Raw genomic sequence first — 115,343 nt, forward strand, 5'->3', positions numbered from 1 at the left:
GTAATGAACTCTTGTCTTCAAACGAAAAACACCTCCAATGAATTTGCATACTTAGTATGCGAATTCAGGAGGTGTTTTTTTCATGTACCACTATTCGGGTTCACTTCAATAAGGTAGACAGTGTAGTTAAAATGTTCGAAACAGTAAAAAAGATATGGAATGGTACTGTAATCGGAACAGGGAAAGCTGTTGAAGATGCAATTAAGTCCATGGAAACTTTAAGTAATATGAATATAAGGAATATGGATATAGAAACTTTTATTAATGTTACATATGCGATTTTACATTTGGATGAAACGGCGAAAAATATGTGGCATACATTTTCAAGTACCGTGAAACGAGATATGATAAATGGAGATGCAGAGAGCCGTACGCAATGGATTACTTATGCATTAACCCAAATAGGTATTGGTCTAATCGCCGACAAGGGATTAGGTAGAGCAGGACTTGTTATAAAAGGAGTAAAAGCATCAAGTGGAGCAAGTTACATTAACAAAAGGAGTAACACTAATAAAAGAAATGAAGCACGCATCTGAGATTTTACAATCTTTTAAGAAAGATGTTTCTTATGCTTTCTCTGTTGGAACTATCATAACCAAGATACCTCAAAGCGAATTGAATCAAGCCTACTATAATTTTGCAAAGACTACGATTTCAAGTGCACAAAAAAGAAATTCTCCAGGAACAGTAACTTCAAGTTTTAATCTTGAACGAAGTTTAGGGACTCAAAAGAAACTAATGTATAATAAAGGTTCAATTGGTGTTATTCCACAAGAAATTCGAAATAAGCTAATTGGAAAAAATTTCAACTCTTTTGATGATTTTAGAAAAGAGTTTTGGAAAACAGTTGCTGATTCAGACTATGCGGCAGAATTTAACCAAAGAAATATAAACCTTATGAAAGAGGGTAAAGCTCCATTCGCTCCATTATCTGAGAAGTATGGTCAGCACAATCAATATATTTTGCACCATAAACAACCAATTCACCAGGGTGGAGATGTGTACAATCTCGATAACTTAATAATTGTTTCTCCTAAAATGCATCAAAATGTTTTAGATCGTTCATATCATTTCGGTAAAAAAGGTTAATGATTATGAAAGGATGGTTAGTATGACACTCAAAATGACAAAAGAAGAACTTATTGAACTTGTAACAAAGATTTGTAATCCTAAATTACCTGAAGAAGAACTTAATGAATACGTAAACCAATTTAATAATAGCGGTGTACCTCATCCCGCTCCAAGTGATATAATCTTTTGGGATTTTAGGGATTTAACACCGGAAGAAATAGTAGAGATTGCATTAAATTACAAAAAAGAAGAAAACTAAAACATGTAAAGAATAAGCCGCCCCGAAAAAATGAAGTGCACCCAAAATGTTAGACACATTAAAAAATTTGGGGTGCACTTCAAAACGAGCGGCTTTCTTCATTATCTAATTCATTTTATACTGTCCTATTTGTTCTAATGTTAGTATTTCTTTTCAATGCTAATACAACATTAGAATTATCATTTCTGAATTTAGCCAGTTTACCTTCTTCTAACACTTAAAAACACTACATTCTACCCCATAACTCATTTTTCTTTGCTGTACTCTCCTTTTCTTAACATTATTTTTACAACGTATTTATTTGTACATAATCTATACCTTCCCTTTTTCTATTCACATTCAACTTAAAAACCTCTTCATCACCCGAGCATCTGAATAAGATTAAAAAAACTTAATGAACAAGTATCTCTTTAACTGTCAAATTATTAGAATATTCGATTTACAACCCCTTCCTTAAATTGGTATTATTTTCTTGTAAGGGGAGGGAAAGTTCATGTCTTTAAATATGTATCTCGGTGAAGTACAAGCTCAAACAGAAAGTATGAACTCTTTATGTAACGCTACTATTCAAGGTATGGAACAAATTATTCATTCTATTGACGCTTTTGCATTGGATACTGTTCTACAAGGGCAAACATATAGCAGTGCAAAAGCATATTTCTTACAAACCTTTCGTCCGTTAGCACAAGGAATCATTTACTTATGCGAAGAATTAATCCTTCAAAATGATGCCTTTCCAAGAGACTTTCAATCACAGGTAGCTTCTACAGATGTTATCGAACAGGAGATAATAGAACAAATTCGAGAAATCGATCGAATGATAGCAAGTACAGAAGCGCTCAACCAAACTATGTCGATCCCAGGTATGGACGCTATGGTAAATCTTTTTACTGTCATGAGGCAAAAACTGCAAGAAAAATTAGAACATCTATATGAATTTAATTATACTTCTAGTAATAATTATGATACTGCACTCCAACTAGCCGCTAGCATTGCGACAGGTTTGGCGGAAGTACAAAGCGGAAAAGGTTTTAGTCCCGCCAGTGGTACATTTAGTACACAAGGGTTGAATATGGAATGGATAACCTCTATTCAAAAAATTGCAGAGGAAAGAGTTCAAGAAGCCGAAATAAAAAAAGAAATTGAAGAAAAAATGGCTTTGCAGGAACAAGAAGCTAATAGACCGTGGTACGAAAAAACAGCTATTGGCGCTTGGGAATTCTTCCAAGGAATTTGTAATTCAGCCGCTGAAAATTTTACAGGCGCAGAATTACCAATGGGCAATGAATTAGAAAACAAAACAACCTTTCAAGCCGGAAATCTTGTGGGTAATTTTGTATCAGGGGTAGGATCTATTTTTGAAATTTTGGGCGGTATAGCTATTGTAACAGGATCAAATGTTGGAACCGTATTGTTAGAAGGAGTAACTTTCGGGGCAGCATCACCAATTGTTATCCCAGCTGATTTAGCTCTTACAACCGCTGGAGCAGGTGTTGCTACACATGGTACATTTGTATGGTATAATACCGTTCAAAATAGTATTGATACTTTGCAAAGGTTTCAGTCTTCTTCTGGAGGTTCCTCTAAAAATCTTTTAAAAGATGGTAAGTTTGTCGAATCTGATTTAGAATTAAAATATGCGGAATATTGCGTTAGAAAAGCAAAAGACGGTAAAATACCTAAAGATAGATTGAACTGGAAAGAAGCAAGTGATTATTGGACAAAAGATTCACCTATGGCAAGAGGAAATAAGTTTAATAAAACTGCAGAAAAAAATAGATGGTATCCAAATAATGAGGTCCATTTAAGTAATGGTAAAAGATTAGATTCATATGACCCATTTGAAAGAGAAATAATTTCTAGAAAAGCAACAGATTTAGAGGATATCGATATTAAAACTTTTGAAAAACATTTGAAAGAAATGAAAACTAAGTATGCAGTTGGCACTAAAATTCGTTCAAATAAATACGACGAAATAGACGGCACTGAACTACAAGGAAAACAAATATTAGAGATTCCAGCATCTAATAAAAATTTCAAAAAAATAGATGAATATATAAAATTGGCGAAAAACAAATATGACATTAATATTAGATTTAGGGAGGAATAAAAAATGGCATATGCATTGAAACCTGAAATACAAGAAGTATTTGAGAAAATTGATTTTTTAACGAGATATAGAGAGCTATCTGAAAATTTTTCATCAAATAGTGAAAGTTCGTTTGAAAACTATGAAAACGAAAAAGCTATTGAAATATTTGAATCCCTTGGTTATAAAGCTCGTTTTATGAAAAAGGAAAACTTTTTTATTGTTGGTGAAGTAAAGAACAAGGATTTCTATACTTTCAGATTCAATATCAGCTTAAAATATGGGCTTGTTGAGTTCATTTGGTCTGCAAGGTATAATGGTGAAGTTAGAGTTGGGAATTCATGGGATATGTTTGTAAAAGTATTATCCAATGGTTCTGAAAGATTGCCGGCAGTATGCTTCCACAGTTACGATGAACTCAAAGAAATCATGAAAATTGCCTTTGAAATGTACGAAGATTTCAAGCGAGAATTAATTCCTATTTATTCATAATTTCACCTTAAAAATACATGAAGTAATGACTAAAAAACAAGGACAGACTTAAGGTTTTAGGAGAATTAATTATGAACTTAAAATTAAAACCTGAAATAGAAACAGCACTTAAAAAAATTGACTTTGTTAATAGATACACAGAACTTTCTTCTTTTTCGAGAGAAAATTATGATGCCGAAGAAATCATTCCTAATCCCAATATTGAAGAAATTCAACAAATACTTGAAAAGCTAGGTTATAAATCAGTTTATGATAAAAAAGAAAAGTTTTTAAAAGTTGGAGAACTAGGTGATAAAAAAGAAAATTTATTTTATTTTCATATTGGTATTAAAGTAAACGTTCTGGATTTTACTTGGGTAGTTTATCATAATGATGAACTAAGATTAGGTAGTCCATGGAGTCTATATTCAAGACTTTTAATTTCTCCAGATACTAGAATTAAGCCCGTACTATTTAGCGATTATGACAGCTTAGAAAAAATTTTAAAAATTGCTTTAGGTATGTATGAAGATTTTAAACAAGAATTAATTCCTATCTATTCATAATTTTATATATAAGAAAGGCAATCTTATCTTATATATATAAAAAGAAAATCCGACTCACAAGAGCCGGATTTCTTCATGTATCTAACATGTATACTGTTTTATTTGATCTAATATTAAAAATTAGGGAGGAGTAATTATTGGCGTATTCATTACAACCTGAAATACAAGCCTGCCTTACAAAAATTGATTTTATTAAGAGATATAAAGCATTATCAAAACAATTTCCAGATAGAGAAAATACATTTGAAAACTATGAAAACGAAAAAGTAATTGCAGTATTTGAGTCTCTTGGCTATAAAGCTCGTTTTATGAAAAAAGAAAACTTTTTTATTGTTGGAGAGGTCAAGAATAAAAACATCTATACTTTTAGATTTAATATTAGTTTAAAACATGGACTTGTTGAGTTTATTTGGTCTGCACGACATAATGGTGAAATAAGAGCTGGAGATCCATGGGCTATGTTTGTAACAATATTATCAAATGATACAGAAAAAATACTTCGTCCATGTTTCCATAGTTACGATGAACTCAAAGAAATCATGAAAATTGCCTTTGAAATGTACGAAGATTTTAAGCGAGAATTAATTCCTATTTATTCATAATTTAAAAAGCTACCGAAGACACCAAAACAGTTACTTCGAGTAGCTTTTATTTATATATATTAAAGTTATTTATTTTCCTCTTTTTGAACATATACATAAGCATCTTTCTGCTCTTTATGTATATCAACCTTCGAATTCTCTGCAAGTTGACCCGCGTTTAGCAAAGAAAAAATAATCAATGCTTCTAGTGACATTTCGTTTTACCACTCCTTTCTAATTGTTATACGTTTATCATACCGCTTACATGTGATTTCCGTATGAACTCGAAAAGGAGATTAAAACAAAAAAGCTTTGAGGAATTTCCTCAAAGCTTTTATTTATTAGTAACGAATTAAGAAATATTTCTTCTTACCGCGGCGAATGATTGTGAATTTACCTTCGATGCGGTCGTTTTCTGTTACAACGTAGTCTAATGCTTGTGTACGCTCACCGTTTACGTAGATTGCGCCGTTCGTTACATCTTCACGTGCTTGACGTTTTGATGGAGAGATTTTGCTTTCTACAAGTAAGTCGATTAATACTGTATCTTCTGCAGTACGTTCTACAGATGGTACGTCTTTGAATCCTTGTTCGATTTCGCTTGCAGTTAGTTCTGCTACAGAACCGCTGAATAATGCAGCTGAAATTTTAATCGCTTGCTCTAATGCTTCTTCGCCGTGAACAAGTTTTGTCATTTCTGCACCTAATGCTTTTTGTGCTGCACGTTTTTCTGGCGCTTCAGCTACTTGCTTTTCAAGCTCAAGAATTTCTTCATGAGATAAGAATGTGAAGTATTTTAAGTATTTAACAACGTCGCGGTCATCTGTGTTAATCCAGAATTGGTAGAACTCGTAAGGAGTTGTTTTCTCTGGGTCTAACCAGATTGCGCCGCCTTCTGTTTTACCAAACTTCGTACCGTCAGATTTAGTAACTAGTGGAATTGTTAAACCGAATGCTTTCGCATCTTCTTCTGATTTACGGATTAATTCAAGACCAGCTGTAATGTTACCCCATTGGTCACTACCACCGATTTGCAGACGGCAATTATGTTGTTGGTATAAGTTTAAGAAGTCGTATGATTGTAAAATCATGTAACTAAACTCAGTGAATGAAATACCAGTTTCTAAACGAGATGCTACTGTATCTTTTGCTAACATATAGTTTAAACCGAAGTTTTTACCGATATCGCGTAAGAATGAAATGACATCTAAGCTACCAAGCCAGTCGTAGTTGTTAGCCATCGTTGCTGGATTGTCCACGTTTTCAAACTCTAAGAAGTTTGAAAGTTGGTTTTTGATGCTTTCTGTATAGTAAGCAACTGTATCTTTCGTATTTAATGTACGCTCTGCTTTTTTACCACTTGGGTCACCGATCATACCAGTACCACCGCCAACAAGTGCGATTGGTTGATGACCAGCTAATTGGAAACGACGTAACATTAATACTGGTAACATATGACCGATGTGTAAGCTATCCGCTGTCGGGTCGAAACCACAGTATAATTTAACGCTTTCTTTTTCTAATAATTGCTCAAGGCCCTCAGCATCTGTTTGCTGATTAATTAGACCGCGAAATTCAAGATCTTGTAAAATACCCATATCCTACATACTCTCCTTTAAGTTCATTACTGGCGTGAAAGTTGAAAACATAAAAAAATCGCCCCTTCAAATAAGGGACGATTTTGATTATCGCGTTACCACCCTAGTTGCAGGCAAAAAAAAGCCTACCACCTTATTTACATAACGGCTTAGCACCGTCTTTTCCCTTTTGAATACAATTCAATCGAAAAAAGATGCTCTAGGGGCGTAATTCGCGATCATCTATGTGCTGATTTTCACCGGCCATCAGCTCTCTAAAACAGGGAAATGATCACTACTTCTCCCTTTCCACGCTCAATTATTCATATACTTTTCTTTATACCATCATTTATATAGGCGTGTCAAATAGAGGTCAGGTTTCCCTTCTTGTCAATCCTTTACAACACCATAAAGAGTATCGTAATAAGAGAAAGAATTGGAACCCCAACTAATAATGATACATGAAACACAATCGATAAATCATTCCCAATGGTCGCCTCCACAGGATCTTTCGCTGGGGAACCAAGAAACCCGATTAATCGATCGAATCGACTTACCGTTTTTGGAAAGTTTGGTATTTCTACATGATCACTATCTAAATGTTGCTTTAACTTATATTCACTCTTAAAGGGATTTTCGCTCAATTTCGTCCACCTCCAGCAATTGTTTCAATTTCTTTATCCCGTTATGAAGTCTCGATTTCACCGTTCCAATCGGAATGTTTAATATCTCTGCAATTTCTTTTTGCTGCATGTCATGATAATAAGAAAGGATTAGGACCGCTCTTTGCTCTTCTGGAACTTTCAAAATTGCTTCTCTTACTGTGAGCCGATCTTCGTGAGAAAATTCTTTTTCCGGAATCGGCACTAAAAATGGCAAAAGCGTACGCCACTTTTTTCTCCTATTTAATTTATTAATCATAAGACGATAACCAATTTGAAATAAATACGTTTTTATTTTACCTTTTTCAAGTTCATACATATGTTTCTTACGCTCTAGCGTCAAAAACGTATCTTGCACAAGATCGATACTTAATTGTTCATCTCGGTTAAATCGATATAAAAATGTGTATAGCGCTGGTTTGATTAAAACATATAGTCTTTCTCCTGCTTGTTTATCTCCACTTTGATACGCAAGCATGAGCTCCTCCTCAATCCCAATCTGCGCCATGATTTTTGATCTCCTTTATTCCTTTTAACGTTAATGAAATACGGGAAATTAAATATGCAATCGCAATAAAAATCCACAATTGTGATTGATTTGTAAAAAATTGCACATATGGGTTTTGAATCGTAAATCCCATTGTAACTAAAGTATTTAACGCTTGCACACATATGCATGCATACAACGCAAGGCAGATAGAAATAGTGTCAAATACATTCCAGCGAAAATACACTTTTGTTTTTGTAAAATCAATTTTATATCCATTTTTCCGTACTATATGTTTTCTATCAAATGGAATAATGATTGAAAACATAACACCCATTATAACTCCAGCTGTAAGCATTGATACTCTATATCCAATTGGTATCGGTAAGAAAAGACCACAAGAAAATACAACTATAATTCCAATTACAGCAAAAGTAAGAAGTAATTTATTAGACATATAAAAGCCTCCCTCATCTATTCTTTCATAAATGTATACAGACGAGGAAGGCACTTCGTTCAAATATTATTTTAGTTTTTTTATAATCTTTGCAGGATTCCCGCCAACTACTACATTATTAGGCACATCTTTCGTTACGACAGCACCAGATGCGATCACCGCATTGTCTCCAATTGTTACACCTGGATTAATAATTGCTCTTCCGCCAATCCATACGTTATCGCCAATTGTAACTGGTTTTCCGTATTCTGATCCGCTTATACGCTCTACCGGATCAAGTGGGTGCGTTGCTGTATAAATGTGAACACCTGGAGCTAACATACAGTTCACTCCGATTGTTACCGGGCATACGTCTAAAATCGTACAGTCAAAGTTCGCGTAAAAATTTTCACCGACATGAATGTTATAGCCGTAATCACATCTAAAAGAAGATTCAAGATGAATATTATCTCCTGTCGTTCCGAATAATTCTTTTACGATTTCGCTACGCTCTTTCAATTGCTCTTCTGGCGTATCATTTAATTTTCTCGTTAATATACGTGCTTGCTCTCTTTCTTGTACTAAAACTGGATCAGCCGGTATGTACATTTCTCCTAGTATCATCTTTTCCTTTTCTGTTTTCATCATACTATCCCCTTTAACTTATATATATAAGTTCATGATATCATAAAAAAGAAAGGCCTGAACATTTTTCGTTCAGACCTTTCTCTCTTAATCTTCCATCGTTGATAAGTCACCTGTTGGTAAGTTTAACTCCCACGCTTTTAATACGCGGCGCATAATTTTACCACTTCTCGTTTTCGGTAATTTATCTCTAAATTCAATTTGTCTCGGCGCTGCATGAGCTGCTAGGCCTTTCTTTACAAATTGACGAATTTCTTCTTTTAATTCATCAGATGGTTCGTATCCTGCTCGAAGTGCGATAAATGCTTTAATAATTTCGCCGCGCACCGGATCAGGAATACCAATTACACCGGCTTCTGCAACAGCAGCATGCTCGATTAATTTACTTTCTACTTCAAACGGACCAACGCGCTCACCTGACGTCATAATTACATCGTCAATACGTCCTTGGAACCAGAAGTATCCATCTTCATCCATATAGGCAGAGTCGCCTGATACGTACCAATCTCCCGGCATGAAATAAGATTCATATTTTTGCTGGTTATTCCAGATCCCGCGCATCATAGATGGCCAACCTTTCGCAATTGCTAAGTTACCCATTGTGTAAGGAGGCACTTCATTTCCTTCATTATCAACAATCGCTGCTTTCACACCTGGAATTGGTTTACCCATTGAACCTGGACGGATTTCCATACAAGGGTAGTTACAAATAACTTGTCCACCTGTTTCTGTCATCCACCACGTATCATGAATACGAAGTCCAAATGCGTTCATACCCCAGCGAATTACTTCTGGATTTAACGGCTCACCAACGCTTAATACGTGACGAACTTGTGATAAGTCATATTTTTTAATTGCGTCTTGTCCAGCTCCCATTAACATACGGAATGCTGTTGGTGCGCTGTACCAAACCGTCACACCGTAATCTTGCAGTGCTTCATACCAAGCTTCTGGACTAAAGCGTCCACCTAAAATAACGTTTGACGCTCCAACTAACCACGGTGCGAAAATACCGTAAGCTGTTCCAGTTACCCAGCCCGGGTCAGCAGTACACCAATATACATCGTCTTCTTTTAAATCTAATACCCACTTCGCCGTTTGATAGTGCTGAACCATTGCGTTTTGCGCATGAAGCACACCTTTTGGCTTACCAGTAGAACCAGACGTGTAATGTAGAATCAAGCCGTCTTCACGGCCTAACCATTCAATATGTAATTCTTTTGAAGCTTGTTCAAATAAAGGATTGAACGCTACCGTTTTACCGCCTTCTTCTACATTATCTCCAACAAGGAAAACTGTTTTTAAAGCCGGTAAATCATTTAATGGTACGCGCTCTAACAATTCAGGCGTTGTAATTAACACCTTTGCTTCGCTATCTTCTAAGCGATCGCGAACTGCGCCTTCCATAAATGCTTCAAATAGCGGTCCAACAATTGCTCCTAATTTCACTGCACCTAAAAGTGCGAAATATAACTCTGGAGAACGTGGCATAAAAATAAAAACGCGATCGCCTTTTTCTACATCGCCATAATTCTTAAGGACGTTTCCTGCTTTATTAGAAAAATCCTTCATTTCCTTAAATGTATATTTCTCTTTTCGCGATCCATCTTGATAATAAAGAGCTACTTTATTCTTTCGATCGGATTTCGCATGCTTATCAATTGCCTCATACGCCATATTTACTCGGCCTGTTTCATTCCAAGTAAAGTTTTTATTAACCTCTTCCCAGTTAAAATTCGCGTATGCCTCATCATAATTCGGCAAATTATTTTCTCCTTTAATGACAGGAAGCGTTTCTACTTTCATACTTTACATCCCCCTCCTATGTATTCTATTATCTATTATAATGACATTATTTAAAATTTTCAGTATATTTGTTGATTTTTAGACAAATTTTTAATGACAAATTTCGATTCACATCGCATATATTATAAAGTACGATATTAATAGATTCACAAACCCTCAAGGTGGTGAGCAATACATTGATTCATAAAAAAATATATAATGCTAGAAACTTAAAAACAGCGAAAGGCACTTTAATTATTGAAGGTCCTGTCTCTACACATAACTTAGAAATGTATGAGTTTCATCCAGACTTAATTGCGTTTCGTCCTGCCGAGCAACAATATAAAGCAATTGTCGAAATTTCTAAATTACCAGAAGCTCGTCTCATTATTGCTAGACATGACCAAACAATTGTTGGATATGTTACATACTTGTATCCTGATCCACTTGAACGATGGTCAGAAGGAAAAATGGAAAACTTAATTGAGCTTGGGGCAATTGAAGTAGTCCCAGCCTTCCGCGGGAGTTCTGTCGGAAAGAACTTACTAGAGGTTTCTATGATGGACGATTATATGGAAGATTACATTATATTGACGACTGAATATTATTGGCACTGGGATTTGAAACAAACAGGATTGAATGTGTGGGAATACCGAAAAGTAATGGAGAAGATGATGAATGCTGGCGGGTTACAATGGATGGCTACAGACGATCCTGAAATTTGTTCACATCCTGCCAACTGTTTAATGGTCCGCATCGGTAAACGCGTTGATACGGATTCTATTCAAGCTTTTGATCGTCTACGTTTTCACAATCGTTTTATGTATTAATAAAGGGGGCAACTGGAATGATTGTAGAAGAAATTATGAATCAAAATGTAGTTACATTACATCCAAACGATACAATCGAAACAGCAATCCGAACGATACGCACGAAAGGCATTCGGCACATTCCAATTGTCGATCAAAATAATCACGTCGTAGGCATTATTTCTGATCGGGATGTAAGAGATGCAAGTCCGTCTATTCTAGATGAACAAGTTTCACTCGATATGCTACAGCAACCGCTCGAACTTATTATGAAACATCCTGTTATGACTTGCCATCCTCTCGATTTCGTTGAGGAAATTGCTACTTTATTTTTTGAAAATAAAATTGGCTGTCTTCCTGTTACAAAGGCTGGGAAGTTAGTTGGAATTATTTCTGAATCTACAGTACTGCACACGTTAGTAAAATTAACAGGAGCACATCAACCAAGTTCGCAAATTGAAATTCAAGTAAAAAATGAACCTGGTATTCTTGGAAAAGTCGTTGCTATTTTTAGTGATTTACAAATAAATATCGTGAGCGTTCTCGTCTACCCAGCAAAAGATGAGAATGATAAAGTACTCGTTTTCCGCATTCAAACAATGAATCCTCTAAAAGTGATTGATGCACTTGAAGCAGAAGGCTACCGCGTATTATGGCCAAACATCATGGGGATGCAAGCATGAGTAGCGCGTTTATTTATTCGGATGATTTTCTGGGCTATTCATTTAGCCCTGATCATCCTTTTAACCAACTGCGCGTCACACTTACGTATGATTTATTACAAAAGGGCGGTTTCATCTCTCCCTCTCAAATCATCTCACCACGGATGGCTACAGATGAAGAGATTGCCTACGTTCATACAGAGAAGTACATAAATGCGGTAAAACGTGCTGGAGAAGGAAAGTTAGAAAAATCAATTGCGATGACATATGGACTCGGAACAGAAGATACACCGATGTTCCCAAATATGCACGAAGCAAGCGCATTGCTCGTTGGTGGTACGTTAACAGCTGTCGATGCTGTTCTTTCCGGGAAAGTAAAACACGCGCTTAACTTAGGAGGCGGCTTACATCATGGCTTCCGTGGTAAAGCATCTGGCTTTTGTATTTATAACGATAGCTCCATAGCAATGAAGTATATTCAGAAGAAATACGGTTTACGCGTCTTATATATTGATACAGATGCTCATCACGGTGATGGCGTACAGTGGTCGTTTTATGATGACCCTAACGTATGCACCATTTCACTGCATGAAACTGGTCGCTATTTATTCCCTGGAACTGGCGCTGTAAACGAACGTGGACAAGGTAATGGTTATAGTTATTCTTTTAACGTTCCACTCGATGCTTTTACAGAAGATGAATCATTCTTAGAATCATATCGAACTGTTGTAAAAGAAGTTGCAGCGTACTTTAAACCGGATATTATTTTAACGCAAAATGGTGCTGACGCACATTATTATGACCCACTTACACATCTTTGTGCGACGATGAATATTTACCGCGAAATACCGAAGCTCGCTCGCGAAATCGCTAACGAATATTGCGACGGTCGCTGGATTGCTGTCGGCGGCGGTGGCTACGATCACTGGCGCGTCGTTCCAAGAGCTTGGGCACTCATTTGGCTCGAAATGAACAACATCCAAAACATCTCAGGTTATCTCCCTCCAGAATGGATTGAAGCTTGGAAAGAACAAGCAGAAACAGAACTTCCCCTCACATGGGAAGATCCAGACAACATGTATAAACCTATCCCCCGTAAACCAGAAATTGAAGAAAAAAACGCATTAACTGTAGCGAAATCCCTTGAAATTATTCGGAATAATATGACAAAATCTTTATACTAAACGAAAAGGAGGCTCGTTTTTGAATAGCCTCCTTTTATTTGAAGCTTGCTATTATTGTCGTTTTCTGTCGGTAAGTCGATATATGTTAATAATCGCTGATATATTCCGAGTTACGCCGATATATTTTGATAATCGCTGATATATTCCGAGTTGCGCCGATATATTCTAATAATCGCTGATATATTTTCATTTTATAACAGTCTGGCCCAACTTTTATGAGAAAAGGTCGTGATATTATGTGGACACAACAAATAATCAACACGAAACGCGGTACATTTGAACTCTTTACACAAGGAAATGGCGAATCGCTTTGTATTACACATCACTATTCACAATTTAATGAAACTGGGGATTACTTTGCGGATGTTTTTACTGCTACGCATCGTGTATTTCTCATTAATTTACGAGATACTGGTCGCTCTGTAACCGCCCAGTCAGAAAACGAATTAAGCATGATTGAAACAATCCACGACTTAGAAGCCATACGAGAAGCATTACAACTTCCAACATGGCATTTCGCCGGTCATTCAACAGGTGGTATGCTTGGACTTTTATATGCAATTACCTATCCAAATTCCTTACAATCATTAGTACTCGTTGGAGCGGCAGCAAGCAACTACACCGAAACACCCTTTTGCATTTATCATCCAGAACATCCGCAGTTTCATTATATGCAAAAACTCATCGAAAACTTAAAAAACCCTCTCCTTACAAGTGAAGAACGGAAAGAGCTATCTACTAAGAGAACAAAATTATCATTATATAAACCGGAAAACTACAATTCTTATTTTTGTAAACCAATCCAAAAAACTATGTCCGCTAGCCGTATGAATGCTTTCACCAATGAATATCTTTCATTTGATTTAAGAAAGAATTTACCTTCCATCCAAACAAAGACCCTTATTATATGCGGAAGACACGATGTGCAGTGCCCGATTCAGTATTCTATCGATATGCATGAGGGCATACGTAATTCTATTTTTGTGACACTTGAAGAGAGTAATCATTATCCTTTTTTAGAAGAAGCTGCTCAGTTTACTTCTACTACTCAAACATTTTATAAAGTGAAACTTTAATCAGTGAGGGTTTTGTTCATCCCCCACTGATTATTAGTTGAACCAATCGGGCTTTTACGGGCAGTTGATCCCCCACCTTACTTCTTTGCTTTCGCTGAATTTTGAGGTGGGGGTCTTACTGCCCGTTAAATGCGGGATAAATCGTTACACTAGTACCGTTACTATTAAGGAAAGCTCACCGCCTCTATAAGACTATGAGCTTTTTTCAAAAGAAATATTTCAACTAGTAACAATTAAAAGAAGAACACACAAAATCACCAAACCTAAATCAATAAATACTGCCTTTTTATCTCCTTCTTTTACACTTATTATAAAACTAGAAATTATTTTAATTCCAAAAAAGACCATCATAAATAACCCACCGTAATGATCATTTGTAGGGTCTTCATCATAAAACATTTGTATTGCACCGATAATTAATAAGATAAGTATGATATTGGTTCCAATCTTTAAAGCCTTGTTTGATTTATTATCTTTTAATGTATCTCCCAAAATGTAGCACGCCCTCTCACACTCTCCTATGTTTTATCTCTCTTTATATTTTAACATAAATTACCTATTTTCCCCTTTTGATCACATAAAAAAACCTGCCAAAACTTTGACAGGTTCCCTACACATTAAAACGATAACCAGCTCCCCATACCGTTTCAATATATTGCGGGTGAGCAGGATCTCTTTCAATTTTTTCACGTAGTTTTCTAATGTGGACGACAACAGTGGCTAAATCACCAGCGGAATCTAATCCCCAAATGCGTTCAAATAACTGTTCTTTATTTAATACTTGGTTTGGATGCGTTACAAAGAATGTCAATAAATCAAATTCCTTCGTTGTAAACGCGATTTCTTCATTGTTTATAAAAACTTTCCTCGCTCGTTGATCGATAGAAATTCCGTGAATATATAGCGTATCACGTTGCTTACTCACATTTCCTAATAATCTTTCATAACGGGCAATATGTGCTTTTACTCTTGCGACTAATTCACTCGGGCTAAACGGTTTCGTTATATAATCATCCGCTCCTAATCCGAGTCCGCGAATTTTATCTATATCTTCTTTTTTTGCTGAAACAAGTAAAATCGGGATATCTTTTACAGCACGTATTTGTTTACAAATTTCGAATCCGTTCATTTTCGGAAGCATAATATCTAAAATAATTAAATCATAGTCTTCTTGCAAGGCTGTTTGTAAACCTATTTCTCCTGAATGCTCTACATCAACTTGGAAATCATTAATTTCTAAATAATCTCGCTGTAATTCTGCAATACTTACTTCATCTTCTATTAGTAAAATTCTTTTCAATTTACTCACCACATTCCTCTACTTTTTCCAATGAGAAGAAAATGCTTGTCCCTTTACCAAGCTCGCTTTCCGCCCAAATTTCCCCGCCATGTTCTTCAACAATTTGCTTCGCTATTGCTAAACCAAGTCCACTTCCACCTGTGCTAGAATTCCGCGATTGTTCTGCACGATAAAAACGTTCAAAGATATACGGCAATGTATCAGATTCTATACCTGATCCATTGTCCATCACTTTCACAATAACTTTATTATTATCACTCGATACTGTTACAGTAATTTTCTTCTCTTCTTTATCCATGTATTTCACACTATTATGAATTAAATTTGATATAACTCTATTGATCTTTTCGCAATCAGCCGTTACATATAGTGGTGATGCATGTAATTGTAAGTTAACTTCTATACCTTCTTTACTTAAATCCATTTGCATCTCTTCGATTAACTCTTGCATAAACATATTTAATTCAACCGTTTCAAACTGAAAGGGAACTCGATTCAAATCGAGCTTCGAAAACAAAAAGAGTTCATCAATTAGTGTGTCCATATGTTTTGCCTTCGTATGGATAGTTGTTAAATACTTATCCATTTTTTCTGGCGTATTTGCTACCCCGTCCTTTATTCCTTCTACATATCCGATAATTGATGTAATCGGTGTTTTTAAGTCATGAGAGATGTTTGAAATAAGCTCTTTTCTATTTTCTTCATACTGTGTTTGCATCTCTATCGATTCTTTTAATCTCTTCCTCATTTCCTCAAATCCTTGATTTAATTGCCCTATTTCATCGTGTGATGTAACTGGTATTTGAAAATCTAAATTTCCTTCTTTAATTTTCTCCGTTGCGCCTTTCAATACAAAAATTGGTTTTATTACACTTCTTGAAACGAGGTAACTTAATAATCCAATGAGTAAAATGGCTAGTAGTAAGAGAGATACGAATAAGATTGGAAATAATTTTTGTGTAAGATCTACAAATGAACTTTGCTTTTTTAGTACAAATATACTTCCCTCTTCTTCCTGAGGAAAATAAAAATCAAACTTTACATATCGATAAAATGTATCGCCTAGTTCCGTTGTACCACGACTATTAATATTTGCCGCTTCAAATTTCGGAAGGGCTTCTTTTAAAGATACACTTTCAAATACGTTTGAAGCATATGAAAGTGTTTCTCCTTTTCTTACTACTATTTTCACACCCTCTTTTTCTATTGCTGAGACAAACGACTCATCTAACAATTGAGATTGATGCTGTTTAGCTGCTGACTTCAACTCAAGATAGGCATTCTCTTCTTCTGGTGTAAGTGGCTTTTGAATATAAGAACTTTTATAGAAATTTTTTACTGCTTCCAAGTCACCTGTTATCGAAAAAACGATTAAAAATCCCGCGACTAATATAAGCGTAATGGAAACGAGGATAACAGCAATATAAGAAAATAAAAACCTTGTTTTAATAGACATATCTTAAATCCTCACTTTATCAAACCTTATTATTTATAAGCATAAAAATATATGTTCAATTACTCAAGCAATTTTATAGTAATTTTAGCGTCAGTTTATAAAAATTTAATGTTCCTATTTTACAGTTGAAATTAGGAGGTTGAAATTCCATGTTCAAAAAAACATTCAGTATGATATGTTGCGTAATTTTTTTACAAGGATGCTCGCAAGAACAAGAAGTCAAAAAGGAGATGACAAACATGGAGACTGCACTACTAGCAGCTACTGAAAAAAATGAAACGAATACTGTTATATCTTTACTAAAACAAGGTGCAAATATAAATGCGACGGATAATCAAGGACGTACCCCTCTTATGATTGCTACATACAAAAATGATGTAAAAACCGCAAAAGCACTTATCGAAGCTGGTGCTGACGTAAATATCCAAGATGACATGAAAAACAATCCCTTTCTATACGCCGGTGCGGAAGGTTACTTAGACATTTTAAAACTAACAATTGATGCTGGTGCAGATCCTACGATTACAAATCTTTACGGCGGAACAGCTCTTATCCCAGCCTCAGAACATGGCTATATTGACGTTATAAAAGAACTCCTCACTCGAACAAATATTGATGTAAATCATGTAAATAACCTGGGATGGACAGCTTTAATGGAAGCCATCGTACTAAGTAACGGAAACGAAACACAGCAACAAGTCATTCGCCTTCTTATTGAGCACGGCGCAGATGTAACTATTCCAGACAACGATGGTGTTACCCCGCTAGAGCATGCTCGTGCTCATAACTTTGAAGAGATAGAGAAGATTTTGTTAGAAGGGAATAAGTAAAAAGCTATTTTTTGCCTTCCTCCCCCACCCTATGCTACATTTAACCCGTTACATTACTATTAATAGGGTGGGAATACACATGAACAAACCTAAAATTGGGATGATTGGACTTGGAAGTATTGCGCAAAAAGCCTACCTTCCAACACTTACAAAAGAAACAGATTGGAATTTTGTAGGGGCGTTTACACCTAACGCTGAGAAAAGAAAACAAGTTTGCCAGCAATACCGTATTCAAGACTTTCATTCTATTGAAATGTTAGCTTCGGAATGCGATGCAATCTTCGTTCATAGTTCAACTGCTTCACATTATGAAATCGTTTCTGAACTTCTGAAAAAGGGAATCGACGTTTATGTTGATAAGCCACTAGCAGCTACAGTGGAACAAGCTGAGCAACTAGTCGAGTTAAGCGAGAAGTATAACCGAAAATTAATGGTCGGATTTAATCGCAGATTCGTTCCTATGTATGTCGCTGCCAAAGAACAGGCTAATGATATTTCATGGATTCGCATTGAAAAGCATCGTACAAATAAAGTCGGGCCATATACGTACGACTTCACTATGTTAGATGATTATTTACACATTGTAGATACTGCTCGCTGGTTAGCTAATGATGACCTTAACGCCGTTCACAATATGATACAAATCAATGAAAAGAATGAACTTCTTTACGGACATCATACATATACAACTCCAAGTGGACTATTACTTTCTACTGCAATGCATCGCCATGCCGGTACTAATTTAGAACAAATTGAACTTGTAACGCCAGGGAAAATCATTCGCGTAAAAAATATGAATACATTTGAAATTGAACAGGAAAACTCAGTTTCACAAAGTGGTTCCCCATCATGGGATACGACGTTAAAACAACGTGGTTTTGAAGATGCTGTTCGTCATTTTATTGAATGTGTACACGGAGATACAAAGCCTGTTGTAGATGGATTAGAAGGATTAAAAACGCAGCAACTATTGCAATCTCTACTAGATAATGTAAGCAAAAATTAAAACGGATACATTTTTCAGAATTTACTTTCATTCCCATTCCCCCTTTATTTCTGTCACAAATTTCTATAGAATATGTTGATAGGAATTATAAATTTCATAATGAATCGTGGAAAGGATGGGATTAACATATGTGGAACGAGTTTAAAAAATTCGCCTTCAAAGGGAATGTAATCGATTTAGCTGTCGGGGTTGTAATCGGTGCTGCATTCGGTAAAATCGTTAGTTCTTTAGTAAAAGATATCATCACACCATTACTTGGTATGGTATTAGGTGGCGTTGACTTTACAGATTTAAAAATTACATTCGGTAAATCATCTATTATGTACGGTAACTTCATCCAAACTATTTTTGATTTCTTAATTATTGCAGCGGCTATCTTTATGTTCGTTAAAGTATTCAACAAACTAACATCTAAGAGAGAAGAAGAAAAAGAAGAGGCACTTCCGGAACCAACAAAAGAAGAAGAACTTCTTGGCGAAATTCGTGACTTATTAAAGCAACAAAATTCTTCTAAAGATAGAGCATAATTGAACGGATAAAAAGGCATGTCCCTCGGGACATGCCTTTTCTATATGCTATAACGTTTCCGAATTCATATGAATAAATAAAATAATACCAGCAACCATAAGTACCATAATGCTACCTGCAAATAGTGTAATACCAATAAACATTAAACTTTTGCTCATATCTACTGATACACTTTCAATAAAAATAGAAATTACATACGTGATAAGGGCAATTCCTGCAAGAATACTTCCTGGAACAAATCGCTTTAAACCATTTTGTTTTAACGTCATATATGCAAAAATAGCAGTCATACAAAGCGTAATTATCCAAAGAACGATCATCTCTTTTCCCCCCTCACAAGCCTTTTCTTTCTATTATACATGACATTGCCCTATAATAGTTATTTTTACACTTATGTGACATATAACAAGGAATCATACAATCTATAGAGAACTCTTCCAGGTAAGCTATATACTAGGGAGGATTTCAATTGGAAGATGATATTGTAGGATATTTTAAACGCACTTCACAAACATGCCTTGAACATAATTTACGAAGTCCTGAAGAACTTTTTGCATTTTGGAAAAGAAATTGACCACTAGAAAAATATGGATATCCCTCATGTAAATTGATATAATTACCATATACAAATATCCTTTGTAAGGGAGTGTTCATAATGATTTGGATTTCACTAATCGTATTAGCTTATTTCATCATTCTCGTCCCAATACAGTACAACTACATTAAAATGCTCAAAGAAAAACAGAAAAAAATGAATGTCTCACAAAACGAACTATATGACAATATGTCTTATGAAGAATCCCAAGTACATTACCATTATCAAAGTAACGTATTTACAATACCTGCTTCGCTTGTCGCAAGTATTGTTTATAAAGTGAAACATGCAGCATAATATGTACGCTGTAAAATTATTGTTTGAGTCTGTTCATTCTAGTGAGCCTAATTCTACGAAAATTGATGGGCATTATGAAGAGAATCACAATACACTTTTTGAAGAAAGCATTATTCTTGTTAAAGCAAACAGTTTAGAGGATGCTCACGAACTTGGTAAAAAAATTGCTATGCAATCTGAAGATACGTACGATAATATGTACGATGAGCAAGTAACGTGGACGTTTCGAAAAGTGTTGCATGTGTTTGAATTAGACGATACCCCTTTAAAACTGGAAAAGAATTGTACGCAAGATTTTTACACGTTAAGAAAAATAAAGCGGTGGATACAGTCGTACAAAAATACTATCCTGAATCCGAATAAAAGCTCACAGCAAATGCTGTGAGCTTTTTTATACTTACTTGGTTGAATCTCTAAATTGGATACGGTGAGGTAAGATAACAGTGTGATCTTCCACTTTTTCTTTGTTCATATACTTTGTTAATAAACGCATTGCTACTGCACCGATATCATACATCGGTTGAACAACTGTTGAAAGCTGCGGACGAACCATTAATGCAAGACGTGTATTATCGAAACCAAGTACTTCTACGTCAGTTGGTACGTTTAATCCAGCGTCTTGTGCTGCATGGATTACACCTAGTGCCATTTCATCAGAAGACACGAAGATTGCTGTTGGCTTTTCATCATTGCTCCAAAGCTTTTCAAATGCTTCAATACCTGAATCATATGTGTAATCTCCATCGATTACAAGATTTTCATCATATGAAATACTTGCTTCTTCTAGAGCTTTTTTATAACCTTGTAACTTCTTCGCACTTCCTGCTTTATCAATGAAAGGACCAGAGACGAAACCGATACGCTTATGTCCTTGCTCAATAAAGTGCTTCATTGCATCATAAGCTGCTTGTGTATAATCAATATTTACTGATGGCGTTTCATTTTGCTCATCAAATGACGCTGCTAATACAATTGGTACTGGAGATTTTTTAAATTCTTCAATGTGAATGTCTGTAATATCTTCACCCATGAAAACAATTCCGTCCACTTGTTTTCCAAGCATCGTATTTAATAAATGGAACTCTTTCTCTTTGTTTTGATCAGAGTTACTTAAAATGATGTTATATTTGTACATTGTTGCGATATCTTCAATTCCACGTGCAAGTTCTGCATAAAACGTATTTGAGATATCAGGAATAATAACACCTACTGTAGTTGTCTTCTTACTTGCTAGTCCACGTGCTACCGCATTTGGGCGGTATCCTAAACGATCAATTGCTTCTAATACTTTCTTTCTTGTTGTAGGCTTTACATTTGGGTTACCGTTCACAACGCGTGATACGGTAGCCATTGAAACGTTTGCTTCGCGCGCTACATCATATATTGTTACGTTCATCTCATCGCACACTCCTTCTATTTTTGTTATCTATTTTTATGTATCGGTTACTTGAATGAAAAAAAGACATCAACTCTATTTGCAGATGCCACCAATCGTCCCGAGTTCTTCCTTTTACTAATGATACGATAAAAACGCAGGCTCATACAATATTTTCCCGCAAAAGTTTCGAAAAAATTCGCTTCTTTTCTCGTATTTTCGTATTTTTTATGAAAAAAGGGCATTTTTTGTAAAAAAATAGATGTTTCCTAAGTAGAAATCTTATTTTAAACAGTACGATAGTAAATGAAATTTATATCGGCGATTTTTCGAATATATCGACTGTAACTCGAAATATATCAGCGATTTTCCAAATATATCGACCGCAACTCTAATTATATCAGCGATTTTTTAAATATATCAACTTATCAACAAAAATCGACAATGACAGTCGCTATACAATAGGAGAAAGCTGTTCCAAAATGCCTTCTTGGAACAGCTCATTAAAAGTTTTTATAATTTACTTCCAAATGATTTTAATTCATTCATAAAATCATTGAACTGCGGTATATTCATTTGCTGCGCCGCATCTGATAAAGCTACAGCTGGATCTGGATGTACTTCAGCCATAATTGCGTCTGCACCAATTGCCATCGCTGCTTTTGCAGTTGGTAAGAGAAGGTCACGTCGCCCTGTAGAATGCGTTACATCGACAACGACAGGTAAATGTGTTTCTTTCTTTAAAATCGGCACAGCGGAAATATCAAGCGTATTACGCGTCGCTCTTTCATACGTGCGAATACCTCGTTCACATAAAATAATGTTTCCATTTCCCTTTGCCATAATATATTCTGCCGCATTAATGAATTCTTCGATCGTTGCTGATAGACCACGTTTTAATAATACTGGTTTATTTACAGCACCAGCTGCCCTTAGCAAATCAAAGTTTTGCATATTGCGAGCGCCAATTTGAATAACATCAACGTAATCTAATGACATCTCAATATCATTCGGATTTAAAATTTCACTAATAACAGCCAAATCATATTCATCTGCTACCTGGCGCAAAATTTGTAATCCCTCTAATCCAAGACCTTGAAAATCATACGGTGAAGTACGTGGTTTGAACGCACCACCACGCATTAATTTCAGACCTTGCTCTTTCATTGCTTCAGCAACTTGACGTACTTGTTCATAACTTTCCACTGCACACGGTCCCATAATAAAATGCTGATTTCCGTCACCAATTTTTTCACCATTAATTTCAACAATTGTATCTTCTGTTTTTTTCTTACGAGAAACAAGTAATGCTTTACGATGATCATCTTCTTGTAATTCTAAACCAGCTTGAAAAATTTGTTTGAAAATATGTTGTAAAGTCGAAGTTTCAAATGGACCATTATTATTCTCTGCAATTAAATCCAGCATATTTCTTTCACGTACAGGATCAAAACGTTTCACACCTTGTATTTCTTTTAAATTACCAACTTCTTGTACGAGACGACCTCTTTCGTTTAGTAACTCTAATATTTGTAAATTAAGTTGATCAATTTTAGAACGTAAACGACCTAATTGTTGTGATGCCATAAGAAAGCCACCTCTTTCAAATTCCTATATATTACTTTTTTAAGATAACTTATTATAGCTGATACATATACGATTGTCACACGATATACAGCAATGAATTACTATCAAAAAACATTGTATATTTTTATTTAAAATAAAAAAAAGACAGTTTACATACTGTCTTTTTTACAAGAAGGAAACAAACGGTTTATCACTGTTTTTCTCTTTTATAATAACGGCCTCAATTTTACTCTCGGACTTAATCTGTAATTGTACTTTCGCATCTTTAGGCAATTTGTCTAACATGCCTTGAGCAGCCAATTGGGTAAGAGCCATTAATTCTGTTTTACCGTTATATTTAATAACAATATTCATATTTAATGTATCCATTTGATCTTTCTTATAAGAAACTTTAGCGTTGACTGGAATAAAATCTCCATTAGAAAAACCTTTTATTTCCTTAGCAAAGTTATTTATTTTTGTATTATCTTCTCCATGTGCTTGTGTAAATTCATCAGAAGGATATGAATACGACTTTTCATCAATTGTACTCCAATTTCCAAGGTTCGTATCATTCTTTTGAACAGTAGCACTAGCAATATACGTACCATTTTTTAAAGAACTAGTACTTTCTTGCTTAAAGATAGCAAACGTAATTGGAGATTTGTTATACTTATCATTTTTGTTAATAGCTTCAATAAGTTGTTTAGCAACTTCAGACCCTTTAGACATAGCTTCTTCATTCGATACACTTGAAGACATAGCTAAGCCAATCATAACACCAGATAAACTTAATTCATTTGAATTCTGTTTTCCAAAATAGTCTTGTTCTATAATATTCGTCAAAACTGGCGCTTCTACTTTCGCAACTAGTTCATCAACTAGTTTCTCTGGAATATACTGATTTAATTGCAGTACGTGACTCTCTGTATCAAATTGTTGCGTTGCAATATTTATTAAACCATTTTCATACTCTGCTAAATCTAATTTAGAATTTGTTTTTATATTAGCTGTATTAATAACCTTTTGTTCTTTTAAAGGAATAACAGTTCTATAATAATCTTTAGAAACAGCAGTTCTCGGAATCATACTTTTTTCTTTTGTATCTTTTTGTATAACTTCATCCTTCTTACTAATCGTATTACTATCGTTACTACAAGCTCCCAGTAATAAACTTACGACCGCGAAGGATAATGCCATTTTCTTCATTACTTAAAACCTACTTTCAACAATCTAGTTATTTAATTTGAACTAATAACAGTGTACCATTAAATATATTTCAACAAAAACAAAAAAAAGAAGCAAGCACCTTTAGCTTGCTTCTTTTTACTTAATATTCTCTTCTAAAGCGTCTTTTTTAATGTTCCAATGAGACGTATTCCATACTACGATCCCATCTTTTATGTATAACACTTGCGGAGATTCATGTTTAATGCTGTACTGTTCTGCAACACGATTCGACACATCTCTCGCGTCTTGTACGTATAAGTAATACGCTGGTACCGCTCTTTCTTCACTGCAATACGCTTGAAATTCTGTGTATGCACCGTGACTAATCGGGCATGTCGTACTATGTTTAAAAAGAACATACGGCTCATTCTTTTCTACTAAGACTTCAAGCTCTTCAATTGTTTCAAGTTTTGTCATATTCATCACGATTCACCTCTCATACGAAATCTAGAGCGCTTCTCTTTCTTTTCAGCTTTTTTCTCAATTCTTTCTAATTTACGCTCTTCTTTTTCAACCTTCTTCTCTTGTCTCGACGCACGGTAATGATTGTATACTTCAATCGCCGCACTGCTCCACTGTACAACTTGCGCTACTTTATCAGCGTTATTTTCAATTTCATCCGTTACAGAGTCTGATACATTACGAAGCTTCGTATTTAAAGATTGGATTGTCGTTCCAATCCCATCTACACCCGCTACCACTTTATTTAATGACTGTGACTTCTGTTGAATATCATCAGCTAACGCATTCGTCTTATGTAATAATTGCTCTGTCTCTACGCTAATTCCTTGCATTTGTTTTTCTAAACCTTCTAACGTGCTTGCAACGTTTTCTAACGTCTTCTGAACCGATAACAACGTTCTGCATACATACACTACTAATACTGCGAAAGCAACCGCGATAATAGCCGCACTTACATATAAAAGAACTTGCATTTCATCACTTCCTTTATCTTTTTCATACTTTCCCCTATTATACAATCATTTTCCGTTTCATTCTAATCCCTATCTCATCATTAGAATTTTCATACTTATTCGTTAACTGTAACATAAATCATTCAACAAATTCCACTAAGTAGGTTACAATAGGAGAGGATACATAATTAGTAGGGAGGCTTTACATATGAAAGATCCACGTATTGAAAAGTTAGCATACAATTTAATTAACTACTCTATCCGCTTACAAAAAGGTGAAAAAGTATTAATTGAAAACTTTGGCTTACAAAAAGAACTTGTAACTGCACTTGTAAAAGAAGCATATGCAGCTGGTGGTTTCCCATTCGTCTCTTTAAAAGATCATCAAGTAGATCGCTCTTTATTAATGGGTGCTACTGAAGAACATTTCGAACAAATCGCTGCATATGAAGCAAGCGTAATGAAAGACATGGACGCTTATATCGGCCTTCGCTCTGGCGATAATATTAATGAACAAGCTGACGTTCCAAGTGAGCGTATGAAAGTTCATGGCCAAACAGTTGGTAAAAAAGTTCATAGAGACATTCGCGTTCCGAAAACGCGCTGGGTTGTTCTTCGCTACCCAAATGCTTCTATGGCACAGCTTGCTAAAATGAGTACAGAAGCTTTCGAAGACTTCTACTTCGAAGTTTGTAACTTAGACTACGGTAAAATGGATAAGGCGATGGATAGCCTTGTTACATTAATGAATAAAACAGATAAAGTTCGTTTAACTGGTCCCGGAACTGACTTAACATTCTCTATTAAAGACATTCCAGCAATTAAATGCTCAGGTCATTTAAACATTCCAGACGGTGAAGTATACTCTGCACCAGTTCGTGATTCTGTTAACGGTACAGTTTCTTACAACACACCATCTCCTTACAACGGTTATACATTTGAAAATGTACAACTTAAGTTTGAGAACGGTCAAATCGTTGAAGCAACTGCAAACGATACAGAGCGCATTAACAAAATCTTCGATACAGACGAAGGCGCACGCTACGTTGGTGAGTTCGCAATCGGCGTAAACCCATACATCTTACATCCAATGGGAGACATCCTATTCGATGAAAAAATCGATGGCAGCTTCCACTTCACTCCTGGACAAGCTTACGACGATGCATGGAACGGCAACAACTCGAACATTCACTGGGATTTAGTATGCATCCAGCGCCCTGAATACGGCGGTGGCGAAATTTACTTCGACGACGTACTAATCCGTAAAGACGGACGCTTCGTTGTACCTGAATTAGAAGCTTTAAACCCAGAGAACTTAAAATAATAATAAAAACGCTCGGAATTTTCTCCGAACGTTTTTTTATTTCTTCCCTACCATTTCTATCTTCACATGTGGATTTTCTTTCTCGATAAGCGTCAAAAATTCATTCATATTTTGCGGCATCGCAACCATATGTACTTTATATGCATTCGTCGTAATTTCAAGAGACTTTCCGACCTGACGTATAATTCTCACATCTTTTAATACAATATCATCATTTAAAATACCGTACTTTAATACGCCATTTTCTACTTTATGTTTTTTAATAAATACTTCCCAAACGAGTGGTACATTTACAAGGAAGCATAAACCCATCCCAATCAACGCTGACATCCAATGCGCTTTATTGGTGAAAAGCATGACAATTGGATATATAAACATAAAAGCTAACGTAAGACAAACGAAAATGACTACTGACTTACTTCTTTGAATTGGAAAGTTCATACCTACACCCCCTAACCCAAATTATACCACTATTTCCATTTTGCTTCATAGAAAAAGGCCATTTCTAAATGACCTTTTACACAATGTACCTATAAAATTTCTTATCTACCTGTAGCACCGGAAAGTTTTTCGGCAACTCGTCTATACTCACACTTTCAAAACCATTCTTTTCATAAAAACGATGTGCCGCTAAAAATTTTACTGTTGTTCCTAAGTAAATATCTTTCAATTTTTTATCCTCAGCCCATGAAATTGCTGTTTGAAGCAACATACGTGATGCGCCCCATTCTTTTCCGCGAAACTCTTTCTTCACGAACATTTTTCTTAACGCTACTTGATGATTCTCAATATCTAATAAAGCTACTGTTCCAACTACTTTACCATCATAAATTGCTATCCAAAAGTTTCCGTAATCCTTTTGATAGAATGTTTCTATTTCAAGTAAATCAGGTTGCTCTTCTTTCGTAATGGGAACATTGTACTCTTTTTGCTGAATATGAACGATAAGATCTACTACTTCATCTTGAAACGTACTTTCATACGGAATAATGCGTATCTTCTCGTTCATCGAATCTCCTTCCACTCTGAAGCTAGTAAACTATATACTGCGATATCGTGAAAATGATCATATAGCCATTCATCATCTCTTAAAATGCCATCTAACTTAAATCCTAAACGTTCTGGAATAGCGCGGCTTTTCACATTTTCAACACCGCATCTAATTTCCATTTTATTTAATTTTAAATTCTCAAATGCATAGTGAAGTACAGCCTTCACACTACGCGTCATAATACCTTTCCCGCCAGCATCTTCTGCAAGATAATACCCAAGACTCGTCGCTTTCTTCCCCCAGCTCACTGGATGAATACCTACCATCCCAACGAGCTTTCCTTTGTAACGTATGCCACTTTCAAAACCATCTCCCTCTGCAAACTTCTTTAACCACATCGGAAAAATCTCATCATAAGCATCAGCAGATTTTGTCCCATCTACCCAAGGGAGCCATTTCCGTAAATGATTACGGTTTTGATCTAATAATTGATATAATTCCTCTTTATGATGTTTTTCTAATAATTGTAGTTCGATTTCGTCATCTACTCGGAGTGTGAACATGTTTTTTAGTCCCCTTTTTAGTTTTCTTATTATTCTAACACTTACATTTCAAAACGCGTACCAATATATCAACGATTTTTGAAATATATCGAACACAACTCCATATATATCGACGTTTCAACATTAATACACAACCACGACAACAAAAAAAGACGCACAGCCAAGCTATGCGTCTTTCCTATTACTTCTCTGCAACTTGAACTTCTTTTACATAAGCTGCTTCGAATTTTTGGATGTCACCTGCGCCCATGAAAATTAGAACGCCGTTTTTATGTTTCTTTAATACATCCGTTGTTGTATCTGTAATTAGTTCTGCACCGTCAATACGCTTTTGCAGATCTTCGATTGTTAATTCACCTTTGTTTTCGCGTGCTGATCCGAAAATATCACATAAGTATACTTGATCAGCTTTGCTTAGGCTTTCTGCGAACTCATCTAAGAACTTTTCTGTACGTGAGAATGTGTGTGGCTGGAATACAGCGACAATTTCACGCTCTGGATGTTTTTGACGAGCTGCTTCAATCGTTGCATTAATTTCTGTCGGATGGTGTGCGTAGTCATCGATAATCACTTGCTCTCCCATCGGCTTTTCATTAAAGCGACGTTTTACGCCTTCAAAAGTTGTTAGCTGATGCTTAACTGCTTCTACATCAACGTTTTCATAATGGCAAAGTGCAATTACTGCTAACGCATTTAATACGCTGTGATTGCCGTATCCTGTAATTTTGAACGTGTCATAGTACGTATTACGAACGAATACATCAAAAATAGTACCATCTGTTCTCTTTTGGATGTTGCGTGCTTGGAAATCATTATCTTCTCCAAATCCATAGAAAATAACAGGTACTTTCGCTTGAATTTTTTGAAGTTCTTCATCATCTCCACATGCAATAATGCCTTTTTTCACTTGCAATGCCATCTCTTGGAATGCACTGAATACATCATTGATGTCTGCAAAATAATCTGGATGATCAAAATCAATATTCGTCATAATTGCATAGTCTGGATTATAAGACAAGAAATGACGACGATACTCACAAGCTTCAAATACAAAATACTTACTATTTTCTACCCCATGCCCTGTTCCATCTCCAATAAGGTAAGATGTTGGGTGTGCACCTTGCATTACATGGGCTAACAAACCTGTTGTTGATGTTTTTCCGTGTGCACCAGTTACAGCAACACTTGTGTATTGGCTCATCAGGTCACCTAAGAAATGATGGTAACGATGGACTGGGATGTTTAATTCTTTTGCTGCTACGATTTCTTCATGCGTATCAGGAAATGCATTTCCTGCAATAATCACTTGTCCTTCTTCTACATTATTCTTATCAAAAGGAAGGATCGAGATACTACGCTTTTCCAACGCTGTTTGTGTAAAGAAACGCTTTTCATAATCAGACCCTTGAACAGTATGCTTCATATCATGAAGAATTTGCGCTAATGAACTCATTCCTGTTCCTTTAATTCCTACAAAATGGTAAACTGTCATCTTAAAGAACCTCCAACATTTCGAACTAATACAACGGCCTATCTATAAGACAGTATATGAATCTTTTCTTATTTTGGTAATCATCATACATTTTTGATGTAGTGAAGTTATTCTTTCCCTTCACTTATCAGGATAAACTCGTACGTACTTCTTTATATGTCTATAACAAGTCCATTATAGCAAAAAAGAAGCCGCTATACTATGATAACAGAAAAACTGATAGGGTCAATCACCTATCAGTTTTTCTCTCTTTTACATCTCTTCTCTTTTTTCTAATTGAACACGCTCTAAACGTGGGTTTGGACGATATTTACGACCAGCTTTCGCTTCTGGTTTTCCATTTAATTCTACGTTATCACCAGTAAAGCCAATATTCATTTTTAATAAGCTACTTCCTACCCCGTATATGTCAACAGGTACGTTTTGAGCTTCAAATTCACGAATACGCTTCTCATCAAATCCACCAGTTACAACGATGTCTACATGCTGGAATCCTTCTTCATCAAGTGCTTTACGAAGTGCGAATACAAGCGATGGGTTTACACCACGTGGATCGAATGTTCCAAGTACTTCTGGGTGGCGAATGAAGTATTGATCAATCATCGTGCGGGACGTATCTACACGTACACCTTTTAATGTTGATCCAAATTCACGCGCTACGCGAAGTGCATCTGTAATGACATCATTGTTGTAATCAATTAATACAACTAATTCATCTTCTGGGAATTTCTTATGATATGCTTTTGCAGCTTCTACAACATCACCATTAAACATTTGAATTAATGCGTGAGGCATCGTCCCCATACCACTTTTGCCCCACCATTCATTCATCGCATGCGTCGCTTGTGCGCTCATACCTCCGATGTATGCTGCATAACCGTCACCAGCTTGTTGTGTATAATGATCGTCACGATCTCCCATGAAAATAACTGGTTTTTCTTTATCTACGCTACGCGCAGCTTGGACAACGTTATATACGTTTGTCGCAACCGATGTACGACGAGCTAAAATCCCATCAATGACACCTTCTAAAAATCCGAAATTTTCATAAGGACCATGAATTGTTAACACTGTTTCAAATGGACTAATTTTATCGCCATCTTTTAAAGAGTTAATTTCAAGTTCCTCAGGATTTTTAGCGAATGTTTGTAGCAATGCAATTACTTCATCCGTTCCGCAAAGAACTGCATTTTCCTTTTGGAAAAATTGCATCGTTACAACACTTTTCGGGCGAAATTCTTCGATGATTTCTCTAGTTTTTAAAAAGTAAACGGCAGAGAACCAACCTTCTCCAACACGTTCGTCAAATTTAAATGTTTTATTTGTTAGTCTATTTATTTCACCTTTTAATTTTAATTCAATTTCTTTCATGTCGCTTTACTCCCTACTTTACTATCCAACATTTTCTCTTAGTATACAGCAAAACCTTTTACTATACATTTGTTTCCTGCATAGCGGCAAATTCATCCTCAGAAATAAGGACATCTCTCGGTTTCGTTCCTCTACCTTCAGAAATAATCCCTTGCGATTCCATCTCTTCAATGAGACGTGCCGCGCGATTATAACCGATGCGGAATTTTCGCTGTACAGAAGATGTGGACGCTCCCCCTTGTTCTACAACAAATTGACATGCATCAAGGAACAATTCGTCTTCTGACTCAGCTTGTTCTGTTTTCGCTAATAAATCCTCTTGCTTAAATAAGTAATTCGGCTTCATTTGCTTTTTCACATGATCAACTGTTTTTTCAATCTCATCATCCGATACATATACACCTTGTACACGAACTGGCTTAGATGTACCGTTCCCTAAGAATAACATATCACCACGGCCAAGTAATTTCTCCGCGCCCCCAATATCAATAATCGTACGCGAATCAACTTGAGATGATACAGTAAACGCAATACGCGTTGGAATGTTTGACTTAATTAAACCTGTAATAACATCTACAGATGGACGCTGCGTCGCTACTAATAAATGAATACCACAAGCACGTGCTTTTTGCGCAATGCGACAAATCGCTTCCTCAACATCACCAGGTGCTACCATCATTAAATCGGCTAACTCGTCAATGACAATAACGATATAAGGTAATGTCTCTCCTGGAATTTCTCGCTCACTTACAATCGTATTGTAGCGAGTTAAATCACGAGCACCTGCGTGTGCAAACAATTCATAACGGCGTTCCATTTCCTCAACTGCCCATTTTAATGCAGCTGTTGCTGCTTTTACATCCGTAATAACAGGTGCTACAAGATGCGGAACAGAATTGTATGGTGCAAGCTCAACCATCTTCGGATCGATTAACATTAACTTCACTTCATGTGGTTTCGCTTTATATAAAATGCTCGTTAAAATGGCGTTAATACACACACTTTTACCAGAACCGGTTGCACCCGCAATAAGTCCATGTGGCATTTTTCGAATATCCGTTACAATTGGATCCCCTGAAATATCAAGTCCAAGCGCAACAGTAAGCGGTGATTCACTCTTTGTGAATACAGGACTTCTTAAAATTTCGCGAAGAAATACCGGCTTACTTTCTTTATTTGGAACTTCAATTCCAATTGCACTCTTCCCTGGAATCGGCGCTTCAATACGAATATCTTTCGCAGCTAAACTTAACTTAATATCATCACTTAAGTTTGTAATTTTATTTACTTTCACACCTGGGTCTGGCTGTACTTCAAAACGAGTTACCGCTGGCCCTTGCGATACATTAATAACATGTGCTCCAACGTGAAAATTATTAAACGTTGTATCTAATAATTCTTTCTGCTCCTCTAACCATTCTGTATTATCTAACGCTGATTGCTGTGGAATCGACAACAGCGCTAATGGTGGAACAGTATATGTCGGTGGTGTATGCAATACATTTCGCATATCGTTCTCTCTTTGATTTACAACATATGCTTTCTCTTGTACTTCCGTACTTGAAATTGGCTTTTGTACTTGCTCTACCACTACTTGCTGTATTGATTGTTCTTCCATTTGTGGCTCTGCTACTACTTGCTGCACTGGTTGCTCTTCCACTTGTGGTTCTGCTACCTCTTGTTGCACTGGGCGTTCTTCCATTTGTGGCTCTGCTACTACTTGCTGCACTGGTTGCTCTTCCACTTGTGGTTCTGCTACCTCTTGTTGTACTGGCTTATTCTCTACTCGTACATTAGCAGAAGGCTGCATTGCATTTGCTCTAGCTGCATGTCTTTCCATTAATCGTGTTCTATCTTGTTTCAACATAACAACATTAAATGGTACATGACGCTTTTTCTCACGTTTTGGTTCTTCTTTTTGTACAACTGGTTGTTCTTCTACGACCGGTGTTTCCTCGGCAGTTGGCTGTTCTTCTGCAATCCGTGCTTCCTCTGCAACTGGTTGTTCTTCTGCAATTAAAACATCCGCAAAGCTTTGAACATCTTTCTTCGTTTGTTCATCAGCCTCAGCAACATGTATGAATTCATTCTTTTGTTCAATTGCTTCATCTTCTTGCTGAATGTCCTCAAGTGCTACAAATGTCTCTACTACAGGCGCGTTTATTTCTGCAATCACTTCTACTTCTTCTGACTCTTCTGCTTCTGTAATTACTTCAGCTTCTTCTGACTCTTCTGCTTCCGCAATTACTTCCACTTCCTCTGTTTCTTCCGTTTCCGCAATTACTTCCACTTCTTCTGTTTCTTCCGCTTCCGCAATTACTTCCACTTCTTCTAGCTCTTCTGCTTCCGCAATTACTTCTACTTCTTCTAGCTCTTCTGCTTCCGCAATTACTTCTACTTCTTCTAGCTCTTCTGCTTCCGCAATTACTTCTACTTCTTCAGGTGCCTCTGTTTCCATAACTACTTCAGCTTCTTCTGACTCTTCTGTTTCCGCAATTACTTCCACTTCTTCAGGTGCCTCTGTTTCCATAACTACTTCTTCAAACTCTTCCGTTTCTGCAATTACTTCTACTTTTGACACTTCTTCTGGTATTTCCACAATGATTGTTTCTTCAAGTTTTTCTTCTGCTTTGACAATCACTGATTCTTCTGGAGCTTGCTTTTCTACTTCAATAGTAGGTTGTTTTATTTCTGTATTACGTTTAATTTCTTCTGATAATATTGTATCCTCGTGCTCTACTTTAGAAGCTACTAATTCTTCTTGTAGATTGTTTTCGTTTAACACCACTACATCTTTTTCTAGCTTAGCACTTTCCATCTGCTCAGCTACTGTTTTATGAAGTAATTCATCCGCTGAAACTTCCTGCGGTGTACTCATTTCTTGAATCACTTCTTTTTCTTCTACTAAAGGCACTTGGCGTTCAATTTCATAACCGTTTTTCTCTAGCCATTGATCAACTACTGACTTTTCTTCCTTTTTATTCTCTTCATATTGTTGCTCTCCATGCTGGTTAGCAGCTCTATGACTAGAAGGAGTTGGTGCTTGTCCTTCCGAGAAATCAGATAATGTATATCCTTTTTTCTCTAACCATGCATCAACGACTGATTTACCCTCTACAGATATTTCAAGGTCTTCTCTTTCCTTTACTTCCTCCTGCTTTTCTTTCTTTTTCTCTACTGAAGGACGATTATATCCATAAATTGGCGAAATCATTTCTGTTGGACGAAATGGTCTACGGTTACTCTCTTGCGAAGGTACAGATGCCTTTTTAACGACAGACTCCCGCACCGGTTCATATTGCACTTCCGGCTCTTCATATGTAGAAACTACCTTTTCCACATACGGTCGTCTGCTTCTTTCCACCTTTATTCCTCTTTGGGCAGTCGGTTCTTCATATGTTACTCCTTGAACAGGTTGTTCTTCGAAGCGATTTACTTCGCTTTCATCCTCTTCATCGAACCCATTATCCGGTACTAAAGGAAAACGGCATTTACCTGCATTCCTACTTGCCATTTGTGCTTCTCTTGCTTCAGTGTAGTGGTTTACACGAGGAATTTTCGGCTGACTTTCAATTTGCTTTGGTACTTCTTTATTCATCGCTGTTTGTTCTTCCTCTTTGTTAAACAGCTTTTTCATCCAATCTAACATGCTTACCACTCTTTCTACTAAATAGTAACATCCTTTATTGTATCAGCATTCGGCAAAAAGTGCAGGTAAAATTAAGCATGTCATATTTATCCACAATATTCTAATTTACGAGTGTTTCATATAGAAAAACGCAGCCTTTCATGTAAGACTGCGCTTAAGCTTTACTCTTCCGATATACATCTATACTATCCGTTACACTTTGCAATAAAGAATTTACATACTGCGGGTCAGATAATTTTTTATCTTCTTCATGGTTTGACATAAACCCAAGTTCTAATAACACACCAGGAACCTTTGCCCAATTAAATCCAGAAAGATCATCCCGAAATTTAATTCCATTTACTTTTACTTGCTGGTTCTCCCTCATTTTATTTACAATCATTTGAGAGATTTGAAGACTTTCCGCATAAATCTCTCTCGTATACGGACTTCCTTCTGCCGGCGTCAATACAGCGAATCCACTTTGGTTTGGATTTTCAGAACCATCTGCATGAAGACGTAAAAATAAATTAGCCTTATGATTATTTGCGAATGTCGCCCGTTCTTTATTACTTATATCAACGTCTTGTGATGTTCTCGTCATTAATACTTGTATCCCTTTTGCTTCAAGCTTTTCTTTTAATAAAAAAGCCATTTCTAATACAAGTACAGCCTCTCTCTTTTTCGTCACAACACCTGTTGTACCGTCTGTCACTTTATATTTTTGCGTTGTTGCCCCTGGTCCAATCGGCTCTAAATTTAAATTCGCTTTTTGTTGATGCCCTGGATCAATAACGACGAGAAACTTCTCTTGTTTTTCATTACTCTCTACTTTTTGTTCATTATTTTGCACTGGTTGCTCAGTTGGCTGTACTGGCGTAGTTTCTTCTTTCTTTTCCTCAGATGATACTTCCTCTTGCTTATGTTCTATTTGCTCATTCGTTTGAATTGCTTGTGACTCTTCATTCTTTTCTTGTTCTTGCTGCTTTTCTACCGGTGCGTCTTCTTTGGTATCTTTGTTTTTCTCTTGTATAGAAGATGTAGTTTCTTTTTTCGGCTGCTCTTGTGAACAACCGGCCATATATATTCCAATGAATGCAATCATGCTCATTATTTTTATATACTTCATACTTCTCTCCCATCACTTTGCACCGGATTCAAAGTTTTTCTTATAATTGCCCTATAATCTCATCCATATTTCCAATATAAACTGGCTGCCATTTTTCTGTACCACGTTCTGCAGTATAAACCGGATAAGCGTCATCATCTATATTTACGAAAACTGGATCGCCCATATCCGTTTCATATCCAATTGTAATCCATCCTTCTTGCCACTTTCCGTTTTCTTCACTTATTAATGAATTTTTATGTTTATCATATCGATAACCGATTTGTCCTTTTTCTAATTCACTTTCACTAAACACATATATTTCATAAGTACCTAGCTCAACATCTTGCTGTTTTGAAGTTTCAATTCGTTTTAGAAGTTCTGCGATTTTTAGTTGTTGTTTCATACGTCTATCGCCTTCTATTTTTCTAAATTTTAACTAGTTTGTTTATAAAATACAATATAGATTTTAAGAAAAAAGGTGACATCCTTATCATATTAACGATTTTTTAAATATATCTATCACAACTCTCAATATATCAACGATTCAACACGAAATTTCGATTTACCGACAAAGAACGCAAAAAAAGAGAGGTTGTCCAAAAGGACAACCCCTCTTTTCTTATATCAATTAAAATTTAAACTCTTGTCCAACTTCAAAGCTATCTTCTAATACAAGAATACCTTTTTCTTGTGGAGCATCTGGAAGCTCTAATTCACGTGCAGAGCAGATCATTCCAGAAGAAGGAACACCGCGAAGTTCTGCTGGTTTAATTAACATACCGCTTGGCATTACAGCACCAATTTTTGCAACGACAACTTTTTGTCCTGCATCAACGTTTGGTGCGCCACATACGATTTGTAATGTTTCTGTACCGATTTCTACTTTACAGATGTTTAGCTTATCAGCATTTGGATGCTTTTCTTTTTCAGCTACATAGCCTACAACAAATTTCGGAGAAAGATCTGCTTCTACTGTTTCTTCAAAGCCATTCTTCGCTAAAATTTCGTTGATTTTCTCTACAAGCTCTTTCGTTAATGTAAGGTTTCCTGTTTCTTTTACTTCTAAGTAAGAAGATGCATTAAAGATGTTGAATCCTGCTGTCTCGTTGCTTTCACGATCGTATACGCGTGCAACATCTCCTTTGCGATCAAAAGTACGGTTCTCTAAAGTAATATCTTGTAAGGCAACAATTAAAGTGTCACCAATTCCTTCAAGGTTGTAAAAAACGTTCACTTCGTTCATCCTTTCTCTTTTCCATCTGTCTTCTTCCGATTTTTCGCTAAAATAAAGATTGGTTCAAATTCTCCATCTTCATATACGAATGAAAGTGATGTAATCGGAACATGCCCTTCGGCAAAAAATTTCATTGTCATTTGTGCAATAATATCATAACCGATTTCGTTGACGATATCAGCAATAATTAATACATCTTGGTGAGGAACAGCAACAACCATGTCACCAGAAATCTTTTCACGCATCGATTGTAGTAACGATTCGTTTAAAATACGAGTCGCGTCATACCCATCATTTGTGTTTAAAAAGTAGAATGTATTACCCGCTACTGTGTCTTGTTTAAATTCATAACCTAACGAGCGTGCGTTGAATAATGCCATTTCACGCACTTGCTGTTCTGTAAGTTCTAATTTTTGTAATAGACGCTCATCAATTAGTCGATACGTTTTATTCGAATCTAACGCATAGTAAATACGTGTTTCCGCCGTATGATCCGTCATAATAAACGGATTTCCTTCTTCTGCTTGTTTCGGGAAAGAAGTAGAGCGAATAACAGGTAAAATTTTCGCTCCGCTATTTTCTTCTTTATGCATCGCAATTAGCGCTTCTTGTACGTAATAAGCAACTTCTTCAATTGCCTTTTCTTTGTTCACTTCCCATTTTGCCACAACTCCTGGAAGCGATACGTTAATACCTTTTTTGGAGTCTTTTTGTTCAATACGTAAAAATTCTTTCTCACTATCATACTGAAAGTCCCATTCTGGGCGAGATAATTTCTTTATTAACTCATCTTTCATCTTTTTACTTGTCATCTTCATCTCTTTTTCCTCCCTTCCAAAAAAATAACCTCCCCCGCGAAGGTAGAGGTTGTTTTACAATTCAATTGGCAAATTGCCTTATTTTAAACCTTCAATGAACTCTTCGATTTGTTCTTGTGTTTTACGATCTTTGTTTACATAGCGACCAGTTTCTTCACCTTTATTGTACGCTACAAAGCTCGGAATGCCAAATACGTCTAATTTTACACATAGATCAATAAACTCATCGCGATCTACATAGTAAAATGAGAAATCACTATATTTCTCTTCTACTTCTGGCATAAATGGGTCTACAAAGCGGCAGTCTGGGCACCATTCTGCTGAGAACATAAAGACTACATTCTCTTCATTTTTTAAATCTTGGAATTGCTCCATGCTTTCTAATGACTTCATCTATATTTCCTCCTCTAACGAGTGCATTTTTCATGTTATAATCTTTCTTTTATACTACCATACATCGCGCACGGTGCAAGGTTTATGCTTGCTTTTTGTCATACTTATATTGCCCAACTAACAACTTAACAACGTGTACAAATAATTCCGTGCGGTCGACATAATCATCTGTAAAAATACCAATCGCACCTTCGTGACTACGAATATCTTTTCGCTGCACAAACTCTTCCATCACTTCGCTTAATTCTTTACCATCTTCAAGAGGTGCTAAAAAATCGTCTGGTAACGTAATACGCGCTCCTCCGGCCACAAATACTTTCCCATCACTTGTTGCTAGCGCGCCCCAGTTACACATAAATAAACCGTGCTCCGTTTTCATTACACCGCCTTCTAGCCCAATACCAATTGGAGCTTCTCCTTCCTCTAGCGCTCGCTTCGCTCTATTAATCGCTCCTTCCATCGTCTCTTCATCTGAGAAAGGCTGAGCTGATACTCCTGATGGAACAGAAAGAGATGTAATTTCAGCATCTTTCCAAACCTTCTCCACAGCCCCAACCTTCGTTTTATTCTTTGACCCTACTACTACTTTCATTTCGTTCACCTCTATAAAAATTCATCATTTCGTTCTACTTAAATTAAACATTAATCACTACCATACATCACCGTGGCACCTATTCAACCTAAAAAAGAAGGTGGATTTCCTCACCATTACCGTCCTCGAATACAAAAACAGCCTTCCTCTCTTTTCCTATCCAGGGTCTTAATACATCATGCGAGCACCAATTAGGCACTGACCGCTCCCACACATGGATGGGTCATCTATTCAAGCCAAAAAAAGAAAGGCTCTTCAGCCCTTCTCTCTACGCGTTATTCTTAATTGTCTCTAACGTCGTTTTATCTGTTGTTCTTACAAGCTTCGTAATTAATTCTTTCGCCGCTGCATAATCATCAACATGTAAAATTGAAGCATGTGTATGAACGTAGCGTGCACAAACACCAATTACTGCTGATGGGATACCAGAGTTACTTGTATGTACACGGCCCGCATCTGTACCACCTTGTGAAATAAAGTATTGGTACGGAATGTTGTTTGTTTCTGCTGTATCTAAAATGAATTCGCGCATTCCTCTATGTGTTACCATCGTGCGATCATAAATACGAAGAAGAGCACCTTTTCCTAATTGACCGAACTGCGTTTTGTCACCAGATGCATCGTTTGCTGGACTTGCATCAAGCGCATAAAAAATGTCTGGTTGAATCATATTGGCAGCTGTTTGCGCTCCGCGGAGACCTACTTCTTCTTGTACAGTAGCACCAGAGTATAATGTGTTTGGTAATGTTTCATCTTTTAATTCTTTTAACAATTCGATTGCAAGGCCACATCCGTAACGGTTGTCCCAAGCTTTCGCCATAATTTTCTTTTCGTTTGCCATCGGCGTGAATGGGCAAATCGGCACGATTTGTTGTCCTGGTTTTACACCAATTTCAATCGCATCTTCATAACTATCTGCACCTATATCAATTAACATATTTTTTATATCCATCGGTTTTGCACGTTGCGCGTCACTTAATAAATGAGGAGGAATAGAACCAACAACCCCAATAACAGGACCATTCTTCGTCATAACTTGTACACGCTGTGCTAATAGAACTTGACTCCACCATCCGCCTAACGTTTGAAAACGAAGCATTCCGTTTTTCGTAATTTGCGTAATCATGAAACCTACTTCATCCATATGACCTGCTACAAGAACACGCGGGCCAGTTTCGTCCCCTTTTTTCAGACCAAATACGCTACCTAAACCGTCTTGTACAATTTCATCCGCATATTTGCTTAATTCTTGTTTCATAAAACGGCGTACATCATGTTCAAAACCTGATGCACCTTGTAATTCTGTTAACGTACGAAATAATTGTAATGTCTCTTTATTCACGAAGTCCCCTTCTTTCAAACCTTAGTAGAATACCTCTTTTATTGTAACGAAATTTTCGAAATGTTTCTAGTTTCTTCTTTTTTGGCTGTATTTGCTTTATAATTATTATCGGTACACTATTTTTATTTTATAGAATTGAGGTGAATATATGAGCTGGAAAGGTTTAGTAGCAGGTCTTGGCGTTGGGTTCGCAGCTGGTTATCTCGTTGCAAACAAAGTACAAGAACAATCCCATATTTCTTCAGAAAAAGCATTGAAAATGGTGAAACAAGCATTAAGTCATAAAGGTGAAATTACTGGCTCTTGGGTACATATGGTTCCAGAGACATTTGAAAAATATGATGTCGCATATGAAGTTTATCGCGGCGGTCTTACAACAATGTTAGATGATATACAAGAACGATTTGAATTTTTAGTTGATGCTAAAACAGGTACTGTTTTAGAGGTTATAGCAGCATAAAAAGGAGGGTTCCCATTAGGTGAACCTCTTATTTTTTTGAAATTGCGGCTATTGATTAAAATTATATCAGCGATTTTTCGAATATATCGGCGCAACTCGTTTTATATCAGCGATTCCTCAATTATATCGGCGCAACTCAAATTATATCGGCGATTTCCCAATTATATCGACTTACCGACAAAACCCGACAATAAAAAAGAAGCTGCTCCAATAAATATGATGGAACAACCTCCTCTTTCTATGCTTCTATACTCGTTTTTCTCTCTATCTTTTCTACAATATGCCCTTCCTCATTCCACTTCACAGCGCGATAATACGCGCCATGATAAAACGTAAACCAAGCATCTTTTTCAGCACCATACTTCATCCACTTTTGCTTATTTTCAATCGAGGTCATAGGATAATCATCGTATGCCATTACCCATAATACATTTTGATGCGCGTGCGTCGGCAATAGATCTGCTAAGTGTAGCATCGTCTCCCCTTGACTCTCCAAAGTGATAACTGCATGTCCATCACTATGACCACCCGTATGCGCCATCTTGATTTCATCTGTAATTTCTATTTCTTGCTGGAACGTAACAACTTGATCTACAATTGGCTCCCAATTTTCCTTCCAATATGTATTACGTGATCTAATGTTTGGATTCCTCATTTCATTCCATTCTGTTTCACTTACGTAAACTTTCGCATTTGGAAATGCTGGTACAAGGTGATCATCTTCCCATTTTGTTAGACCAGATGCATGATCAAAATGAAGATGTGTCATCAAGACGTAGTCGATATCTTCAGGCTTTAATCCTAATTTTTCTAATGATTCATAAACCGATGATTCTTCTGTTACACCTTGATTTCGTTTCATCTTCTCATTCAACTTACCGTTTCCTATCCCGGAATCAATGAGCATATTTCCGTCTTTCGTTTGCAAAAGTAACGGATCTGTTCGTAAATAAATATGATTTGTGTCATTATGTTTATATTTACGTGACCAAAGTACTTTCGGCACAACACCAAACATTGCTCCTCCATCTAAATGTGTATTCCCGCCTTTTAACCACGTTACTTTTATATCTCCAATTTGTAACTGTTCCATTACACATCCCCCTTTCAATTAATCTTAACATAAAATTCTGATTATTTTAGCTGTAAAAAAACCTATGCATTACTGCATAGGCTCTGTACGATATTTTGCTTCAACTCGGTAAATACGATGACCTTTACTAGAGAATTTCTCTTCGTATTCAGTCATGATGTTACCTTCAAAGTCGCTGTTATGAAGATCTAAGCTTAAGTACGTTAGTAACATACCATACTCAGCCATACTCATAAGAGAATATTCAAATAGACCTTGGTTATCTGTTTTGAAATGAATTTCTCCGCCTTCTACTAATACTTCTTCGTAATTACGTAAAAATGTTTTATACGTTAAACGACGCTTCGTATGACGTTTCTTTGGCCATGGATCTGAGAAGTTTAAATAAACGCGATCAATTTCACCTTTCGCAAAGAAAACTGTTAAATCTTCAGCATCTTTATTAATTAACTTTAAGTTTGGTAATTCTTCTTCAATTAATTTATCAAGTGCATCTACAACAACACTTGTGAATTTTTCAATTCCAATATAATTAATATGTGGATTCGCTTTTGCCATATCATACATGAAGCGGCCACGACCTGTACCTACTTCAATGTGAATTGGTTGTTCGTTTCCAAATACTTCTTTCCAGCTACCAGCGCGCTCCTCTGGGTTTCCGATTACGATATGTGAATATTCATTAATTCGATCCATTGCATACGGTTTATGTCTTAAACGCATAGATGTTTCCCTCTCTTTACATAGCTATTTTAAAGGAATAATTCCTTCTTTCTTTTTTAATCAATCTACCAAACAAAAAACCAAGTACGTACGAGCACTCGGTCCGTTTCTTTCAAGTATAAGATGTACCATTTTGATAAAAACTACATACAGCATTAAACATTCCATGACGAAACAGCTTTTTCTCTTACATTTGAAGAGAAAAACAATCGAAAGGATGATCCGTTCATGCCAATTAATCAACAACATCAATTAGAAGTGCTGAAAGATATTTTAGTCAACCACCAAAGTGATTGTTGCGGGACAGTTTCAGAATGCGAGCAATTAGAGCGCCTCATTCAATCGTTACTCGCAAACGATAATATAAGTAGTGACGCTAAAGCAATGCTAAACGATGTATATTCTTATAGTCAATCGGGTAAATCTTCCTCTAATTTGGACAACCATATTTCCAATAATCAAGAACAACTTACTCAGTGGATTGCTGGAATGGACAATTTTTCTTAAGTATTATTCTGAAGCAAGTAGTTGCTGTAAATATTGATGCCAATATTCAGCTTCTGCTTGCTGCTTTTTTGTTGTGTGCCATTGAATAGACAAAATCGTTTGTGCTATCACATACCATCTCATACGCCTAAGCAGCGATTCATCCATTTCAATATCATAATAACCGAGCCACTCACTCCACTCCTGGCGCGGAATGTACCAATATAATAACATACCGAGGTCTAGAGCTGGGTCAGCAATTACAGCTCCATCCCAATCAATTAAAAACAACTCATCTTCATCCGACAATAGCCAGTTGTTATGGTTTACATCACAATGGCATACAACGAATTCATTGTATTCAATAGCTTTTAATGAATCCATTAAATATTGAAGGCCTTGCTGAATTGTTTCATCATCCCTTATATCTCCTCTTAAAACGAGTTGCAGCTGTTGTAATAACTCTTGTGCGTGAAGCGGCTGCTTCCCAAGTCTTTGAATCATCTGTACAAGCGCTTTAGAGGAGTGTATTTTCTTCAAAAGTTTCGCAACACGTTCTAGTTTCATATCCTCTGGCTCTAGCTTCTGTCCCGGAAGCCATTTTTGAGCAGAAATTACATCACCATTCGTTACCCTTCTTGTCCAAAGTAATTTTGGAACAATTCCTTCTGCTGACAATACCGCTAAAAAGGGCGATGTATTCCGCTTTAAAAATAACTTCTGTTGTCCGTTTTGCGCAATATATGCATCGCCCGTTACTCCACCAGCCGGTACAAGACTCCACTCTTTTCCTAATAATTGTTCCAACCATTCCATATTCATTACCCGTTAACAAATCCTTATCTTTTATAGTTATGAAAAGAAAAACCGCAACATTTCTACATATGTTGTGGATTCATATATTTTACTGTAAATGAAAAGAAAAATTAGCCTAAGCCAAAAATCCTCTATTTTATTTTACAAAACCTGTCATAGAATGACAACTTATCAAAATCGTCACCTTTGTCAATTCTACATTTATTACATTCTCATCGTCAAGTAGCGATTTGTCACATTATCGTCAATATATACGTGCTAATTGGAGCCAGCTTAAGTTCCTTTCCTCTAAATGAAGAAATTGGCTCTATTTTCGCTTCGTTTTCGTTTACTAACACATGCCACGTTGCTTCTTTCGGAAGCTGCACAGTTTTGGCTTCTAAACAGCTATTAAATAAGACGACAATCTCTTTCCACGGCCCAAACGATTCTGCATGCTCTAGATGATATGCAAGTACTTCTGTAGATGTTTGTAAAAAAGTCATATGTTTTTTTATAAGGTCTGCGTTTTGTAATCGGAATGCCCCATGCTCTTTACGAATCGCGATTAAACCTTTTATATAGTTAACGGTCTCTATCTCTTTCTCTTTTTGATCCCAATCTAATTGATTGATCTCATCATTTGCATTATAACTATTTTCATTTCCTTTCTTCGTACGATAAAACTCCTGCCCTGCGTGTAAGAAAGGAATGCCTTGTGAAAGAATAACCATCGCGCTCGCCAACAGGTGACGTTTTTTCAAAATCGCTTCTGATTCTTCATTACTGCGCACTAGTTTATCCCACATCGTCATATTATCATGACATTCTACATAGTTAATGCTTTGCGCCGGCTCTAGAAACAGCCCCGTTTCTTTCATACTTAAAAGACTTCCTGCTGCAATATACTGCAAATGGTTACAGTCTACATGCCCACCAAATGCAAAACCACGCTTATTTATATGAAATGTACTCCCTTTTATCCCATCACGAAATTGATCATTAAACTGCGCGATATGTGGCATTTTCTTCGCATTATTTAACGTTGCTTTTTCTTTGGCAGGAAGCGGTGTTTGTAAATCCCATCCTTCCCCTAATAACAAAGCATCTCGTTTTATGTTTCGCACTTCTTTTTCTATCATATTCATTGTATCAACATCTAAAATTCCCATTAAGTCGAATCGGAATCCATCGACATTGTATTCAGTAAGCCAATATAAAATAGACTCTACAATGAATTTCCTCATCATTTTCCGTTCAGATGCTATATCATTTCCAACTCCCGTCCCATTAGAAGGCATACCATCTTCACCATGACGAAAATAATATCCTGGAACAAGCTTCTCAAATGATGATAGCTCTCTTTCATAAACATGATTATATACAACATCTATAATCACCCTAATACCTTGTTCATGAAATGTTTCGATTAGTTGTTTACACTCAACTATCCTGTTATACGGATCAGAGGGGTTTGTAGCATAAAATCCTGTTGGTGCATTGTAATATAATGGATTATATCCCCAATTATAGGCGGATGAAGGATTCGCCTCATCTACACCACCGAAACAATATAAAGGTAATAGTTCAACATGTGTAACACCTAAATCTTTTATATGAGACAACCCTGTTAACGCCCCGTTCCGTCCTGTTGTTCCATCCTCCATCAATCCTTTATATGTTCCCTTTTGAATTACTCCACTATTTTGATGTATAGTCGCATCACGAATATGCAGTTCATACAATATGGCATCTGTCATTGATTGTAATGTTGGTAATCCCTCTCGTCTTGTTACATTCGTTTTTTCTAAATCGATAACAACACCGTGTTTTCCGTTTACCGTCACCGACTTTGCATAAGGATCCACAGCTTCGTTCCATATTAAATTAATACAAACAAGAAATGTATAGCGTGCTCCGTCTAAATCACCTTGTAATGTTTGAATCCAAACTCCGTTTTCTCCCCTGTACATTTCATGATCGATATATTCTTTATCACTCTTATAAATTCTTACTTTCGCAAGCCTTGCAGTTGGGGCCCATACTTTAAATGTCGTTTCTTCTTTTTGATACACAGCACCTAAATCTGTACCTTCGTAATAATACTTTTCATCGAAAATTGTCGTTCGAATAACAGCACCTATTTGTAAATCAGTTTCTTCATTCCGTTCATCTCGTACTGTATAATACTTCCCCACATCTAGCGGCTCTTCTATAAAGCACTCATACTTCGTTGCATCTGGAAGCGCAATAGTATGAGCAATCGGTAAATCTTTCACATTACTTCCTTCTTGCAAACGAAATGTCCGACTTGTTCCATACGCATGTGGGAGCAAAATTGTAATTTTATTCATTTCATCTAAATAGGCATCAAATGGACGTTTTACTTTCAACATAAAAAAATCACCATCATTCTCAAAGTTAAAATAAAGTGAAACTTTAATGAGCGAGAAAACTTTTCGATCCTCACTTATTATTAGCCTTCACCAATTAGGCGAGATAAAATGAGCTGCAAATGATAAGACTTTTCTTATCAACAAGACTCTATACAGTAACTCCATTCTTCTCTATAGTATATTCACCTGCATAAAAAACGTTTTCAACATTCTATTTTTGTAATTTTATTTCAGCAATCGATTTATACTTCGGGGTTTCTTTCACGTGGGATTCGTATAAAGTAATTGTATCTGCTTGAAATGATATTTCAGGCACTTCTTTTATAAGTTCTAAATCGAACTTTTCTTCTCCTATCCATTTACGAGCAACGGTAATATGCGGGTGATACGGGCGTGTTTCTAGAGAAAATCCATTTTCTTCACAAATGGCATGTATTTGCTTTTGCAACTGAAACAAATCGTGATTTTCACTTACCTTCGCCCAAAAAATACGGGGCTGATCTTCCCTACCAAACGTTGAAAAACCTTGTAACGTGAACGATAGTTCTTTTGTTTCTGCAATTGTTTGTAATCCATTCTTTATTCCCTCTAACTGTTCCTCCGTTGCACTCCCTAAAAATGAAAGGGTAATATGATAGTCTTCTTTATGTACCCATGAACGAAATTGCAATTCCTCTTGCATGTCCTCTTTATAGTTAGACAGCATTTCTTTTATATGATTCGGTAACGTAATTGCGACAAAATAATGCAGTTCCATGTACATCTTCTCCTTCTTTCTATTGTTGCTTTTCTTTCTTATCTCATTCAGGTAAAAAGAAGCCGCTCTCCAAAATAGAGAGCGGACATTATTTATATATCCATTACTTCGCTAATTCATGAATTGCTTGCGCGTAAATTGCTGTTGCTTTTAATAAGTCTTCAATTTCGATATACTCATCTTTTTGATGCGCAAGTTCTTCTTTTCCAGGGAACAGCGGGCCAAATGCCACACCAGCTTTTAATGAACGAGCATAAGTACCGCCGCCGATTGCTAATAGTTCTGGTTTTTCACCCGTTTGTTCTTCATACACACGTTGTAACGTACGGATTAATACGTGATTTTTATCGACGTGATGTGGGCGAGAATTAGAATAGTCAGCCACTTCAAAACCATGCGTACCAACATATTCTTTCAACTTCACAATTGTTTCTTCAAAGTTAGTTGTAACTGGGTAACGTACGTTTAGCCCTAAGTTACCACCGTTTTCTTTCGTATAAGAAATGCGACCGACATTCACTGTTAACGGACCGCTAATTTCATCTTTATAAGCAATAGTAGCTTTTTCACCAAAAATATCACCAGTAAATGTTTCTGTTGAAAATGTCACAAATGCAGTTGCTTTTCCATCAAGTGAAACTGTAGTTAAGAAGTTTGCTAATAATAAACCTGCATTTTCTCCTTTTTCAGGAGTAGATCCGTGCGCTGAAATTCCTTCTATTTGCAACTTCACTGTATTTCCTTCTATAGTCGATTTCCCTATTTTTTTAGCAGTTTGTAAATACTCTTCATATGCTACTGTAAGTGCATTTACATCTTCTCCTGTAATAACCGCTTCTGCAAAATCAGGGACCATATTTAAACGGCGCCCTGAATCAAATGAAACAAGTTCATATGTACCTTTTTTCTCTTCACTACCATTTTGCACAACTTGTATATCAGAAATTCCTTTTTCTGCATTAATAATTGGAAAGTCTGCATCTGGTGCAAAACCAATCGTTGGCATTTCTTCATTTTTAAAGTAGTGATCTACACATTTCCAATTGCTTTCCTCATCTGTTCCTATAATCATACGAACACGTTTTGAAAGAGGTAAGTCTAATTCTTTCACAATTTTCATCGCATAATATGCTGCCATCGTTGGACCTTTATCGTCAATTGCACCACGCGCAAAAATCTTTCCGTCGCGAATATCTGCACTATATGCAGGAGTTGTCCAGCCATCTCCTTCTGGTACAACGTCAACGTGACAAAGAATACCTACTAACTCTTCTCCTTGTCCCATTTCAAGATGACCTGCATATCCTTCTAAATTTTTAGAAGTAAAACCTTCATTTTCTCCTTTATGTAACATGAAAGATAAAGCTTTTTCTACACCTTCACCGAATGGTGCGCCCTCTTTCGCTGACTCTTCTTCCCATACACTTTTAATTTGTAAAAATTGTTGTGTATCACGAATTAAATCATCTTTTCGTTTTGCAACTTCTTCTGTCCAATTAATTGCTGACATCACGCATCCATCCTTCACTATATTGTTTCTTTCATCATAACAAACCGAAATCTCTTATGCCATACACGAAAATCAAATACCGAACAATTGTAATATTTCAGATATTTCTCATTAGTTTTTCTTTTATTTTTCTAAAAAAATTTGCAGGAATTTGGCGTTTTACGTAGAATTTTATGTGTTAGTTGACTGACCATATATACAATGTCAACTACCAATATTTTTCTATATGAATATTTGTTAAATTTCTGTAAAATTTAAGTAGATTAAAGCATGAATTTTATCATGTAGAGTACAATGGTAGTAACGACCTTCTTTCCTGAATGGGGTCAAAAAAACTAGTAGAGGAGTGGTTTTCTCTTGAAACCTACAACTACTCGTATGCTAACACGCATTAAATCAATTTATATGTACATCAATGAAAACGGAACGGTAACGACGAAAGACCTTGTAGATGAGTTCGGGATCACACCGCGAACGATACAACGTGATCTAAATGTGTTGCAGTTTAATGAACTCGTGTATAGCCCTTGCCGCGGTAAGTGGACAACAACAGGAAAGAAAGTGAGAATGACCTCATAACGAAAAATAATTGTATGGTAAATAAATACATACCCCTTTCTAATAATTAGAAAGGGGTCTTTTCTGCGCCTATAAAGGTACTACTTTTCAGTATCTACTTGATATGTTTTTAACATTTCTACTTCTTCATCTGTTAGCTCTCGGTATTGTCCAAGTTCTAGTTCCTCATCTAATACTAACGGACCCATCTCTGTTCTCTTTAGGTAGACTACTTTTTTCCCTACCGCTTCAAACATACGCTTCACTTGATGGAATTTCCCTTCCGTAATCACAAGCTCAATTTCAGAAATATCATCGCTTTTCAATATTGTAAGTGCACCTGGCTTTGTTTCATAGCCATCGTCTAAAATAACACCTTTAGCAAACTCTTTTACATCCTCTTCTGTTACTACTCCTGCAACGTGTGCATAATATTTTTTCGGCACATGCTTTTTCGGAGATAATAATTGATGCGATAACTTCCCATCATTTGTTATCAATAAGAAACCTTCCGTATCGATATCAAGTCGTCCAACTGGGAACGGATCAAAGATAGCATCTTCTAATTCTAATAAATCTATTACTGTTTCATGATTATCATCTTCCGTCGCTGAAATAACACCTTGTGGTTTATGCATCATTAAGTAAACAAACTCTTTGTATTCCACAACTTCACCGTGAATCATAACTTCTTGCTCTTCTACATTTACATGAACTTTCGCATCTTTTACTGGCGTTCCATCAATTTTCACAACGCCATCTTTCAATAATTTCTTTACTTCTTTTCTACTTCCATATCCCATATTCGCTAATAATTTATCTAATCTCACGTTTTTCACCTTCTTTATTTATCATAGAAAAGGGGACGTAATTACGCCCCTCTTGATTTCAACTTTATTTTAAATCTACTACCAAGTTTACGTTGAATTTTATCTAATGCTTCTCCGCCAAATACTCTTTCAAGTACTCCTGTACGAATTGCTAACAATCCATAAACAAAACCGCCAATACCTGCACAAATCGCAACTGTTATAAGAGCACCAATACGGCCATCAGGCGAAATCATGAAGGATAGAATCCATTGTGATAGTTTTACAGTAACGACCATTATAAGTGTCAGTACTGCAATTTGGAATGTTCTTTTATATACAACACCGAATGAATAGTGTGCGTATTTTTTAATTTGTTGATTTGTGTACCAAACAGAAGCTAAGAAACCAACTGCTGTCGCTAGAATTGCTCCTACTGTACCGAAATAACGAATAAAGATTACGTTACATACAAATTTCAAAATAACGCCCATTATAAGCGCAATAATCGCATGCTTCTGCTGGTTAATACCTTGCAGGATTGCCGCTGTTACTGTAAATAAAGCGAATAACAACGCAACTGGTGCATACCACATTAATACTTGTCCACCTAGTGGATCTGAATCGTAAAACGCAGTATAAATTGGATATGCCAGTGAAGAAATACCGACAACTGCTGGCAATGTTAAAAACATATTCGCCTGGAATGTTTGTGTAATTTGTAATTTCAAATAGCGGTATTGTTTTTCAGTAAATGATTTTGTAATTGCTGGTACAAGCGTTAAACTAAACGCTGTCGCAAGTGATACAGGAATCATAATTAACTTATGCGTCCACATTGTGAAAATACCGAGGGCTCGCTCTGCGATATCACCTTGACCAATCGCCTGCATAATTGAGTTAAATGTCAATGTATCAATTTGTTGATATAAAGGAATTGTTAACCCAATTACAACGTAAGGAATCGCATATGCAAATAATTCTTTAAACAATTGAACGGTGCTTACTGTTGATTCTGGTACAGTTTGTTCAATTAAATATTGATCCAAATATTTTTTACGTTTTAACCAGTACCAAATTAACACTCCGAGTGCTCCAACCGCTGAAACGAACGCAGCAAATGTCGCTACTCCAACTGCTGTTGCAACTGTACCGCCAAGTACTTTAATAACGATAAAACTACCTGCTAATAAAAAGACGATACGAATAATTTGTTCAATAATTTGTGAAACGGTAGTTGGTCCCATAGACTGGTGACCTTGGAAATAACCACGAATTAAACTCGCTGCTGGTACAACAATAAGTGCGAAACTTACAAGACGAATGATCGTCGTAACTTCTCCTACATTATTGTGTATACTTTGTTTACCAAGCATCGCTTCTGCAAACAATGGCGCCGTCATGTACAGTACTAGGAACGAAAGAACTCCTGTTACTATCATCATAACCATTCCCGAGCGGAACATTCTCCGGCTCGTTTTATAATCGCCAAGCGCATTATATTTGGAAACAAATTTTGAAACAGCAAGTGGCACACCTGCCGTTGCGATACTTAAAAAGATCGTATATGGAATGTATCCATATGTATAGAGCGTTCCGCCTTCTGTTCCTACTAATGCATGAAACGGAAAGACGTAAATCATGCCTAAGAACTTTACTAAAAATGTCCCTAGCGTAACAATAAGCGTTCCGCGCAGAAATTTCGAATCGGACATACAAAAATCCTCCTACATCTACATAAAGTGAAACTATAATTAGTTGGAGACTTCTCTCCTACTCCTTATTAGTTGAACCATTCGAGCATTTACAGGCTAACAAACTCCCTATTTACTTCTCCTAAATCTTGAGGTTTTAGTCTTATCACCTACAAATGGCAGGATAGTACTGAACTCTAACTTTTGTATTGTACCACAATTCTCTCATTAAGCAGTACTTCACTCTATTTTTCTTTTAAGGGAAAACATGCTATTCTTTTAGGCAGGAAATGTAGAAAATGAGGTCGATATATTATGCATTATGATGTTATTGTCATCGGCGGCGGTCCTTCTGGGCTAATGGCTGCAATCGGTGCTGCAGAAGAAGGCGCAAGCGTCTTACTTCTTGATAAAGGAAATAAACTAGGGCGTAAACTTGCAATTTCAGGTGGCGGCCGTTGTAACGTAACGAACCGTCTACCACTTGATGAGATCGTTAAACATATACCAGGAAATGGCCGCTTCTTATACAGCGCTTTTTCTATTTTCAATAATGAAGATATTATTACATTCTTCGAAAATCTCGGTGTAAAACTGAAAGAAGAAGATCATGGTCGCATGTTCCCTGTATCAAATAAAGCACAATCGGTAGTAGACGCACTTTTAACACGATTAAAAGACTTAGGTGTAAAAATCCGTACGAATACACCCGTTGAAACGATTGAATATGAGAATGGTCAAACGAAAGCAGTTGTACTACAAACTGGCGAAGTGTTAGAAACAAATCACGTCGTTATCGCTGTTGGTGGAAAATCTGTTCCTCAAACTGGATCTACTGGAGACGGATATGCTTGGGCTAAAAAAGCCGGGCATACAATTACAGAATTATTCCCAACAGAAGTACCAATCCTTTCAAACGAACCATTTATTCGTGATCGCTCCTTACAAGGTCTAGCTTTACGCGATGTAAACTTAAGCGTATTAAACCCAAAAGGAAAAACTATTATTTCTCACAAAATGGACATGCTCTTCACTCATTTCGGCCTATCTGGTCCTGCTGCACTTCGCTGTAGTCAATTCGTCGTGAAAGCACTGAAAAAGTTCAAAACAAATACCATTCAAATGAGTATCGATGCATTGCCAGACGAAAATAGTGAACAACTATTCCAACGCATGCTGAAACAAATGAAAGAAGATCCGAAAAAAGGAATTAAAAACGTGTTAAAAGGTTATGTACCTGAGCGTTACTTCCTATTCTTATTAGAAAAAAATGAAATTGATGGCAGCGAACAAGCTGGACAAGTTTCTCACGAAAAGATTCGTGCACTTGTGAAAGACTTTAAAGAATTTACTGTGAATGTAAATGGTACGCAGTCAATTGAAAAAGCATTCGTGACTGGCGGCGGTGTATCCGTTAAAGAAATTAATCCGAAAGAAATGTCTTCTAAATTCACGAACGGCTTATATTTCTGTGGGGAAGTTCTTGATATTCACGGTTATACTGGTGGCTATAATATTACATCTGCTCTTGTTACTGGTAGAATTGCCGGAACAACAGCTGGAGAAAACGCGAAAATGCAATATTAAACCGAGAAACAGGGATTCCTGTTTCTTTTTTTAAGTACATGAAATTATATCGGCGATTCTGTAAATATATCAGCGATTCTACTACTTATATAGGCGATTTTTCAAATATATCAGCGATTCTGCTACTTATATCAGCGATTTTTCAAATATATCGACTTACCGACAAAAAACGACAAACATCCCCTCCCCTTAACTTCCCATTGCTTTTTTGTTGCTTTATATACCTTAGTACCTTTATATTTTATATTGTTGAATATTTGAAAAAGGGTAAGGGGAAAACGTATGAGAAAAAAAGTCATGATGTCTTTAATGCTAATGACGTTTCTTTCTGCAGTAGAAGGAACGATTGTTAGTACAGCAATCCCTCGTATAACGAGTGATTTGTCAGGCGTCGAACTTGTTAGTTGGGTATATGCAATTTATATGCTTGCAACAGCTGTTTCGACTCCAATATACGGAAAGCTTGCTGATTTGTTTGGCCGTAAAAAAGTTTTACTTATCGGAGCTACAATCTTTTTAGTCGGTTCTGCACTTTGCGGAGTCGTTACATCGATGGAACAATTAATTTTCTTCCGCGCTCTTCAAGGTATCGGTGCTGGTGCTGTTATGCCGATTACAATGACAATTATTGGAGACTTATATAGCGAAGCGAAAGACCGCGCGAAAGCACAGGGCTGGATGAGTGCCGTTTGGGGTGTATCTGGTGTTATCGGACCGTTAGTAGGTGGATTTTTAGTTGACTCCCTATCTTGGCGTTATATTTTCTTCTTAAACGTTCCATTCGGCATTATCGCTTGCTTAATGATTGCCATTTACTACAAAGAATCTATTAAGCCCGCTAAACACCATATCGACTATCTTGGTGCAACAGTCTTCTCATTAAGTACGATCGCTCTACTATACGCATTATTAACAGGTAGCAGTAAGCAAAACTGGGGAGACATAACAATTATCGGCCTATTAATCTTCGCCGTCGTTTCATTCATTATTTTCTTATTCATAGAGAAAAAATCTCCGGAACCATTAATTCCGCTAGCACTTTTCTCTAACCGTACATTATCTACAATAAACATATTAACGCTTATTGCTGGCGCAATGATTATTAGTATTACAATGTACCTTCCAATTTGGAGCCAAGGTGTATTAGGAAAAAATGCAACGGAAGCCGGACTTATTTTAATGCCAATTCCTGTTATGTGGACATTTGGTGCTATCTTCTCTGGTAACTTAGTAGGCAAATTAAAAACGAAACAAATCATTTTACTTGGAGCTAGCATTTTATCAGTCGCTACGTTCTTATTATTTACATTATCAACACATTCACCATCGTTCCTTATTTATGTAGCAGTCGGATTATTTGGCTTAGGAATGGGGCTTGTGACACCAATTTACATGGTAACAATTCAAGCAGCTGTACCAGCTCATACACGCGGAACAGCCGTTGGTTTAAACACATTTATTAACACATTTAGTCAAACGTTAGGTGCTGCAATCTTTGGAACAATCTTCAATACGATGATTCACGCACGTGGCATTAAAAACCTTGATCTTGTATCTGGCGGACACGGCGGGGCTACAGCAAGTGTAGCAACTGAATCACAATCCGCATTAGCAGCAAGTGTACACGTCATTTATATGAGCACTTTCGTATTAGCAGTATGTACATTAATTATCGCTTGGCTTTTATTAAAGCCCGCTACACAAACAAATGAGCAATAATAAAGAGGATGACCATTTCGGTCATCCTCTTTTTACTCTTCATTCTCCACAATATGTTTCAGCATGGATAATTTATTATCCCAAAAACGTTCATAATACGAGAGCCACTGTTGTAATTCTTCTAATGGTTCTGGATGCAAACGATATATCTTCTCTCTTCCGCTCTTTCTTCCGCTTACTAAATTCGCTTCTGAAAGAATATGAAGGTGTTTTACAACCGCAGTACGACTCATAGGAAAGTGATCCGTTATTTTGGAAATCGGTAACTCTTTATCACTTAATAACCGTATTACTTCTCGGCGGGTTGGGTCAGCAATTGCTTGAAATACATCATATTTTGCTGCTGATGAGGACACTTAGCCTTCGACAACCTTTTTCAGTTTTTCATTTACAATCGCTACCCAGCCGCCGCTCATTCTATCGCGAATAATAGAGCTCTTCGCATTCGCTTTCGGAAGAATTTCATCAGGATGTTTCCAGCCGCCGTGAATTAATGTAAATTCTGTTTTATTATCTCCTAGGTCTTTCAAATTAAATGAAACAACCCAGCCATCTGTATCCCATGAGAAAGATAGGTGGTTTGGCTCATCAATTTCTAGCACTTTACATGGTGATGGCCCAAATGGTGATTGCACATGAAATTCATGTCCTACCTTTAATTCGAAATCATTTGGCATAAACCATGATGCAATCCCCTCTGCAGTCGATACTACATTCCATACTTTTTGAATAGACGCGTTAAAAACGATCGTTTGTTTAATATCAGTTAATGTATTTTGTTGTTCCATTTTCATTCTCCTTTATTCAGCACTCAAATATAACACCTTTTGGTTTCATTTAGATAATATAACACCTTTTAGTTTCATGTCAACGCTAATTCTTTTTTACTGTTGAGAAATTCTCAACATTTTTTCAACAGGACAAACACCCTCTGCACATTTCCTCATAATATACTCACAAAGGCAACAAAAAATAAAAACTTCTCTCAACATGAAACTCCATCATTCATCTTGAAAGAAGCGCCTTACGTATATCATGCGTATTTCGTCTCTCCTCCTTCCCTCAGGGACACTACGCGGGATATGAAAAATCAGAAGGAATATGCCCACCATTTGAGTAGGTAGTTATTTCTCTTCTCCTCAACATTTCCTTAGGAGCGAAATGACTACCGACTCACTTTTTTCAAACAAAATAAAAAGGGGTTGAACGCTATGTTCTATTGCATTAACTGCTCTGATATTCACCATGAAAAACATCCGAATGATAAAGTATTCAAAAATGGTTTTTATATTGATCCATTTTTAGGTGATCGTTATCACCTTGGTATGTGTAAAGATGCCCAAAATCATGAGACAGGGGAGCCTCTTTTAACGACAAAGAAATTAGGCACAACCCAATCTATTATGAACGTATTACCGACACATGTTGTCCCAACATAAAGCATAAAAAAGAGCTGGCTCATCCAGCTCTTTTTTATGCTTTATAAACGATCATTGCTGAAAAACAATAAATTTGGTTTTCGTCATCGTTAATAGAAACACCGACTTGGTACTTAATATCTACAAAGTTGCTATCATCAATCTTTTTCAAAAACACATTCACAGCGTCTTCTAAGTCTTTTTCGTGACTTTCATCAAACACTTTCACACGAATCATGTTAACACCATCCTAGATCGCAGCCCTCCGCCGCTTGATTATTGCCACGGTGCGTATCTATGATGCGATAAAACTTTCCATTCTCATATATATATCCGTCTTCTAACACATATTTTTTATCTTCAGTATAGACATAAAACTTACCTATCATAAATTTACTCGTATATAATTCCAAATAATTTGGTCTAAATTTAGCTACAACTTTATTTGTAATATCAATTTTTATTGTGCGCCCCACCTTCTCTCCCTCCTTTGCAAAGAACGGATTTAGGTATATTGTATTAGCGCTTTTACATTTTATGCTTAAAAATAAGTGGATATGCCTTCTTTCTCACCTGTACTATTTTTCTAAAAAAATCACTATAAAGTGAAACTTTAATCAGTGGGGGGGTTTTGTTCATCCCCCACTGATTATCAGCCCTCACCAATCGGGCTGCCCGTTAATGCGGGATAAATAAGATCTAAAAAAAAGCGCTTTACATTATTGACTCGAATATAAATATTATGTTATTATATAAAATTTGACATTTTTACATACGTATGCTATCATTAAAAGTGGTTACCACATATGGAGGTGGATGATTTGTTTCAAATTGGTGATAAAATCGTTTATCCAATGCACGGTGCAGGAATCATCGAAGCAATTGAAGAGAAAGAAATATTAGGTACTTCACGTCAATATTGTGTGATACGCATCATTAGTAAAGATATGCAAGTAATGCTTCCGATGGATCAATTAAAAAAATCAGGTATTCGTTATATCGTTGATCGAGGTACGTTAGATGATATACTTCTTGAATTTCAAAACGGGGAGTCAGACCCATCACTCTCATGGAAACAAAGATATACAATGAATATGGAAAAAATGAAAAACGGCAATCTGCTAGATAGTGCAGAAGTTGTTCGTGATTTACTTCGCCGCAATAAAGAGAGAACTTTAAATGCGAGCGAAAAACAAATGCTAGATAACGCCCGAAAAATGATGATTAGTGAAGTTGCACTCGTACAAAATGTTTCTGAACATCAAGCAACAGAATATCTTCAAGATACAATTAATCACTAAATTTAAAATAGCTGGCCGCTATTTTTTTTGTAAAAAAGGACGAAGAGTTTTATCTCTTCGTCCTTTTATATTACCCACGCCCAGCTTGAAACGATGGATATAACGTCATTCCACCATCTGCAAATAGCGTAATTCCCGTTACATAACTCGCCTCTGAAGAAGCAAGCCAAGTTGCTACTGCTGCAATTTCTTCAGGTTTTCCAATATAGCCCATCGGTATCATACTTTCTACGTCAGCCCGCTTTTTAGGATTAGCAAACTTTTCGGCATTAATTGGCGTATTAATTGCACCTGGTCCAATATTATTTACTCGAATACCTTTTGGCGCATATTCCATCGCTAACGTTTCTGTCATCAGTTTAATGCCACCCTTACTTGCTGCATAGTGTACAAATAGTGGCCACGGAATTTTCTCATGAACACTAGACATATTAATGACAGACCCTTTAATATCATGTTCTACAAAATATTTAATCGCTTCACGACTTCCTAAAAAAGCACCTGTTAAATTTGTATTAATTACCCTATTCCAATCTTCAAGCGGCATTTCATGCGACGGTACCGCGTTTTCTATCCCTGCATTATTAATCATAACGTCAAGCGTACCAAACTCTTTCACAGCAGATTGAATGAGATTCACAACATCTGATTCGACGGTTACATCACCTTTTACAGCAATCGCTTCGCCGCCCACCTTTTTAATTTCTTCTAACACATCATTCGCTTCTGATTCTCGTGAGCGATAATTAATAACCACTTTCGCTTTTTCCTTAGCAAACCTCACTCCCATCGCTCTTCCGAGACCAGTTGCTGATCCTGTAATAACGACAACTTTCCCTGCTAAATCACTATACATTTCCATACCTCCTTTAACTTTTGGCTATACCTAACATAATTCCGGCTGCGATAATAAAAACGATACCGACAACGATACCCGTTAATTGACGTTTCGTTTTCTTTTCACCTAATATAAGAATCCCACCAAGCGTGGAAATAATAATCCCCATTTGCGATAGCGAGAAACTTGTTGCGACTCCAACTCGCGGCTGCGAAATGAATAAAAACATATTTCCAGCTGCCCAAATTAATCCTGGAATAATATTTCGAATTGCATATTTATTAAATGGATGATGTTTAAAGGTAAGCAAAATCCCACCTAACACCATACCAACTGCTTGTGGCAACAAAGCCGACCAACCATCTACGTTAAATAACCTAATCACTACTACGTAAACTAAATAACCGACTGTTGAAATTAATAAAATTACGATACCTCTTTTAAAGTTTGCTGCTTGCTCTGCATTTTTTTCTTCTTCACTTTGAAGCGATGTTAAAATAACACCGATAATAATACAAACGAGTGCTAGAATCCCAAGGACGACCGATATTGTCGTGGACCATTCATGAAATACGATAACGCCAAATAAAGTCGTCGCGACTAATTGAAGTCCTGTTGAAATTGGCATCGTCCTCGAAACACCCATTAAATCAATACTTTTCAATTGATTCGCCTGACCAAGCGCCCAAAATAAACCTGACACAACTCCAACTCCAATAACGGTAGGTGTTAATACTGGCTTCATAAAAATATAAACAACAATTGAGAAAATAAGTGCTCCAAACGTTGTTCCGAGCGTTTGACTATACGGTCCCCCGCCCAGTTTTACGTTAAATAACACAATACTTCCCCAAAATATAGCTGGTAAAATCGCTAAAAATATATCCATCACTCATTACCTTTCTTTACTAAACGCCATAGGTTATCACTCTAAGTCGTTAGAGTGAGCTTTTATTTTTTCTTTTTCCCGTTCACAAACTTTTTCTACAATAGCGCCAGAAACATTCTTTTCTCGCTCCACTTTCTTTATCTTTACGTGATCTAAACGATCTTCCAAAGTAAGCGTAACTTTGTCATTCGGCGGATTATGCGCTCCTTGAAATGTAAGAAATTGTAGCGTCACTTCATATCTAGGAACGAACTCACCTTTCTTGCCGAGACGTTTTATATTTATAACTGAAGCACATTCATATTGGTCTTCTGTCACTTGTCTAATAACTGAATAGTACCTATTTGATAATGCACTCTCTAAAAGCTGTTCTCTTGATTCTTTCGCGAAAGAATCAATTGGAGAAGAGAAAAAGGCCACACATAGCATTGTGATAACTACACATATTTTTTTCATAGTTCCCTCCTTGTTCTATAGATTAGTGTTCTCAAAACTGCCATAAAAAAACGACTTTCCCTATGTAGGAAAGTCGTTTTAATGAATCCAATATTAACCACCACTCACTGGTGGAATTAGTGCAACAACATCACCAGATTGGACTCTGTCATCTTCATTTGCGTATTCTTCATTAATCGCAACCATAATTGGCTCTGAAACTGGTACATTATATTCGTTCGCAACAACATCTTTTAACTGTGCAACTGTAATATTTTCTTTCTCTATTTGTAATTCACTTGCCCCTGCTTCTTCTTGCAAGTGCGCAAATAACAATACTCGAATCATACTTATAGCTCCTTCCCAGGCTCTCCCGCCGGATATGGTGTTTTTTCTAATTGATCACCAATCCATGAGTCACCATCTTCCCAAAACTCCTTTTTCCAAATCGGAACAATTTGTTTTATGCGTTCCATAATATATTCGTTCGCTTCATAAGCCGCTTTACGGTGTGGTGTTGAAACAGCAACAACAACCGCTATATCAGAAATTTGCAACGTACCGATGCGATGTGTAATGGCAACATATGTACCTGGCCATTTCTCTTTCACTTCCAGGCCAATTTTCTCTAGCATCTTTTCTGCCATCGTCTTATAAGCAACATACTCTAAGTATAATGTACGACGCCCTTTCGTAAACTCTCTAACCGTTCCAATAAATGTTGTAACAGCACCGCATTCACGTCGAATTACTTTCTTCGTTACCTCTTCAATCGAGATTTCTGTGTCAATTACTTCATAATATGTCTTTATCATTTCGCACTCCTAACCGTTTGTAAAAACCAGTCTATGTACAGCTCTTCTTCTGTTATATGAAATACTTTATATTCTTCTCGTATATTTGCCGGAACATCATACCACGTAATAACCGCCACTATATTTTCTACTTTATGTAAAATCTCAACGTCTTCCGCAGAACGAAGTAACACTACTTTCGAGTAATTCTCTTTTTTATAGCCCTCTATTAAAATTGTATCCACTTCAAAAAACTCATATAAGCGAATAATTTCTTGCAAAGACCATTTCTTTCTTAGTGAAGAAAGTAAAAGCAATCCAGCACCTTCTACACTACTTACGACAGCACCAGCTTTACGGTGTCTTTCGCTATCTTTTTGCGCTACTTCTGGAAAGCCTCCGTGCCCGTGATGTTTAATTGTAGCAACTTTCATTTCACTTTCAGCTACTGCATGCACAATTTTCTCTACAAGTGTCGTTTTTCCGCTATTTTGATATCCTACTATTTGTAAGATTGAAGGGGCTTTGCCCATGGCCAATCACATCCCTCAGAGTGCTCTAACAATAATACGGACACTTTCATTCCGGTCTCAAATCCTCTCGTTCCTCCAGGTAACACGATAAAAGCATTCGCATCTGCAAGTGAAGATACCGCACTCGATTTATCTAAACCAACCGGCATCGCTTGTAACGCCCCGTTCACAATTGTTACGTTCGCTCTTACGAAACGAGTAAATGGATTTGGCTTTGGAAAATCTTTTTGTAAAATAGCAACCGCTCTATATACGTGAGGTTCCTTCGCATACAAATACGTTTTTATAATTGGATGCACAAATAATTCAAAGCCTACATAACAAGCAGACGGATTTCCTGATAAACCGAAGAGTAACTTTCCATCAACTTCAGCTACTGTCGTTACACTTCCGGGCCTCATGGCTATCTTATTAAAGAGTACATTCGCCTGTAACCTTTCATAAATAGCTGGTAAGTAGTCATAATCTCCTACTGATACACCACCTGTTGTAATTAAAATGTCGACCTCATCCATCGCTGATTGAACAGCTGTAAAACATGCATCTAACTCATCCGCGAGTTTACCATAATAACGAACTTTCCCGCCAGCTTTCATAATTTGAGCTGCGATCATATACGAGTTACTATTTCTAATTTTCCCCGGTTCTAAAGGCTCATGTACTTCTAATAATTCACTTCCTGTCGTTACAATACCGACAATAGGCTGTTTTATAACTTTCACAGTACTATATCCAAACGTTGCTAGTAGGGCCGCAACTCCAGGGTTAATTGCAACACCTTTCTTAACGAGAACTTGATTTTGTTTAATATCTTCTCCTTTAATCGACACATTGTCACCGTTATTAAAAGAGCGTTTTAACTTCATATATGTTTTCCCGTTCTTCTCAAACCCTTCTGTCAGCTCTAGCATTACGACTGCATTGCAATCTTCTGGAATAGCTGCTCCTGTCATAATACGAACCGCTTCAAAAGCGCCTACTTCTTCTAAAAAAACAGAACCCGCCCCGATTTCTCCTATTACTTCAAATTCAACTGGATTCTCTTGAGTTGCTTCTTTCGTATCTTCTGCTCGAATGGCGAAACCATCGTAAGGAGAACGATCAAAATGAGGAACGTCATGATCAGACACAACATCCTCCCCAAGAATTCTCCCGTAACTTTCCGTAATAGAAATTTCTTCTACTTCACCATGCTTTGCATATTTCATTACCCGTTCTACTGCCTCAGCAACTTGAATTGGAATTCGTTTTTCTACCATCGTTTCTCACCTCATATTTGCAATTTTTTTTATCTCGATTAAACTTTATATATTAAATAGAAATTACTTCAAGGAGGAATTCCATGTCTTCATTCACACACTTTAATGACCAAGGACGCGCAAAAATGGTTGACATAAGCGACAAAAAAGCAACCGTTCGAACAGCAATTGCGTGCTCTAGCATTGTCGTTACGAAAGAAATTTACGATAAAATCTCCCACAATGAAATTGGGAAAGGTGACGTATTAGCAGTTGCGCAAATCGCAGGAATTATGGCTGCGAAACGAACTTCTGATATTATCCCAATGTGCCATCCTTTACTATTAAAAGGTGTTGACGTTTCTTTCGATTGGAAACAATCAGAAGAACAATATCGTTTACTCATTGAAGTAAAAGTTAAAACAGAAGGTAGCACCGGTGTTGAAATGGAAGCTTTAACAGCTGCTTCGGCTACCGCTCTTACTGTGTATGATATGTGTAAAGCTGTCGATAAAGGTATGATTATCGGCGAAACGTACTTACTTGAAAAAACAGGTGGAAAAAGTGGAGATTATACGAGAAATTCATAATCCTTTCTCCGTTGAACCTAAAGGATTTCCTTTAGGTTCAACCTATATATCTTGCATATAAACTTTTCGCTACATTTATATCATTCGTCCCATGAATGAACGCTCTGCCATCTGTAAATAAAACAAAACGATATTCTTCTACCGGAAACGATAATAAATAAGGTGTCGCCTTTATCTCTACGCTTCTTTGTAAGCGCTTTTTAATTTCTTCTAAATTAAAATTCTTCCGCACACCTGGACGAATTTGCACTGTATTTCGCCCACATAACACTTCTGTTTTCGTTTGTGCTTCAAATGTTAAACTTGGATATGTACGTAACCTTCCGCAAGATAAACAAGAATCTTTTTTCTGCCTATTCACTTTAAATGCCATCTGTTGATTATTCCAAAGATCAAACGATAACATCGTTTCACGAAGCGCCCCGTAATCTTCTACTAATATTTTCAGCGCTTCCGTAGTTTGATGCGCAACTACTAATTGTACTGCCGGTTGTATAATACCAGCTGTGTCACAGGTTGCTCCGCTCGCCGGATGCTCCATTAAACAGCGAAAACACGGTGTTTTCCCTGGTAAAATTGTATACGTTACTCCGTAGCTTCCAACGCACCCACCATATATCCACGGAATATTATACTTTTGTGAAATATCATTAATAAGAAGACGCGTTTCAAAATTATCTGTCGCATCTAATATTAAATCTACATCACGTACTAACTCTTCCATTTCTTGCACCGTTACATCCGTCACAGCAGGATTTATTTCCACCTCAGAATTAATCGCTTTTAAATGCTCTGCTGCCGCTACCGCCTTTGGTTTATACTGTTTTGCATCTTCTTCTGTATATAGTTGTTGTCTTTGTAAATTACTCCATTCTACATAATCACGATCAGCAATCGTTACTTTTCCAACACCTGCTCTAACAATCGCTTCTGCATTTGCCGCACCGAGAGCACCAGCACCAATAATAAGCACATGCTTCTCTCTTATTTTTTTCTGTCCTTCTTCTCCAACACCAGAAAATAATATTTGTCTTGAATATCGCTCCTGCATACGATAGCCCCCTTTCTTATCCTCCTATATAAGACATTTCGATTTTCGGACGATTTTTTGCACTTTCTTCTGTCCGTTCATCCGAATACCTATCTTTTCTATTCATCCATACATCTTGTATAACACTTAATAACTCCTCATCCGAAAAATCTCCTCTAAGAAGTTCTCTTACATCCAAACCCTCTGTCGCAAATAAGCACGTATAAAACTTTCCATCTGCCGAAATTCTCGCCCTCGTACAAGAGGAACAAAATGACTCAGAAACAGATGTAATAAAACCAACTTCAACATTTGTTCCAACGTATCGATATCGCTTCGCAACTTCACCAAAGTAATGTGCTTCAGCTGGCTCAAGCGGATACACCTTATGAATCATCTCAATCAATTCTCGTTTTGTAACAACTTGATCAAAATTCCACCCATTTGTACTACCAACATCCATAAACTCAATAAACCTAAGCGTGATTCCTTGCTCTTTAAAATACGCAGCCATCGGAAGTATTTGATGATCGTTCATCCCTTTTTTCACAACCATATTTACCTTTACTGCCAGCCCCGCCTCTTTAGCTGCTATAATTCCCTTAATCACAGGTTTTGTATTAATATTTCGACCATTAATATTCCTAAATATGTCGTCATCTATCGCATCTAAACTAACATTCACTCTATGTAATCCAGCTTCTTTTAATGCCTTCGCTTGTTTCGTTAAATGGATAGCATTTGTCGTTAACCCTATATCTATTAGCCCATCAATTTTCACAAGACGTGCAATAAGTTTTGTTAAATCTTTACGAAGCAGTGGCTCACCGCCAGTAAGTCTAATTTTCCGTACACCGATGCTAATAAATAATTTTGCCAAACGCTCAATTTCATCAAAAGTTAGTAAAAACTCATCTTTCAAAAAAGCATAATCTGGCCCAAATATTTCCGCTGGCATACAATATGTACATCTAAAATTGCAACGATCAATGACAGATATACGTAAATCTTGAAGTGGGCGTCTAAAAAAATCTTTAACCATCTCCTGCATCGCCACCCTCCCTTTCTGCCAAATTTCTTTCTTTTCATTCTATTATAATATATTTTCGAACTGCGATGTTTTTGCTCAAGTGAATAAAGTGAAACTTTAAATAATTAGAGGGGATCCACTCCACCTGGTTAACGAGGTTTACTTACAAATACAAAGATAAAAAAACCTTGAAACATAAAAGTTTCAAGGTTTTCTGCTTATTAACTTAATCTAATAATCATTAAAGTAGCTCCTGGTGTTGCCGTAGATAATGTAGCTATTGCAACTAATCCAAACAATTGCAGACTAATAGCAGCTCCAGCAGGCAAGTTAGCAATTATTGTTGCACTAAATGAGCCAGTAGCCACTGTCGGGGCGTTTATCGTTCCCGCAAGCGGACTGCCATTTACAGTTATACGAGAACTTACAAGTAATCCCGCCGTTAAATTAATTGTATAAGCTATATAATAGTTTCCTGCATTCGCAACTGTAAATACAGTATTCCCACCACTAACGGTTATTCCTGATCCAATATTTTGATTGTTTGGTAAAGGAATATTCGTACCACTTAACAAAACAGAAATAAGACTTCCTGATGTATTATTCGCAAACGCATACGTTGCAGTTGTACTAACTCCTGTTGTTCCCGTACTTCCCGTTGGACCCGTTTCTCCGGTTGCTCCCGTACTTCCTATGGCTCCTGTATTTCCGGTTACTCCTGTGCTTCCCGTGGCTCCGGTACTTCCCGTTGGACCGGTATTTCCTGTAGCCCCCGTGCTTCCGGTTGGACCGGTATTCCCAGTTGTTCCTGTATTTCCCGTCGCTCCGGTACTTCCCGTGACTCCTGTATTTCCCGTTGGACCTGTATCTCCCGTGGCTCCTGTACTTCCCGTTGACCCCGTATTTCCTGTTGGTCCTGTGCTTCCGGTTGAACCCGTTACTCCCGTTGGACCTGTTTCTCCGGTTTCTCCGGTGGCCCCGGTACTTCCCGTTGTCCCTGTCATTCCAGTCGGTACTGGAGGGAAAGTAGGGCCGACAAGATCTGAGGATAACTTAAAATTAGAATTTATCAACCTCTGTATTTTTTGATTTTCATCATTTCCTTCCACTACTCCCACCACCTCCCAAAAAATACAACTACAAAATATGTTTCATATAAGGTGAAACATATTTTGTAGGAGGGTCTTACTGCCCGTTAATGCGGGATAAAAAACCACCTTCTATTTGAATTGTATTTTTCAAAAAGGCCTCCAATACTACTTTTCAAACAATTACTCCTATTTTTATGCTATATAAACTCTTCTTATAAACAAAAACTCCCCCTATGATTTTAGGGGAGTCCAGCAGTCGAATCAAAATTATCTGTATTAGGGACAGCTTGTGCTATACTCGAAACATTTGCACTTTGCCCCATGTTTGTTCCTGTTACAGTACCAGCAGGAGTGCCTCTTGTATATGTTGTCGTCACCGAATCACCCGGCTGTAAACAAAGCTTCGTCTCCGTCCCTATTACTGTAACAACATCAATCCAAGTGCACCCCATTGAACCACTGTATGATTTCGAAGCAGTAAATGAAGTATCACTCAAATTATCACCGGTAAATATATTTCCAGTATTATTCACAATAACAAACTCTTTTATATGAGCAGGCATAATTACACTCTACCTTTCATCTATGAACCTAATGTACGTGTACTCGTTGCTAATGGCGGAAGAAACACTGATGTTCTAATGACCGCTTCTGGCTGTCTTTTCCCATTTAAAAAAATAGCCGCACTCGACCCTCCAGCACCTGCATATACTTTTGCTACAGCTAAAGGCGAGATATCATAACAGTCGCCGACATTAACAGCTCCTGTATTATTAATAATTTTTACTTTACGCAAATTAATCCCCATTTCCCCCTCCTCCTTTTTTATACTGTATGCAAAAGAAAAAAACTTGAAACAGACTCGTTTCAAGTTTTTAGCTATTAACTATTTCGTTTCACCTTCATATTGAAGCATACCGCCAACCATGTTCACTGTTTTAAATCCTTGCTCATTTAAATAATGACATACATTTTCACTGCGCATTCCTGAACGACAAATAAAGATATATTCATTCTCTTTATTAAAGAAATCTACTTTATGTGGGATATCGCCCATTTTAATATGTACAGCTTCTGGAATCTTTCCTGCCGCTACTTCTTCATCTTCTCTTACGTCTACTAAAAATAACGTTTCTCCATTTTCTAAACGCTCTTGTACCTCTTCTGTAGTAATTGTTTTAACTTCTGTCATATGTAGTTCCTCCTTATATACAATAAAACCTTTAGTTTCTTTTTCACAAACATTCTCTACCAATTTTAGCACGCAAAAGAAAGAACGCAAAGAATCGAAAAACTATTTCTCAATTTTCTCGCAAAACTTATTCTTTACAAACATAACTCTTGCATTGTATCCTCAATATACTTGTTTTATGAAAGGAGCCAATGAAAATGACACTTTCCCTTTTCATAATGGGCATCATTTTCTTAATCGCTGCAATTATTACTCTTAGTATGAAAAATAATAAAAAAATAAAATCACCACAAGAAATGTCATTCTTATTTCTATTGCTTAGCATAGCGTTTTTCGGTATAGCAATCGCTACATATATTTTCCGTCTACAAATCATGTAAAAAAAGGTGCCTACTACAAACATTGCACCTTTTCCCCATCATTTGTCTTCTAAGCAAAACTAGATACTCTCCGATTTAAAAATTCATAAACTTTCTTTTCAAATAAATGAATATCAAATGCTCCCGCCATATGCCCATTTATACTTTCTATCTCATACACTTCCGCATACTTCCCTTGTTTTTGCAAAATATCTACCATTTTATAGTTGTAACGAGAGGGCTGAAGCAAATCTTGTTTACACGGAATCATAAGTACATTCGCTTCTATGTTAGAAAGAGATTCTTCTAGTGAAGAAAACCCATGTGCAATATCATGCAATAAAACTGCCTTCGCAGTATACATCCATGAATTTGCATCTACTAACTCTATACTTGTATATGTCGCTTTATTTATCCCTTTTTCAAATGATGTTAATGTAGAAAACTTTTCATAAGGTTCTACCTCTATACTGTTACGAGGAAATGCCATTTCATAAAAATGCTCATCAAACGCGTTCATAAACATCATTCTATTTGCTAAATGAAGCCCCTTTATCGGCTGCTCTTCTCCATATTTTCCATCTTTCCAACTTGGATCCAGCCGAATTGCTTCAATCGCATTTTGCGCTACGTTTACTGACGTAATAATTGGATTTTGTGGGTTCGTAATAACGCCAATCATCCGCTCTACCATATGTGGATAGTGAACCGCCCATTGTTGTGCAATCATTCCCCCCGCCGACGGTCCAATTACAGCGTGTATCCTTGAAATTCCCATACCTTTTATTAACTCATATTGCATACGAGCTACATCAAGAAATGTAAAAACCGGAAAATCCATAGCATATTCTTCTCCAGTTTCTGGATTAATTGATTTCGGTCCTGTTGTAATCACATATGGATTTCTCACCTGCACATTACAAAGATTATCTGCACATATAACAAAATATTTATTTGTATCAATTGCTTTTCCAGGTCCAATGAGCCCATCCCACCAACCAGACTCCTCATCATGCACTGTATATTTTCCTGCCGCATGACTTGTTGCACTAAAATAATGACAAACCAAAATCACATTTGACCTTTCTCTATTTAAAGTGCCATATGTCTCGTATCCCATTTGAATAGGAATTTCTCTGCCATTTTCAAACGTAAACTCTTTTAACACAAACTTCTCCTTTTTTACAATTTGCACAGACTCTTCCTCTCTCCGTTATAGTATGAACTGCTTACTAAAGATTTTTTTCCATGCAAACTAATCTCCTTCTTCTTTTCATAAATAAATGAATAATATACAAAATTAGCCACAAAATAGCACTATATTACAAGATTAAAGAGGGCGTACATATGATTTGGAATTGGTTACGTAAGAAAAAAAAATCAAATACGACAGAAAAAAACGAAACAGATAATTCGGAGCAACAACCTAACAATCAAGATGATGATAACAAAGAACAGACTAGAAGTATGAAACATAATAAAGATAACAATGGAGAACAAAAAAAAGAGGAACATAAGGAATCTTCTCAAGACAAACAGCAAAATTCTAAACTGGGCGACTCTGCTCAGGATAAGCAACAAAGCTCTAAACAAGATGACTCGAATCAAGATAAACAACAAAGCTCTAAACAAGATGACTCGAATCAAGGTAAACAACAAAGCTCTAAACAAGACGAATCAATTCAGGATAAACAACAAAGCTCTAAACAAGACGAATCAATTCAGGGTAAGCAACAAAGCTCTAAACAAGATGACTCGAATCAAGATAAACAACAAAGCTCTAAACAAGACGAATCAATTCAGGGTAAGCAACAAAGCTCTAAACAAGACGAATCAATTCAGGGTAAGCAACAAAGCTCTAAACAAGACGAATCGAATCAGGATAAACAACAAAGCTCTAAACAAGATGACTCGAATCAAGATAAACAACAAAACTCTAAACAAGACGAATCGAATCAGGATAAACAACAAAGCTCTAAACAAGATGACTCGAATCAAGATAAACAACAAAGCTCTAAACAAGACGAATCAATTCAGGATAAACAACAAAGTTTGAAACAAGATGAATCCAACCAGGATAAACAGCAAGATTCTAAGCAAAACGACTCAGCTCAGGATAAACAGCAACGCTCTAAACAAGATGATTCGAATCAAGATAAACAGCAAAGCTCTGGAAGTAATAGTATTTATGATTTTACAAAACCAGAAAAAGACCGTATTCATTCTCTACAAGATTTAATAGAAAAGCTCAAAAAGTCTAGTGATTTTGTTAATTACCATACATCTGACGATGAAACGATGCCTTATTGGATTTCTTACTATCGACCTTCGCTTGATGGAGAGAAATTACAAAAGTACTTAATGCCTACTCTTTTAGAACGACCTAACGCTTCACTAGAAGAACTAAAAGAACATATTCCGATGAGCGGGATTACAATTACGAATGACCTACAAAAAATTGAGGATATGGTTTTAAAGGGGCATGCAATTATTCAATTGAATCAGCAAAATCAAAAGTGTCTGCTTGCAAACATTGCAATTGATACGTATCGGGCACCAAGCCCTCCTTTAAACGAATCGACTGTTATCGGTCCTCAAGAAGGTTTTGTAGAGGATATTGATACAAATATTAATTTAGTTCGAAAACGTCTTCCTGTTTTAGATTTACAAACAAAAGAAATAATTGTCGGCGAATTTTCAAAAACAAAGGTTGTCATGATGTATTTAGATAATCTTGCTGAAAAAGAGAATGTAGAGTTTCTAGAGGAATCATTACGCGCTCTTGAATATGATCAAATTAATGATAGTGCTTACTTACAAGAATTAACGGGTGAAAAATCAATTTTCCCACTCTATATCAATACAGAACGCAATGATAGAGTTACAAAAGCACTAATTGATGGAAAAATCGCTATCTTTGTCGACGGTTCACCGAACGTTCTATTAACTCCTGTATCATATTTCGATTTCTTTATTTCACCAGAAGATTATAATGTCTCTTGGCTATATGCAACATTTTCAAGAGTTTTACGCCTTATCGCTGTTCTTTTCTCAATTTGTGCAGCTCCATTATATGTTGCTGTTTTAAATTATCATTATGAACTCATTCCAAGTGATTTGCTGGAAACATTAATTTTATCTAGAGCGCAAGTCCCATTCCCACCTCTAATTGAAGCACTTTTTTTGGAATTAGTTATCGATTTGTTAAGAGAAGCTGGTGCAAGGTTACCAATGAAGGTCGGTCAAACACTTGGTATTGTAGGCGGTATCGTAATTGGGCAAGCATCTGTACAAGCTGGTTTAACGAGTAATATTTTATTAATTATCGTTGCCTTATCAGCACTTGCTTCCTTTATTACACCTATTTATAAAATGGGTAACGCTGTTCGGTTACTACGCTTTCCGTTTCTCATATTTGCAGAAATAGGAGGACTTTTCGGGATTTCTCTTGGATTTATCTTTTTATTTACTCATCTATTTAGACTTACTTCCTTACGTAAGCCATACGCTTTGTTTTATCCAACAAGACAACAATCTGTTAAAGATTCTTGGATTCGTTTTCCCTTAACAATGATTGATACAAGGGATGTACAAGCGAGGCCACAACATGTAAAAAAATCAGCAAAAGGAATTTCAACAAAACATAGATCAGACTTTGATGATTAAGGAATGAGGTGCATTGATGAGTAAAGTTCAAGAAAAATATCAAATATCTCCTATCTTTGTTTTCTTCTTAATTCACGGTGCACAGTTTGGTGCTGGCGTTCTCGGATTCGCTCGAATCACCGCAAAAGCCGCTGGATACGACGGATGGATAGGCGTTCTAATCACTGGAATCTGTATCCAGATTCTTATATGGATGATGTATTTTTTATTAAAAGAAACAAACGGAAATTTAATTGATTTACAACGACAAACCTTTGGAAAGTGGATAGGGAACGTCTTTAATATCATCTTTGCAGCTTATTTTTTAATCGTCAGTATTTCGGTTATTCGAACGTATGTTGAAATTATTCAAGTATGGATGTTCCCAACTGCCTCCACCTTTATGTTAACACTTTTTTTGTGCCTAGTTAGCTATTACATCATTTCTTCTGGATTTCGTGTCATTACTGGCATTTGCGTCATCTCTGTTGGTGGTACACTAGGGTATTTATTTCTAAGCTTATTCGTTTTGAAATACTCACATTGGGAGAATTTATTACCCATTTTCACACATTCTTTTTCAGATATTTTAAAATCCGCTCAACTGTCAATCTACAGTATGACTGGTTTTGAGATTTACCTCATGGTTTATCCATTTGTGAAAAACCCTAAACAATCTCATAGATTTGCTCAATATGGGGCACTATTCTCAAACCTTCTATATTTATTTAGCACCCTTTTAGCCTTTTCGTTTTTTAGTGAAAAACAATTATTAAAAACGATATGGGCCCAACTTTCTATGACCCAAGTTATTCAATTACCATTTATAGAAAGATTAGAATATATTGCAATCTCAGGCTATGCACTCGTTATTATTTCAAGTTTTATCCTCCCTTTATGGGCGTCAATGAGAGCAACTCACGAAATATTCCGTGTAAAACAAAGAGGTGTTTTAATCGCTTTTATCATTATCACCCTCATTGTTTCACAACTTTTAACAAACAGACACGATATTAATAATTTTATTAGTAATGCATCAAAAGGAAGCTTTTGGCTCATTTATGTATACATCCCAATTCTATTTATTATTGTGTGGGTGAAAAGAAAATGGAAAAAATCAAAAATAAATTAATACTTATCTCTTGTATAACACTCTTTAGTCTAACTGGATGTTTACAAAAAAATATTATTGATGACGTACACCTTATCCAAGGAACTGTCTTCGATGTAGCAAAAGATAATAAAATAAAGGTAACATTTGTTTGTCCTATTCAGCAAAAAGGGAACAAAGTTCAAGTTTTTGAAGGAACAGCAAATGCGGTAAAACAAGTAAAAGCTGACACATCTTTAGAGTCTTCTCAACCATTTGCTAGTGGGCAAATGCGGGTTGCTCTATTTACCACCCGAATCGCTAAGAAAGGAATGGTTGCTTCCTTCGATACATTAATTCGCGATGTAAACATTGGTAATGCCTTATATGTTGCTTTACTTGAAGGTAATGGTACTGAACTTTTAAAAGGAAAGTACACGACTTCATCCAACGTTGCGATTTATATAAAAAAAATGCTAGAACATAATATGGAGACCGGTCCTTTACCAACAGATAATCTGCATGTAGGAGCATTCCGTTATTATCAAGTAGGGCAAGACTACTATATTCCAATTTTAAAGAAACATGGTGATAAAATAAAAATCACGGGAATTGGTCTTTTTAAAAAGGATAAATACGTTGGTAAAATCGCGGAAACAGATATGTTTATATTTAAAGGACTGTTAGAAGAGCATAAGTTAGATTCACATGAATTTAAAGCAGATCCTGGGTACGTAATGATTAACAATATTCGTTCTGTTCCAACATACGATATAAAAATAAAAAACGGAAAGCCCTCCTTTTCCATTCATGTGAAGCTTGATGCCCGTATTCAAGAAGTATCGAAACAAATTAACTTAGAGAATGCTAAGAACACAAAAAAGATTGAGAAGGTCGTTCAAAAACAATTGGAGACACAAGGTAAGAAATTAATTAAGCAGTTTAAATCTTTAGATGTCGATCCTCTCGGGCTAGGAGCTAAATATAAGCAACATTATCGCCCATTTAAATTAGAAAAGTGGAAACAAATGTACAAAGATGTTCCAGTTACTATAAAATACACCGTAGATATTACAAATTCTGGTGTAATTGAATGAGAAATGATTGAACTCCTCTCTCCAGCATGATACAACGGAGAGAGGAGTTTTTTATTATCAAATAGAGAGAAGATATTTATGGGGGAGCTTATGTCTAAAAAATTAGTAAAGCCTATTTTAAATGGTATTTTATTTCTCACCGTCTTTTTATTTGCTCATACATATTTAAAAAATGTTTCCTTCACACGTTATTTACTTGTCGTTATACCAATGTTGCTCGTCGGTATGTTTGGCATCGACCTTATTTTATCCATTTTAATAAAAGAAGAAAAATAACGAGCAGGGCCGTCCCAAAAGTATTCCGGGATGGCTTTCTTTTATTAATTGGTTTATGTTTTGTCGTTTAGTCAATATAATCTTTCCCTATCTTAACTAAAAGATGAAACTTTTGAACAGTCCCTTTTCATTTCATAATCACCCTATGTTACAATGAAATTCGGACAAAGCGAGAAAGGATGAAACAACATGACAAACGAAAAAGGTCTAGATAAAGGATACGAACTTGTTGCAAAAATGCATAAAGAGTTCGGACACCCTGTGACAAATACTCCAACAAAACTAACAGAAGAACGTGCAAAAATCCGTGCAAGTTTTATGCAAGAAGAGCTAGAAGAATTTCTGGAAGCAACGACTGTTGAAGATCAATATGATGCACTAATTGACCTTATTTACTTTGCATTCGGAACGTTTGCCGAAATGGGTGTACGTCCTGATAAAGGATTCGAAATTGTAAATAACGCAAACATGGCAAAACTATTCCCTGATGGAAAACCTCGATTCCGTGAAGGCGACGGCAAAATTCTAAAACCAGAAGGCTGGCAAGCACCAGAACCACAACTTCGTGCTGAAATCGAACGTCAGTGCCAAGAAGCTGAAAAAAACTGCTAGAATTTCCTAGCAGTTTTTTATTATGTCTTTTTTTCTGGAATTCATTAATGACCCACGTGTCCAGCGTGCCCTGCTGCTCCACTAATACTAGCCGCTCCTGCCGCTGCCCCTGCTCCTCCTGCTCCAATTCCTCCTGTCCAAGGAGAAGATTGTTGTTGATACTGTTGGTATTGTTGGTGCTGTTGACCGTGTTGGCTGTGCTGACCATGGTGGCCGTGCTGACCTTGTTGGCCTTGGTGCATTTGATAAAGAACAGCTTGCGGATGAATGTGGTGGTGACCGTGGTGATGTACTTGTTGTTGATGACCATGGTGGCCGTGTTGACCTTGATGATGATGGTGTCCATGATGACCGTGTTGACCTTGGTGATGATGGTGTCCATGATGGCCTTGATGGTGGTGATGTCCATGATGACCGTGAACAACTTGCGGATACCCACCTATTCCTCCAGCTACAACACCTATTCCTGGTACCGGAAATCCTGTCTGCACTCCTCCAACGAAAGAAGGAAATGTAGTTGGTGCTCCTACTGGAAATCCTGTCTGTACGCCAGCTACTGATGTTGGGAAGCTTCCTGTTACTGTAGGCATTCCAACCCCTGCTGTCGAAAAGCCTCCCATTGATGTAGGCATTCCAGTTTGCATGCCAGCTACCGATGTTGGAAATCCGCCCGAGCCTCCACCCATCCAGCTCGGAATTCCACCGTATCCTTGTTGGTCAGCTCCTCCCATTAACATCATTTGTTCATAACTACCCGATCCACCTCCGAAGAAGCCATGTGGTGCATTATTGTCCATCCCTTTCATTCCTTTCACCTCTTCTACTCAATTTAGCCTACCTTTTTTATCATATTTCCTATAGAAAAATAGGTGTTTGTCTGTATGGGAATTCCGCTCTTTTATTTGTACGTAATGGAATAATTAAAAACTTAGACTAATCTAATCCAGAGATGATTTTCTACACAAAAAAGCTCAGAGCCTAAATGCTCTGAGCTTTTATTTAGCGTTAATTAGTTTGCAACAACGTTAACAAGTTTTCCAGGAACAACAATTACTTTACGAACTGTTTTCCCTTCAATTTGGTCTTGAATTGCTTCAAGTGCAAGTTGTTCCATTTCTTCTTTTGATGCGTCTTTACTCATTGTTAGTTTCGCGCGAACTTTGCCCATGACTTGAACAACGATTTCAACTTCATCTTCTACAAGTTTAGACTCATCAAATGTTGGCCAGCTTGCATATGTGATTGTTTCATTGTATCCAAGTCTGCTCCATAGCTCTTCCCCGATGTGAGGTGCAACTGGTGCAATCATTTTTACGAAACCTTCTACATATTCTTTCGGAAGTGTTTCAGCTTTGTATGCATCGTTGATGAATACCATCATTTGAGAAATCGCTGTGTTAAAGCGAAGCTCTGCATAGTCTTCTGTTACTTTCTTCACTGTTTGGTGGTAAGCTTTTTCAAGCTCTTTATTTGGTGCATCCGTAATTTTCTCACTTAATTCACCGTTCTCTTGAACGAATAAACGCCATACACGGTCTAGGAAACGACGAGCTCCATCAAGGCCATTTTCAGACCAAGCGATTGAAGCATCTAATGGTCCCATGAACATTTCGTATAGACGAAGTGTATCTGCACCGTGGCTTGCTACGATATCATCAGGGTTTACAACGTTACCTTTTGATTTACTCATTTTCTCGTTGTTTTCACCTAGAATCATACCTTGGTTGAATAATTGTTGGAACGGCTCTTTCGTTGGAACTACACCGATGTCGTATAATACTTTGTGCCAGAAACGAGCATATAGTAAGTGAAGTACAGCGTGTTCTGCTCCGCCGATATAAATATCAACTGGAAGCCATTGTTTTACTTTTTCAGGATCTACAAGTGCTTCACTATTGTTTGGATCGATGTAACGTAAGTAATACCAGCAGCTACCAGCCCATTGTGGCATTGTATTTGTTTCACGACGACCTTTTTTACCAGTCTCAGGGTCAACAACATTTACCCACTCATCAATGTTAGCAAGTGGTGATTCACCTGTACCTGAAGGACGGATGTTTTCTGTTTTTGGAAGAACTAATGGTAATTCTTCTTCTTTCACAGCTGTCATTGTGCCATCTTCCCAGTGAATTACTGGAATTGGCTCACCCCAGTAACGTTGACGACTGAATAACCAGTCACGTAGACGGTACGTTACTTTTTGATTTCCTGCGCTTGTTACTTCAAGCCATTCAATCATTTTTGCGATTGCTTCTTCTTTATTTAAACCATCAAGGAATGCTGAGTTTACGTGTGCACCATCACCTGTGTACACTTCTTTCGTAATGTCTCCGCCTTTTACAACTTCCTTCATTGGAAGATTGAATACTGATGCGAATTCATAGTCACGCTCATCATGAGCTGGAACTGCCATTACAGCACCTGTTCCGTAAGTTGCAAGAACGTAGTCAGCGATCCAGATTGGTAATTTCTCACCGTTTACTGGGTTAACTGCGTAAGCACCAGTGAATACACCAGTTTTCTCTTTCGCAAGTTCTGTACGCTCTAGGTCACTCTTCATTTTTACAGCGTTAATGTAAGCTTCTACCGCTTCTTTTTGTTCTGCTGTTGTAATTTCTGCAACAAGTGCATGTTCCGGAGCAAGTACACAGTATGTTGCTCCAAATAGTGTATCAGGGCGTGTTGTGAAAACTGTGAACTTCTCACCTGTACCGTCGATGTTGAAATGTACTTCTGCACCTTCAGAGCGACCGATCCAGTTACGTTGCATATCTTTTAAGCTTTCAGGCCAATCAAGCTCATCTAGATCTTCTAATAGACGATCTCCGTAAGCTGTAATTTTTAACATCCACTGTCTCATCGGACGACGCTCAACTGGATGTCCACCGCGCTCACTCTTACCGTCAATGATCTCTTCGTTTGCAAGTACTGTACCAAGTGCTGGGCACCAGTTTACAGGTACTTCATCAACGTAAGCTAAGCCTTTTTCAAATAGTTTTAGGAAAATCCATTGTGTCCACTTGTAATAGTTTGGATCTGTTGTATTTACTTCACGGTCCCAATCGTAAGAGAAACCTAATGATTTAATTTGGTTACGGAACGTATTAATATTATGCTCTGTAAATTCAGCTGGGCTGTTTCCAGTATCAAGTGCATATTGCTCTGCTGGAAGACCGAATGCATCCCATCCCATTGGATGAAGAACATTATATCCTTGCATACGCTTCATACGAGATAAAATATCTGTCGCTGTATAACCTTCTGGATGTCCTACGTGTAGGCCTGCACCTGATGGATATGGGAACATATCTAGTGCATAAAATTTTGGTTTTTCTGTCTCATCTGGCGTACGGAATGTTTTATTCTCTTCCCAGTACCCTTGCCACTTCTTCTCAATTTCTTGATGATTAAAGCTCATGAGATACCCTCCTTGAAATTCTATTTATTTTCACCGCCCAAAATACAAAAAACCTCTCATCCCTAGAAAGGGACGAGAGGTTATAGATTCCCGCGGTACCACCCTAAATTAATGTACAAATATACATTCGCTTAGATCCGTAACGTGGATTAACGGCAATTGCTACTATTAGTTTCACAACTGCAACTCAAAGGCGAGTTCATAACGAAACGTGGATTGACTTGCACCGACCGTCAACTCTCTAAACCAGCTTCTATTACTACTACTCCTTCTCACTGTTATTACACATATAAGTTAAGTGAACTATCCTTCACCTAGTATCTCTTAAGAGCTTACTTAAAGCGAGGACTTCTCGGTTAATCGTTACTCTTAATAACTAACGAATTCATCTTAAGACAGCCGAGCTATCTCCCTTGTTCTAAAGGTTGTTTTATTTAAATATATTCTAAAACATGTTACATGTTCCGTCAAACTAAACTGCAATTTTTTCTTCAACTGTTTCTTCTACTTTTACTCGTTTATCATAAATGCTCGTTGCTATAAGCGCTATTACAAGCATTACCATGATTGCTATAAACAATACTTCCATATTGTATAAATCCACAATTGCTCCGCCAACGACCGGCCCGAACATTTTCCCTACAGTCGCCGCACTATTTACAACCCCTTGATAAAAACCTAATTTATCTTTTGGTGCAAGTATATTTGCAATCGTTGGAACCGCAGGCCATACAAATAACTCACCAATTGTTAATGTTATCATCGCAACGAGGAACATCGTAAATTGCTGCGCTTGGCTTAACACAATGAATGACGCCGCAAAAATGAAAATCCCAATCATAATTTGCTGTTTTAAAGAACGCTTCATCCAGCGAATTAGCATACTAACAAGTGGTTGCGCACAAACGATCATTGCTCCGTTTATCGTCCATAATAAACTATAATGACGAAGACTAATGTTTAATTCTTGCATATGTGTTGCAATTGCACCTTGCCACTGTACGTATGTAACCCAGCATAAAGCATATGCTACACACACGATAAGAAGTGCTTTAAATCCAGGTGTAAGTGACCAACCTTTTTTCGTTTCGACTTCTTTTTGTACTCCTGGCTCCTTCTTGTCTTCCATACCACGGAATCCAATAAAAGCAATTAAGAAGAAAACAAAGTATAAAATAAAGTTCGCTAAGAAAATATAATCAAAACGATACGAAGCAACTAATCCACCACACGCTGTTCCAATCGCAATACCAACGTTTTGTCCAACATACATCGCATTAAATGCTCGTCTTCCGCCCTCTGGCCAAACTGTACCGACCATCGCATACATCGATGGGAAGACCATTCCAGAACCGAAGCCGATTAACGCTAGCCACACAACGTATAAAGGCCAACCGTGGAAGAACACTAGACCTAAAATTGATACAAGTGTAATCACAATCCCTACTAAAGTTGATTTATAACCGCCCCATTTATCAAATAAAACACCGCCGAGCAAGTTTCCGATTACACCAGTAAGCGAGTTAATCATTAATACCATTCCGGCCACAGATAAAGATTTTCCTAAGTGATCATGCAAATAAATTGTATTAAAAGGCCATAAAAAAGAAGCACCCGTGACATTAATAATCATCCCAGCTACTAATAGCCATACTTTCCTTGGCATAGTTTCCCCTCCTATTCTATTTTTTTCGTTCATATATATAACAGTAAAATTGTAGTCGTTTTTAAATAGGAAGGCAACTGATTAATAGTTGATGAAATTCAGATAACGGTTCATCGGTAAATGAAATTATACTGATTGCTACTTGGATTATATCAGCGATTATTAGAATATATCGGCGCAACTACAAATATATCAGCTATTATTAAAATATATCGACTTACCGACAAAAAATGACAACAGTAACAATATATAAAAGGGTGGACTATCCAGCTTCTTTTTCTCGCTTCGCACGTTCTTTAGCGCTCCATTTAAATATTTTATCTAGTAAAGAATATATTCTCCCAGATTCTTTCGTTAACAAAGGTCCTAACGATGCCAATATTAAAACATACAAGGCTGAGAATGGTTTAATCGTTGCCATTAAGCCACCCGCAATTCCAATATTCGCGACGATAATGGAAAACTCTCCGCGTGATACAAGTGTTAAACCAATATTCGTAGAAGCCTTATGCGATAATCCCGCTTTACGCCCCGCAACCATTCCAGCGGTAAAATTACCGATAAGAGTAATGAAAACTGCTCCTAATGCCAACCACACTGCTCCGCCAAGTGAAAATGGATCTATACTTAAACCGAAGCTGAAAAAGAATATAGCTCCAAAGAAATCACGAAACGGAACAACGAGCTGTTCAATTCGATCACTATGCTCTGTTTCAGAAAAAACGAGTCCTAGTAATAATGCTCCAATTGCCTCTGCAACATGAATCGTTTCTGAAAATCCTGCTACAAAGAACAAAATAGCGAATATTACAATAATAAAAATTTCATTGGACGAAATATCTAACATTTTATTTAAAAATCGTGTAGCTTTTCTAGCAACTACAAAGAATAATAACATATACCCTACTGCGATTAAAATAGATGTAAGAGCACCTACAAATGACGTTGCCCCTCCGAGTACTAACCCTGAAACGACTGATAAATATACCGCTAAAAAGATATCATCAAACATAATGATTCCTAAAATTAGCTCCGTCTCTTTATTACCAGATCTTCTTAAATCAACAATTACTTTCGCAACAATTGCACTCGATGAAATTGTTATGATCCCAGCAATAATTAATGTTTCTAATAAGGGGAAACCCATTATATATCCGTAAAGTAAACCTAATATAAAATTAAGCGATATATGAACAGTTCCTCCAAAAGCGATTGATTTTCCTGATTTAATTAATTTTTTAATTGAGAATTCTAAGCCTAAATAGAATAAGAGGAATATAACGCCAACACGGCCGAGGAAGGAAATAACTTCTCCGCTTTCAATAAATCTTAAATCGATAAGCCCTAAATCTGGGGCATGGGGACCCACTAGCATGCCGAGTATTATGAGAAACGGAATAATCGAGAACTTTAACTTTGCAGCGAGAATAGCTGCAAAAGCGACTAATACTAACGCAGTTCCAACTTCAAAGATTAAAGTATCCATCGATTATGAATCCCCTCCTACTGAAAGCAACTCATTAATAATTCTTTTTACTTCATGTCTCTCGCCTGATAATACGAGCATATCACCAGCTTCAATGATAGAATCTGGACCTGGATTAAAGAATTTCTTCATATTTTTTTTCAAAATGGCAATAATCGTTACGTTATATGTGTTTCGGACATGTAAACTACCAATTGTTTTTTGTACGACTGGTGCATTATTTTCCACCTTAAACCACTCAATTGATAATCCTTCAAAAGCCATTTCAATTGTATCTAAAGCTTGTGGTCTATATACCATTCCGCCCAATATAGCTGCAATTTGTCTCGCTTCGGAATCACGAAGAGAAACGCTTGAAATACTCTCCTCATGATCAGCATCAAAATGGTACATTTCTCTTCGGCCATCATCATGAATAACGATAACCACCTTTTCATTACCTTTTGTAATCACTTCAAACTTACATCCAATACCCGGCAGTTCACTCTCTCTAATATTCATATTTTCCGCCTCCTAATTTTTTTAGTTACGGCTTTTATAAATCGACATCAATCTCCGTTTTAAAGGGCTCATCCTTTGAGATACCTAAATACTTTAGCGTCTCTGATGGAGTTGCGTGATGGAAATGTTTTTGCAATAACGCAATCGCTATCCCTCTTTTGTACGCATGAAATCCAAACGTTTTTCGCATTGAATTTGTTCCGATCTTACCAACAACTCCAACTGCTTCTGCAGCATTATGAATTACACGATACGCTTGTTGGCGCGTAATTGAATTTGGCGTTTTATTAGATTGAAATACGTAATTTTCTCTTTTAACGCCAATAGATTGTACGTAATCTAAAAGCGCTTTTTTTACTTTTGTATTTAAATAAATATCTTGTTTAAATTTTTCATCTTTCACAGGAAGAGTATAAAACTCTTTAACAGTCCCATCTTCATTTAATACATCTTCAAATTTCATACTAAGTAGTTCTGTAATTTTTAATCCTGTGTTAATTCCCATAACAAATAAAAGATAATCTCGCTGGGAGTGCTCTTTTAAATATTTTTTCATAGCCTCAATTTGGCTTATATCTTTTAATGGCTCTACAACTTCCATACATGTATTCTCCTCATCTTATGAACGGTAATTTTTTCATTATGTTGTCCATTTTACCTTATCATGCTATGAGATTTCCATGTGTTATCCATTATTTTCACAATATACTCAGGTGGTTCTGAAAATTTTCAATGTGGAAACTTACGATTGTATAAATACGTTGCGGTAAAAAATGTGGGGATAAAAGTTCAATTTCTTTCTACAGATTGGATTCCTCCTTTCCCTATCCAGCTACTTCTACTTTTATATTAAGTTACTTATTTACATTATATTATATATTTCAGTAACGTCAAAGTATTTTTTCTGAAAATAAAAAAAACGAGCAGTTTCGCTCGGTTTTTTTATTAATCTTCCTTAGGAAGAACAATTCCTTTATACAATTGAACTGTAATGAAGTAATAAATCGTGTAAATAACTACGAAAATTACAATTGGCACCCAAATACGGAAGTACGGATCGATTAAAATAAATCCGAAAATATTCATACCAACTAATACGTGTGCAATACCTACAATTGCTGGGAATAGGAATACTAAGAATAACTCTTTATAAATTGATTTTGTTAATAATTCACGGCGCACCCCGATTTTACGAAGCATTTGATAACGCGTAATATCTTTTGATGCACCAGAAAGAATTTTAAACATAAGACAACTTGCCATCATTGCTAAGAAAGCAATTCCAAGGAAGAAGCCCATAAATACTGTTCCGCTCGCAACGCCATAGAACATGTCGTAAGCTCGATATTTACTATCTAATCTTTCAATTGCTATATTTTTATATTTATCTAGTTGCAACTCGTCAAGTTTTTTCCATTCTTTTATGTGTGCTTCAAAATCATCTGTTTTTCCAGTAAATACAATTCCTTCTTTACCATTTACAGTATCGTACATTTTTTGATCTACAATTTTAATTGCATGATCTTCATGTACATAGAATGGCTGGATTGTTCTAAAAGCCTCATCCCATTCTTCTGGAAGTGCTTTAGCATTCGCATCTTTTTCATTCATTTCTCTAGAAACTGCACCTACTGGCAGTTCTGCTGAAACTTTCTTCGTGTTCACTAAATCCTTCATCGATTTCATCTTTGCCATATCTCTTACTAAAGGACGATTTTTCTCTAAATCTTCTTTTACATAGTAAATATATTTATTATCAACTTTGTAACGATATTCATTTTTCTCTTTAAATGTAATACCGTCTAAAACTTTCTTTTCTTCAGCTGTTGGATTATGAACAACTGAATCGTAAATTACTAAACCATCAACCATTTTTATAACGTTATTTTTAAACGCCATACCACCTGAAATTGCACCGGCTCCAAGAGCAACTAACATCGCTACTGTTGCAAGTACCTTTGTTAGGCTATTAATACGGAAATTTAATTGTGCAAATGTAAAAGCGTTAAGTCCTTTTTCACTACGCTTTTTATTACCCTTTAACTTTTTAATAAAGACTGGGAGAAGTGATCCAAACAGCATGTAAGTACCAGCTGTTGTTGTAATTAATGCAATAATGATTCCCATTTCTCTTAGTTTTTCCATGTAAATCATTGATGCATAGCCCATTCCTAATAAAATAACCGCAAGGAATGCAACTACACCTGTCATTTTTCCTTTTACCGCAACACGTTCTGTTTGTGCATCTGCATGTACAAGTTGCAGTACAGAAATACGTGATAATTTAATACTGTTCATAATTGCGGATAATACAAATAGTGCAAAGAAGAAGATGCAAGTAACAGTCATTGATGGTAAATAAAATGCTTTATAGCCTTTACCAGCAAATTCTAATTGTTTCATTAATAGCTGTCCGATACCTTCTGCAAGGCCTACTCCAACTATAATACCAATCGCAAGAGACGCAGCACCTAGTACGATTGTTTCGATAAACATAAGTAATGTAACTTTATGCTTTTTTGCTCCTAACATCATATACATACCAAACTCTTTTTGACGAAGAGATAGTAAGAAAGAGTTCGCATATAAAATATAGAAGAACGTTATAATAGCTAGTAAAAATGAACCTGCTTGGAATACAAATCCAATTTGACCAATAGTAGAATTTTCCTTAAGGAAGGCCTCATTTAACGCTAATGTTTGGAACATATAAAAAATTGAAATGGACATGACAAGACCAACAAGTAAGACGATATAATCTTTCAGCTTACTTTTTAGCCCTGACATGGAAAGTTTAAATAACATGCTCTAGAACCTCCCTTCTTATGCTTTTTGTGTGCCTAAGTCTGCAAGCACGTCTAAAATTTCTTTATAAAACTCTTCACGTGTACCGCCTCGATGAATTTCTTTATATAGCTCACCATCTTGAATGAATAAAATACGCTGGCAGTAACTTGCACTATACGGATCATGTGTAACCATCATAATAGATACGCCTTGATCTTTATTTAAGTTTGTCATCGCATCAAGTAAACTCGCTGCATTTTTAGAATCAAGCGCTCCTGTTGGCTCGTCCCCTAAAATAATTGCAGGCTCATGCACTAAAGCACGCGCTGCTGCCGAACGTTGCTTTTGCCCACCAGATACTTCAGATGGGTACTTTTGAAGTATTTCTGTAATTCCTAACATATCCGCTACTTTCTCGACTTTTGGTCCAATGTTACGTGATGGAACACCTTGCAAGGAAAGTGGAAGTGCGATGTTTTCATAAATAGATAAGTTTTCTAATAAATTAAAATCTTGGAAGATGAATCCTAACTTTTGTGAACGGAAATCTGAAAGCTCACCTTGTTTCATTTTTGTAATATCCGTACCTGCAATTTCAACAACGCCGCCCGTTGCTTTATCCAGCGTTGAAATTACATTTAATAATGTCGTTTTACCAGAACCAGATGGTCCCATAATCCCTACAAACTCACCCTCTTGAATTGAGAATGAAACACCTTTTAACGCGTGTGATTGATTCTCACCTTTTTTACCGTACACTTTTTGAACGTTTTTCACGTCTACAACTGGTTTCGTCATATATATCCTCCTACGCTTGTTTTTCCATTACCTATTTTGCGCCTTTTGGCGATGAACTGCTATTTGTTAACATTACATTTACCTTACACTTTTGTAATATAAAAAAGGTGTGCTTGTAAGCTTGGCTTTTACTACTAGTTCGTTTTTTGACACAGTAAATCGATAAATGAAATTATATCGGCGATTCCCTCACTTTTATCAGCGATTTTCAAAATATATCGACTTACCGACAAAAACTGACAATACAAATAGGCTGTTCCGCAAAAGGAACAGCCCACTTCTTTCTTTATCCCGCTTTAATGGGCAGTAAGACCCCCACTGATTAAAGTTTCACTTTATTTCTTTAAAGGTGTTACCGTCCAATACGTAATAACACGCCAAATCCATTCTAGTGGACCCATCTTAAAGATTTTCATCCAAATCATACTAAATACAATTTGAATTGCATAAATTGCGATACACACATATAACGTCTGCATGTATGTTAAGTTTCCTGCAAAGTTAAATACACTACCGGCAATTAAAATCATTGCAGTTTGTCCAATATAATTTGTTAACGCCATACGTCCATAATATTTCAGTGGTGCTAACAATGTTTGAACTGGTTTTAATTGAAGTAATAAAATTAACGCTCCAACATAGAAAGCTGAAATGATTGGTCCCACTGTAACACCAATTTTTAAAAATTGGCTTGCAGCGTCCATTGTTCCATCTTCATTCATTAGTATCATATTTACAAATGGATCAGCAGGCACGTGCCCGTATTGATACCATACAGCTACGACACTTAAAACAAACATAACACCTGTAAAAATAGCGACTTTCTTTATGTTCTGCGTGAGATTTTCAAATACACGATATTGTCCTGCAGCAAGTCCTAATAAAATTAAGCCAAGTGGTAATAGTTCTTTAACACCCATTACACTAAAAACAATTGTTAAAATAAGACCAATAACTAAGTTCACTTTTTTTTTCGCTTTATAAAATGGCAAAACGATTAACCCGCAAATTGCATATAACGTTAATGCTTCTCCAGGCTGAAACATGTAATGAATCAAACCGAAAATAAATAGTGCCACTAAGCGGCGTAGAAATAGAATATATCCATTCTTCCCCTTCGCAATTGCTCTAGAGATAAAGATATAGAATCCTACTCCAAATAAGAATGAGAAAATTGAGAAGAAACGACCTTCTACAAATAAGTATAGAAACCTTTGATAGCTGGCATCTACTGTATTAGGATCTGGAATTTTAATGTTAAGTAGTGCAAGAATATTTACTAAAATAATCCCCAGTAGTGCGAAGCCACGAATGTAATCTAACTCATCAATTCGTTTATTTGTAATATTGTTCCCCATAAAGCAACTCCTTGTCTAAAATGTAATCCTCCCTTACTCTACTGGAAATGTGATTTTACAACTATCGGCAAACCTTACAGCAATCTTACATTATTGTCATATAACAAAATAAAACCAGGTCATATTTCGACCTGGTTTACTCTGATTGTTTCGATTTTTGCGGTTGTCCTTTTTTACTGTTACGCTGTTTTACTTGAACAATCGGATCAAGTTCATTTGAAAACTCTGCGTTATGTCCATTTTGCGTTTTTTGCTCTGGGTTATTTTGATCTGAACGTTTCGCCATTACATTCACTCCTTATTAGTGGGGTGTAATAATCATTTGATGTTGCAATTGGCGAATTGCCATACGTGCTCTATTTAACTGCTCACGTTGCTCATCATTCGCATGTTGTTGCATCGTTTGTAAATCGTTATATGCTTGTTCTAATTGTAACTGCGCATCCGAATACTCCATCGTATTGTAATGCTCTTGTCTCATGCCTTGGTCTAATTGTTCTTTCGCATATTCCACCGCTTGTTCCGCTTGTGTAATATACGATTCAAGTGATTGACGCTCTGCCATAATTGTCCCTCCTTGCTTCAATTCCCCTTTAGTGTGTCCCTTCCATCTAAACCTTATGAGTATGTTATAATGTATTTTGTTTCATTTTGACTCGGCTTAGGAGGGAAAATAATGAAGGTTCAAAACCCTTTTCCATATACAAACGACAATAAACGTTATCATACATGGAATTACCATTTACGAAATGAATTTGGTGAAAAAATCTTTAAAGTTTCATTAGATGCTGGCTTCGATTGCCCGAACCGTGATGGTACAGTTGCTTATGGCGGTTGTACATTTTGCAGTGCTGCTGGATCTGGTGACTTCGCTGGCAATCGCCGCGATGATGTTATAACGCAATATCATGAAATGAAAGAAAAAATGCGCTCAAAGTGGAAAGACGGAAAATGTATCGCTTATTTCCAGGCGTACACAAATACACATGCACCACTTGAAGTGTTAAAAGAAAAATTCGAACCGCTTCTAGCAGAAAAAGACGTTGTCGGTCTTTCTATCGCAACTCGTCCAGATTGTTTACCAGACGATGTTGTTGCATATTTAGCGGACTTAAATAAACGCACATACCTTTGGGTTGAACTCGGACTACAAACTGTTCATGAACGAACTGCAAACCTTATTAACCGCGCTCACGATTATCCGTCTTATGTGGAAGGTGTAAATAAATTACGCAAGCATGGTATTCGAGTTTGCTCTCATATTATTAACGGCCTTCCACTTGAAGATTACGACATGATGATGGAAACAGCTCGTGAAGTTGCGAAGCTTGATGTACAAGGAATTAAAATCCACTTACTTCACTTATTAAAAGGAACACCAATGGTGAAACAATATGAAAAAGGACAACTAGAATTCCTTTCTCTTGAGGATTACGTAAATCTCGTTGTTGACCAACTTGAAATTATTCCAGAAGACGTAATTGTGCACCGTATCACAGGTGACGGTCCACCTGATTTAATGATTGGTCCAATGTGGAGCTTAAATAAATGGGAAGTATTAAATTCCATCGATGCAGAATTTGTACGCCGCGGAAGCTGGCAAGGAAAATATGCAAATGAGGAGAAACAAAAATGAAATTAGAACGTGTATTACCGTTTGCTCGCACTCTCTTGCAAACGGCAGTAAAAGAAGGCGATTACGCTGTAGATGCAACTTTAGGAAACGGCCATGACACTTGCTTCCTAGCTGAAATCGTTGGCGATAACGGAAAAGTATTTGGATTTGATATTCAAAAAGAGGCGATTGAAAGCTCAACAACTCGTCTAAAAGAAAAAGAACTTTTCGAACGTACTGTTTTAGTTCATGATAGTCACGATACACTCCTATCCGTATTACCAGAAGGTGCAAAAGGAAAAGTAACAGGCGCAATTTTCAACTTAGGTTACCTTCCTGGCGGAGACAAACATATCGTCACAAAACCGAACTCAACAATTTCAGCAATTGAACAATTACTAGAAGTAATGACGCCTCAAGGTATCATCGTCCTTGTCATTTACCACGGACATCCAGAAGGACAAGTAGAACGCGACGCTGTTCTCAAATTCGCCGAAGAACTAGACCAAAAACAAGCTCACGTACTGCGATATGGCTTCATTAACCAGCAAAATAACCCACCATTTATTGTGGCGATTGAGAAACGATAAAGTGAAACTTTAATCAGTGGGGGGAATCCCCCACTGATTATTAGTTGAACCAATCGGGCATTTATGGGCAGTTTATCTCCCAACTAATTTCTTTGCTCCAGCCGAATTTTAAGGTGGGAGTTTTACTGCCCGTTAATGCGGGGTAATATATCAACGATTTTTTCGATATATATCTATCATAACTTACAATATATCAACGATTTCTCGGATATATCGATTGTTCGACAAAACGTAACAAAAAAGACGTGCATTCACTGCACGTCTTTTTATTATTTTCCTATATAATGGATATAAAAATTCTTAAAGGAGACGAAACAATGATTGGAATACTAGCAGGAATGGGACCAAAATCGACTGGGCCATTCGTCGATACAGTTGTAGCAAATTGCCAAACAATATACGGAGCAAAGCATGATATGGAATTTCCTCATATGATGATTTATTCATGTCCAACACCGTTTTACATGGATCGCCCTATTGATCACGAAGCGATGAAAAAAGCAATTATTGAAGGAGCACAAAAGCTTGAAAGTACTGGCGCAAGCTTTATCGCTATGCCGTGCAATACGGCGCATCTTTATTTCGAGGAATTACAGCATTCTCTGTCCATTCCAATTTTAAATATAGTCGATGAGACGTTACAAGCAATTCCTAAAAATACAAAAAGAGTCGCTCTTCTCGCAACAGAAGCGACAATCCAGTCTGGTATTTATCAAGATGGGATTGCAAAACGTAATATAGAGTACATTCATTATGAAAAATGGCAAACGATGATTAATCAAATTATTACGTATATTCAAAGCGGAGAAGTTGAAGAAGCTCGCAAATTATGGAGCGTACTCGTTGTGCAGTTGAAGGATGAAGTAGCTACCGCAATTATCGCATGTACTGATTTGAATGTTGTGGCTAGTGAGGATTTTGTTGATTCTTCTCAATGTCTTGCGAAAGCGGTTGTTAGGATGTACTTATCAAATATAAAGAGATCTTCATAAACATAGAAAACACTCCTTCTAAAATGTGTTTTATGTTTAATAAAAATCCCACAAACTTTTAACTTTCTTCACAATTCTTTCAAAGTAATCACACTTAATCTCGCTATATTAAAATGAGGAATTTATTCATATAGGGAAGGTTAGGGGAACTGAAAGTATGAAAGTAAATCGTTCGCTTCATTACATTTTTTGGCGTTGGCATTTTTATGCTGGGCTTTTTATTACGCCGCTTCTTATTACGTTGTCACTGAGTGGCATTGGGTATTTATTTCGGGAAGAGGTTGAAGATTTAATCTATAAAGATTTATATTTTGGGAAGAGCGCCCAAACAGAATCTATTTCGATGGCTGATTCTATTTCCTTAACAGAGAAAAAATATCCACATTATAGCGTGGCAAAAATTAGCGAGTTTAATGGGGATTATAATACGAGACTTACGATTGCAAATGAGTATACGGGACAACAAAAATATGTGTATTTAGATAGCAATAATCAAATTGTCGGAGATCAAAACGCAAGTGAAACGTTTGCCAATATAATGCGGGAATTACATAGTTCTCTTTTAGTTGGTGGCACTGTCATCAACTATACTGTAGAACTTGCGGCATGCTGGACAATATTCTTAATTGTGACTGGGTTGTACATGAGTATACGCCAATTCAAAAATACACCGGTATCCAATAAGCGAGAAAAAGCAAAACGACGTCATTCTATTATCGGTATTATATTTACAATTCCACTCGTTCTGCTAGTCGCATCTGGATTGCCATGGTCAGGATTTATGGGTAACCAAATTTATAAAATCGCATCGTCGAATGAATCGCTCGGATATCCGAAATTGTATATGGCGCCGCCTGAATCAAAGGTAAAAGAATTGCCATGGGCAACAAGAAAAGCAGCTCCTCCTGAATCGGATTCAAATGAACCGAAAGCTATTTCTGTTGATGAATTACAAAAAGGAATTGAAATAAAGAAGCCATACGTTATCTCACTACCAGCTGATCCGAAAGGCGTATTCACAGTTTCGAAATCAAGCGGTTCTGGTATTACAGGTATGCATGTTGCACCAAATGAAGAAATAACAGCTTACTTTAATCAATATAGCGGGGAACTCATTTCGAAAACAGACTATCGTGATTATGGATTACTTGCACAATGGTTCACTTACGGTATCCCGCTTCACGAAGGACATTTATTCGGATGGCCAAATAAAATATTATGCTTACTAACGACATTATCTTTATTACTTCTCATTTATTACGGAGTAAAAATGTGGTTAGCAAGAAAGCCGAAAGGAAAATTAGCAGCACCGCCAAAGCAAAGAGATAAGAAAAGCATATTCGTTTTCTTTATCATGATGGTTATACTAGGCGCTGTCATGCCTTTATTCGGACTATCTGTTTTAGTTATTTTTGCGATTGAACTTCTTATATATGTATTTTCAAAAATACGCTCATAGTAAAAAAGCATTTGTACTCCCTTGTACAAATGCTTTTTTATTTACTATTTTCTTTTTTTCTACCACTTATTAAAAAGACGATATCTACTATAATAATTACGCCAATTATTACCTGGGGCACATAATCCATCATAGTAGGACCACTTGGCCTATTCATCATCATATATATTCCAGTTACAAATGAAATGGAAAGTAGCACGAGTAATGTAACCTCAATATGGTCATATAGCTTTTGAAACAATCTCTTCATTTCCGCCACCACCTTTACCATATTATAACAAAGAAAACCACTCTACATGAGTGGTTTTCTTCATCACTGCGCCGTTTTCTTTCGGTACATCTTCCCGTTCCAATAGAAGAATCGTGAAGTGAGACCTCCGTATTTTACAATGCGCCGTGCCATTTTGTGCATATTCTTTTGTGCTGATACTTTTTGGTCTGATAAATAAATACCAAGTAATCCTCGGCTTATGAGACGATGAAACTTCGCATGAGGCAAATCACCAATGCTCTTCTCTGCTTCTTCTACAAAATGTTTCATACGATCTAATATCACTTGCTCGTTTTCGTAATAACTACAGAAATTTAAATCTCCGCCTATACGGTCTTCTTCTTGATCAATGAAATAATCAAGCAAAATATGAAGTCCTTGTACGTAAGGGAAGTATCCTTGTCTAATTTTCGCAATATCTTCATCATGTAATTCATCATGAAATGCATATGCGACAAGACAGAAAATTCCAAGTGTAGAACCGGCACATGCTGAAAATTCAAACCAACTCATCTCAGGTAAGTTTTCTTTATGTGCTTCAAACCAGTTTTTCAGGCGCGGCTCTCTTTCTTCTAATTTCACGTGTTTATGAATTTGCAAATCACAATAATAACAAGCAAGTTCATGAAGAACAGGAGCAATTTTGTCATAGTGCTTCGTTTTCTTTAAAACATCTTGGCATGTTTCAACAAGTTCATCTAAATAACCACCATCATCTTGATCATCACGATAACGATAATAATTACCGCCGCCTTCTACTTCAGGTGATAATGCCATTAACATCGATTCATGCAGTGCGGCAAAATCATTTGGATCAAGTGATGTACTGCGATCACATAAATTATCTAAATAGTCGCTGATCGTTTGATACGCTACGATAAAACGAATACATTCTTCTCGGTGTTCATTTGCTAGCAGAGCTAAAATGCCACCGCCCTCACAATGAAACGTTTTATGCTCAATACTTGCGATTGCCTGACTATGAAGCTCATCATTCGGAATATGGTAGGCACGCTCTTTCCACATCGCTAGCTCATGGTGTACAACCGGAAACACATCACGGTATACTTTCGCCATGAGCGTTATGGGATTACTCGGTACGTTCACTTCTTCCTTCATCTCCTCTATTAAATGTACAAATAATGATTTATTTGTTTGTTTTTACTATATTATTGACATGCATTTCAGTAAATGACTGAATATAACTCAAAATTTCATCACGCTCATACTCATTTAATAGCTCGTGATAACAATTCGGCCATTCTTTAAAAGCCTTATCACTTATTTTAACATTATCAAACCAAGTGCGGACACGTGTTTTATCTACAAGTTTATCCTCACAAGCTTGCATTAGCAAGAGCGGAACATCTGGAAAATCATCTATTTTTTTATGAGCAATTTCGATAGACTTAATCAATTCACTATACCAACGTACTGATACTTTGCGCAAGAACAATGAATCATTCTCCATCGCGTCTCTCACTTCATGATTACGAGTTGACATTTCCACTGTAAGATTCGTTGCAAATTGCAATTTTGGAGCGATAATATTTAATATTTTTGAGGCAGCTTGAAGCGGTGCTGAAGGTCCAGTCACTACCCCTAAACATGGCGAACTTAAAATAATGCCGTCTACATCTTCTCTCTTCGTTTCTTGCATCATACGAATGACGATAAGACCGCCCATACTATGACCGAATAGAAAAATAGGTAACCGATACTTTCTTGCCTCTTTCACCCACAATTTAACTTCCTCTATGTATTCATCAAACGAATCAATATGTCCTCTATTTCTTGAAGTCGTTCCATGTGACGGAAGGTCCCCCATCACGACGTGGTAGCCGATATGATTCCACATTTCTGCAACAGCCTCGTAACGTCCGTGATATTCCATCGCGCCGTGCACAATAATGATTACAGCCTTTGCTTCCTCCGCTTCATAATTCCACATACGGACCTCCTCCATTTCACTCTTTTTCATAATTTGATACACTGAAACTAGTCTCTAGGAAAGGAAGGCTTTACATGATATATCCTTACAAAGAAAAAAATCCGAAAATTGCGAGTAGTGCTTTTATCGCTGATTATGTTACCATTACAGGCGATGTTTCCATTGGTGAAGAATCAAGTATCTGGTTTAATACAGTCATACGCGGTGATGTGTCACCAACAATCATTGGAGACCGAGTAAATGTACAAGACCAATGTACACTTCACCAAAGCCCGCAGTATCCTCTTATTTTAGAAGACGATGTTACCGTTGGGCATCAAGTTATTTTACATAGCTGTCATATTAAACAAGATGCTTTAATTGGAATGGGATCTATTATATTAGATGGTGCTGAAATTGGCGAAGGAGCCTTCATCGGTGCTGGAAGCCTCGTTTCACAAGGAAAGAAAATCCCGCCAAACACGTTAGCTTTCGGTCGCCCAGCGAAAGTCATTCGTGAGTTAACGGAGGAAGACCGTAAAGACATGGAGCGAATTCGCACACAATATGTTGAAAAAGGTCAGTATTATAAATCATTACAGAAGTAACTTTTCCAGCTGCCATTAAAGTGGCAGCTTTTTTTATAAAAACTAACTTTTTCTTTACAAAACATTATTACTCCCTCAATAAAATCTTATTAAAATAAAAGCTAATATCTCCATATATATGTAAGCAAGGGAGGAGAATTTTCATGAAGGCCAGTGGACTGTATAAAATAGAATGTTACATTTTCAAAGGAATTAACCGATACTTTGATCAAAAAACATTAAATATCTTTTTCAGCAATATTACTCATATAGGTGGTGCTACTTTCTCAATCGCACTCACACTGTTCTTTTTATTTTTTGCAAAAGGGACTTTGCATCAAACTGCAATCGCATCTGCTATTTCTTTAACAATTAGCCATATTCCTGTACAAATATTAAAAAGATGTTATCCACGAAAACGTCCTTATTTAACAATTCAGGACGCGAAATATCCAGTCCACCCATTAAAAGACCACTCTTTCCCGTCTGGTCATACAACAGCCGTTTTCTCTGTCCTTATTCCATTTATTTGTTATAATCCAAGTTTATTTGTTTTTTTATTACCGTTAGCATTATGCGTCGGTATTTCTCGCATTTATTTAGGACTTCACTATCCGTCAGATGTATTCGTCGGTATGTGCCTTGGCACTTGCTCTGGCATCATCTCTTTTTATCAATTCATCCCACTTTTCACATAAAGGAGTGATATGATGAGAGTCGCCATTTTTACCGATACTTTTACGCCACAAGTTAACGGGGTTGCGAAAACGTTAGAGCGAATAACACAATATTTTCAGAAAGAACAGATCGCCTATTCTGTTTTCGCCCCTCAGCATACAGCTGAAGATAATTTCGTGGCCAATGTGAACAAGATGAGAAGTATCCCGTTAACAATATTATATCCAGAATGTCGCTTTTCTTTTCCTACTCCGCGCATTAAACGAGAACTTCTTTCCTTTAAGCCTGACATTATTCACATTGCTACACCTTTCAACATGGGACTTTGTGGATTATATTATGCAAAAAAGTTAAACATCCCAGTTGTCGGTTCTTATCATACTGATTTCGATGCTTATTTACGCTATTACAAAATCGAATTTCTCTCTAATATGCTTTGGAACTATTTAAAATGGTTTCATAGTCATATGCAAAAAAATTTCGTTCCTTCTTTTGAAACGTTACACCAACTAAAAAATAAAGGCTTTCAGGCCCTATCCATTTGGGGACGTGGTGTAGATTGCACACTCTTTCATCCATCTTACAATACAGACCTATTCCGAAAAAAATATAATATTACAGCGAAGTATGTCCTTTCCTACGTTGGACGGATTGCCCCTGAAAAAGATATTGATACGTTGCAACACCTTATCGTCAAAACAGCCCATACTCGAAATGACATTCATTGGCTCATCGCAGGAGACGGTCCTCTAGCAACAAATTTACGTGAAGCTGTTCCGAAAGCAAATGTCACTTTTACTGGATATTTACAAGGTAAAGATTTAGCTGAAGTATATGCTTGTTCTAACATCATGATATTTCCATCTGCTACTGAAACGTTCGGAAATGTCGTACTCGAATCACTTGCATGCGGTACACCTGTCATCGGTGCAAATAGTGGTGGGGTTAAAAATATTATTGCAGATGGAAAAACAGGAATTCTTTGCCCGCCCAAACATGCGGATTCATTTCTATCATCCATCCATTCTTTATTGCGAAATGAAGAGCAGCTTATACAAATGGGCATAGCTGCTTCGTCTTATGCTAAAACAAAAAGCTGGGATGAGATTTTCCGTGGGTTACTTGACCAATATGAAGAAGTCCTTCAGCACACCGCATCAGAATTACTCGCTTAAACAGAAGAACTCCCTTCAACTAGACGAAGGGAGTTTATTACACAGTTATAAATTTTAGTTTCATAAATGATACATAAGGTTAAACATTGTTTTATTTCTATATTCATTATATCAAAAATAAACATAACTAAACAGACTTGTAATAAAAACCCATAAAAATCAATATATGGTTATACACTATTTTAACTGTATAGTGATTTTAAGAAATTCCCCTTAAAATCAATTTACTCACATACCTTTATACAGTAATTGTTCCCCAATTTCTGTATCCAAAAAAACCTTTCATTCATTTGAAAGGTCTTTTTGAGCCTGCACATATTCTTCTTTCGTATTCACATTTATAAACCAATCCGCATTCGCTTGTACATCTTCACCAACAATATACTTCACATTACATTGTGATAAAAGCTGGCCCATACTTCTTTTTTCTTCCTGAAGCAAAGCATAAATCTTTTCTTTCACTCGATTATGATACGCTGCAAGTAACGGTTGTTTCCTTCCATTAATAATAGGTACAACCGCATCATATTCATTGCTCGTTTGCTCTAATAAAATGGTAAACCACTCATGCGAAACATTTGGCGCATCGCAAGGCATAATAGCGTACCAATCTGCTTCTATGTATTCCATACCTGATACAATGCCGGCCAGCGGTCCATTCCCTTTATAGTGCGGGATATCTTCTATAACAGGAACTTGTACGAATTGCTCTACTCGCTCTTTTATATCAGTATGGCTAATTACTACAATGTCTTGCAAAGTATTTCCCATCACTTTCACAATATGCTCAACAAAAGTAGTTCCCTTCCAAATTGCTAACGCTTTCGGCTCACCAAATCTACTCGACATACCGCCCGCTAATACAATTCCAGCACACTTACTCATTGGCGATGCAGCTCAAATGTAATATGGCCTAATTCCGGTAAAATTAATTTATTCATCGCAAGTCGAACCGCTCCGCTAGACCCCGGCATCGAGAAAACTACTTTGCGCCCAATTGTACCACCAATCGCTCTACTTAACATTGCGCTACTTCCGATATCTTCTAAATAACTAATCATACGGAACAGCTCACCAAATCCAACAATTTCTTTATCTAATAACGCTGATACTGCTTCAATTGTGACATCGCGTTTCGTAATACCAGTACCGCCATTTGTTAATACAACATCTACATCTTCCTTATGATAACCAGCTAACACTGCTTGCTGAATACTTTCTTTATCATCTTTTACAATTTCATAAGAAGTTACTTTATGTCCCGCTTCTTTTAACAATTCATGTAATAGTTGTCCGCTCTTATCTGTTTCTTCCGTACGTGTATCGGAAATCGTAACAATCTTGCAACGCACTTCTTTTGGAGCTTGTTTTTTATGTTCAGTTACACTCATTTTTTATCTTTCCTTTCTTAAAGACTTTTCTTCATTTTATCATACATACCTTTACACAATTATGTATGAAGCCAATCATGCGCCATGATACAATATAAGTATACTAACCCACAAAAAGGAAAGTGCAATTTCTTATACTCCTAGACTACACATCTTTAGCTACTCTTTATATTTTCTACATAATAGAATTCAATTTTAAAACTTGTACTAAAAAATAGATTGGAGGTCTACATAGTATGGAACTTTATAAAAAATTAACAACAACATTCATCCTCTTATTCGTCGCTTCCATCACTGTCGGCTTTTCCTTAAAAGGCGCAATTCCATACGCTACATTAGTAAGCATTATATTCGCGACACTATTTTTACTAAGTAGTGCCTTTTGCGCAAGTAAAGCACGTCAAATGAAAGGTTGATTACATATGTTCAAGAAGAAACCAATCCTTTGTAAATCATGTGAAAAAGAAATACAAACGTATGAAAAAGCGTGGATTCATATGCCATTTCCGGCAAATGGTATGACTAATATAAGAAAGTATATTGAACTAGAAGGACACATTTATTGTAGCTCGTGTATTGAAATAATGAACAAAAACTAGTAAATACAAAAGGTGGGCTTATATTGTTTGAATCAAACCGTATCCAGTTACGAAAGTTTTCCGAAGATGATATTCTAACGTATTATAAATGGCATAATGATATAGACGTTATGAGTTCAACTACCCTTAACCTTGATAAATATTCCTTACAAGATACAGAAAAACTTTGCCAGCAATTTATTCATTCTTCAAACTCTAAAAGCTATATCATTGAAGAAAAAGCTACGCATCTTCCAATTGGTATTACTTCTTTAATTCATATTGATTCGTATAATCGAAACGCTGAATGCATTATTGATATTGGTAAAAAGGATTACTGGGGGCAAGGTTATGGGAAGGAAGCTTTCACTTTATTATTGAATTATGCATTTTTAGAATTAAATTTACATCGCCTTTCTTTACGAGTATTTTCTTTCAACGAGAGAGCAATTAAATTATATAAATCACTCGGTTTTCAACATGAAGGAACTTGTAAAGAAGCTATATTCCGCAACGGCACTTGGCATGACATTGAACTCTTCGCTTTATTTCAACGTAATTATAAATAAAAAAAGCTTTGCGCTCACTGCGCAAAGCTTTTTTTCATATATTATAGACCAGCTTGCTCTTTTAAAGCTGCAGCTTTGTCTGTACGTTCCCATGATAGATCTACATCAGTACGTCCGAAGTGGCCGTAAGCTGCTGTTTGTTTGTAAATTGGGCGACGTAAGTCTAGCATTTTAATAATACCAGCTGGGCGAAGATCGAAGTTGTTACGAACTAGTTCTACTAATACGTCTTCAGATACTTTACCAGTGCCGAATGTATCAACTGAAATTGATACTGGTTGTGCTACACCAATTGCGTATGCAAGTTGTACTTCTGCTTTTTCAGCAAGACCAGCTGCTACGATGTTTTTCGCAACATAACGAGCTGCATATGCTGCAGAACGGTCAACTTTCGTTGCATCTTTACCAGAGAATGCACCGCCACCGTGACGAGCGTATCCACCGTAAGTATCAACGATGATTTTACGTCCTGTTAAACCAGCATCACCTTGTGGTCCACCAATTACGAAGCGGCCAGTTGGGTTAATGAAGAATTTCGTTTCTCCATCGATTAATTCTGCTGGTACTACAGCTTTAATTACGTGCTCTTTTAAGTCGCGATCGATTTCTTCCCATGTAACATCTGGGTGATGTTGTGTAGAAATTACGATAGTATCAACACGTACTGGTTTACCATTTTCATCATACTCAACTGTAACTTGCGTTTTTCCATCCGGACGTAGGTATGATAACGTATCATCTTTACGTACTTCAGTTAAACGGCGAGCTAATTTGTGAGCAAGCGAGATTGGAAGTGGCATTAACTCTTGTGTTTCATTACATGCGAAACCAAACATTAAACCTTGGTCTCCTGCACCAATTGCCTCAATCTCAGCGTCAGTCATTTGACCTTCGCGTGCTTCTAGCGCTTGGTCAACACCCATAGCGATGTCAGCAGATTGCTCATCGATAGATGTTAAAACTGCACAAGTTTCTGCATCGAATCCGTATTTTGCGCGTGTGTAACCAATGCCTTGAATTGTTTCACGAACGATTTTTGGAATATCTACGTAAGTAGAAGTCGTAATTTCCCCCGCTACCAATACTAAACCAGTTGTTACAGTTGTTTCACAAGCTACACGTGCATTTGCGTCTTTTGATAAGATCGCATCTAAAATTGAATCAGAAATTTGGTCACAAATTTTATCTGGATGTCCTTCAGTTACAGACTCAGATGTGAACAGATGACGTTTTTTTGTCATGTGGTAAACCTCCCTACAGTAATTGTATATATTGTACGGAACTCATCCTTAATTTGCCACAGATTGCGACATACATTTATTCTCCCACACAAGCATACAGAAAAACCTTTCCTACTTTATATAGAGGAAAGGTTTAATTTGCTACTTGCATACTGCTTTTTGCCCTTCGCTCTTATCGTTCGAGACCTGTAGCCTCGCACAGGTTTTAGCACCTATTCACCTGCATTTATCAATACAAGTGAGGTTGCTGGGCTTCATCGGGCCTGTCCCTCCGCCAGCTCGGGATAAGAGAGTATCCGTCCCAACCTATACTAAAGAAATGATATTCATTTGTCAATTAATATTCACATTTTCGTGAAAGTTTTTCTCAATGCGCCTAAAATGAAATATTAATAAGGAAATAATGTATTCACACAAACAAAAAGAAATAAATAGTATACATTATTTATATAATTGTGTTATACTATTGTTGGGGATTACGAGAAATATTTCATTAAATGAAAAGGATGGTATATAAATATGAGTACTGTGAATGTCCAAATTGGTTTACATGAATTATTGAACGGAAGCAATGCACAGATTCAACTAAGTGTTCCGCAATTAGTGGAAAAAGTATTAATGCGAAATGAAGGGAAATTAACTTCTACTGGTGCCGTTTCTGCTTCAACAGGAAAATATACAGGACGTTCTCCTAAAGATAAATTTATTGTGAAAGAAGCATCGGTTGCTGACAAAATTGCTTGGGGAGCTGTAAACCAACCGATTTCTGAAGAACATTTTAATAAATTATATACTAAAGTTTTAGAATACTTAAAAGAAAAAGAAGAGTTATTCGTCTTCAAAGGATTTGCAGGCGCTGACCGCAATTACCGCCTACCAATTCAAGTTATTAATGAATATGCATGGCACAATTTATTTGTACATCAATTATTCATTCGTCCAACTGAAGAAGAATTAACAACTCATGAGTCAGGGTTCACAATTGTTTCTGCACCGAACTTCAAAGCTGATCCAGCTGTTGACGGTACAAACTCTGAAGCATTCATTATGGTTTCATTCGAAAAACGTATTGTACTAATTGGTGGTACAGAATACGCTGGAGAAATGAAAAAATCAATCTTCTCTATTATGAATTTCTTACTACCTGAACAAGATATTCTTTCTATGCATTGCTCTGCAAACGTAGGTGAAGAAGGTGACGTAGCACTATTTTTCGGTTTATCTGGAACAGGTAAAACAACTTTATCTGCTGATCCAAACCGTAAATTAATTGGTGATGATGAGCACGGTTGGTCTGATAACGGTGTATTCAATATTGAAGGCGGTTGCTACGCAAAATGTGTAAACCTTTCTCACGAGAAAGAACCACAAATTTTCGATGCAATCAAATTTGGATCTGTTTTAGAAAACGTTATCATTAATGACCAAACGCGTATCGCAGACTACAACGATACTACTTTAACAGAAAATACTCGTGCTGCATACCCTATGCATGCGATCGACAATATCGTACTGCCAAGTGTTGCTGGACACCCAAATACCATCATTTTCTTAACTGCTGATGCATCTGGCGTATTGCCTCCAATCAGTAAGTTATCAAAAGAACAAGCTATGTATCATTTCTTAAGTGGTTACACTAGTAAACTAGCAGGAACAGAGCGCGGTGTTACATCTCCGCAAGCTACATTCTCAACTTGCTTCGGTTCACCATTCTTACCACTTGATGCATCTCGCTACGCTGAAATGCTTGGTGAAAAAATCGAGAAACACGATGCGAAAGTATTCTTAGTAAACACTGGCTGGACTGGTGGCGAATACGGCGTTGGTAAACGTATGAACTTAGGTTACACTCGTGCAATGATTCAAGCAGCATTAAGCGGCGAACTTGCAAAAACTGAAACAGCTAAACATGACATCTTCGGTCTTGAAGTTCCACTTCACGTACCAGGTGTACCTGACGAAGTGTTAATGCCTGAACAAACTTGGGCTGATAAAGCTGCTTACAAATCAAAAGCAATCGAGCTTGCAAATGAATTCAAAGAGAACTTCAAAAAGTTCGAAAGCGTTTCTGAAGATATTATTAACTTAGGCGGCCCAATCGCTTAAATTAAAAATTTCTGTTGGAATAACCCTTTACTCATATGAATAAGTGTCGTGTAAACGTAAAGTTTCGCGTACTCACCGACAAAACCCAATGCGGCTTAACGGTTACACACACTTACATAAAAAAGAAGCTTACGTGAAAACGTAAGCTTCTTTCTATATCTTATATAAAGTGAAACGTTAATCTCTTGATCTGTGACTTAAATCATAAAATGGCATGCCAACATCTATAATTTTACAGAAAATTCACTTTATATTTATTCGTTTTTAGTTTTTTTATGATACAATTTACATATACAGGAAAGGGTGAGACCTATGAAAAATTTTTCTCGTACAGGAAAAATTTTATTCAGTTATGGAGCGATTCAAGTTTTTTGGGGACTTGTAATGCTTAACGTTAATTTATTTGAGCATACAAGTGAAACGATAAAATATATTATTCTAATTACCGGAATAGTTTGCTGTCTTATATCCAACTTTTTTAAAGAAGCTAAGAGTCATACTAATACGTAATTTCATGTTAACTTATTGGAAGCAGAAACCTGTATTTTATGTAAAGTTATGCTTCCTGCTGTACTATCCATCACTGAATCACTTATCCCAGAGTAAACCCATTTCAACAGAGACAAGTCATGGCTTCGAACATATAAATTATATCCCTACTCACTACATCTCTCGGGTTTCACATCACATGGGGCTAAAAAAGGCCCTGACCGCTTCTATCCGTGGCTGGATCATCTATTCCATCTAAAAAGAATTCTTTTATCTTTTTATCTTTTTTAGCTCTTTGTTAGTTCTTTCTCATCTTTCATGCTATAGTAACCTAAATTCACAACGATTAAGAAATAACCACCCATAATCCCTACTGCAAACGCCCACATAACCATGTGGTGCTCAATTTCGTACATAATAATAGCACCCAAAATGGCAGCTGCAAAACGGTTAAACATACCGAGTGTCGGTGCTTTCGTCTTCTTTACAATACTATCTCCAAGCTTCTCAATTCTTCTCCCTAAAAGCCAAACGCAATACATACTTACAATAAGCCCAATTCCAGCGCCTAAAAAGTGTGCTGAAAACGGTGTTAACATCCATCCTAGTAACAAAATACCTAGTATATAATACGATTGGATTTTAAATGATCTTAGTGACATACTAATCATGCTGTACCTCTCTTCATTCGTTCTTATCTATCCAACAAAAAATTTCTTTCAAATTCATATTCCTTAAATCCATTTCATTTAAATTAAAAACAACATAAACAGTATGTTTATGTTGTTTAAATGTTTTTAGAAAATAATATTATACAAGATTTCAAACATCATATTCTCATATTTTGTGACGGTTTTTCAAACTTTTTTCGTCCATTTATGAAAAAAATGATATCAATCTATGAACATACGGATATGATGTAATAAGCACACAAATAAAGGGGGCGTCTAATGATTTATTTTTTAATGGCTCTCATTCACCTCATTATCCCTGCACTTATTGGACTTTCATTGTATTGGTACACGAAAAATCATAGCATTTTTTACGCTGTCCTCGGTGTTCTTCTTCCAGGTATTATTCTTATTACACTCTTCCGTATTCCATTTTTAAACTTAATTCCACTTATTACTGCTATCTTATTTCTCATCTTCTTACCAAAAATAAAAAAATAGGAAAGCAGATCATAGGTGATCTGTTTTCCTATTTTGATATAGGTTCCCCTGCAATAGAATGAACTTTTCCTTTCTGGGATTTCACAAACCATAGACCGACAAAAATGATAATTCCACCGATGATCTGTTGAAACGATACATATTCATTTGCCCAGACAGCTGCAAATAAAACAGCTACAAGCGGCGTTATATACATATATACCATCGTATGTGACGCTCCAATTTTTTGAACACCAACATACCACATTACTAGACCAAATACTGTTACAAAGAAAATAGAATATAGTAAAGCAAATAGTGTCATTCCGTGAATAATGTGAAATGGCATGACAAACACATGCGGACCACTTAACAATAATAGCGGAATCGCACCCACTAGCGCAGACCATGCTGTAACACGTAATGCTGAATATTTTTTAATTAATGGTCCTGCTAAAACAGGATAAAGCCCCCAGCATATTGATGTAATAAGTCCAATTCCATTGCCATAAAAAGAACTAGTAAGTGAATGCCCTGCTACTAAAACTAATGCTGCACCAACAAAAGCAATCATAGAACCGATTAACTTTCGAGAAGAAAAATTTTCTTGTTTCAGAAAAATCGCAAATACAGTTGTAAAAATAGGTGATATAGAAATGAGTAAAGAGGCATTTGTAGCGGATGTATATTTGACAGTTTCCATAAATAGCGTTTGATACAGTACAATACCTACAACGCTAACGATGATTAATCTAGGTATATCCTTTCGCTCCATATAAACCGACTTTTCAATAAAAAAGGTAAGGAGTAACAGAAGCGGTGCCGCCGCCATCATACGAAGTGCAGTAAACTCAATTGCTGTAAATTCTAAAAGTCCATACTTCGCAATTGTATAGTTAATCCCCCAAATAATAACAACACTTAAAATTAATAACTCAATTCCCCATCTTCTCATGCGTATCCCCTCCGCAAAGAAGATTATACAGAAAATTCAATCACATGTACATTTCATTATGTGAAAAAATCTTCGTATTGTCAGGAGAGGTGTACGTTATTTGGTGTATGAATTTATATCGGCGATTTTTCGAATATATCGGCGCAACTCGAATTATATCAGCGATTTTTTAAATATATCGACTTATCAACAAAAAACGACAATAATAGCAACTTATACAATAAAAAAAGGTGGTTCCAACATACATTTTGGACCACCTTTCCTTTACTACACTCGAACATGTAACTTCATATTCGGATTATAAAATTGGCTCGGACTCTTCAGCTGAAAAGTTCCTCCACCTTCATGCCAATCAACCGTTAACTTATCGTCCATAAATACAAGCTTTGTACGATCAGCGATAAAATTCATTGTGCTTGATTCAATATCCACATCGCGCTCATCTTTCTCTGCTACAGCTACTAAATCGATGATTCCGCTCATGACACAACCGCAACCCTCATTATCGTAAAATAACTTTATATATTTCGCTTCACTTGGAATCGTATCCATAATCTTTTTATATGCTGCTTCTGTTACAGTAACGTACATATGTTAATCTTCATCCTCTCTTCTCCTATCATTCATATATTGTATCACCATTTTTCTTAAAAGTTATATACAGAAAATTAAGACTAATATACAATGTATGTGATAAAGTTTCAGCAATCGAGCTTTTATGAGTAGTTCATGCAGGAGAAAGGATGTTTACTATCTGTGTTCAAACTACAACGCTATCCTATGTTATTAGGTCTATTTAGTATTTTCTTCATTTCTAGCGGAAGGCTATTACAGCATGTACTTCCCTATTCTCCTTCTATTAGCTGGATTCTAGGTTTTATTTGTTTCCTATCCGCTTCTTATTTTGCTACGAAGAATATAAACAACTCATAAAGCAAGAATCATCTTAAGGAGGATTATTAAACATGCCAGCCTTAAAAAAAATAGAGCAATCACTCGATCACTTATTTCAAATTGAAAAATACGGAAAAGATAGTGCCTTTAGTCGATTTATACCAGCCGTATATGATCCTATCAAATTTCCTTGGCAACAATTTTTTGAAGCAAATTTTGTAGATTTATTTAACGGCCTTATGATGCACGGATCTGAACATGTAACCAAAGTATTTTTAGCTGTATTCCCTACAGATGACGTTCTTGAAACATTCATTTCACAATCCACACCCGGTGATTTACTCTTTATGCACCATCCCCTTGTAATGGAGTGCGGTGATCCAATTGGAAGATCCGGTCGAGGTTTCATACCAATTCCTGAAAAATATTTGCAAGAAATAAAAGAAAAACAACTTTCTATATATACATGTCACGTACCAATGGATTTTCATCAAACGCATGGAACGAGTATTTCAATTGCAAAAGCATTAAACGCTACTGTAGTGGACGACTTTGCATATGGAGGTCCAGAACAAGAACCAGTTGGCCTTATTTGTGAAATAGATGAAACATCAACAGAAGCACTCCAAAAACATCTAAAAAAACTCTTCCAGATTCCTTACACAGACTTCGAAGGTAAACGACATGATTCCATCAAAAAAATCGCAATTATCGCTGGATGTGGCGATGTTGTATCTTTAATGAAGGAAGCAGAAGAAAAAGGTGCTGAAGCATATATTACAGGAGAAATCCATTGCCATATCGACAATGATTACGGCCGATATAAATACTCACTCATTATGGATTATGTAAAAGAAACGAATATGTCTCTAATTGGTGTGTCACACTCTGCCTCTGAATATTTAGTGAAAGAGACATTGATGTATGATTGGTTTAAAGAGAATTTTGATGTGGATGTTATTTTGCTTCCACAGGAAAAATGGTGGCTCTAACACTATCATTTTTTTAATTTATATACACAATACAATCGACCACAGAAAAATAGATAAAGTGAAACCTTAATCAGTGGGGGGTCTTCATCCCCCACTGATTATCATCCCTCACCAATCGGACTGCCCGGCAAATAGCTGAATAAATGAGAACGCACATGTACCAACGTAAATGCTTTCGTTGTGCCAGAAAACGAACCTACCAGTATTATAGCTGGAAACCTATTTTTGAGGGAGAATACAACCTCTCTTTATATTCATGCCGCAAGTGCTGTATGTTCTATTTTTCTAATTACTGATATATAGCAATTCATTTCATAAAAAAAGACCCGAGATTCGGGTCAACAAATAGAAATATAAATGAACTACAACAAATAACAGACAAAGCCATTATATATTTTTCATAGTAAAACATCCATTATTTTCTTTTTTCACTATCAATATATTATTTTTCGTTATCGTCCTCTTTTTTAGAACGTCTACCTAAGAAGAACACAAAAACATCACTTCCAAATAAGTGATGTTTTTTGTAGTTAATGCAGTGGTAACATAACCTCAACCGTCGTTCCAACCCCAACTTCACTTTCAAAACTCATTTTACCATTGTGATCTTTAATAATTTTTTCTGTAACTACTAAACCTAGACCAGTTCCTGTTTCTTTCGTTGTATAAAAGGCTTCATTTAACTTTGGAATTTTATCTTTCGGAATACCACATCCCTCATCTTTCACTTGAATGATGATTCCATCTTTTACAGTAACTTTAATCGTAATTGTTCCGCCAACTGACATTGCTTCAATTGCATTTTTGATTAAATTAAAAAAGACTTGTTTTAATCGTTTTTCATCACATGTAATTGACGGTAAGTCTTTACTGTAAATACCTTGTATGTGAACTCCTTGTTTTAAAGCAGGCTTTTCCATAACTCGAATAACATAAGAGATAATTTCTTGTATGTTATGAGTTTCTGATTCTAGTGATTTAGATTTCTCAAATCCACTAAGTTCTGTAGCAATTATATGGATCCGATCTACTTCTTGTTTCATAATATCACTATAAATTTTATCTTCCGGATGCTTGTCTGCTTGTTTATTCACAAGTTTTTTTAAGTTTGCTAAAGGTCTTCTAATCTTATAACCAATAACCGTTGCCATCTTTCCAACAGCTGCTAGTTTTTCTGTCTGTTTTATTTCTTTGTCCATCATTTCAAGCGTTCGAACGTAAGACTGAACCCTCAAAAATATAATCCAACATATGATAGTAAATATACTATATAATGCCATTGGGATTAAAACGAGAGAAGATTGAATAATGATTCCTGTAAGAGCGTACTTCCCAACAAGTATCGCTGGAACTAACCAGAAATATCTTTTATTTACAAAGATTGGTGCGAACAAAATAAAAAATACTTCTACTATATTTCCACCGTCAAATTCCGCATCGCTACCATAATAAATCATAATGTTATGGATACAATCTAATACATTATAGCCAATTAGAATAATATACTTTACCGGAAAAACATTCTTCCATTTCATAAAGTATATTCCAATGCAAAACAATACTACCATCAAAAAGTAAAGCCATAAACCTAAACCATCTTCAAACTTTCCTACGCCTTCTTGCTCTCCCGCGATTAAAGGTACGATAAATTCATAGGCAAGATCATACACAAAAAATATAATAAAAAATAAACTTAAAAATACTTTCAACGCCTTTATTTCTTCATTTTTAAATATATAGCCTTTATTCATATGGTAACTCCTAGCTTTTCTTCCACTTGGATTTCAGTATTTCCACACTTCCTTGGCAAAATAATGTCTATTCTCGTTCCAGTATTTCTTTCACTTGAAATATGTAGCTCACCAAGGTGCTCGGTGACAATTCGATTCGCTACTGTAAGACCCAGACCAATTTTATCTTGTTTCGTTGTATAAAAGGCCTCTGTAACACGGGCTAAGTTTTCTTGCTTAATACCATGACCATTATCAATTAAGCTGATCATTACATACTCTTTTCCTTTATTCTCTAATCGTAAATGTAATATGCCACCTTGCTCCATTGCTTCTAAAGCGTTTTTTATTGTATATAAAAAGACTCCTCTTATTTTTCGTTCATCGCATTCAACTTCTATTGTTTTTTCTTCCACATTAGAAATAAGCTGCACATTTAATTCATTCATTTTTTCGCGAAGAGTTGTTGTTGCTTGTAATACAATCTTTGCTAGATCATGTTTCTTATAAATAGAAGGCTTGCATGTAGCAACTTCCATCAACTCGCTTATCATATTATTCATATTTTCTATTTCAAAAATCATACGTTTATAAACAGGATCCTCTTCATGCTTCTCTCTTTGTAATTGCGTAAATCCTTTTAATGAAGCGAGTGGATTTTTAATTTCATGTCCAACCGTCGCTGCCATTTTTCCGATTACTGCTAATTTTTGTGATTCACTAGCAATCGCAATACTTTCCTTTACAGCTGAAAGATATTGTAAAAATCGGTTTAAAATGATATATGCAACTATTAACATAAGGGTATACATAATAAGGAACATAAATGCTTTTATTTCCTCTAATACAAATAAATAAATTAAATATTTTCCTACAATAGAGGAAAGCAAAAACACATAAAATTTTTTATTTAAAAATATGGGTACAAAGAAAATGAGAATAATCTCTATTATATTTGTCGCATCAAACGCCGCCTTATTATAAAAAATATACGAAATTATATTAGCGATTTCTATCCCTATGTATGCAAATATCCATGCATATTTAACAAGGTTTGCCTTTTCTTTTTTTAGTAAATATATATTCACGCACAGTATTGCTACTCCGCAAATAACTTGCCATATTATGTTGTATCCCTTATCCATTATTGATTTATCTTCTAATACGATTGCATAAAAAATTTGATATGCAATAACAATGACATATAACACCCATAAAAGGATTTTTGCATTCCTTTCTTCTTCTTTATATGATAGAAAACTTTCTTTCACTTCAACACCCCTTCAAAATAACATCTCAAAGAATACCATTTATTATAATAAATGATTTTCACAGACAAACAAAGATAAATCGAACATTTGAGGAAAATCGTACCAAAAACGCAATATATTTAGACTATATACAGAGCATAAAATCTATGATCATTAATACGTATATTATGGAGGATGTTTTATATAGACGGCCCAAAAAGTAAAACAAAGCTTTTAGAATGGAACCTATTGATAGAACAGGGGGAGTTTTATGTTTGTTACGGTCGAGAAAGATGTGCATATTTTTGTGCAAGACGTTAATCCTGGTCCAGGTAGTAAGACTGTTTTCTTCGTTCACGGATGGCCTTTAAATCATCAAATGTATCAATATCAACTCAATGTTTTACCAGAGCATGGCTTTCGCTGTATCGCCATGGATATACGAGGAAATGGGCAATCTGATAAGCCATGGACTGGTTACACGTATGATCGATTAGCCGATGATATCGCAATTGTTCTAGAAGCACTCCAAGTAGAGAACGCTACGTTAGTCGGTTTCTCAGTTGGTGGTGCTCTTTCTATTCGCTATATGTCTCGCTATAATGGGCGCCGCATTTCTAAGCTCGCATTAATTGACGCTGTCTCCCCCTCTTTCGTTAAAAATCAAGAGTCCCCTTACGGTGTACCGAAAGAACAAGCAGATGCCCTTATTAATCAAATGTATGCTAATTTACCAAAATTTTTAAATGATGTATCTTTGTCCTTTTTCAATAGAAACTTAGGAGCCGCAACCCTTGAATGGTTTTCTTATCTCGGTATGCAGTCCGCTTCTTATGCCCTTATCAAAATTTTACAAGCAGCTGCAAATGAAGATGTAACGAAAGATTTAAATAAAATTAACGTTCCAACAAAAATCTTCCACGGCGTTCACGACCAACTAATTCCTTACAAAAGCGCTGAGCTTACGCAACAACGAATTAAAAATTCTCAGTTACATGCTCTTACAAATAGTGGTCATGGTTCACCAATCGATCAAGCGAATGAATTAAATAAAGAACTGATAAAATTTTTACATGCATAACAACTGCAATACAAGAATGAAAGTTAATATGATCGATTTTTTACAAAACATAAAATTCACACATTTCTCACAAATACACAAATAAAACGATTACATTTTCATATATACTAAATGTACAAGTAATACTCCCTAAACCCAGCTTGTCTGGTTACCCCGTTAAATACTATGAAAAAAGAACTTGTATCGTTATACAAGTTCTTTTTGTTTCTTTTATTTAAAGAGGATATCTTTACTATATTGATTTCCGACGAGTAAATCATATTGGAGCATTTTATATTGCTCTAACATTTCTTTTTGTTTCTTTGTTAAATCATTGATTACTTCTCCATTTTTATCAACTTTTAATTCATCTCTAAGCACTGGTATTTCCTTGTAAAGTTCCGATAAAAATTGATAAAATGAGGATTTATTTAATCCTGCATAATCAAAAATAAGATTAGAAAAATGAATTGGACTTACTAAACCTAAATTATCATTTGGCATATCAAAGTTTGCATACATTAATAGCGGCGTTTCCGCCATCCCTAAACGTTCACTTGGTGTTTTTTCATTCGTTATATACCCATTTTCTTTATAAAAAGATTTATTGGTTCCTAATGATGGAAGATGATCTCCAAAGAATACTAATAATGTAGGTCTATCTAAATTATCTAGTTGCTCAATTAAATATTGAAGTGCCTCATCTGAACGTCTTAATCCTTCTGTATACGTCTCTAATTCTCCCTTTGATTCTTCATTTTCTAGGCCGCTAATTTCTATTAGGTTTTCACCAAATCGGCCTTCTGTAAACGGAAAATGATTTTGCATCGTAACAGCATGAATAAATGTAGGTTGTTTTTGTTTCTCTAACTCAGCAATTATCTCTTTACTCATCGCTAAATCACTAATATAATCTCCATCAATATCCACATTTTCCATCGTATCCTCTGCATTGAACTTATCAAATCCTAACACCTTATATACATCATCACGTTTAAAGAATGTGCGACCAAATGAATGAATTGCACTTGTGTAATAACCTTCTTTTTTCAACGCCGTAGGGATTGATGGAATTTCTTTCTTATTTGTAATAACTTGCTGATATGGTATAGAACCTGGCTTTAACAAACTCATTGAATAACTTGTTAATGCCTCAAATTCAACGTTCGCCGTATTTCCCCCAAATGTAGGAGAAATAGTTTGTCCACCAGGAAAGTTTTCTATATAATGATGTAAATTTGGTACAGGATCTTCACTAAAAGAAAGGTTGGTTATTTTCGTGGGATCCCAAAACGATTCACTCATTACAAAAATAATATTCGGTTTCTCTTTTTTCTTTTGATTCCCTATATTTCCACTATATTGTTTTTTTATATCGTTTGCTATTTGAAGCATATTTTCATTAGAATAATTTTTTGGTTTTTCCATAACTGTTGTATCTAAATTGCTAATAAACCCAAGTACAAAACCATTTGAAGCATAGTTTTCATTTTGATTCCACAAAACAAAATCTACACCTGATTTTTGAAATACTTTATTCATAAATGTATTCGCAAAATTACCATACGCATATAGAACAAAAATAGATCCTACTACTAATAAGGCTCTTATTCCTAGATGAATCTTTACATTTTGAATATACCTTCTCATATATATCCCTGCTACAATACAAACTACGACACTTACGATAATGATAAACATATAACTCCAGCTAAAATAGTCCATCACCATCGGTATAACTGATTGCATATGCGTAATTTGTGTGAAATCAGAAGGATATAACGGATCACCTCTGAAAATAAGCTTCAAATAATTCACAATACATAAAATGACTAACGTACAGCTCGTTAAAACCATACTTAGAAAAACCTTACCTATTAAATTATATACAAGAATATATATTGCATAAATTACTACAAAACTTAATATAAACTGCATATTATAAAAGTAAATCCAATTCATTGCCTCTATGAAACTCATATTAACTTGCATGACAATATAAAATAACGCTACTGTATGAGCTAGCAAAAATAATATAAAATGCACTCGCAGGGATGCTCTAAGTATAGACATCTCTTTTTTATTGAAATGCGTAATATAAAACGTTATGCCCCATATGAAAATCATCATAACACTTAAAACAAGCTTTTGATTTAAATGATCTTTCATCATGTCTAAATTAAAAACCTTTAAAATTATAAACAGCATAGTTATTACTAATAAAGTCACCATACTACTTATAATGCTAGAAATTAATATATTTCTTTTTGGAAGATGAAAAAGTGTAGAACCATACTTCAATTCATTCCCTCGTTTCTATGTATTAATTTCACCCCGCATCGAAAAAACTATTTCTATTAAAATAACATATATTACATATTTCGTCTGCATACTTGCTTCTATCATGGATGTATTTTCTTAATATTCCCTTAATAAATAGTTAAATTTTGGCATACAAATTACTCATTCTTGAAAAACCTAATTTCAATATTCTACTTTATGATATAATAACTATGTTTTGGAAATCCTTAATACTATTAAAGATTTCACATGAAAATACGAAAGAATTAATAAAAAAGGAGTTGCTCATTTTTGCTTACTAAGTTTAAGAGTTTGCCTAAAGCGGTATATGCAATTTTGGCGCTTTCTTTCCTGTTGCACGTTTTTTGTTTAGTAAAACAGCCAGGACTAGATGGAGAGTTAGTCAAAGTAACATATGGTGCAAATGATGCATTTAACTATTCGTTAACAGCTGAACAACTATTAAAACATGGTGTATTTGGTTATGTGTATTTAGAACCTAGTGAGGTTCCAGGGAAAAATGCATATATCACACCAGGTCAGCCATTACTATTAGCTGGCGCTATGATTATTTCTGATATTACATCCATTCCTTACTATTACGTAGCAACTGTTATTAACATGATCATGAACCTTTGTACAGTACTATTAGTATTCTTAATAGGAAAAGAATTGTTCGAAAAAAACATTTATGGAATTGTTGCAAGTATTTTATATGCTATTTATCCAAGTAACTATACATACTTCCGTACATTACTAACAGAAGTTCCATCCATATTCTTATTGGCGTTATGTGTATATGTATTTGTTCTCGCATGGAAATACAATAAAACGAAATTCCATATATGGTTTGGAATTGTCGTTTCAATTTTACTTATGTTCCGTCCAAATCCAGCTCCAATGATGCTCATTCCTGTTCTTGTTGTGTTATTTACATATGGATTTAAAGACTCCATTCGAATCGGATTGTTATGGTTTATCGGACCGTTCTTGATTATTGGCGCATGGGTTGTTCGTAACTATTTAGCGCTCAACCAATTTATTTTATTCTCAACCCAAGGTGCAGATCCACTGATTGCCGGTGCAGATCCATTTAATAAAATTGGCTATGAAAATATAGTAAATGAAATGAGAGCTAAAGGCTTAGATGACAAAGGTGCATACGCTAAAGAATTAATCAAGAATGGATTTAAGACGGACTTCACTTATTGGTTCTCTTGGTTCACTGTCGGTAAAACAATTGAGTTATTCAAAACAGCTCCTGCTGTAGACCAATACCGTATTCATAACTTTATGCAACTATGTCATAGAGTGTTTATCATCGGTACATTCTTGAGCAGCTTCTGCCTCATGCTAAATTCATTTAAACATAAACGCGTTATGATGCTAGTAGCAAGTTCTATTATTTACATTATCTTCTCAAACTTATTCTTAGCAATTAACCGCTACGGATTTTTCATTAATCCTCTTATGTGCTTAATTCTTGCATACGGATTAATTCACATTGTGCAGAAGCTTCCATTCTTCCGCACTAACCAAGCATAATAAGAAAGAGGTCGGCCACAGATGGCCGACCTCTTTCTTATTATCCAACACTTTACACACGGCCAATTTGTACATTCTGTAATCGTACTTTAATTCCGTATGTATGTGTTTCTGTATTTGTCAAAATCTCTTTCACAACACCACTCACTGTTTTACTTATAAATGCAAGTTTTTGATAACTATTACTATAACGAAAAGAGAAAATGATTAGCATGTATATTATATAAAAGGAAGCAGCCATATTTTCCATACGATACATACGAGTACTATAATTACAAAATCAAAAAAATCTAATCTTGGACCTTTTTTCATATTCATATGTAAACACATATGAAACCATTTTATTTTTGTATATTTATGGATGTTTTTCTTTGCAAATCGGTAAATAAGTATTTGCATGATAAAAAATCCGGCTAAAAAAATAAATAATACGATGAGAAATCCAATCACAAAATTCTTCCTATTTTTGTAGCGTTTTTTCTACTATCCGATTTTTCAAAACCCACTCTTCAAACTGGGCACTTCCAAATTCCCAGCTAAGATCGCGAGCATGTACAGAAAAAACGTAATGACCAGCATATTCATCCATAAACCTACCTAACTCTACATCGTCTTTCTGAATACCGTATACTCCAAAATTAAAATACACATCCCATACGTCTTCATTCTTCCTCTTATAAGCAATCGATTCCATATCACATTCTGTTCCGAAATAATCAAGATGTAAATGTACGCTATCATCATATTCGTACTCCATTTTATCACCCCTTATATTTGTACTTCTTTATCACCAGAAAAATTCCTTCTATCTACACTCACATATGGGCACTTACCTACATATCATGCTTGTAGAGTGACTTCTAGGAGGTGTTATATAGTGAAAAAATTAATAGCTGTTTTTTGTATCACGTTACTAGCTGTTTTCACATTTACTGCTTGCAGTAGTAAAAAAGAAGGTACAAAAGAACAAACTCAAAATGTTCGAGTCGGCGAAGTTACCCACTCTCTCTTCTATGCCCCGTTATATGTCGGGATTGAAAAAGGATTTTTTAAAGATGAAGGATTAAATGTTGACCTCCAAACAACAGCGGGCGGAGATAAAACGATGACGGCCCTATTATCTGGCGGGATTGATATTGCTCTCGTCGGTTCTGAAACATCTATTTACGTTCATCAACAAGGCGCAAAAGACCCGATTATTAACTTCGCACAACTTACACAAACAGATGGAACATTTTTAGTTTCGCGTAAAAAATTAGACTCTTTTAATTGGAATGACGTAAAAGGTGTTACGTTTTTAGGACAGCGTAAAGGCGGCATGCCACAAATGGTTGGAGAATACGTTTTAAAGAAAAATGGCATTGATCCTCACAAAGACACAAACTTAATTCAAAACATCGAATTTGCTAATATTGCAAA

124 protein-coding genes, 4 pseudogenes, 1 riboswitch and 2 other annotated features (1 of these 131 running past the window's edge) are annotated in these 115,343 nt (G+C 36.3%); of the genes and pseudogenes, 47 read left to right on the forward strand and 81 right to left on the reverse strand.

Annotated elements, in window-relative coordinates; genetic code table 11:
* Positions 1 to 107 precede the first annotated feature (107 nt).
* The 6 genes and pseudogenes from MR143_RS21330 to MR143_RS21355 form a co-directional block, all read left to right on the forward strand.
* Positions 108 to 1,089, forward strand: a pseudogene (locus MR143_RS21330) (T7SS effector LXG polymorphic toxin); the annotation flags it as partial.
* A gap of 22 nt (positions 1,090 to 1,111) precedes the next feature.
* Complete coding sequence (locus tag MR143_RS21335; protein WP_000172896.1) at positions 1,112 to 1,330, forward strand: bacteriocin immunity protein; 219 nt, start codon at positions 1,112 to 1,114, stop codon at positions 1,328 to 1,330.
* A gap of 493 nt (positions 1,331 to 1,823) precedes the next feature.
* Positions 1,824 to 3,440 (forward strand): T7SS effector LXG polymorphic toxin, encoded by a 1,617-nt coding sequence (locus MR143_RS21340; RefSeq protein WP_000056036.1) that lies wholly within the window; start codon positions 1,824 to 1,826, stop codon positions 3,438 to 3,440.
* A 3-nt stretch (positions 3,441 to 3,443) separates the two neighbouring features.
* Positions 3,444 to 3,911: a hypothetical protein gene (locus tag MR143_RS21345; protein ID WP_000312675.1), complete on the forward strand. Its 468-nt coding sequence runs from the start codon at positions 3,444 to 3,446 to the stop codon at positions 3,909 to 3,911.
* Between the two features lie 71 nt (positions 3,912 to 3,982).
* Entirely contained in the window at positions 3,983 to 4,456 is a 474-nt protein-coding gene (locus MR143_RS21350; protein ID WP_001049760.1) for a hypothetical protein, read from the forward strand.
* Positions 4,457 to 4,593: 137 nt separating this feature from the next.
* Positions 4,594 to 5,058: a hypothetical protein gene (locus tag MR143_RS21355; protein WP_000331800.1), complete on the forward strand. Its 465-nt coding sequence runs from the start codon at positions 4,594 to 4,596 to the stop codon at positions 5,056 to 5,058.
* 65 nt (positions 5,059 to 5,123) lie between these two features.
* Here the strand turns inward: MR143_RS21355 and MR143_RS21360 are convergent, their stop codons facing one another.
* The 7 genes from MR143_RS21360 to acsA all read right to left on the reverse strand — a co-directional run bounded on the left by MR143_RS21360 (position 5,124) and on the right by acsA (position 10,650).
* Complete coding sequence (locus MR143_RS21360; RefSeq protein WP_000050940.1) at positions 5,124 to 5,252, reverse strand: hypothetical protein; 129 nt, start codon at positions 5,250 to 5,252, stop codon at positions 5,124 to 5,126.
* 126 nt (positions 5,253 to 5,378) lie between these two features.
* Positions 5,379 to 6,635 (reverse strand): tyrosine--tRNA ligase, encoded by a 1,257-nt coding sequence (gene tyrS, locus MR143_RS21365; protein WP_000512086.1) that lies wholly within the window; start codon positions 6,633 to 6,635, stop codon positions 5,379 to 5,381.
* A gap of 70 nt (positions 6,636 to 6,705) precedes the next feature.
* Positions 6,706 to 6,935: a binding site (T-box leader), on the reverse strand.
* Positions 6,936 to 7,012: 77 nt separating this feature from the next.
* The gene (locus tag MR143_RS21370) at positions 7,013 to 7,258 is read right to left on the reverse strand and encodes a hypothetical protein (RefSeq protein ID WP_001293792.1); all 246 of its coding nucleotides are present in this window, start codon (positions 7,256 to 7,258) and stop codon (positions 7,013 to 7,015) included.
* Positions 7,239 to 7,784: an RNA polymerase sigma factor gene (locus tag MR143_RS21375; RefSeq protein WP_000057201.1), complete on the reverse strand. Its 546-nt coding sequence runs from the start codon at positions 7,782 to 7,784 to the stop codon at positions 7,239 to 7,241. The genes MR143_RS21370 and MR143_RS21375 overlap by 20 nt, the downstream gene beginning before the upstream one ends.
* Positions 7,765 to 8,220, reverse strand: coding sequence for a hypothetical protein (locus MR143_RS21380; RefSeq protein ID WP_000066457.1), 456 nt, complete (start codon positions 8,218 to 8,220; stop codon positions 7,765 to 7,767). The genes MR143_RS21375 and MR143_RS21380 overlap by 20 nt, the downstream gene beginning before the upstream one ends.
* Positions 8,221 to 8,286: 66 nt before the next feature.
* Positions 8,287 to 8,847, reverse strand: a complete 561-nt coding sequence (locus tag MR143_RS21385) for a maltose acetyltransferase domain-containing protein (RefSeq protein WP_002026426.1) — start codon at positions 8,845 to 8,847, stop codon at positions 8,287 to 8,289.
* Between the two features lie 84 nt (positions 8,848 to 8,931).
* Positions 8,932 to 10,650: an acetate--CoA ligase gene (gene acsA / locus MR143_RS21390; protein ID WP_000862049.1), complete on the reverse strand. Its 1,719-nt coding sequence runs from the start codon at positions 10,648 to 10,650 to the stop codon at positions 8,932 to 8,934.
* A 176-nt stretch (positions 10,651 to 10,826) separates the two neighbouring features.
* On the opposite strand from acsA, the gene acuA reads away from it, so the two are divergent.
* The 4 genes from acuA (at position 10,827) to MR143_RS21410 (ending at position 14,360) form a co-directional block, all read left to right on the forward strand.
* Positions 10,827 to 11,459 carry an acetoin utilization protein acetyltransferase AcuA gene (gene acuA / locus MR143_RS21395; RefSeq protein WP_000581388.1) on the forward strand — a complete coding sequence of 211 codons (633 nt, stop codon included), beginning with the start codon at positions 10,827 to 10,829 and terminating at the stop codon, positions 11,457 to 11,459.
* 17 nt (positions 11,460 to 11,476) lie between these two features.
* Complete coding sequence (locus tag MR143_RS21400) at positions 11,477 to 12,121, forward strand: acetoin utilization AcuB family protein (protein ID WP_000634583.1); 645 nt, start codon at positions 11,477 to 11,479, stop codon at positions 12,119 to 12,121.
* A complete protein-coding gene (gene acuC / locus MR143_RS21405; protein WP_242280959.1) occupies positions 12,118 to 13,284 on the forward strand; it encodes an acetoin utilization protein AcuC in 1,167 nt (388 codons plus the stop codon). The genes MR143_RS21400 and acuC overlap by 4 nt, the downstream gene beginning before the upstream one ends.
* A 215-nt stretch (positions 13,285 to 13,499) precedes the next feature.
* Entirely contained in the window at positions 13,500 to 14,360 is an 861-nt protein-coding gene (locus MR143_RS21410; protein WP_202822305.1) for an alpha/beta fold hydrolase, read from the forward strand.
* 219 nt (positions 14,361 to 14,579) lie between these two features.
* On the opposite strand, the gene MR143_RS21415 is transcribed toward MR143_RS21410, so the two are convergent.
* The 3 genes from MR143_RS21415 to MR143_RS21425 form a co-directional block, all read right to left on the reverse strand.
* Positions 14,580 to 14,852, reverse strand: a complete 273-nt coding sequence (locus MR143_RS21415) for a hypothetical protein (protein ID WP_000502922.1) — start codon at positions 14,850 to 14,852, stop codon at positions 14,580 to 14,582.
* 118 nt (positions 14,853 to 14,970) lie between these two features.
* A complete protein-coding gene (locus tag MR143_RS21420; protein ID WP_033673118.1) occupies positions 14,971 to 15,660 on the reverse strand; it encodes a response regulator transcription factor in 690 nt (229 codons plus the stop codon).
* 1 nt (position 15,661) lies between these two features.
* Positions 15,662 to 17,116, reverse strand: a complete 1,455-nt coding sequence (locus MR143_RS21425) for a sensor histidine kinase (protein WP_000023862.1) — start codon at positions 17,114 to 17,116, stop codon at positions 15,662 to 15,664.
* A gap of 149 nt (positions 17,117 to 17,265) precedes the next feature.
* On the opposite strand from MR143_RS21425, the gene MR143_RS21430 reads away from it, so the two are divergent.
* From MR143_RS21430 to mscL, 3 genes are all read left to right on the forward strand, one after another.
* Positions 17,266 to 17,946 (forward strand): ankyrin repeat domain-containing protein, encoded by a 681-nt coding sequence (locus tag MR143_RS21430; protein ID WP_000475117.1) that lies wholly within the window; start codon positions 17,266 to 17,268, stop codon positions 17,944 to 17,946.
* Between the two features lie 79 nt (positions 17,947 to 18,025).
* Positions 18,026 to 18,952 carry a Gfo/Idh/MocA family protein gene (locus tag MR143_RS21435; RefSeq protein WP_001039692.1) on the forward strand — a complete coding sequence of 309 codons (927 nt, stop codon included), beginning with the start codon at positions 18,026 to 18,028 and terminating at the stop codon, positions 18,950 to 18,952.
* A 128-nt stretch (positions 18,953 to 19,080) separates the two neighbouring features.
* A complete protein-coding gene (mscL, locus tag MR143_RS21440; RefSeq protein WP_000266999.1) occupies positions 19,081 to 19,479 on the forward strand; it encodes a large-conductance mechanosensitive channel protein MscL in 399 nt (132 codons plus the stop codon).
* A gap of 48 nt (positions 19,480 to 19,527) precedes the next feature.
* Here the strand turns inward: mscL and MR143_RS21445 are convergent, their stop codons facing one another.
* Positions 19,528 to 19,800 carry a DUF3917 domain-containing protein gene (locus tag MR143_RS21445; RefSeq protein ID WP_000636586.1) on the reverse strand — a complete coding sequence of 91 codons (273 nt, stop codon included), beginning with the start codon at positions 19,798 to 19,800 and terminating at the stop codon, positions 19,528 to 19,530.
* 335 nt (positions 19,801 to 20,135) lie between these two features.
* Between MR143_RS21445 and MR143_RS21450 the strand changes: the two genes are divergently transcribed.
* On the forward strand, positions 20,136 to 20,372 hold the full coding sequence (locus tag MR143_RS21450) for a DUF3949 domain-containing protein (protein WP_000637900.1): 237 nt from the start codon (positions 20,136 to 20,138) through the stop codon (positions 20,370 to 20,372).
* A gap of 1 nt (position 20,373) precedes the next feature.
* A pseudogene (locus MR143_RS21455) lies at positions 20,374 to 20,735 on the forward strand (DUF4288 domain-containing protein).
* 34 nt (positions 20,736 to 20,769) lie between these two features.
* On the opposite strand, the gene ccpA reads toward MR143_RS21455, so the two are convergent.
* From ccpA to MR143_RS21480, 5 genes are all read right to left on the reverse strand, one after another.
* Positions 20,770 to 21,768, reverse strand: coding sequence for a catabolite control protein A (gene ccpA / locus MR143_RS21460; RefSeq protein WP_001103300.1), 999 nt, complete (start codon positions 21,766 to 21,768; stop codon positions 20,770 to 20,772).
* A 492-nt stretch (positions 21,769 to 22,260) separates the two neighbouring features.
* Positions 22,261 to 23,334 (reverse strand): bifunctional 3-deoxy-7-phosphoheptulonate synthase/chorismate mutase, encoded by a 1,074-nt coding sequence (locus tag MR143_RS21465; protein WP_000168215.1) that lies wholly within the window; start codon positions 23,332 to 23,334, stop codon positions 22,261 to 22,263.
* A gap of 165 nt (positions 23,335 to 23,499) precedes the next feature.
* Positions 23,500 to 24,522: a CamS family sex pheromone protein gene (locus tag MR143_RS21470; RefSeq protein WP_000738000.1), complete on the reverse strand. Its 1,023-nt coding sequence runs from the start codon at positions 24,520 to 24,522 to the stop codon at positions 23,500 to 23,502.
* Positions 24,523 to 24,639: 117 nt separating this feature from the next.
* A complete protein-coding gene (gene ytxJ, locus MR143_RS21475) occupies positions 24,640 to 24,966 on the reverse strand; it encodes a bacillithiol system redox-active protein YtxJ (protein ID WP_001057465.1) in 327 nt (108 codons plus the stop codon).
* Positions 24,966 to 25,478, reverse strand: a complete 513-nt coding sequence (locus MR143_RS21480; protein WP_001197720.1) for a DUF948 domain-containing protein — start codon at positions 25,476 to 25,478, stop codon at positions 24,966 to 24,968. The genes ytxJ and MR143_RS21480 overlap by 1 nt, the downstream gene beginning before the upstream one ends.
* Positions 25,479 to 25,665: 187 nt before the next feature.
* On the opposite strand from MR143_RS21480, the gene MR143_RS21485 reads away from it, so the two are divergent.
* On the forward strand, positions 25,666 to 26,781 hold the full coding sequence (locus MR143_RS21485; protein WP_000654731.1) for an aminopeptidase: 1,116 nt from the start codon (positions 25,666 to 25,668) through the stop codon (positions 26,779 to 26,781).
* A gap of 36 nt (positions 26,782 to 26,817) precedes the next feature.
* On the opposite strand, the gene MR143_RS21490 is transcribed toward MR143_RS21485, so the two are convergent.
* The 13 genes from MR143_RS21490 to MR143_RS21550 all read right to left on the reverse strand — a co-directional run bounded on the left by MR143_RS21490 (position 26,818) and on the right by MR143_RS21550 (position 40,316).
* Positions 26,818 to 27,222: a PH domain-containing protein gene (locus MR143_RS21490; protein WP_001010630.1), complete on the reverse strand. Its 405-nt coding sequence runs from the start codon at positions 27,220 to 27,222 to the stop codon at positions 26,818 to 26,820.
* Between the two features lie 76 nt (positions 27,223 to 27,298).
* The gene (locus tag MR143_RS21495; protein WP_001003137.1) at positions 27,299 to 27,790 is read right to left on the reverse strand and encodes a GNAT family N-acetyltransferase; all 492 of its coding nucleotides are present in this window, start codon (positions 27,788 to 27,790) and stop codon (positions 27,299 to 27,301) included.
* A complete protein-coding gene (locus tag MR143_RS21500) occupies positions 27,787 to 28,335 on the reverse strand; it encodes a GNAT family N-acetyltransferase (protein ID WP_000494682.1) in 549 nt (182 codons plus the stop codon). The genes MR143_RS21495 and MR143_RS21500 overlap by 4 nt, the downstream gene beginning before the upstream one ends.
* Before the next feature lie 181 nt (positions 28,336 to 28,516).
* On the reverse strand, positions 28,517 to 29,827 hold the full coding sequence (murC, locus tag MR143_RS21505; RefSeq protein ID WP_000219468.1) for a UDP-N-acetylmuramate--L-alanine ligase: 1,311 nt from the start codon (positions 29,825 to 29,827) through the stop codon (positions 28,517 to 28,519).
* 252 nt (positions 29,828 to 30,079) lie between these two features.
* Complete coding sequence (locus MR143_RS21510; RefSeq protein WP_000658370.1) at positions 30,080 to 31,198, reverse strand: nicotinate phosphoribosyltransferase; 1,119 nt, start codon at positions 31,196 to 31,198, stop codon at positions 30,080 to 30,082.
* A gap of 61 nt (positions 31,199 to 31,259) precedes the next feature.
* Positions 31,260 to 34,847 (reverse strand): DNA translocase FtsK, encoded by a 3,588-nt coding sequence (locus tag MR143_RS21515; RefSeq protein WP_242280960.1) that lies wholly within the window; start codon positions 34,845 to 34,847, stop codon positions 31,260 to 31,262.
* Between the two features lie 154 nt (positions 34,848 to 35,001).
* A complete protein-coding gene (locus MR143_RS21520; protein ID WP_000874043.1) occupies positions 35,002 to 35,955 on the reverse strand; it encodes an N-acetylmuramoyl-L-alanine amidase in 954 nt (317 codons plus the stop codon).
* 40 nt (positions 35,956 to 35,995) lie between these two features.
* Positions 35,996 to 36,340, reverse strand: coding sequence for a hypothetical protein (locus MR143_RS21525; RefSeq protein ID WP_000813291.1), 345 nt, complete (start codon positions 36,338 to 36,340; stop codon positions 35,996 to 35,998).
* A gap of 225 nt (positions 36,341 to 36,565) precedes the next feature.
* Entirely contained in the window at positions 36,566 to 37,180 is a 615-nt protein-coding gene (gene ytpR / locus MR143_RS21530) for a YtpR family tRNA-binding protein (RefSeq protein ID WP_001006761.1), read from the reverse strand.
* Positions 37,177 to 37,989, reverse strand: a complete 813-nt coding sequence (locus tag MR143_RS21535) for a DUF1444 domain-containing protein (RefSeq protein WP_000784587.1) — start codon at positions 37,987 to 37,989, stop codon at positions 37,177 to 37,179. Before MR143_RS21535 ends, ytpR begins: the two co-directional genes overlap by 4 nt.
* 78 nt (positions 37,990 to 38,067) lie before the next feature.
* Positions 38,068 to 38,382: a thioredoxin family protein gene (locus MR143_RS21540; protein ID WP_000838187.1), complete on the reverse strand. Its 315-nt coding sequence runs from the start codon at positions 38,380 to 38,382 to the stop codon at positions 38,068 to 38,070.
* An 82-nt stretch (positions 38,383 to 38,464) separates the two neighbouring features.
* Positions 38,465 to 38,974 carry a DUF84 family protein gene (locus MR143_RS21545; RefSeq protein ID WP_000869936.1) on the reverse strand — a complete coding sequence of 170 codons (510 nt, stop codon included), beginning with the start codon at positions 38,972 to 38,974 and terminating at the stop codon, positions 38,465 to 38,467.
* Between the two features lie 268 nt (positions 38,975 to 39,242).
* Positions 39,243 to 40,316 carry a M42 family metallopeptidase gene (locus tag MR143_RS21550; protein ID WP_001031509.1) on the reverse strand — a complete coding sequence of 358 codons (1,074 nt, stop codon included), beginning with the start codon at positions 40,314 to 40,316 and terminating at the stop codon, positions 39,243 to 39,245.
* 148 nt (positions 40,317 to 40,464) lie between these two features.
* Here MR143_RS21550 and MR143_RS21555 point away from each other — a divergent pair, with 148 nt between their 5' ends.
* Positions 40,465 to 40,776: a PepSY domain-containing protein gene (locus tag MR143_RS21555; protein WP_000118541.1), complete on the forward strand. Its 312-nt coding sequence runs from the start codon at positions 40,465 to 40,467 to the stop codon at positions 40,774 to 40,776.
* Between the two features lie 238 nt (positions 40,777 to 41,014).
* Here the strand turns inward: MR143_RS21555 and MR143_RS21560 are convergent, their stop codons facing one another.
* Positions 41,015 to 41,869, reverse strand: coding sequence for a YtnP family quorum-quenching lactonase (locus MR143_RS21560; RefSeq protein WP_000436851.1), 855 nt, complete (start codon positions 41,867 to 41,869; stop codon positions 41,015 to 41,017).
* Positions 41,870 to 41,938: 69 nt separating this feature from the next.
* Positions 41,939 to 42,592, reverse strand: a complete 654-nt coding sequence (gene trmB, locus MR143_RS21565; protein ID WP_001239385.1) for a tRNA (guanosine(46)-N7)-methyltransferase TrmB — start codon at positions 42,590 to 42,592, stop codon at positions 41,939 to 41,941.
* Between the two features lie 228 nt (positions 42,593 to 42,820).
* On the opposite strand from trmB, the gene MR143_RS21570 reads away from it, so the two are divergent.
* Positions 42,821 to 43,099, forward strand: a complete 279-nt coding sequence (locus MR143_RS21570) for a YtzH-like family protein (RefSeq protein ID WP_001122234.1) — start codon at positions 42,821 to 42,823, stop codon at positions 43,097 to 43,099.
* Between the two features lie 3 nt (positions 43,100 to 43,102).
* On the opposite strand, the gene MR143_RS21575 is transcribed toward MR143_RS21570, so the two are convergent.
* The 4 genes from MR143_RS21575 to pepV form a co-directional block, all read right to left on the reverse strand.
* Entirely contained in the window at positions 43,103 to 43,900 is a 798-nt protein-coding gene (locus MR143_RS21575) for a phosphotransferase family protein (RefSeq protein ID WP_001986674.1), read from the reverse strand.
* Between the two features lie 227 nt (positions 43,901 to 44,127).
* Positions 44,128 to 46,269 (reverse strand): type I pullulanase, encoded by a 2,142-nt coding sequence (gene pulA / locus MR143_RS21580; RefSeq protein ID WP_000921760.1) that lies wholly within the window; start codon positions 46,267 to 46,269, stop codon positions 44,128 to 44,130.
* Between the two features lie 211 nt (positions 46,270 to 46,480).
* Positions 46,481 to 47,026, reverse strand: coding sequence for an RNA 2',3'-cyclic phosphodiesterase (gene thpR / locus MR143_RS21585; protein WP_000418982.1), 546 nt, complete (start codon positions 47,024 to 47,026; stop codon positions 46,481 to 46,483).
* A 103-nt stretch (positions 47,027 to 47,129) separates the two neighbouring features.
* Positions 47,130 to 48,536 (reverse strand): dipeptidase PepV, encoded by a 1,407-nt coding sequence (pepV, locus tag MR143_RS21590; RefSeq protein ID WP_061884681.1) that lies wholly within the window; start codon positions 48,534 to 48,536, stop codon positions 47,130 to 47,132.
* Positions 48,537 to 48,893: 357 nt separating this feature from the next.
* Between pepV and MR143_RS21595 the strand changes: the two genes are divergently transcribed.
* Positions 48,894 to 49,115: a DeoR family transcriptional regulator gene (locus MR143_RS21595; RefSeq protein WP_000805512.1), complete on the forward strand. Its 222-nt coding sequence runs from the start codon at positions 48,894 to 48,896 to the stop codon at positions 49,113 to 49,115.
* 80 nt (positions 49,116 to 49,195) lie between these two features.
* Here the strand turns inward: MR143_RS21595 and MR143_RS21600 are convergent, their stop codons facing one another.
* Both MR143_RS21600 and MR143_RS21605 read right to left on the reverse strand, forming a co-directional pair.
* A complete protein-coding gene (locus MR143_RS21600) occupies positions 49,196 to 49,924 on the reverse strand; it encodes a pseudouridine synthase (RefSeq protein WP_001234947.1) in 729 nt (242 codons plus the stop codon).
* 41 nt (positions 49,925 to 49,965) lie between these two features.
* Positions 49,966 to 51,618: a putative polysaccharide biosynthesis protein gene (locus MR143_RS21605; protein WP_001284031.1), complete on the reverse strand. Its 1,653-nt coding sequence runs from the start codon at positions 51,616 to 51,618 to the stop codon at positions 49,966 to 49,968.
* Positions 51,619 to 51,912: 294 nt separating this feature from the next.
* On the opposite strand from MR143_RS21605, the gene MR143_RS21610 reads away from it, so the two are divergent.
* Positions 51,913 to 53,184, forward strand: a complete 1,272-nt coding sequence (locus MR143_RS21610; protein ID WP_000558890.1) for a BaiN/RdsA family NAD(P)/FAD-dependent oxidoreductase — start codon at positions 51,913 to 51,915, stop codon at positions 53,182 to 53,184.
* Between the two features lie 282 nt (positions 53,185 to 53,466).
* Positions 53,467 to 54,903, forward strand: a complete 1,437-nt coding sequence (locus MR143_RS21615; protein ID WP_001228010.1) for an MDR family MFS transporter — start codon at positions 53,467 to 53,469, stop codon at positions 54,901 to 54,903.
* A gap of 32 nt (positions 54,904 to 54,935) precedes the next feature.
* Here MR143_RS21615 and MR143_RS21620 read toward each other — a convergent pair whose 3' ends face one another.
* Positions 54,936 to 55,259 carry an ArsR/SmtB family transcription factor gene (locus MR143_RS21620; RefSeq protein ID WP_000098837.1) on the reverse strand — a complete coding sequence of 108 codons (324 nt, stop codon included), beginning with the start codon at positions 55,257 to 55,259 and terminating at the stop codon, positions 54,936 to 54,938.
* Positions 55,260 to 55,691 carry an SRPBCC family protein gene (locus MR143_RS21625; protein ID WP_000437773.1) on the reverse strand — a complete coding sequence of 144 codons (432 nt, stop codon included), beginning with the start codon at positions 55,689 to 55,691 and terminating at the stop codon, positions 55,260 to 55,262. It lies immediately after the preceding gene.
* A 423-nt stretch (positions 55,692 to 56,114) separates the two neighbouring features.
* Here MR143_RS21625 and MR143_RS21630 point away from each other — a divergent pair, with 423 nt between their 5' ends.
* Positions 56,115 to 56,342: a DUF3973 domain-containing protein gene (locus MR143_RS21630; protein ID WP_000498989.1), complete on the forward strand. Its 228-nt coding sequence runs from the start codon at positions 56,115 to 56,117 to the stop codon at positions 56,340 to 56,342.
* Positions 56,343 to 56,376: 34 nt separating this feature from the next.
* Here the strand turns inward: MR143_RS21630 and MR143_RS21635 are convergent, their stop codons facing one another.
* Both MR143_RS21635 and MR143_RS21640 read right to left on the reverse strand, forming a co-directional pair.
* On the reverse strand, positions 56,377 to 56,559 hold the full coding sequence (locus MR143_RS21635; RefSeq protein ID WP_000621751.1) for a sporulation protein Cse60: 183 nt from the start codon (positions 56,557 to 56,559) through the stop codon (positions 56,377 to 56,379).
* Between the two features lies 1 nt (position 56,560).
* On the reverse strand, positions 56,561 to 56,797 hold the full coding sequence (locus MR143_RS21640) for a DUF2553 family protein (RefSeq protein ID WP_000533804.1): 237 nt from the start codon (positions 56,795 to 56,797) through the stop codon (positions 56,561 to 56,563).
* A 330-nt stretch (positions 56,798 to 57,127) separates the two neighbouring features.
* On the opposite strand from MR143_RS21640, the gene MR143_RS21645 reads away from it, so the two are divergent.
* Positions 57,128 to 57,622: a CarD family transcriptional regulator gene (locus MR143_RS21645; RefSeq protein WP_000451441.1), complete on the forward strand. Its 495-nt coding sequence runs from the start codon at positions 57,128 to 57,130 to the stop codon at positions 57,620 to 57,622.
* Between the two features lie 70 nt (positions 57,623 to 57,692).
* Here the strand turns inward: MR143_RS21645 and MR143_RS21650 are convergent, their stop codons facing one another.
* The 7 genes from MR143_RS21650 to MR143_RS21680 form a co-directional block, all read right to left on the reverse strand.
* On the reverse strand, positions 57,693 to 58,478 hold the full coding sequence (locus tag MR143_RS21650; RefSeq protein ID WP_000286678.1) for a glucose 1-dehydrogenase: 786 nt from the start codon (positions 58,476 to 58,478) through the stop codon (positions 57,693 to 57,695).
* A 13-nt stretch (positions 58,479 to 58,491) separates the two neighbouring features.
* Positions 58,492 to 59,349, reverse strand: a complete 858-nt coding sequence (glcU, locus tag MR143_RS21655) for a glucose uptake protein GlcU (protein WP_000350861.1) — start codon at positions 59,347 to 59,349, stop codon at positions 58,492 to 58,494.
* Between the two features lie 36 nt (positions 59,350 to 59,385).
* Entirely contained in the window at positions 59,386 to 59,805 is a 420-nt protein-coding gene (locus MR143_RS21660; RefSeq protein ID WP_000717676.1) for a DUF3888 domain-containing protein, read from the reverse strand.
* A 93-nt stretch (positions 59,806 to 59,898) separates the two neighbouring features.
* Positions 59,899 to 60,132, reverse strand: a complete 234-nt coding sequence (gene moaD, locus MR143_RS21665) for a molybdopterin converting factor subunit 1 (protein ID WP_000621768.1) — start codon at positions 60,130 to 60,132, stop codon at positions 59,899 to 59,901.
* Between the two features lie 2 nt (positions 60,133 to 60,134).
* Complete coding sequence (gene moaE / locus MR143_RS21670) at positions 60,135 to 60,599, reverse strand: molybdopterin synthase catalytic subunit MoaE (RefSeq protein ID WP_000598369.1); 465 nt, start codon at positions 60,597 to 60,599, stop codon at positions 60,135 to 60,137.
* On the reverse strand, positions 60,596 to 61,111 hold the full coding sequence (mobB, locus tag MR143_RS21675; RefSeq protein ID WP_000513625.1) for a molybdopterin-guanine dinucleotide biosynthesis protein B: 516 nt from the start codon (positions 61,109 to 61,111) through the stop codon (positions 60,596 to 60,598). The genes moaE and mobB overlap by 4 nt, the downstream gene beginning before the upstream one ends.
* Positions 61,081 to 62,370, reverse strand: coding sequence for a molybdopterin molybdotransferase MoeA (locus MR143_RS21680; RefSeq protein ID WP_000229693.1), 1,290 nt, complete (start codon positions 62,368 to 62,370; stop codon positions 61,081 to 61,083). Before MR143_RS21680 ends, mobB begins: the two co-directional genes overlap by 31 nt.
* An 83-nt stretch (positions 62,371 to 62,453) precedes the next feature.
* Between MR143_RS21680 and moaC the strand changes: the two genes are divergently transcribed.
* A complete protein-coding gene (moaC, locus tag MR143_RS21685) occupies positions 62,454 to 62,939 on the forward strand; it encodes a cyclic pyranopterin monophosphate synthase MoaC (RefSeq protein WP_000094146.1) in 486 nt (161 codons plus the stop codon).
* 37 nt (positions 62,940 to 62,976) lie between these two features.
* Here moaC and MR143_RS21690 read toward each other — a convergent pair whose 3' ends face one another.
* The 6 genes and pseudogenes from MR143_RS21690 to MR143_RS21715 form a co-directional block, all read right to left on the reverse strand.
* Positions 62,977 to 63,990 carry a molybdopterin-synthase adenylyltransferase MoeB gene (locus MR143_RS21690; protein ID WP_001158082.1) on the reverse strand — a complete coding sequence of 338 codons (1,014 nt, stop codon included), beginning with the start codon at positions 63,988 to 63,990 and terminating at the stop codon, positions 62,977 to 62,979.
* A 16-nt stretch (positions 63,991 to 64,006) separates the two neighbouring features.
* A complete protein-coding gene (moaA, locus tag MR143_RS21695; protein WP_001157130.1) occupies positions 64,007 to 65,020 on the reverse strand; it encodes a GTP 3',8-cyclase MoaA in 1,014 nt (337 codons plus the stop codon).
* A 200-nt stretch (positions 65,021 to 65,220) separates the two neighbouring features.
* Positions 65,221 to 66,036, reverse strand: a pseudogene (locus MR143_RS21700) (BclA C-terminal domain-containing protein); the annotation flags it as partial.
* A 293-nt stretch (positions 66,037 to 66,329) separates the two neighbouring features.
* Positions 66,330 to 66,653, reverse strand: coding sequence for a hypothetical protein (locus tag MR143_RS21705; protein ID WP_001110851.1), 324 nt, complete (start codon positions 66,651 to 66,653; stop codon positions 66,330 to 66,332).
* A 20-nt stretch (positions 66,654 to 66,673) separates the two neighbouring features.
* Complete coding sequence (locus MR143_RS21710) at positions 66,674 to 66,898, reverse strand: spore germination protein (protein ID WP_000512463.1); 225 nt, start codon at positions 66,896 to 66,898, stop codon at positions 66,674 to 66,676.
* A gap of 78 nt (positions 66,899 to 66,976) precedes the next feature.
* Positions 66,977 to 67,282 (reverse strand): rhodanese-like domain-containing protein, encoded by a 306-nt coding sequence (locus MR143_RS21715; RefSeq protein WP_000141207.1) that lies wholly within the window; start codon positions 67,280 to 67,282, stop codon positions 66,977 to 66,979.
* Between the two features lie 197 nt (positions 67,283 to 67,479).
* Between MR143_RS21715 and MR143_RS21720 the strand changes: the two genes are divergently transcribed.
* Positions 67,480 to 67,662: a hypothetical protein gene (locus tag MR143_RS21720; protein ID WP_000175903.1), complete on the forward strand. Its 183-nt coding sequence runs from the start codon at positions 67,480 to 67,482 to the stop codon at positions 67,660 to 67,662.
* A gap of 49 nt (positions 67,663 to 67,711) precedes the next feature.
* Here MR143_RS21720 and MR143_RS21725 read toward each other — a convergent pair whose 3' ends face one another.
* Positions 67,712 to 68,836 carry a homoserine O-acetyltransferase family protein gene (locus tag MR143_RS21725; RefSeq protein WP_001167618.1) on the reverse strand — a complete coding sequence of 375 codons (1,125 nt, stop codon included), beginning with the start codon at positions 68,834 to 68,836 and terminating at the stop codon, positions 67,712 to 67,714.
* 152 nt (positions 68,837 to 68,988) lie between these two features.
* Here MR143_RS21725 and MR143_RS21730 point away from each other — a divergent pair, with 152 nt between their 5' ends.
* The 5 genes from MR143_RS21730 to MR143_RS21750 all read left to right on the forward strand — a co-directional run bounded on the left by MR143_RS21730 (position 68,989) and on the right by MR143_RS21750 (position 74,361).
* Positions 68,989 to 71,307 (forward strand): spore germination protein, encoded by a 2,319-nt coding sequence (locus tag MR143_RS21730; RefSeq protein ID WP_095021835.1) that lies wholly within the window; start codon positions 68,989 to 68,991, stop codon positions 71,305 to 71,307.
* A gap of 16 nt (positions 71,308 to 71,323) precedes the next feature.
* Entirely contained in the window at positions 71,324 to 72,418 is a 1,095-nt protein-coding gene (locus MR143_RS21735) for a spore germination protein (protein WP_000049067.1), read from the forward strand.
* Positions 72,394 to 73,473 carry a Ger(x)C family spore germination protein gene (locus MR143_RS21740; RefSeq protein WP_000411351.1) on the forward strand — a complete coding sequence of 360 codons (1,080 nt, stop codon included), beginning with the start codon at positions 72,394 to 72,396 and terminating at the stop codon, positions 73,471 to 73,473. The genes MR143_RS21735 and MR143_RS21740 overlap by 25 nt, the downstream gene beginning before the upstream one ends.
* A 90-nt stretch (positions 73,474 to 73,563) precedes the next feature.
* On the forward strand, positions 73,564 to 73,749 hold the full coding sequence (locus tag MR143_RS21745; RefSeq protein ID WP_000038786.1) for a hypothetical protein: 186 nt from the start codon (positions 73,564 to 73,566) through the stop codon (positions 73,747 to 73,749).
* A gap of 189 nt (positions 73,750 to 73,938) precedes the next feature.
* Positions 73,939 to 74,361, forward strand: a complete 423-nt coding sequence (locus tag MR143_RS21750) for a pyrophosphohydrolase domain-containing protein (RefSeq protein WP_000180558.1) — start codon at positions 73,939 to 73,941, stop codon at positions 74,359 to 74,361.
* Positions 74,362 to 74,405: 44 nt separating this feature from the next.
* Here the strand turns inward: MR143_RS21750 and MR143_RS21755 are convergent, their stop codons facing one another.
* From MR143_RS21755 to MR143_RS21805, 11 genes are all read right to left on the reverse strand, one after another.
* The gene (locus MR143_RS21755) at positions 74,406 to 75,167 is read right to left on the reverse strand and encodes a hypothetical protein (protein WP_242280961.1); all 762 of its coding nucleotides are present in this window, start codon (positions 75,165 to 75,167) and stop codon (positions 74,406 to 74,408) included.
* A 203-nt stretch (positions 75,168 to 75,370) separates the two neighbouring features.
* Entirely contained in the window at positions 75,371 to 77,779 is a 2,409-nt protein-coding gene (gene leuS, locus MR143_RS21760; protein WP_242280962.1) for a leucine--tRNA ligase, read from the reverse strand.
* 65 nt (positions 77,780 to 77,844) lie between these two features.
* Positions 77,845 to 78,064 (reverse strand) — a binding site (T-box leader).
* A 187-nt stretch (positions 78,065 to 78,251) separates the two neighbouring features.
* Positions 78,252 to 79,445: an MDR family MFS transporter gene (locus tag MR143_RS21765; protein WP_001137559.1), complete on the reverse strand. Its 1,194-nt coding sequence runs from the start codon at positions 79,443 to 79,445 to the stop codon at positions 78,252 to 78,254.
* Positions 79,446 to 79,707: 262 nt separating this feature from the next.
* On the reverse strand, positions 79,708 to 80,931 hold the full coding sequence (locus MR143_RS21770) for a cation:proton antiporter (RefSeq protein WP_000380175.1): 1,224 nt from the start codon (positions 80,929 to 80,931) through the stop codon (positions 79,708 to 79,710).
* A 3-nt stretch (positions 80,932 to 80,934) separates the two neighbouring features.
* Positions 80,935 to 81,432 (reverse strand): cation:proton antiporter regulatory subunit, encoded by a 498-nt coding sequence (locus MR143_RS21775; RefSeq protein WP_001026060.1) that lies wholly within the window; start codon positions 81,430 to 81,432, stop codon positions 80,935 to 80,937.
* 34 nt (positions 81,433 to 81,466) lie between these two features.
* The gene (locus tag MR143_RS21780; RefSeq protein WP_000454232.1) at positions 81,467 to 82,033 is read right to left on the reverse strand and encodes a tyrosine-type recombinase/integrase; all 567 of its coding nucleotides are present in this window, start codon (positions 82,031 to 82,033) and stop codon (positions 81,467 to 81,469) included.
* A gap of 344 nt (positions 82,034 to 82,377) precedes the next feature.
* Entirely contained in the window at positions 82,378 to 84,237 is a 1,860-nt protein-coding gene (locus MR143_RS21785; RefSeq protein WP_000897754.1) for an FtsX-like permease family protein, read from the reverse strand.
* Positions 84,238 to 84,255: 18 nt separating this feature from the next.
* Positions 84,256 to 85,017, reverse strand: a complete 762-nt coding sequence (locus MR143_RS21790; protein WP_000165843.1) for an ABC transporter ATP-binding protein — start codon at positions 85,015 to 85,017, stop codon at positions 84,256 to 84,258.
* 335 nt (positions 85,018 to 85,352) lie between these two features.
* Positions 85,353 to 86,375, reverse strand: a complete 1,023-nt coding sequence (locus tag MR143_RS21795) for a DUF418 domain-containing protein (protein ID WP_000527703.1) — start codon at positions 86,373 to 86,375, stop codon at positions 85,353 to 85,355.
* A 136-nt stretch (positions 86,376 to 86,511) separates the two neighbouring features.
* Positions 86,512 to 86,661: a hypothetical protein gene (locus MR143_RS21800; protein WP_001129340.1), complete on the reverse strand. Its 150-nt coding sequence runs from the start codon at positions 86,659 to 86,661 to the stop codon at positions 86,512 to 86,514.
* Positions 86,662 to 86,676: 15 nt separating this feature from the next.
* Positions 86,677 to 86,940 (reverse strand): YtzC family protein, encoded by a 264-nt coding sequence (locus MR143_RS21805; RefSeq protein ID WP_000840869.1) that lies wholly within the window; start codon positions 86,938 to 86,940, stop codon positions 86,677 to 86,679.
* 111 nt (positions 86,941 to 87,051) lie between these two features.
* Between MR143_RS21805 and mnmL the strand changes: the two genes are divergently transcribed.
* From mnmL to MR143_RS21825, 4 genes are all read left to right on the forward strand, one after another.
* A complete protein-coding gene (mnmL, locus tag MR143_RS21810) occupies positions 87,052 to 88,011 on the forward strand; it encodes a tRNA modification radical SAM protein MnmL/YtqA (protein WP_000868042.1) in 960 nt (319 codons plus the stop codon).
* Entirely contained in the window at positions 88,008 to 88,580 is a 573-nt protein-coding gene (gene mnmM / locus MR143_RS21815; protein WP_000764494.1) for a tRNA 5-(aminomethyl)-2-thiouridylate-methyltransferase MnmM, read from the forward strand. Before mnmL ends, mnmM begins: the two co-directional genes overlap by 4 nt.
* Positions 88,581 to 88,897: 317 nt before the next feature.
* Positions 88,898 to 89,572, forward strand: a complete 675-nt coding sequence (locus MR143_RS21820) for an aspartate/glutamate racemase family protein (RefSeq protein WP_000579342.1) — start codon at positions 88,898 to 88,900, stop codon at positions 89,570 to 89,572.
* A 157-nt stretch (positions 89,573 to 89,729) separates the two neighbouring features.
* Complete coding sequence (locus tag MR143_RS21825; protein WP_000867843.1) at positions 89,730 to 91,031, forward strand: PepSY-associated TM helix domain-containing protein; 1,302 nt, start codon at positions 89,730 to 89,732, stop codon at positions 91,029 to 91,031.
* A 37-nt stretch (positions 91,032 to 91,068) separates the two neighbouring features.
* On the opposite strand, the gene MR143_RS21830 is transcribed toward MR143_RS21825, so the two are convergent.
* The 3 genes from MR143_RS21830 to MR143_RS21840 form a co-directional block, all read right to left on the reverse strand.
* Complete coding sequence (locus MR143_RS21830) at positions 91,069 to 91,281, reverse strand: hypothetical protein (protein WP_000825350.1); 213 nt, start codon at positions 91,279 to 91,281, stop codon at positions 91,069 to 91,071.
* A gap of 63 nt (positions 91,282 to 91,344) precedes the next feature.
* On the reverse strand, positions 91,345 to 92,409 hold the full coding sequence (locus tag MR143_RS21835) for a tetraprenyl-beta-curcumene synthase family protein (protein WP_001102462.1): 1,065 nt from the start codon (positions 92,407 to 92,409) through the stop codon (positions 91,345 to 91,347).
* Between the two features lie 40 nt (positions 92,410 to 92,449).
* Positions 92,450 to 93,253 carry an alpha/beta hydrolase gene (locus MR143_RS21840; protein WP_000267406.1) on the reverse strand — a complete coding sequence of 268 codons (804 nt, stop codon included), beginning with the start codon at positions 93,251 to 93,253 and terminating at the stop codon, positions 92,450 to 92,452.
* A 74-nt stretch (positions 93,254 to 93,327) separates the two neighbouring features.
* On the opposite strand from MR143_RS21840, the gene MR143_RS21845 reads away from it, so the two are divergent.
* The 3 genes from MR143_RS21845 (at position 93,328) to MR143_RS21855 (ending at position 95,672) form a co-directional block, all read left to right on the forward strand.
* Complete coding sequence (locus MR143_RS21845; protein WP_000640201.1) at positions 93,328 to 93,840, forward strand: gamma carbonic anhydrase; 513 nt, start codon at positions 93,328 to 93,330, stop codon at positions 93,838 to 93,840.
* Positions 93,841 to 93,983: 143 nt separating this feature from the next.
* On the forward strand, positions 93,984 to 94,517 hold the full coding sequence (locus MR143_RS21850; protein WP_000647632.1) for a phosphatase PAP2 family protein: 534 nt from the start codon (positions 93,984 to 93,986) through the stop codon (positions 94,515 to 94,517).
* A gap of 12 nt (positions 94,518 to 94,529) precedes the next feature.
* Positions 94,530 to 95,672 (forward strand): glycosyltransferase family 4 protein, encoded by a 1,143-nt coding sequence (locus tag MR143_RS21855; RefSeq protein WP_001261598.1) that lies wholly within the window; start codon positions 94,530 to 94,532, stop codon positions 95,670 to 95,672.
* 282 nt (positions 95,673 to 95,954) lie between these two features.
* Here the strand turns inward: MR143_RS21855 and MR143_RS21860 are convergent, their stop codons facing one another.
* On the reverse strand, positions 95,955 to 96,557 hold the full coding sequence (locus MR143_RS21860; protein ID WP_000030830.1) for a molybdenum cofactor guanylyltransferase: 603 nt from the start codon (positions 96,555 to 96,557) through the stop codon (positions 95,955 to 95,957).
* Positions 96,554 to 97,063 (reverse strand): MogA/MoaB family molybdenum cofactor biosynthesis protein, encoded by a 510-nt coding sequence (locus tag MR143_RS21865; RefSeq protein ID WP_000117124.1) that lies wholly within the window; start codon positions 97,061 to 97,063, stop codon positions 96,554 to 96,556. Before MR143_RS21865 ends, MR143_RS21860 begins: the two co-directional genes overlap by 4 nt.
* A gap of 236 nt (positions 97,064 to 97,299) precedes the next feature.
* Between MR143_RS21865 and MR143_RS21870 the strand changes: the two genes are divergently transcribed.
* Genes MR143_RS21870 through MR143_RS21880 form a run of 3 tightly spaced genes read left to right on the forward strand, consistent with a single transcriptional unit; the run spans position 97,300 to position 98,210 of the window.
* A complete protein-coding gene (locus MR143_RS21870) occupies positions 97,300 to 97,479 on the forward strand; it encodes a hypothetical protein (protein ID WP_000424808.1) in 180 nt (59 codons plus the stop codon).
* A 6-nt stretch (positions 97,480 to 97,485) separates the two neighbouring features.
* Positions 97,486 to 97,662, forward strand: coding sequence for a hypothetical protein (locus tag MR143_RS21875; protein WP_000473607.1), 177 nt, complete (start codon positions 97,486 to 97,488; stop codon positions 97,660 to 97,662).
* Between the two features lie 23 nt (positions 97,663 to 97,685).
* A complete protein-coding gene (locus tag MR143_RS21880; RefSeq protein ID WP_000464117.1) occupies positions 97,686 to 98,210 on the forward strand; it encodes a GNAT family N-acetyltransferase in 525 nt (174 codons plus the stop codon).
* Between the two features lie 41 nt (positions 98,211 to 98,251).
* On the opposite strand, the gene metK is transcribed toward MR143_RS21880, so the two are convergent.
* On the reverse strand, positions 98,252 to 99,451 hold the full coding sequence (gene metK / locus MR143_RS21885) for a methionine adenosyltransferase (protein ID WP_000163115.1): 1,200 nt from the start codon (positions 99,449 to 99,451) through the stop codon (positions 98,252 to 98,254).
* Between the two features lie 169 nt (positions 99,452 to 99,620).
* Positions 99,621 to 99,742, reverse strand: a riboswitch (SAM riboswitch).
* A gap of 228 nt (positions 99,743 to 99,970) precedes the next feature.
* Here metK and pckA point away from each other — a divergent pair.
* Complete coding sequence (gene pckA / locus MR143_RS21890) at positions 99,971 to 101,557, forward strand: phosphoenolpyruvate carboxykinase (ATP) (RefSeq protein ID WP_000108811.1); 1,587 nt, start codon at positions 99,971 to 99,973, stop codon at positions 101,555 to 101,557.
* Between the two features lie 312 nt (positions 101,558 to 101,869).
* Positions 101,870 to 102,067, forward strand: a complete 198-nt coding sequence (locus tag MR143_RS21895; protein ID WP_000788123.1) for a hypothetical protein — start codon at positions 101,870 to 101,872, stop codon at positions 102,065 to 102,067.
* 266 nt (positions 102,068 to 102,333) lie between these two features.
* Here MR143_RS21895 and MR143_RS21900 read toward each other — a convergent pair whose 3' ends face one another.
* Complete coding sequence (locus MR143_RS21900) at positions 102,334 to 102,717, reverse strand: ATP synthase subunit I (protein ID WP_000624926.1); 384 nt, start codon at positions 102,715 to 102,717, stop codon at positions 102,334 to 102,336.
* Positions 102,718 to 102,996: 279 nt separating this feature from the next.
* Between MR143_RS21900 and MR143_RS21905 the strand changes: the two genes are divergently transcribed.
* Complete coding sequence (locus MR143_RS21905; RefSeq protein ID WP_000639042.1) at positions 102,997 to 103,218, forward strand: hypothetical protein; 222 nt, start codon at positions 102,997 to 102,999, stop codon at positions 103,216 to 103,218.
* Positions 103,219 to 103,246: 28 nt separating this feature from the next.
* Here MR143_RS21905 and MR143_RS21910 read toward each other — a convergent pair whose 3' ends face one another.
* The gene (locus tag MR143_RS21910; protein ID WP_001255416.1) at positions 103,247 to 104,152 is read right to left on the reverse strand and encodes a DMT family transporter; all 906 of its coding nucleotides are present in this window, start codon (positions 104,150 to 104,152) and stop codon (positions 103,247 to 103,249) included.
* Between the two features lie 267 nt (positions 104,153 to 104,419).
* Positions 104,420 to 104,743: an iron-sulfur cluster biosynthesis family protein gene (locus tag MR143_RS21915; protein WP_000289570.1), complete on the reverse strand. Its 324-nt coding sequence runs from the start codon at positions 104,741 to 104,743 to the stop codon at positions 104,420 to 104,422.
* 374 nt (positions 104,744 to 105,117) lie between these two features.
* On the opposite strand from MR143_RS21915, the gene MR143_RS21920 reads away from it, so the two are divergent.
* Positions 105,118 to 106,038 (forward strand): Nif3-like dinuclear metal center hexameric protein, encoded by a 921-nt coding sequence (locus MR143_RS21920; RefSeq protein WP_001111116.1) that lies wholly within the window; start codon positions 105,118 to 105,120, stop codon positions 106,036 to 106,038.
* Between the two features lie 530 nt (positions 106,039 to 106,568).
* On the opposite strand, the gene MR143_RS21925 is transcribed toward MR143_RS21920, so the two are convergent.
* Positions 106,569 to 107,789 (reverse strand): ATP-binding protein, encoded by a 1,221-nt coding sequence (locus MR143_RS21925; RefSeq protein WP_001032632.1) that lies wholly within the window; start codon positions 107,787 to 107,789, stop codon positions 106,569 to 106,571.
* Positions 107,786 to 109,039, reverse strand: a complete 1,254-nt coding sequence (locus tag MR143_RS21930; RefSeq protein WP_000664878.1) for an ATP-binding protein — start codon at positions 109,037 to 109,039, stop codon at positions 107,786 to 107,788. Before MR143_RS21930 ends, MR143_RS21925 begins: the two co-directional genes overlap by 4 nt.
* A gap of 250 nt (positions 109,040 to 109,289) precedes the next feature.
* On the opposite strand from MR143_RS21930, the gene MR143_RS21935 reads away from it, so the two are divergent.
* Positions 109,290 to 110,099: an alpha/beta fold hydrolase gene (locus MR143_RS21935; protein ID WP_000498280.1), complete on the forward strand. Its 810-nt coding sequence runs from the start codon at positions 109,290 to 109,292 to the stop codon at positions 110,097 to 110,099.
* A gap of 210 nt (positions 110,100 to 110,309) precedes the next feature.
* Here MR143_RS21935 and MR143_RS21940 read toward each other — a convergent pair whose 3' ends face one another.
* Positions 110,310 to 112,379 (reverse strand): LTA synthase family protein, encoded by a 2,070-nt coding sequence (locus tag MR143_RS21940; protein WP_000873618.1) that lies wholly within the window; start codon positions 112,377 to 112,379, stop codon positions 110,310 to 110,312.
* 291 nt (positions 112,380 to 112,670) lie between these two features.
* Between MR143_RS21940 and MR143_RS21945 the strand changes: the two genes are divergently transcribed.
* Entirely contained in the window at positions 112,671 to 113,924 is a 1,254-nt protein-coding gene (locus MR143_RS21945) for a glycosyltransferase family 39 protein (protein ID WP_000956216.1), read from the forward strand.
* Positions 113,925 to 113,976: 52 nt separating this feature from the next.
* Here the strand turns inward: MR143_RS21945 and MR143_RS21950 are convergent.
* From MR143_RS21950 to MR143_RS21960, 3 genes and pseudogenes are all read right to left on the reverse strand, one after another.
* Positions 113,977 to 114,081: pseudogene (locus tag MR143_RS21950) on the reverse strand (DUF2196 domain-containing protein); the annotation flags it as partial.
* A 62-nt stretch (positions 114,082 to 114,143) separates the two neighbouring features.
* Positions 114,144 to 114,374, reverse strand: a complete 231-nt coding sequence (locus MR143_RS21955; RefSeq protein WP_000578988.1) for a hypothetical protein — start codon at positions 114,372 to 114,374, stop codon at positions 114,144 to 114,146.
* Between the two features lie 10 nt (positions 114,375 to 114,384).
* Entirely contained in the window at positions 114,385 to 114,681 is a 297-nt protein-coding gene (locus MR143_RS21960) for a DUF3986 family protein (protein ID WP_000455579.1), read from the reverse strand.
* A 120-nt stretch (positions 114,682 to 114,801) separates the two neighbouring features.
* Between MR143_RS21960 and MR143_RS21965 the strand changes: the two genes are divergently transcribed.
* Positions 114,802 to 115,343, forward strand: the 5' portion of a protein-coding gene (locus MR143_RS21965) for an ABC transporter substrate-binding protein (protein WP_000733222.1). It continues 466 nt past the right edge of the window; the window shows 542 of its 1,008 coding nt (coding positions 1-542); it begins with the start codon at positions 114,802 to 114,804; its stop codon lies off the right edge, out of view.

This window comes from Bacillus cereus group sp. BfR-BA-01347 (genome assembly GCF_022663835.1).
Lineage (GTDB): Bacteria > Bacillota > Bacilli > Bacillales > Bacillaceae_G > Bacillus_A > Bacillus_A thuringiensis_K.

Excerpts from the sequence above, each read along its gene's own strand:
- MR143_RS21910 (WP_001255416.1), bottom strand. The coding sequence starts at position 104,152 with ATGAGAAGATGGGGAATTGAGTTATTAATTTTAAGTGTTGTTATTATT.
- MR143_RS21870 (WP_000424808.1), top strand. The coding sequence starts at position 97,300 with ATGGAACTTTATAAAAAATTAACAACAACATTCATCCTCTTATTCGTC.
- mscL (WP_000266999.1), top strand. The coding sequence starts at position 19,081 with ATGTGGAACGAGTTTAAAAAATTCGCCTTCAAAGGGAATGTAATCGAT.
- MR143_RS21895 (WP_000788123.1), top strand. The coding sequence starts at position 101,870 with ATGAAAAATTTTTCTCGTACAGGAAAAATTTTATTCAGTTATGGAGCG.
- MR143_RS21545 (WP_000869936.1), bottom strand. The coding sequence starts at position 38,974 with ATGAAAGTAGTAGTAGGGTCAAAGAATAAAACGAAGGTTGGGGCTGTG.
- MR143_RS21875 (WP_000473607.1), top strand. The coding sequence starts at position 97,486 with ATGTTCAAGAAGAAACCAATCCTTTGTAAATCATGTGAAAAAGAAATA.
- MR143_RS21480 (WP_001197720.1), bottom strand. The coding sequence starts at position 25,478 with ATGCAAGTTCTTTTATATGTAAGTGCGGCTATTATCGCGGTTGCTTTC.
- MR143_RS21830 (WP_000825350.1), bottom strand. The coding sequence starts at position 91,281 with ATGAAGAGATTGTTTCAAAAGCTATATGACCATATTGAGGTTACATTA.
- MR143_RS21805 (WP_000840869.1), bottom strand. The coding sequence starts at position 86,940 with ATGGCAGAGCGTCAATCACTTGAATCGTATATTACACAAGCGGAACAA.
- MR143_RS21780 (WP_000454232.1), bottom strand. The coding sequence starts at position 82,033 with ATGGAAGTTGTAGAGCCATTAAAAGATATAAGCCAAATTGAGGCTATG.
- MR143_RS21495 (WP_001003137.1), bottom strand. The coding sequence starts at position 27,790 with ATGAACGAGAAGATACGCATTATTCCGTATGAAAGTACGTTTCAAGAT.
- MR143_RS21740 (WP_000411351.1), top strand. The coding sequence starts at position 72,394 with ATGGAAAAAATCAAAAATAAATTAATACTTATCTCTTGTATAACACTC.
- MR143_RS21380 (WP_000066457.1), bottom strand. The coding sequence starts at position 8,220 with ATGTCTAATAAATTACTTCTTACTTTTGCTGTAATTGGAATTATAGTT.
- MR143_RS21500 (WP_000494682.1), bottom strand. The coding sequence starts at position 28,335 with ATGTTCACACTCCGAGTAGATGACGAAATCGAACTACAATTATTAGAA.
- MR143_RS21335 (WP_000172896.1), top strand. The coding sequence starts at position 1,112 with ATGACACTCAAAATGACAAAAGAAGAACTTATTGAACTTGTAACAAAG.
- MR143_RS21785 (WP_000897754.1), bottom strand. The coding sequence starts at position 84,237 with ATGTTATTTAAACTTTCCATGTCAGGGCTAAAAAGTAAGCTGAAAGAT.
- MR143_RS21615 (WP_001228010.1), top strand. The coding sequence starts at position 53,467 with ATGAGAAAAAAAGTCATGATGTCTTTAATGCTAATGACGTTTCTTTCT.
- MR143_RS21515 (WP_242280960.1), bottom strand. The coding sequence starts at position 34,847 with ATGTTAGATTGGATGAAAAAGCTGTTTAACAAAGAGGAAGAACAAACA.
- MR143_RS21855 (WP_001261598.1), top strand. The coding sequence starts at position 94,530 with ATGAGAGTCGCCATTTTTACCGATACTTTTACGCCACAAGTTAACGGG.
- mnmL (WP_000868042.1), top strand. The coding sequence starts at position 87,052 with ATGAAGGTTCAAAACCCTTTTCCATATACAAACGACAATAAACGTTAT.
- MR143_RS21410 (WP_202822305.1), top strand. The coding sequence starts at position 13,500 with ATGAGAAAAGGTCGTGATATTATGTGGACACAACAAATAATCAACACG.
- MR143_RS21635 (WP_000621751.1), bottom strand. The coding sequence starts at position 56,559 with ATGATTCGTGTGAAAGTGTTTGATGAAAGTCACGAAAAAGACTTAGAA.
- MR143_RS21450 (WP_000637900.1), top strand. The coding sequence starts at position 20,136 with ATGATTTGGATTTCACTAATCGTATTAGCTTATTTCATCATTCTCGTC.
- glcU (WP_000350861.1), bottom strand. The coding sequence starts at position 59,349 with ATGGATATATTTTTAGCGATTTTACCAGCTATATTTTGGGGAAGTATT.
- moaD (WP_000621768.1), bottom strand. The coding sequence starts at position 60,132 with ATGATTCGAGTATTGTTATTTGCGCACTTGCAAGAAGAAGCAGGGGCA.
- MR143_RS21775 (WP_001026060.1), bottom strand. The coding sequence starts at position 81,432 with ATGAATATTAGAGAGAGTGAACTGCCGGGTATTGGATGTAAGTTTGAA.
- MR143_RS21435 (WP_001039692.1), top strand. The coding sequence starts at position 18,026 with ATGAACAAACCTAAAATTGGGATGATTGGACTTGGAAGTATTGCGCAA.
- MR143_RS21770 (WP_000380175.1), bottom strand. The coding sequence starts at position 80,931 with ATGGATACTTTAATCTTTGAAGTTGGAACTGCGTTAGTATTAGTCGCT.
- MR143_RS21510 (WP_000658370.1), bottom strand. The coding sequence starts at position 31,198 with ATGAAAGAAATTGAATTAAAATTAAAAGGTGAAATAAATAGACTAACA.
- MR143_RS21790 (WP_000165843.1), bottom strand. The coding sequence starts at position 85,017 with ATGACGAAACCAGTTGTAGACGTGAAAAACGTTCAAAAAGTGTACGGT.
- MR143_RS21750 (WP_000180558.1), top strand. The coding sequence starts at position 73,939 with ATGACAAACGAAAAAGGTCTAGATAAAGGATACGAACTTGTTGCAAAA.
- MR143_RS21960 (WP_000455579.1), bottom strand. The coding sequence starts at position 114,681 with ATGGAGTACGAATATGATGATAGCGTACATTTACATCTTGATTATTTC.
- MR143_RS21900 (WP_000624926.1), bottom strand. The coding sequence starts at position 102,717 with ATGATTAGTATGTCACTAAGATCATTTAAAATCCAATCGTATTATATA.
- MR143_RS21660 (WP_000717676.1), bottom strand. The coding sequence starts at position 59,805 with ATGAAAAAAATATGTGTAGTTATCACAATGCTATGTGTGGCCTTTTTC.
- ytpR (WP_001006761.1), bottom strand. The coding sequence starts at position 37,180 with ATGAACGAAGTGAACGTTTTTTACAACCTTGAAGGAATTGGTGACACT.
- MR143_RS21820 (WP_000579342.1), top strand. The coding sequence starts at position 88,898 with ATGATTGGAATACTAGCAGGAATGGGACCAAAATCGACTGGGCCATTC.
- MR143_RS21935 (WP_000498280.1), top strand. The coding sequence starts at position 109,290 with ATGTTTGTTACGGTCGAGAAAGATGTGCATATTTTTGTGCAAGACGTT.
- pepV (WP_061884681.1), bottom strand. The coding sequence starts at position 48,536 with ATGTCAGCAATTAATTGGACAGAAGAAGTTGCAAAACGAAAAGATGAT.
- MR143_RS21470 (WP_000738000.1), bottom strand. The coding sequence starts at position 24,522 with ATGAAGAAAATGGCATTATCCTTCGCGGTCGTAAGTTTATTACTGGGA.
- thpR (WP_000418982.1), bottom strand. The coding sequence starts at position 47,026 with ATGGAACTGCATTATTTTGTCGCAATTACGTTACCGAATCATATAAAA.
- MR143_RS21720 (WP_000175903.1), top strand. The coding sequence starts at position 67,480 with ATGACACTTTCCCTTTTCATAATGGGCATCATTTTCTTAATCGCTGCA.
- MR143_RS21385 (WP_002026426.1), bottom strand. The coding sequence starts at position 8,847 with ATGATGAAAACAGAAAAGGAAAAGATGATACTAGGAGAAATGTACATA.
- trmB (WP_001239385.1), bottom strand. The coding sequence starts at position 42,592 with ATGCGTTTAAGACATAAACCGTATGCAATGGATCGAATTAATGAATAT.
- MR143_RS21800 (WP_001129340.1), bottom strand. The coding sequence starts at position 86,661 with ATGGCGAAACGTTCAGATCAAAATAACCCAGAGCAAAAAACGCAAAAT.
- MR143_RS21795 (WP_000527703.1), bottom strand. The coding sequence starts at position 86,375 with ATGGGGAACAATATTACAAATAAACGAATTGATGAGTTAGATTACATT.
- MR143_RS21575 (WP_001986674.1), bottom strand. The coding sequence starts at position 43,900 with ATGAATATGGAATGGTTGGAACAATTATTAGGAAAAGAGTGGAGTCTT.
- MR143_RS21570 (WP_001122234.1), top strand. The coding sequence starts at position 42,821 with ATGCCAATTAATCAACAACATCAATTAGAAGTGCTGAAAGATATTTTA.
- MR143_RS21425 (WP_000023862.1), bottom strand. The coding sequence starts at position 17,116 with ATGTCTATTAAAACAAGGTTTTTATTTTCTTATATTGCTGTTATCCTC.
- MR143_RS21680 (WP_000229693.1), bottom strand. The coding sequence starts at position 62,370 with ATGGTAGAAAAACGAATTCCAATTCAAGTTGCTGAGGCAGTAGAACGG.
- MR143_RS21555 (WP_000118541.1), top strand. The coding sequence starts at position 40,465 with ATGAGCTGGAAAGGTTTAGTAGCAGGTCTTGGCGTTGGGTTCGCAGCT.
- ytxJ (WP_001057465.1), bottom strand. The coding sequence starts at position 24,966 with ATGAATATGACAAAACTTGAAACAATTGAAGAGCTTGAAGTCTTAGTA.
- metK (WP_000163115.1), bottom strand. The coding sequence starts at position 99,451 with ATGACAAAAAAACGTCATCTGTTCACATCTGAGTCTGTAACTGAAGGA.
- MR143_RS21465 (WP_000168215.1), bottom strand. The coding sequence starts at position 23,334 with ATGGCATCACAACAATTAGGTCGTTTACGTTCTAAAATTGATCAACTT.
- MR143_RS21705 (WP_001110851.1), bottom strand. The coding sequence starts at position 66,653 with ATGCCTGCTCATATAAAAGAGTTTGTTATTGTGAATAATACTGGAAAT.
- MR143_RS21650 (WP_000286678.1), bottom strand. The coding sequence starts at position 58,478 with ATGTATAGTGATTTAGCAGGGAAAGTTGTCGTTATTACAGGATCAGCA.
- moaC (WP_000094146.1), top strand. The coding sequence starts at position 62,454 with ATGTCTTCATTCACACACTTTAATGACCAAGGACGCGCAAAAATGGTT.
- MR143_RS21925 (WP_001032632.1), bottom strand. The coding sequence starts at position 107,789 with ATGAATAAAGGCTATATATTTAAAAATGAAGAAATAAAGGCGTTGAAA.
- MR143_RS21710 (WP_000512463.1), bottom strand. The coding sequence starts at position 66,898 with ATGGGGATTAATTTGCGTAAAGTAAAAATTATTAATAATACAGGAGCT.
- mnmM (WP_000764494.1), top strand. The coding sequence starts at position 88,008 with ATGAAATTAGAACGTGTATTACCGTTTGCTCGCACTCTCTTGCAAACG.
- MR143_RS21915 (WP_000289570.1), bottom strand. The coding sequence starts at position 104,743 with ATGTACGTTACTGTAACAGAAGCAGCATATAAAAAGATTATGGATACG.
- MR143_RS21625 (WP_000437773.1), bottom strand. The coding sequence starts at position 55,691 with ATGGAACAACAAAATACATTAACTGATATTAAACAAACGATCGTTTTT.
- mobB (WP_000513625.1), bottom strand. The coding sequence starts at position 61,111 with ATGGGCAAAGCCCCTTCAATCTTACAAATAGTAGGATATCAAAATAGC.
- moaE (WP_000598369.1), bottom strand. The coding sequence starts at position 60,599 with ATGATAAAGACATATTATGAAGTAATTGACACAGAAATCTCGATTGAA.
- MR143_RS21765 (WP_001137559.1), bottom strand. The coding sequence starts at position 79,445 with ATGCCAAGGAAAGTATGGCTATTAGTAGCTGGGATGATTATTAATGTC.
- MR143_RS21690 (WP_001158082.1), bottom strand. The coding sequence starts at position 63,990 with ATGCAGGAGCGATATTCAAGACAAATATTATTTTCTGGTGTTGGAGAA.
- MR143_RS21865 (WP_000117124.1), bottom strand. The coding sequence starts at position 97,063 with ATGAGTGTAACTGAACATAAAAAACAAGCTCCAAAAGAAGTGCGTTGC.
- MR143_RS21340 (WP_000056036.1), top strand. The coding sequence starts at position 1,824 with ATGTCTTTAAATATGTATCTCGGTGAAGTACAAGCTCAAACAGAAAGT.
- MR143_RS21350 (WP_001049760.1), top strand. The coding sequence starts at position 3,983 with ATGAACTTAAAATTAAAACCTGAAATAGAAACAGCACTTAAAAAAATT.
- pulA (WP_000921760.1), bottom strand. The coding sequence starts at position 46,269 with ATGTTGAAAGTAAAACGTCCATTTGATGCCTATTTAGATGAAATGAAT.
- MR143_RS21920 (WP_001111116.1), top strand. The coding sequence starts at position 105,118 with ATGCCAGCCTTAAAAAAAATAGAGCAATCACTCGATCACTTATTTCAA.
- MR143_RS21840 (WP_000267406.1), bottom strand. The coding sequence starts at position 93,253 with ATGTGGAATTATGAAGCGGAGGAAGCAAAGGCTGTAATCATTATTGTG.
- MR143_RS21605 (WP_001284031.1), bottom strand. The coding sequence starts at position 51,618 with ATGTCCGATTCGAAATTTCTGCGCGGAACGCTTATTGTTACGCTAGGG.
- moaA (WP_001157130.1), bottom strand. The coding sequence starts at position 65,020 with ATGCAGGAGATGGTTAAAGATTTTTTTAGACGCCCACTTCAAGATTTA.
- MR143_RS21860 (WP_000030830.1), bottom strand. The coding sequence starts at position 96,557 with ATGAGTAAGTGTGCTGGAATTGTATTAGCGGGCGGTATGTCGAGTAGA.
- MR143_RS21630 (WP_000498989.1), top strand. The coding sequence starts at position 56,115 with ATGTTCTATTGCATTAACTGCTCTGATATTCACCATGAAAAACATCCG.
- MR143_RS21490 (WP_001010630.1), bottom strand. The coding sequence starts at position 27,222 with ATGAACTTTCCAATTCAAAGAAGTAAGTCAGTAGTCATTTTCGTTTGT.
- MR143_RS21560 (WP_000436851.1), bottom strand. The coding sequence starts at position 41,869 with ATGGAACAGTTACAAATTGGAGATATAAAAGTAACGTGGTTAAAAGGC.
- leuS (WP_242280962.1), bottom strand. The coding sequence starts at position 77,779 with ATGAGCTTTAATCATCAAGAAATTGAGAAGAAGTGGCAAGGGTACTGG.
- MR143_RS21540 (WP_000838187.1), bottom strand. The coding sequence starts at position 38,382 with ATGAAGTCATTAGAAAGCATGGAGCAATTCCAAGATTTAAAAAATGAA.
- MR143_RS21430 (WP_000475117.1), top strand. The coding sequence starts at position 17,266 with ATGTTCAAAAAAACATTCAGTATGATATGTTGCGTAATTTTTTTACAA.
- MR143_RS21905 (WP_000639042.1), top strand. The coding sequence starts at position 102,997 with ATGATTTATTTTTTAATGGCTCTCATTCACCTCATTATCCCTGCACTT.
- MR143_RS21535 (WP_000784587.1), bottom strand. The coding sequence starts at position 37,989 with ATGAAGATGACAAGTAAAAAGATGAAAGATGAGTTAATAAAGAAATTA.
- MR143_RS21345 (WP_000312675.1), top strand. The coding sequence starts at position 3,444 with ATGGCATATGCATTGAAACCTGAAATACAAGAAGTATTTGAGAAAATT.
- MR143_RS21525 (WP_000813291.1), bottom strand. The coding sequence starts at position 36,340 with ATGAAACAACAACTAAAAATCGCAGAACTTCTAAAACGAATTGAAACT.
- MR143_RS21850 (WP_000647632.1), top strand. The coding sequence starts at position 93,984 with ATGAAGGCCAGTGGACTGTATAAAATAGAATGTTACATTTTCAAAGGA.
- MR143_RS21610 (WP_000558890.1), top strand. The coding sequence starts at position 51,913 with ATGCATTATGATGTTATTGTCATCGGCGGCGGTCCTTCTGGGCTAATG.
- MR143_RS21645 (WP_000451441.1), top strand. The coding sequence starts at position 57,128 with ATGGAGGTGGATGATTTGTTTCAAATTGGTGATAAAATCGTTTATCCA.
- MR143_RS21400 (WP_000634583.1), top strand. The coding sequence starts at position 11,477 with ATGATTGTAGAAGAAATTATGAATCAAAATGTAGTTACATTACATCCA.
- MR143_RS21735 (WP_000049067.1), top strand. The coding sequence starts at position 71,324 with ATGAGTAAAGTTCAAGAAAAATATCAAATATCTCCTATCTTTGTTTTC.
- MR143_RS21745 (WP_000038786.1), top strand. The coding sequence starts at position 73,564 with ATGTCTAAAAAATTAGTAAAGCCTATTTTAAATGGTATTTTATTTCTC.
- MR143_RS21755 (WP_242280961.1), bottom strand. The coding sequence starts at position 75,167 with ATGAAAGGGATGGACAATAATGCACCACATGGCTTCTTCGGAGGTGGA.
- MR143_RS21445 (WP_000636586.1), bottom strand. The coding sequence starts at position 19,800 with ATGATCGTTCTTTGGATAATTACGCTTTGTATGACTGCTATTTTTGCA.
- MR143_RS21715 (WP_000141207.1), bottom strand. The coding sequence starts at position 67,282 with ATGACAGAAGTTAAAACAATTACTACAGAAGAGGTACAAGAGCGTTTA.
- MR143_RS21360 (WP_000050940.1), bottom strand. The coding sequence starts at position 5,252 with ATGTCACTAGAAGCATTGATTATTTTTTCTTTGCTAAACGCGGGTCAA.
- MR143_RS21845 (WP_000640201.1), top strand. The coding sequence starts at position 93,328 with ATGATATATCCTTACAAAGAAAAAAATCCGAAAATTGCGAGTAGTGCT.
- MR143_RS21375 (WP_000057201.1), bottom strand. The coding sequence starts at position 7,784 with ATGGCGCAGATTGGGATTGAGGAGGAGCTCATGCTTGCGTATCAAAGT.
- MR143_RS21520 (WP_000874043.1), bottom strand. The coding sequence starts at position 35,955 with ATGAAGTATATAAAAATAATGAGCATGATTGCATTCATTGGAATATAT.
- ccpA (WP_001103300.1), bottom strand. The coding sequence starts at position 21,768 with ATGAACGTAACAATATATGATGTAGCGCGCGAAGCAAACGTTTCAATG.
- pckA (WP_000108811.1), top strand. The coding sequence starts at position 99,971 with ATGAGTACTGTGAATGTCCAAATTGGTTTACATGAATTATTGAACGGA.
- acsA (WP_000862049.1), bottom strand. The coding sequence starts at position 10,650 with ATGAAAGTAGAAACGCTTCCTGTCATTAAAGGAGAAAATAATTTGCCG.
- tyrS (WP_000512086.1), bottom strand. The coding sequence starts at position 6,635 with ATGGGTATTTTACAAGATCTTGAATTTCGCGGTCTAATTAATCAGCAA.
- MR143_RS21485 (WP_000654731.1), top strand. The coding sequence starts at position 25,666 with ATGAAAGATCCACGTATTGAAAAGTTAGCATACAATTTAATTAACTAC.
- MR143_RS21825 (WP_000867843.1), top strand. The coding sequence starts at position 89,730 with ATGAAAGTAAATCGTTCGCTTCATTACATTTTTTGGCGTTGGCATTTT.
- acuC (WP_242280959.1), top strand. The coding sequence starts at position 12,118 with ATGAGTAGCGCGTTTATTTATTCGGATGATTTTCTGGGCTATTCATTT.
- murC (WP_000219468.1), bottom strand. The coding sequence starts at position 29,827 with ATGACAGTTTACCATTTTGTAGGAATTAAAGGAACAGGAATGAGTTCA.
- MR143_RS21730 (WP_095021835.1), top strand. The coding sequence starts at position 68,989 with ATGATTTGGAATTGGTTACGTAAGAAAAAAAAATCAAATACGACAGAA.